This is a genomic window from Sphingobacterium sp. GVS05A, from assembly GCF_019969845.1.
GTDB lineage: Bacteria > Bacteroidota > Bacteroidia > Sphingobacteriales > Sphingobacteriaceae > Sphingobacterium.
In genome coordinates this window covers 57,672-173,014 of sequence record NZ_JAHXYR010000005.1, presented here as the reverse complement: position 1 = coordinate 173,014, position 115,343 = coordinate 57,672, and the positions used below count along the sequence as shown (strand labels likewise).

The window sequence follows — 115,343 nt, the reverse complement described above, 5'->3', positions numbered from 1 at the left end:
GATCCACTTTGATCAAGCCAAAGTCCCTGGTCATATTCCCACTGATATTATACTGCGCAATCTGACTTCCTCCGGTAATAGTCAGGTTATAGTTCTGGGTATTGGTTTTTTCTTTGATCAACATACCGAGCCAATCGACAGCGGGATAGGCATAGGGATCATCTCCAATTTCTGTACGGGCAATTTTTTCGGGAGAATATAGGTTTCGACGTTCTGTCAGCGGGTCGCGGGTCATATAGGCCTCATTCTGCATTTTCATCCAGGTGACCGGATTTGCGATCTTCACCTTTTCTGTGGGTGCCGACAGGCGTTGATCCACGCGAAAATTAAGACGTGCAGGGCCCTCTTTCCCCATTTTGGTCGTCACGAGCAATACACCATTCGCTCCCCGTGAACCGTATACTGCCGCTGCTGCGGCATCCTTCAGCACCGAAAAACTTTCAATATCATCCACAGGGATCCTGGCGAGGTCGTTTGAGGTGACCTCCATATTATCAACCAAGATCAGCGGCGAATTATTGACACCGAAGCTCCCGACACCGCGGATAAAGAAGTCTGCATTGTCGAGTCCCGGTTCACCACTGCGTTGGAAGGAAATCATCCCCGCAACCCTCCCCTGTAAGGCCGTGGTAAGATTGCTACTTCCGGTACGCAACTCGCGCGGAGATACGGTAGTGACCGCACCGACCACACTCTCCCGCAAGGTTTTTTGACCAAATGCCGTCACGACAACTTCATCCACATAAGCCGAAGACTGCTCCAGAATAATGTCGATTTTAGTCCGTCCAGCGATTGGAGCCTCTTCAGTACGATAACCCACCATTTTGAATACCAGTACCTCCGTGGCAGGTACCTTGAGAATATAATTACCGTTGAGGTCCGTGGTCGTGCCTACACTAGGTTTGCTTTTGAGATGGATGGTTACACCGGGCAATATGGTACCGAGGGAGTCCTTGACCGTACCTGTCACTTGCACTTCACGCTGGATCGTGCTGCTTACCATACCCGGTGAGGGGTTCTTTTTCGTAGGCTTCGGTACGATGACAACCGTCCCTTCGTACATTTGATAATCTAAAGGCTGGTTTTGCAATAATTGTTTTAAAGCAAGTTCCAACGGTACTTTTGTCAAATTGATATTGACATTGGAAGCCTTCCTTAAGGTAGCTTCTTTATAAATAAAGCGATAACCTGTCTGCGCTTTAATTGCTCCCAAGGCATTTTCCATCGTTGAATTGTTCAATTTAAGGCTAACTTTCTGGGCCAGACCTTTTGAAGCTGCACTCAACGTCCCCATAATTACGAGAAATACAGTAAGTTTCATGGTTAGTAGTGTTTTGAACAGCATATGGCTACGCCATCTGACAAATAGATTTTGCCATATATACTTAAATTCCATACATTTGATTAGATAAGGTTTTACTTGTAATTGTGTTAGTACTATAGTTCGTTTAGAACCTTATATACTGACTGGGGGTATTCCCGTACCTCCAGTTTTTTTAAGATTCTTTGGTATTGCATGTTGATTACTTTATCATCGACCTCCTTTTTGATTTTATCACTAATGTTCTATTGTTGATCTGGATATCCAGACCGGTTACCCCTTCCAGTACCGCACATACCGCCTGGATAGATTCGGTTCGTTTGATTCCTCCTTGATATTTTTCTTCACTGACCGCATGTTTATATTCGACATCAATATCATACCAACGGGCAACCTCGTTCATGATACTCTTGAGGTCTTTTCCGTCAAAATAGAAATAACCTTCCTTCCAGGCGAGGGCTTCTTCTGTATCCGCTTTTACCACAGTGATCTGTCTATTGTTGATCAATGTTGCGTTTCCTTGACCGATCAATACCGACTCGTCCGCGACACTTACTTTTATCTTCCCTTCGGTCAGTATGGTCTTGATCTGACCTTGTTTGAGGTGCGTATTGATATTAAAAGCTGTACCCACCGCCTCAACAGTAGATTCGCCCACTTTTACGCGAAATGGCTTCGAAGGATCCTTTGCGACCTCAAAAAAGGCTTCGCCATTAATCGCTACGCGTCGTTCACTGCCCGTAAATACGGAGGGATATTCTATTTCAGAATCGGCGTTTAACCAGACAACTGTTCCATCATTTAACTGAACACGATAGGTCCCACCAACTGGTACACTAAGTTTATGGATGTGTACCTCGTCTTTGCTTGTCGTTGCATAATCCAATTGATTATCGGTTATTTTCATCAGATTTCCACCTTCGCGGATTGTCGTACTGTCGTTCCCGCCTAAGCGTATCGTCTCGCCATTTGACAAGGTCAACACGGCCTGCTGTTTTCCCGGAAGTACATTTTTATTTATTTGCGCAACTAGGGGTGCTTTTTCAACTCCGGAAAAATACGAGACCGCCCAGACTCCAAGACAGAGGGCCGCGACAATAGAGGCTGCCACCAACCATCTTCCTTTTTTTTGTCGCTTACGATATAAGTGAGCCTTGGCTAAGGTAGATTCCCACTTGAGCTGAATATCATTGTTCATATGCGCATTCAGCAGTTCGCGAATTTCGTCCTGTTTGACCTCTTTATTCTCCAACCAGATCTTTATCCGTGGATACGATACCTGAAATTGCTGCAACTCCAACAGTTCCTCAGCAGTGATAGTTCCACTGAGGTACCGTTCCATTAATTGAGCTATCCTTAAATAATTTGATTCCATAATTTAAATATATGAGGTCATGTATCCGTTATAGGCACAGGAAAAAGACGCCATCTATTAACAAGACGCGCGAGCAGGAAGAAAGGATGACAAGAAAATTAAAAAAATTAAAACAATAAGATTTTGATGGAACGCAACACCGGAAACAATACTTTTTTAATTGTTGCCATAGCCCTGCGTTTTTGGGTTTTGACCGTATTGATCGAAATTCCGTAGCTTTCAGCGACCTCCAGATTCGATTTCTCTTCTATGTAAGCCATTTTGAAAATATTCTGACTGGCCTCGGGGAGATTACGGATTGAAGCATAGAGCTGGTTAATGGCTTCGGCATAAATGATATTTTCCAATAAATCTTCATCGGATATTTCAGTAGCCGGATTGACCTGACGATAATTATGGATTACCTTTACTTTTCGGAGATGACTTAGCGAAGCATTCTTGACCATCGCATAAATATAGGATTTGGCAGCTTGGCTATCTTTTGGAAGGACAGTATCCTTGTCCAGCAATTTAACAAACACATCCTGTACAATATCCTCCCCAGTCTCGTTACCCCCAACCAAACGGCACGAAAGTTCTACGAGCCCGTAATAATTCTGCTCAAATAGTGCTTTTATATTATTTTCCATTAGGTTCGACGGCATGAAACTGAACTGGTTAAAATCGATTACTTCCGGCGGTTAATATAGTAATTTAAAACTATATTCATACTATTTTAACAGGAAAGGCTTCGCAATTTTTCAGTCTGTAATACGAATAGAATTGATCCCTGTAAAACAGTAAGCAAGGATCAATTCATTTCCAGGATCAAATATTGTCGATCATCATACTGGTTGGCTCGGCGATCTGCCGGGATCCCGATCGTCCATGCTGGCAAGCAAAAAAGCGCCAAATTCATGCAGGCGCTATGAAATGTTGGGCGCCCCTAAATCAAAGCTCGCTTTATGCGCTTTCTGTTGCCGATAAAAATGCAGCATTAAACCCTCTGATTGCAATAAGATTAAGAATAGCGGCTTCATCACGTTTTAAGGTGCGCACCGTAATTGTACATAGTTTATCCTGCAAGTCTGCCGAAATATATTTTAGATCAGCAATATGCCGACTGAGATAGGTTATTAGATCGGCACGTTTGGCCAACACTTGGGCCGAAACAGCAAAGGTTAATAAGTAATATTTCATTTTTCCCTGTATATTTTGTCCATGACGAAATTCATAGCTCCACACCGATTGTCCCGATCAGCTTAGGCTGTATCTCGTTATTTAGCGTAACAAATATAAAAATTTTTGACCATTAAACAACAATAGTCAAAAGTAAAGAATAAAAAAATGATAGTGCTCCAGTGCTCCAACAGACCAAATGAATATTAATAATTTATTAATATTCGTAAAACGCAGAGGTATAATTGCCTATCTATATTTGGTCTTTGCTTAATTATCATGGCTAATTATGAATTTACAGCGCTTACAGATCAGGAACTGCTCGATTTGGTCCAATCGCAAGACAACAAAGCTGCTTTTTCCGAACTCTATAACCGCTATTGGGAACCTTTGATCAATCTCGCCGGGAAAAGGATGCTCTCCCTTGCTATGGCAGAGGAAATCGTTCAGGATGTTTTTGTCAATTTTTATTTACGGCGGAAGGAAATCCAACTCAGCCATTCCCTTTCGGCTTACTTAAAAACAGCGATTAAATTTCAGGTCTTTAAAACCTATCGGGCGCAAAAGATCCAGGATAAATATATCGAAACAGTAGCCTACAGCGGGTATACCGCTCCTATTCAGCCCGACAATATCCTCGAGGCGAAACAAATCCATGCCGAGATTTTTCAGATCACCGAAAAAATGCCAGCCACCTGCAAAGAGGTTTTTCTATTGAGTCGTTTCGAAAAACGTTCAAATCAGGATATTGCCGACCAATTGAACATTTCTGTGGCTATGGTCCGTAAGCACATTACGAAATCCATGAATATCATGCGCAGCGAAATCAAAGAACATCAAATGGATATTTTCTATCTGGTGCTGCTGTTGTATATGCACAAAAATTAAGTAAAATCATTTTTTTTGAAATTCCTGTTCCCGCTTTTGAATACTTAGGGTACTAGTTAGTATAAAGCAAAGGAAATGGACGATCAAAATCAACAGATACTCGATATACTCGCTAAGTACGAAGCAGGAACAATAACCGAAGAGGAGCTGCTGCTGCTTGAAGATTGGTACGCTTCATTTGAAGCTAATCCAGATCTCATCAATAGTTTAAGCTCCGAAGAGCGTGCGGTCAGAAAAAAACAACTGGAGGAAAAGATCTTCGACCAGATTGATCTGGAGACAGCCCCCGTAGCAGAAATGTCCAAAAAGCGATTTTTCCTGAATCCGGGTAATAGGCTATGGCAAGCTGCCGCATCCTTAGTTCTCCTTTCTGCAGTCTCATTTTACATCTTCCAGAAGCAGGCTGACAAGCTGCCCAGCAGTGCAGAAAAGCAGAGCAGCACCATCAATCCCGGAACGGATCAAGCCACTTTAACACTCGGTAATGGTGAAAAGATCCTGTTGGATGACTCCAAAAACGGAGAGCTCAGCGCCGAAGGTAACATTCATATCAACAAACTGAAACCGGGCAATCTAGTTTATACAGCCAGCAAAAAGGTCAGCAAGGTGCATTCCAATACACTTTCTACCCCGCGGGGTGGCAGATACCAGCTGACCTTAGCTGACGGTACCCACGTCTGGTTGAATGCACAATCTTCGATCACCTACCCCTCAGCCTTCCAGGGTTCTTCCCGAGAAGTGACGATCACGGGCGAAGTGTACTTTGAGGTGGCGCACAACGCTGCCATGCCTTTCCGCGTGAAGTCTGAAAATCAACTGATCGAAGTGCTAGGCACACACTTTAACGTCAATACCTACAACGCCAAATCTAGTGCCAAAACAACCCTCTTAAGCGGCTCCATCGCCCTGACCAATAGCCATCAGCGCATTATTCTCAAGCCTGGTGAACAAGGCATTGTAGCCGCACATTCGATGTCCGTAAAAAATGTAGATCCCGCTGAAGTAATCGCCTGGAAAGAGGGCTATTTTGACTTTACGGATGCTGATATCGGCAGCGTTATCGACGAACTGGGGCGTTGGTATAATGTGGACATCCACTATAATGGTACCGCAACAAATGAAACCTTTACGGGAAGAATACCGCGGTCCTGGCCTTTTGAAAAAGTATTGAATCTATTAAAAACGTTTAAAAGCATTCAGGTAGGGATGCAAGGAAGGAGGCTTATTGTAGAAACAAAATAACACACAACCTAATGTCTAATTCCAAAAAAAGCCAATAGTGGTCGTAACACTACTGGCCTATAGCCGGAATAGGCAAATGAATTTCTCGATCCGATTTAACACATATTTCAGCTTAACAAATGTATAAAAAAAATACAAAAATACTATTGAAAATGAAGTTAACCACCTTCATGACGCTTTTTGGCATGCTACAGATTAGCTTTGGGGCGATAGGACAAAACATCAGTCTCTCCGAGAAGAAAAGCTCTCTGGCCAAAGTATTCAAAAAAATAAGTACGCAGACAGGTTATGGATTTTTAGTAGAAGGCAGCCTTCTTAAAATGTCCAGACCGGTCACGATAGAAACCCGCAACACTGATATAAATAGTGTATTGGCAGAAATTTTCAAAAACCAACCGCTGACCTTTGTACTGAAGGACCAATCCGTGATCGTTTCGGCAAAGAAAACAGCCGTTATCCCCGTTTCACTATCCCGGAGCACAGACAAAATCGGAACGCAACAACAGGGAAATATCAGCGGAAGGATCACAAACGAAAATGGTGAAGCGCTCGCAGATGCGAGTATCACTGTGCTCCAAACTAGCCAGTCTTTAAAAAGTAAAGCCGATGGAAGCTATACGTTGAATATCCCCGCCGGAACCTATACGATTGAAGTCAGCTACATTTCCCATCAGACAAAAAGGATCACCGACATCGTTGTCCATGCCGGGAAGCAGACCAACCTAAGCGTCGTTTTAAAGAATGTGATCAAAAGCTTGGAGCAGGTCGTTGTCACGGGAAGTTATAAACAGGAAAGTATTGCTTCCTTATATACCAAACAAAAAAATGCAGCGACGATCTCCAACGGAATCAGTCGCGAGCAAATAGCCGTTTTGCCGGACAAAAACGTTGGTGAGACCTTAAAACGCATCTCTGGTGTCAGTACCAATGACAACCGTCGTGTCGTTATCCGGGGTATTGCCGAACGGTATAACCTGGCCATGATGGATGGAGCCACCCTCCCGAGTACCGACGTGCAGGTACGGGACTTCGAATTTGATATTGTACCGAGCAACCTGATCGACAATGTCGTTATCCACAAGACTTCATCGCCAGATCTGAGCTTTGGTTTTGGTGGTGGACTGGTCCAGATCAATACCCTGGCCATTCCAGTCAAAAACTTCACTTCCTTTTCGGTGGGAAGCAAGTATATCAATGGGTCAACGGGCAAAGATTTTCTGGGCTACGGCCGTGGCAGCTGGGACTACCTGGCATTTGACGATGGCACGCGGGGCAATTTCCCAAGGGATTTAACCGTGTTCAACGGCATCAATTATGATCCCGCCAACCCTTATAAACCGGTGCCTGAAGGCGTGACGCCTTTTACACCCGAAATGATCGCTGCACAGAACAAACGCATCGGCGGATTAGAACGTTTGGGTACGCGAAAATATACCGCCCTACCCGGGCAAAACTATCAGTTCAGCCTGGGGCGGAGTTACAATACAATGAAAGGTATCTTTGGATTTGTAGGCTCGCTCAGCTATCGAAATGAACAGTCTATTGATAACATCTCCAATTTTGAACGCGGCAATTGGCAGAAAGTCGAGGGGACAACCTACGATATCAGCACTGGAAAAGAAATCCATCCGACGACCTCCATGCAGTACAACTTTAATTCGAGCTTAAGCGGATTGATCAACCTGGGCTGGAACAGCAAAAATCACAAAATAACCTCCCGCAACTTTTATTCCCGCATGTTCAACAACCAGTTTTCAGTGATCCAGGGCTGGGGAAATGATATTGGTCACGATTCGAGACCTGCCATCCGGGAGTATGACCGCCCCAAATTTATCAATATGCTCCAGAATAGGTTGGACGGAGAACATCGCTTCGGCAATTTTAAGCTCGAATGGAATGTAGCCCGCAATCGCCTGAACAACCTGGAGAAAGATGCCACCGAAGCCTGGATCGCCCCGATCGGCACTCTGAATGACACCATTTACAATGTCGTCCCTTCGCACTATGCCAATGCCGGAGACGGGACGTTTACACGTTCCGAATACCATTATACGGAGACCAATAAAATTGCCGAGGGCGCATTGAGCTACCAGACGAATTGGTTCGGTCAAAAGCAAACCCTGAAAGCCGGCTATCAGTTTATGGATCGGCATGGACTTTTCGAATGGGTCTCCCTGCCGATCGTTTCGGTCGGAGCCAATACCTTCACCCCTGTAAATACCTGGTCTAAATACCTGGAGTTCCAGGATCCTTTGCATGGGATGTTTTATTATCCAGCCGCGTTCTCCGTCAGTGCCTATGAAGGGAAAAATATCAACCAGGCTGTCTATGGAATGCTAGACAACAGGTTCAATTCCTGGATTCGACTGACCTGGGGATTACGTGCCGAATACTTCAAGTATAAAAGTTTGCAAAACGGCGATAATGACCTGCAAATGGATGCACGCACCATTGCCATGCAGAAACAACGCTTTGTCGATCCAGCGACCGGAAAATTGGTGGGCATGACGGCAGATCCCGAAACCGAAGAGAAAACCTGGCGCTATCTTCCATCGGCGAGCCTGACATTGACGCCATTACAGGATTTCAATATCCGGATGGCCTATTCGCAGTCGGTGGTCCGTCCTGCATTGATTGAAAACTCCAGAATGGTGCGTCAGGATCCGGCACTGGGCGGAGCTTACCGTCGAAATGAAGGCGTCCTATCTACTGTAATTAACCACTATGATATGCGTTTGGAATGGTATCCTTCCATTGCAGAAGTCATTTCAATTGGATTTTTCTATAAATATTTCCAAAACCCGATCGAGTTGTACCAACAGATGATGGATTCCTCACACCGCATCTATGTAACCACCAATAACTCGGAATGGGCCAAAATAAAGGGACTGGAATTTGATATCCGCAAAAACTTAGGATTTATGCTACCGGGCTCCCTACTTGAAAATTTTAATTTCAGCGGAAACGTCACGCTTCAAAACTCAGAAGTACAATCGGCCGAATTCCGGTCCAAGGGCATCGGCACCGATAAATATGGAAATACCTTTGAATACCGGGAAAAACAATTCCTGAAAAGTAAGCGTCCGCTCTATGGACAGATACCTGTAGTCTATAATGCGGCATTACAATATGCCGGAGACCGCTTAGGTGCTAACGTGGCCTTCAACCATATGGGATACAAAACCTTTATGACTGCCATGAGCGAAGACCTGATCGAATACGAGCGCCCCCGGAATCAGCTAGATGCACAGCTGAGCTACAAATTATTGAAAAACAAGAATCTGGACCTCAAACTGAACCTGAGCAATCTGTTGAACAGTCCATTCCGTTTTTATGTGAACAGACCCGAAACGTTCAAAGTGCAAGATCGATGGAAAGGCTTATCAAACTCCGAGTGGCCGACCCAAGAGTGGGATGAGATCTACGAATGGAAGTTTGGCTTTTCCCAAAAATATGAGGAAGGTTACTACGAGACCTCCGAGGATGGAACCAAAAAGACACGCGTAGGCGACAAAGAAACCTTCAACCGGAAAGTGGGCAGCTCCTTTAGCCTATCCATCGGATATACATTTTAAATCAACCGTTATGAAAACAAAAATAATCTTAACAGCCACGGCGATCTCCTTTTTTCTGCTCTTCACCCTCCTGTCATGCAACAAAGGCGGAGACGATCTGCTGTATCATTCCAATGTACATATGATCAATTTAAGCGGTTACAATAACAGCAATGAGGAACTTATTCTTCAATTGGATACATTTAGCGCGACAGTGACTCCGGCCTTTAGCAAAATCGCTTTTGGGGCGAACTATAATTTCAATGACCCTGGCAAGCAGCACTTAAAATTTACCATGAAGTCCAAAGCGACCGATAAAATTCTTTTGGAAAGGGAAATCAGGGCCAACGATACGGCGGTCACGACAAATCTCAATATTATCTACATGGACGGAAAAGTGGCAGATTTTCCAACGCTTCCGGCACCAGTGGAGGGCAAAGTGCAATTAATTTATATGCTCCAGTCCAATATTTTAAATTACAGTGAACCCGTGGATATTGTATTTGGGAAATACTATTTTACGCCCAAAGTGTTTGAAGAGGTCATCCGGATCAAAAACTTAAAACCCAATGAATTCTCCCAGCCCATTACTTTTGACCCATTTCCGTTAGGAATACAGGATTACAAAGGGGAAAAAACGTCGGTATTATTTCGGGCCTATATTTATAAAGCTGGGACAAACATCCCCTATACAGAAGGATCTCCATTTGAATTTAGCCTGCTGACCTCGGGTGCACCTGTACCCTCGCCCACAAAAGCCATTTCCAAGCTGTTTATCATCAACGAGGCTCCGCTTAATAATATTATACGGTTTAATAAGGTTTTAGAATTATAATTTATGAAAAATTTATTGACAAAGACATTTTTCCAACCTATTACGGTCCTGCTGATCAGCATTTCCTTCTTTTTCAGCGCCTGCAACAAAGACACTATTGAGGTAGAACGTGCGATGCATATTCTGATCAATGGTTATAATGGCGGTGAGCACCCTTTAGTGATCGCGATTGATACCACCGTTTTTGATCATAAAAATGGTGATTTTATCATCCAACCCCAGAGCAATATCCATTTTGCTACTGCTTATAGCTACAAAATACCCAAAAAGAGATTTGTTACTTTAACCGACACGGTGACAAAAAAAGTGGTCTATAGTGCTGAATTGCCCGAAAACACCATCAAAGTAAATTTCAATTACCTCTATTTTGATGGAAAGGTACAAGCAGTGGCCCCTCCCACTGCGGACCCCAATGTTAATAAATTAGGCTTTTACATTTATGATAAAAGCATAGATTTCCCGATTGATATTTCTTTACAAAAGGTCAATGCAACTTCGGGCGATGTCCGTAAAGAGTACATTGCAAAAAATGTGCTTCCCGGAAGATGGGTCTATGTCGATTATCTGCCACTCAAGGATTTTGACAAAGATGTCGATTTGAGAAGTGCTACAGTTCATTTCACAAAAGCTAATACAGATGAATGGGCTTTTGAAGGCGATGAAACAAAAAGCAAGCTCGGTGCTGAGGGATTCTTTTTCCCAAAATTGAACGATAAGGGGAAAGTTCAGCCCTATTTTATTGCGCCCCACGTGCCCAATCAAACATTCAGCCGACTTTTCTTCTATTTGGATTAACGGGATCCAAAGGTAATCATTGGCGATAACGCGCATCTAGGCTAGACGCGCGTTATCGCCAATTCTTTTTTAGCACTGACAAGGTATCGCCATCACTTCGTTCTTTGCTATTCAACTGGCCGAAATTTTCACAAATACCGTTGATTTCTTAGCTTGTCCCACCGATTAAAAGTGTAACTTAAGGCCTCGTTCGAATACCAATTAAAAAAATCATCGGACGACCTTTAACCATGAAGAAGGTTAAAAAACAGCTGTATAAAAAATGATTATAAAAATCTATCGGCCCGAGAGCCCCGTCTTGAATCGTTATATTGAATGCTTCTACATCCTGGAGAAGACCGCACACGAGAAGCCCGTTACCTATTTTACCTTTCCCAGTATCTACTGCATTGTCACCATCAGCGCGCAGACCAGCACCTTCGTCAGTCCCGACAAAATCATCACAACATATTGTCCCTCCGCCCCCATTGAGACCAACCTTGTCTGCGACTTTAATCAACCCGTCCTGATCAGCTACGATGGGAAAATAAATGAAATCACGACATACTTCAAGCCGCTGGGCTTAAATGCTTTTATCACGCATGACCTTCAGCATTACAACAGTGGAACATTCGCCGATTTTAATCCCCACGCCGATTATAAAGAGGCCATGTCCGCCATTCTCGCCATCGCCGATCATCAGGAGCGAATCAAAGCCCTGGAAGCCTATTGGATCTCAAAACTCCGCCCATTTGAAGATCTGCTGTTGGAGAATGTGCTCCGCGAAATGCTCGACACCGACAACCTCAATCAGTCCATGACGACATTGTCGCGTAAAATCGGGCGATCACGGACAACGATCAATAAGCATTTTGATCAGCATATCTGTAAAAGCCCATCACAATTCAAAAAAATAGTCCGGTTCCGGGCAGCCATTCAAAGCCAGCTAGACGATAAAAACAACAGAGGCCGATCCTATTATGTCGATTATTTTGATCAATCGCACATGATCCGGGATTTTAAAAAATTAACAGGCTTTACACCCAAAGTGTTCTTTTCCAAAATAGCAGCCCTTGAACGGGATGAGATCAAGTGGATTTTTATTTAAAGGGTTTACAAAAATACAATGACCGCGTTTTTTTTAATGGTAACATTGCTGCATAATTAATCGATGCAACAGTCCATGAAGTTTATTCTATTCATTATCCTTTGTCCGATGCTGGTTTTTGGACAGCAGGGCACATCGGCAAAACTCGCCCGTTATATGCAGGCACAGGTTGCCCTACATCATTTTAGTGGAACAGTCCTTGTGCAAAAAAACGGCACTGTTTTAATCAAGAAGGCCTATGGTCAGGCCGATTATGAATGGCATATCCCCAATACGGTAGACACAAAATTTCAGCTGGCCTCGGTCACAAAGCAATTTACCGCGACTGCGATCCTACAATTGGTCGATCGCGGCCAGTTATCCCTCGAGGATAAACTCAGCCGGTTTTTTCCAGATTATCCAAAGGCCGACAGTGTCAGCATCCATCAGCTACTGTCCCATTCCTCTGGTCTGGCCATGGGTTTCAAAGAAATCGCTTTATCCAGCATCAGCAGCGATTCAGCTTATGCAGCCATCAAAAAAATTCCTTATGAATTTTCACCCGGCAGCCAAAATGCATACAGCAACATCGGTTATTACCTGTTGGCAAAGATCATTCAAAAAGTTTCAGGTGAACCTTATGCTGTTTTCTTAAAGAAAAACATATTTGAAAAAGCAGGCATGAACAATACAGGTGTCAGCAACAATGATACGATTGTGTCCAAAAAGGCCAAGGTCTATTACCGCGGTGCGCAAGGCTTTATTCATAATCCTTATATCAACTGGCAGATCAACGTGGGCCATGACGGTGTTTACTCGACCGTCGAAGATCTAGCACGATGGGACAGCCTGCTTTACGGAACCACTATTTTATCTGCCGAGATGAAGAAAAAAATGTTCACGCCCCATAACGCCGAAAACTGGGGCTATGGCTTTATTATCAACCCCTTTTACAACCATGGACATCAACTGATTGCGCATGACGGTGGTTTTTTCGGTACCATCACTTCTTTTAACCGATTTACGGATGACAAGCTCTTTGTCACGGTCCTTTCCAACAATGAATCACTCTCCCATATGATCGCTTACGGGCTTTCGGCTATTGTATTTGGAAAAGAAGTCGAACTCCCGTACCGGCATCATCGTGCTCTGGTGGACTCCACCTTGTATAAGCACTATGTGGGCCAGTACGGTCAAGTTCAGATCCTCCATAGGGATGGCAAACTTTATTACAATGATACCGAAACAGAGCTTATCCCCGAGTCCAGTACAAAATTTTTCAGATCAGACGATAACGACAGGACAGTTGAATTTGTCCGGGACAAAGCAGGTGTCTTCAATTCGATTATTTTAACAAAAGCCGGTGTAAAGGAAATTCTGAGGAAATAGTCTGTTCTGTACAAGATACCTAGGCCCATTTTTCAGCACAGCTAATTTCCCGATTTTTGTAGTTTACCCTATTGTATCGGACGCGGCAGTGCGAAGACGGCCCTATCTACTCCTTTCCTTCCAGCAGCGCATTGACGCACCACATATAAGCCGCCTGGCCGTGGTAATCGCCGCTGTGGCGGGGACGATCATAATAATACTGTTTATCATTCTTTTTATTGGTACCTACGCAGATCTCCGACACCGCACCTTGATCGTCCACATAGTTGGCCAGCGCCAGCCAGGCACGACGGGCCACAGGACCATACTCTTTTGCACCGAGCCAACCCTGTTTTACACCCGAAATGATTGCATAGGCAAACATAGCCGACCCGGATGTTTCGGCCCAGCAGTCGGCCTCGTCGATCAGCTGATTCCACATACCACTTTCGCGCTGCTGTTGTTTTAGACTCTTCATCATCCTACGGTAGCCCTTCAATATACGGGGCCGGTCCGCATGATCCTCTGGGAGCATATGTAGCAACTCGGTCATGCCAGCTGCCATCCATCCGTTACCACGGCCCCAGTAATAAGGCACATCTGGCGCATGATAAAACAACCCGTTGGGGCGCTGTAATTTATCCAGATAAAGCACCATTTCTTTGGCTGCGCGATCGAGATATTTCGATTCGCCGGTCGCTTTAAACGCGGCAGTTTGTACGATTGTAATCATGTACATATCGTCAATCCAGAGTCGGGTCTGCCAGGAGTACCCTTTTTGTGCCCAGTCCTTCTCGGCCTGACTGGCATTGTCTGGCAATTCCCATTGCGTATCGGCGTAGGGCAAGCCAAGGTCCAGGTAGCTTTTATCTTTGGTCAGCTGATAAAGCCGCAACGGAAGACTCCCGAACATATTTAAGTCGACGTGATTTTTAATGGGCAGCAGCTGCGGCTCACTTGCCCTTAATTTGGAGAAGCGGCCTTTCATGGCCTGCATCAACTCCACATCACCGGTTAAGTGTGCATAGTTAATGGAACCCGTCCAATAAAACGTCTCCGGATAACTGATCCATTTCCCCGCATGCAGCATATGCTTGCCTGCCATGAAACGATGTGCAATGCGGTATCCCACTTCCTTGGGATCCGCAGCAGCCGGAAAATTTGCCAGATCGGCCTGTGCCATTAGAAAGTGAACAGGAAGCATCCATAAAAACAAAAGAATTTTCTTTATCATACCAAATCATTTTATGTTTTAAATTACTGTGTTTAAAAAAATCCTGAACCGATCTTCAAGAGAGCGGATCGGTTCAGGAGCATCGACAGGACTAGTCTGCTGTTGCTTCATCCGCAACGGCATCCTCCCATTTATCCCATACCGGAGTAGCGGGGTTATAACCGTCGTAGCCATAATTTTGCTTTAACTGGCCTTTAATGTTGGAGGTAATCGCCACATTTGGGATTGGCCAGTACATATTCTTTTTGTCCATGGTATACTTGATATCACTTAGACCAGTTGCATTGACATGAATGATGCCTTTGTTATATAAGCTATAATGCACGATACGCTGGTACCAGTAGCTTCCACCGGTAGCATCGGTACCACTCTGTTTGTCGAAATTGTCCAGATTGTATACATTTCCCCATTCATCAGGTTTACTACTGCGTGCCAGGCAGAGCGATACCCTTTTGAGCTCCACATTGCGCCATTCCTCCCAGTAGAGTTCGCGGGCCCTTTCGTTCATGATATCCCCAATGTTCACGGTCCCCTGATACAGTTCGGTACATTTTGCGCGCTGGCGCACGGCGTTTAGGTCGTCTTTGATCGTTCCATCGGCCGGGTTGATATAATATTTGGCTTCGGCGCGCAAGAGGTAAGCCTCGGCCAGGCGATACAGGTACCAGTCGGCAACACTGCCATTGGTGGCCCCGCGTGAACCGTCCGAACCACTGATATTGGCCTCACTAACGGGATCATCCAGGAAAAATTTATAGTGTGGCACATCGTACCAGCGGCGGATGGAGTCGCTACAAAGGAGCTTACCCGTTTCGGGATCTTTCAGCGTAACAGGTTTTCCAAAATCCTTTGAAGCCTTATTGTTTACCTTGTAATCTTCCATGCGCACCCAGTTTCCCACTTTGGCGCTGTGGCGCAGATCGCCTTCATCTTGCTTACCGTTTACAGCCCATACCCCCTTCGACTGGAAAGATGTTGGCCGGAAAGTCGCGATACCGCGGCCAAAAGCGCGCATGTAGTCATATTTTGCATTATAATCCCCACTGTTGCGTTTGATGTTCAACAAGGCCTGTTTACCATCCGTTGTCTGTATGCGGGTGTCGAACACAAAGGGATATAAGATCCGCATGGTCAGCATTTTCACAAAAGACTCCGCATCGGCACCCCGGTTGGGCATCCCCATGATCACCTCGCGGTTGGCCGGAATCAATTTGTTTTCAGGACGGTGCATATCCCAGATGACATTACGCGTGATGGGCCAGGTCTGCGCCTCGCCCCCATCGTTGAATGTTCCGAAGCTTTCGGTCATCAGCGCATATCCCGATTGATCAATCAGAATATCGGTCTGTTCCTTTGCTTTCTGATACTCCCCCAGGGCCAGGTAACATTTGGCCAGCAACATCCGGCAGGCCCCTTTGTTGATCATGCCGATCAGGTTCATATTTTTCTGGTCGGGCACCCATTGTACGGCAAATTCCATGTCTTTGGTAATCATCTGCAGAATGGCGTCACGTTTGGTGCTCCGATAATTTTGTTTGGGCACATCGATAATGGTCGTGACCAATGGGACATCGCCGTATTCAAAGACCAAGGCCATATACCGGAATGCACGGTGAAAATATGCCCGCCCTTTGTAGGCATTTTTATCCTGTTCGCTCAAGGTCTGCACCTGATCCACATATTTGATAATGGTATTGGCATAACTGATGCCTTTATAAGTTTCTTCCCACAGGTACCACATACTATTGGAGCGGTCGAGGTTCTGTAGGCTGGAGTTGTCGCTTGTCGGGGTGAGCATATTGGCCACATCCGCCATCATGCTGCGTTTGTCTGTATTGCTGGCCACCATCAGTTCGGAGAAGATGTACTCCGTACCGAGGGTCAGCATCTCATTATGATCTGTGGCCCAATACCCCTTGAGGTGGCGGTCACAGATAGCCATGGCCGACAGCAGGCCAGACTCGGTATTAAAGGTTTCATTGGGCAAATAGATAGACAGCGGATCGGGCTGTAGAAATTCTTTCGAACAGCTACTTATGGTCAATGCAGCAGCAAGTAGGATGACGATCCCCCTGTTACGGGATCTGGATTTATGTATTGTCAAGTTCATAGCGATCAAATTAATCAGGTTATAAAGATAAATTCACACCGAAGGTAAAGACCCGCGAAGCCCAGGAACCCGTCTCCGGATCACCATACTCCCATTCTTTGGTCCAGGTGGCCACATTGCGCAGGGTGCCATACAGCTTCACCCGATTCAAGTGGTATTTGGATGTAAATGCCGTTGGCAGCGTATAGCCCACAGAAATATTGTCGAGGCGGATAAAAGAACGGTCGTAAAGCCGCTGTGCCCCCTCGGCCCCGATGGGCCCTTTGGCCTCAATACGGCCATAGCGATCTGTGGGGTTATCTGGCGTCCAGTATTCTTTCGCCGGCAGGTTGGCCAGTCCATAAGCCATCCGTCCGCCATCATCGTCGTTGTTCAGGTAATTGCCCGACAGGCTTTTGTGCCCCATATACGAATAGATATTAAACGAAAAGCTAAGGTCTTTCCATAAAGTCAGCTCATTACGCATCGACCAGCGGAAACGCGGATCGGTCTGTCCCAAAAAGACCTTGTCGTTATTGTTGTACACCGGTTTTGTACCGTTGGCATTGACCACATCATCTGCCGTATACACATTGGCCACTTTGGGGTCCCCGGGTGCCTGCCCATATTTGGCCGCGTCGGCAGCTTCATTGGCCTGCCATATGCCCGTCACACGATAGTCCCATATCGTCCCGATGGGCTGACCGATAAACCAGCCATTCGAAATCTCGTCCATTTCCTTGCTTCCGACCACGTTCCCATTGGCATCCAGCACGTCTTCGTAGTTCTTATACAGATGCACAATCTGGTTCTTATTGTACGAGAAACTAAAGGTGGTGGACCATTGCAGCTGCTCCTTTTGGAGGTTGACCGTATTTAAGGTCAGTTCAATTCCCTTGTTGTCCACTTGTCCCAAGTTGGTGGTGATGCGGCTAAATCCTGTAAAATTGGGCAGCTTCTGCTCCATGATCATATCGTGGGTCTGCATCAGGTAGTACTCCAGCGTACCCGAAATCCGGTTCTTCAAGAAGCCGAAGTCGAGGCCAAAATTCCATGCCGTGGTCTTTTCCCATTGCAGATTGGGATTGGCCAAGCGGTCTACCATCAGGTACCGGTACTGGAGGAGTTCGCCGGCCGAATTGAGGTAACCATGCATTTTGCCGCTGCCTGAATACAGGTTGGCAAGTGCCAGGTTGGGATCGGCAAGCTGTCGATTACCATTTTTACCGTAGGAAACACGCAATTTTCCATAATCCATCACATCGGTCCATTTGAAGAATTTCTCTTTGGTGAAGTTCCAGGCCAGGGCCAACGAAGGAAAGGTCGCATACGGATTGGAGGTCCCAAAGGCCGAGTAGCCATCCCGCCGGATAGAAGTAGTAAGCATATAGCGGTCGTCGTAAGAATAGAATAAACGGGCCAATAAGGCATCTGCTGTCTGGTGTGTGTCGTAGCTATTGAAGCTGCTGTTTTCCTTCGAGCCATTTTCGGTATTGTGAAAGCCCAGCGCATCCGAAGGTAAGATATTACGGGCCTCAATGCGGTCTTTCCAGGACTGCTGCTCCTCCGCTTCCTGCACCAAAGTCAGCATCAGACGATGCTTGTCCGCAAAGGTCTGCTCCCAGCTGATGGTATTGTTGAGCGACCAGTCAAAGCGTTTGGTCTGCTCACGGTTTGCCCCACGATCGGCGGGATTAGATCCGGGCAGCTCGGCCGACATAAAATAGCGGTCGTGGAAATATTGCAGGCGCGGCGACGCGTTGAAGGAATAGGTTATGTTAAAAGGCAGTTTAATTTTCGCATTGAAAATGGAATTAAATACCGTATATCCTTTGTCCAGTTCGAGATATTTCTTCTGAAAATCATAGTTATAACCGCGCTGGCTGAACTGCTCGCTGAGTGGATATTGCAGGGGATTGCCGTTGGCATCGGCATAATCGGCGTAAGGGCTGTTGCGTAGTGTCTGATCCATATCGATATCGATGTTACCGTCGGAGCGATCCTGAAAATTCACATTGGCGCCCAATTCCAGCCAGTTGGTTACATGCGCATTGATTTTCATGTTGGCGCGGGCAGCCTTGTATGTATCGCTGACGACGGTACCCTCATTTTTGAGGTACCCCATGGATAAGTAATAGTTGACCCTATCACTGGCACCACTGACGCTGGCATTATAATCCTGGTTGAAACCCGTACGAAAAGTATGGTCAGCCCAATCTACCGTTTTTCCGTCCAGAAAGTTCTGCAGTGCATTTCCCTGCAGGCCCAATCGGCGGCCCCAAATACTCTGGTCAGATTCACCATTCTGATTGGTCGACTGCGCGCGCCAGGCATCGAGCGTTAAAGATGCGGGCAATTGGCCGGGATTAAGGTAAAAGCCATAGGGCACGGTGAGGTTTCCGTTGTCGTCACGCGTTTGATAGGCCCCATAGATCCCCGTCGTCGGATCGATGCCGTAGGTATTCTTGGTATACCAGTCTTCCCGATGCTGCATATAAGCTTCCGGGCTGAATCTTTTGCGGTATTCACTCAGTTGGGTAGCACCCGCATTCATGGTCATATTGATGGTCGGCTTCCCCTGCTTGCCCTTTTTGGTACTGATGATAATGACACCACTTGCAGCCTTGGACCCGTAGATGGCCGCCGCAGAGGCATCCTTTAAGATGTCGATCTGCTCGATATCATCCGGGTTGATTTCAGAAAGCTCACCATAAAAAATCATCCCGTCAAGTACCAGCAGCGGATTATTGTGCCCGCTGTTGCTATCGTAAACCGAACGCTTACCCCGCACCTCAATGGAGCCACCGCCTTTTGCGGAGGCATCATAACCGATATTCATCCCTGCCGAACCACGGAGGATATCCTGTACGGTTTTGGGGTTTTCATTGGCAATGCGGTCGGGATGAATCTGCAATACCGAGCCCGTCAGATCCTTTTTGCGCATGGTGCCATAGCCCACCACGACCACTTCATCCAGCTCACCGGTGGCGGAAGTCAACTGCACATTATAGACCTTGGCTGGTGTCAGATCAATTTCCTGGCTCTTGTAGCCCAGCAGCTTGAATACCAGTTTTTTTGCATCCAGGGGTACCGAAATGGCATAGGTACCATCAGCTTTTGACGCGGCACTGATGTTACTGCCGGGTACATTGACCGTCACTGCCGCCAGCGGCTGGCCATTGCTATCCGATATCTTACCCGTAATTTCGCGGTTTTGTACCCCCAGGCTGACGATGGAGTCCGAGGGCACATTGGCTTTTAACGCCGTTGCAGGAGCAGCCAGTGAGACTAGACAGAGCAAGCAGGAACAGGGCATCCATTTGCCAATTCCAAAGCGATAAAAGCGATTTTGTTTTAGCTTACAATTGTTTCTCATAAAGAAATATTCACTTTAAGTGATTTAGAAATTTTATAATTGGTTCCCTCGTATTAAGGGATTTTAACTGTAAAAGTGAAGATTAGCCCTCAGAAAAATAGGACTCGATCGTATCAAAAAAGTGCTATTTTGTCTCAATAACACGATATTCAATATAAAAAATCAATATGAGTAGGTGGTTGGGTATGGAATTGTACCAGAGTCTTCCAAAAATCAGCGCAGACAAAATTTAACTACAACGTTTTCGTAATTTAACTATAACGTTTTCGTATTTTTATTATTACAGAAATATAAAGCGCTAAAGGAGCAATATTTGGAATCAAATGAGACGCTCTCTCGAAGCAGGCCTTTGGTCAATTGCAACATGTTGAGCCTATCTTTCAGATAAACATTGCTCAGCAGATTGGGATTAGGGAATAATTCACTTGTTTAATAAATCAAAGCAGGATGTACCTTAGTATTCCATGCGAATAGCTACACAATAAACTTTCTGATGCTCATCATATAACCTAGATGCAGTCCTTCATGAAAATTATTCCATTCGAAGGCATCGTATATTGAAGTGAGATGAAAGCCCGTCCCCGTAGTACGTTCATGGTAGGTTACAAACTTTTTGTTGTTAAAATCACTGATCGTCGGTTCTATCTGTTCAAGGAGCAATCTTTTCAGCAAGTCGGCTTCCTGTTGCGCTACAGGTGCAGTAGGCTTCGTTCCGGACTGGTAATTCAAATATACTTCCTCAGGAATATGTCCTTCTACCTCAGATCCGATATAAATTAATTTATGTTGTGTGGCAATGATGTGCCCGATATTCCAGATCAGGTTGTTGCTGAAGCCATCAGGAATACGATTGAGCTGTTCCAAAGAATAGTTTTCAAAGAATTTGAGGTAAGCCGTTCGGCTCGTTTTCCATGCGCGAAAGAGTGATTCCATGAGATATAAATAGGGTTAACAAGAGTGATCCTTATAGCTTTCCGCTTTCCACATTCAGTTGGCAATAATCATTGCCTGTGATTTTCCATTTTAGCCCCCAGTGGTGCAGGTCAAGGATAATCTTTAGCAGTTCTTTACCTTTTGCTGTTGGGCTATAACGAATCTGAGGAGGTATGGTGTTTTCGATATCTTCGGTAACGACAAGCGCTTCCTCTTTCAGCTCCTTTAAACGTTTGCTCAGTACCTGATCTGAAAGTGTTGGAAACATTCTTTTTAACGTGCTGAATTGCGACACATCCTCTGCAATACAATATAAAATCTGCATTTTCCAACGCAATGATATTTGCAGCAATACTTCGTTCACATCGCATGCCTGTGCCAACGTCTGCAGATTCTCCGTGTTGGTCGATTGTTCTTTTCGGGGTGTTGCCATTCTAAATATCAATTTCTAGCTACTCACTTCAGGATGAGTTATTGTGCGGACAAAAGCTTGCCTATACCTTTGTCAGGTATTAAAAAACAGTATAAAATTATAAAAAAATGAAACAACTGAGAACTTTATTTCTGCTTCTCCTGCTATTAGGCAGTGTATTATCCGGTTACGCTCAAAACCAAGATCGTCGTCCGACCTATGTGCTGGTGCATGGCGCCTGGCATGGAGGCTGGTGCTGGAAGGCCGTCGCACAGGGGCTAACTGATGCGCATTACAAAGTCTACGCCCCTACGCTGACCGGACTTGGCGAGCGTAAACATCTGATCGATCCATCGATAGATATCGACACCCATATCCAGGACATTATCAACCTGATCGAGATGGAAGATTTGCATGATGTGTATCTCGTGGGGCACAGCTATGCAGGTGCCGTGATTGCCGGAGTTGTCGATCGCATTCCGTCACGATTGCACAAATTGATTTTTCTAGACGCTATGATTATTGAAGATGGCCAGAGCCCCATTTCTTTGCAACCTAAGGCTGTGCAAGAAGTTCAGCTCAAAAACATTCAGCGGAAAGAAAATTTCGCTCCTTTTGATGTTACTTTGTTTGGTGTTACAGCACCCAGCATGGTCGCCTGGGTCAAGGATAGGCTCAGTCCACAACCCTTTGGCACATTCGCCCAGCGGCTGCACTTAAAAAATCCATATGGTAATGGATTACCCTTGGTCTATATCGCATGCACGGATCCGCAACTCCCCATCATGAAGGAGATGAGTGAAAAAGTACGCGCCGACCACAAGCTCAACTGGCAGTATCGGGAGATCGCTACGGGGCACGATGCCATGCTCACAGAGCCGAAAAAATTAGCGGATATGTTTATGGAGCTCGTGGATTGAATTTTGGTTGATTGCCGAGAAAATAGACTTGGCAATCAACCAAACTAAGCAACCGCTGCTAAAGCCCTTTGGACTTCAATATAAAAGGTTGGATACTCCATCATCATCGTTAAGCATAAGAATCAGTGGCGATAACGTTCAAAGAATTCATAAGTGCGCAACAGCTGATCGAGGCGTTGGCCTACATCTCCGGAGCGTGTGATCTCATGATCGGCGTGCGGGTGTCTGACATATTCTGTATCGCGTCCCAAATATTTGAGTTGCTTGTATAAAAAATCACTCTGCACAGGGCCTGTACGATTGTCCTGCTCCCCATGGAAAATAAGTAAAGGTGTTTTTATCTTCTCGGCATAAGTTGTAGGCGATTGGGCCAAAAGGATATCCCGCATCCCCTTTTCCCACGGAAAACCATCAAAATAGCGTTTCAACATGGGCCACACATTGGCGCTACCAAAAAATACATAGAGATCATACACCCCACGCTGACTTGATGCAGCACGGAACCGGCTCTCATGCGCCAATATCCAGGTGGTTAGATACGCACCATAAGATCCGCCAGTGATAAACAGCTGCGAGCTGTCGACGACACCGGTCGCAAGCGACAGATCCACTGCCTTAAGGACATCACGTGATGGCCCTGGCCCCCAGTCTTTAAAATTAGCTTTTAAAAAACTTTCTCCATAACCACTCGAACCGCGTGGATTCGAAAACAATACCGCATAGCCACGTGCGCGAAAGTACTGGTACTCGTGCCACATACTGGCATCCGCAGGACCGAACATCGAAGCTGGCCCACCATGAATCTCTACCAAAAGCGGATAACGTTTGTCCGTCTGGTAATTTGCAGGCTTCAAGAGCCAATAGTCGACCTCCAGTCCCTTTTCATTTCGAAAACTGCTTTTCTGGGCAATACCAATATTTTTTCCCGATAGCCATCCTGAATTGATCTCACTAATGACAGCACTATTTTTAAAATTGGCGTCCGCACGGTACAGCTCTGATGGATTTGCTAAAGTAGTTTTTGTGTAGAAAGCTTTCTGACCATTTACCCAATAGTCACCGATCCCCTCTTCCATCGAACTCAAGGTGCGTATATTGCCGGTTTTTATATCCGCACGATTTATGGTACGTCCGCCTCTATCCGACGCAATAAAGTAGACTGATTTTTCATCTGCTGAAAACTGTATATTACTTAGGCTACGGTCTACAGCCAAGCTATTACCTTTCCAGTTTTGGGTATCATAGATAAACAATTCACCGACTGTCAATGAATTCTGCCGGCCTCGATTCACGGCAACCCATTTTCCTGATGCCGATACCGCAGCCACCTGAAAGCGATGTATGCTATCCCCCAAAATTACCTGTCTTTTTTTATTAGGCAGGTCAAATAAGATCAGATCAGTCGATGCTACGCGGTCCGGATGAAGGCCATTTTCGGTCTCTACGCTTAAAAGCACCTTATTGTTCCCTAAAAATTCCGCTCCTGTATAGCTTCGAAAGCCTTGGGTTAAAGGAACAGGCTGTGTGTTGGCTGCGAGATCCAAGATGTACCAATGCGTAAAGCGGATTTCGCCCGTCGTTGAATTTTCTGTCTGAAACTGCAATTTGTTGGTCACTTTGGCGATACCCTGCTGTTCATCATGTTTGAGATAAGCAATTATTTCCGCTAGGCCGCCGTCACGATCTTCTTGTGCAGGTTCAGCTAATAAGGATACATTATGGCTATCCGCCGGTTTTTCCGTCGACCATGGTGGCACATAGCCAGCAGGATTGAAATCTTTACTTTTTACCAGCTCGCCAAGCGTAAAGCTACTTGATAAAAGTACCTTTGAACCGTCCGGACTGAATCGTACAGTACCCAGCCCCTGCTCGAGCTTGGTTAGCTGTTGAGGCTCTTGACCGTCTGATGGAAATAAAAAAAGCTGCGAACGTTTGTTGCTTCCCTTGCCAAGAGCCCATCTGCGTCCATCCGGGCCGTACAAGATTTGTGTAAATTGCTGGTCCACCTTTAGCGGATCAGCCTTTGCTGTCGATGCCGTTCTGTTTACATACCAGAGCGTTTCATAACGAAAACCGCCATGCTTGGTCGTATCGGCAACAATCCCGCGCACAGCATAAGCCAGTTCACTTCCGTCCGGTTTCACCTGCAGGTCAACGATATTTTTTATTCGAACCAGATCACTCGCCACGATCAAACTATCCGTCGCCGGTGCCCCGGCAAAAGCTGGAGAAATACTCCCCAGCAGCAGCAGACAAATTAGGTGGTACTTCCAACGTTTGTATTGACTAGCTTTCATTGAGTTTTTCGATTAATTTTTGTGCAGAAATACGGGCTTTGCGCTGTATAAAATCAGCGTCGGTGTTGTCGCCAATTTCATAGACCAATGCTTCGGCATGATACGTTTTATACAAATAGCTATACGCCGTGAAGGTCGATCCACCCAAATACAGGGGCTTCACCAGCGGTTCATACCCTGGAATAGCTTGTTTGACTGCGGCTATCCAGGTGGGAATAAAGCCCGGAAACCGACTTGGCAAGGCAGGATCCACCGTGTAGTAAATATCGCTTCCCGTAGAATGAAAATCGATGGCAAAATAAAGCTCGCGGCCCTGCTGCTCGATTTCCCGTTTAAAATAATCGCGCAGCGCCACAGTCTCGGGCTGGTTAAATTCTTCCCAGTCACGGTTGAGGTCAACACCATTGGCATTGGCACGCCAATGCCCTAGATCCACTCCATCGGGATTAACGATGGGGATCAGGTAAATACGATATTTTTCACGAAACCGCTTTGCATCGTCGCTATTACCCAAGAGGTATTCGACAAAGCTGGCATATGCATAATGCCCTGTAATTTCGGGTGGATGCTGTCTCCCGAGGACCGCGATAGCCTTTTTACTTTGCGGATTGCCCCCCACATATACATTAATTGGTTTGCCAAGGGCCGTTTTACCCACTTCCTGTTTTTGTATTTGAACAGCAGGATTTACCTGTTCAATCCAGCTATATACTGCTTTCGACGGAATATTTGCCTGTGCCGAGATCCATGTTCTCTTACTGGAAATCGGCAAGTCAAAAGAAGCACCGTTGATCTTATTCCAGTTCGTTCCGTCTATACTCACTTTCGGGTCGTAACGATGACGCACGCCGGAAGGATAGTCAAGCTGGATTTTTATCGTCGTATCGCGGGCGGACCAGACCTGAAAACCATACCAGGGGCTAGGATTGATCGGCGTGCGTTCCGGCGCGACCTGCAGGTGGTATACGCCTTCACTGGATTTTGTGAGGCCATTCAGTCGGGCACCATCATAGTCATTGCTAAAAAAGACCCGTTGATCCACGGTGAATGTGCCGCGTTCCTGTTTGACGATAGCTTGGGATTTGGTCGATTCATAGCTAATCGGATTCTGCCCTTTAAAATCTTTTTTCAGTCCGCCGATCTCGGTTTTCCCTTGATTAAACAAACTGTCCAACACCTTGCCTAGTTCTTCGCCACGGACATTCTTGGCAATGATTGTCCCCTTGTCGTCCACCAAAAAATTGGCGGGAATTGCCCGAACAGCATAGGTAGCGGCAATTTCGCTATTCCAGTATTTTAATTCGGAGACATGCTGCCAGGTCAGGTGATCGTCGGCAATACCTTTGAGCCAAGCTTCTTTCTTCTTGTCCAGTGAAATGGCATAAATTTCAAAGCCCTGGGATTTATATTTTTGGTAATTGGCCACAATATTCGGATTCTCCTTTCGGCAAGGAGGACACCATGAAGCCCAAAAATCAATCAATGTATATTTCCCCAAATGATCGTAGAGCGCCTGCGGGTTGCCATCAGGGTCATTGGCGACAATGACCGGGGCTTTCTTGCCTACGGCTACCTGCCGCGTCACGGCGATGATTTTGCGGAGATCCTGTATATAACGCGATTGCTGTTGAGAACCGGAGAGCAGGGCGATATGCGCTTCCAGTTCTTCCGGAGACAGGCGATAGGACCATTCCCTGTAAAGCAGGTAGCTTGAAACGATATTATCCGGATATTTTTGGATGAAGGATCGTATATCGGGCTTGCGCTGTGCCCGATATTCTTCAAAGAGTTCCTGGCTTTTCGACCCAGATAATGATACCGACTGTCTGTTGTCATCTTTTGCATCGATCGTCACTTTATTATCCCCTACATCCAGAAAAACATAGCTCGGAACCACATCCCGCTCTGTAGAAATGCCATACAGGTCAGGCAACGGAAGTTGCTTCCGGAAAGCAAAGGAGCCCTTTTTCACCTGAGCAGAATCAATCACTGTAAATATTTTATTTTCAAAACGTTGCAGATACACAACAGTAGCATCGCTATTCTTGACCGTTCCTTTGAGTGAGAGGGTCTGCTGCTGTGCCTGTAAAGATCCTACACTGGCCAGCAGTAAAGGAATAAGGAGTTTACTTGTCTTAATCATGTTTGACTAGTTTAGTTAAAAAGTTTATTGGCCGCCAATTCGGTGTTAGGCGCTGGAAAAATATAGTTCTGGGCTGTTATAGGTACCGAAGGTATCTGTATATTCGCATCACCTTTTGCAGGTAGCTCTTTCAATTGACGGAGCAAATCGTGCCCCCGCAAACCCTCACCGAGCAATTCTATTCGTCGTTCTTTGGCAATGGCTTCCAAGATGGCCGTTTTGCTTGCCAGAGCGGCCCCAGGAAATTCAAAACTCGCATCAGATCGTTGGTGCACAGCCTTTAAGAGTGAGCCTGCGATCGTTAGCTGTTCAGCCTGCGCAGCAGCTTCTGCATAATTTAACAAGACCTCAGCATAGCGAATAACCGGAATATAGTCCACGTAAGGCGAAGCCTTAGCATACTTTTTCAGGTACTGTTTGTCACCACTTGCCTGAAGGAGGCTACGCCGTTTGTCTGCCTGACGCCACTGCGTGTCGTTTAGAATACCATTTGGATTAAGATAATATTCTTTATTGACCAGATAGACATAGCCTACCGCAGACTGCCCCGAAAGTGCATCCGTTGTGCTCGCCGGCATACTTAAAATGGATTCCGGCGTGGTGTAATTGCCCCCAAAAATCGCCGTAATATCTGTCTGTAACTCATTCGCAACGCCTTGCTGCGCCTTAAATGGTGCAATTTGCTGCGGGACGATCTTTTTTGCTTCCTCCAGTACCTTTGCATAATTATTGATCGTCAGGTAAACCCTGGTTTTGAATGCCCGGGCTGTATTTTTATGCGCCCGCGTTGTATTGAGCAGCGCGGTTGAATAGTTTTCTGGCAAATCCTTTTCAGCCTCATCGAGATCGCTCAAGATCTGTTTGTACACCTGTGCAACCGTACTGCGGGCCAGATCATTGTTGTTTCCGTCCACCTCGGCCTGCAGACGTAATGGTAGTCCCGGCGAGGCCCCCTGATCTTTGTTGTAAGGTTGCGCAAATACCGTCACCAGACTAAAATAAGATACTGCACGCAGGAACTTTGCTTCTGCAATATAAGCTTTGGAAAGTTCAGTACCGATGACTTCAGTCCCGGGACTAAGGGCAGCAATCAGGATATTCGCGCCGTTAATCGTAGTATAAGCCGCAGACCAGAGGTTGTTGATATCATTGGATCCCGAACTGTAGGAATTGTTCCAGCTTTCATAGGCTGTATAGCTATTGGCCGTCACATTGATAAAATCCTCGCCACGGACGTCCTGGTAAAGGAGATAACGTCCACCATACAAACTGGCTGCTTTTAAACTTTTATAAATGCCATTGACGACCCCCTCGATCCGAGCAGGTGTATCAAAGACGTTTTTATCCGATATAGAGGTAGTCGGCACAGGAAACAATCCGTCATCCCTTTTGCAGGAGTTCAGGGTAGATACCAGTAATAATGCGCTGACTAAGTAAAGATTTCTTTTTGTGTTAATTTTCATGTTTTCAGATTTTTAGAATGAGACATTTAAACCAGCTGTCCAGGTACGCCCCTGTCCGATCGAGTTCTTTTCCACACCGATGGAGGTATTAGAGTTTCCGTTGGAAGAAGACTCTGGATCTGTACCCGAATACCCCGTGATCAAGAAAAGATTCGACGCCTGACCATAGATCCGGATACTGGAAAGTCCTATCTTATTAAACAGGTTACCACGGAATGTGTAGCCCAGCGTTAACTGTTGCAAACGAAGGAAATCAGCTTTCTCGGCATTTTGATCGATGGAAAATCCAGCGGAACCGTTTGAGATCACATCGTTATAGACCAGTCGAGGTATGTCAGTCTGCTGCCCTGCTGTAGTCCATCGATTAAGCACTTCGACCGAATTGTTGTAAAAACGCTGATCCAGTAGCGTACCTCTTGTACCGTTCATGACTTTATTGCCACCTGCAAAGGTGAAATTGACCGCAGCATCAAAAGCTTTATAGCGGAATGAATTATTAAAGCCGCCGTAATAAGTTGGCAGTGCCGTCCCCAAGACCTGATAGTCGGCTACCGTGATCGGATTAGCAACGCGGCCGTCCAAATAGGTCCAATTGCTCTGTCCTGAAGCTACCGCAGCACTATATTGTACACGCTCGCCATTTTTATTGATAAATATCCGCTGCCCATTTTCAGGATTTACACCATCGGTGACTGCACCGTACAGGCTACCCACCGCGTACCCCACACGTGTAATGTTGTTGGCTTCAGTGGTGGTGTGCGTATAACCAATGATGTCATTGCCGGCAGACAGCGATGTGACTTTATTTTTTACATGCGTAAAATTAAGCGATGAGTTCCAGGTAAAATCCCTTTTTTTGACGATATCACCACTGATAGCAAATTCGATCCCGCGGTTATACATGCTGCCGACATTTTTAAGAATACTGTTACCTGGAATACCTTTTGATGGCGACTGCGGCACATCCAGAATAAGTCCATTCACATTGTTTCTAAAGTAATCGACATCCACATGCAGGCGCTTTTGGGCTAAGTCCAAGCTCAGCCCAAAATTAGTCTGTTCGGAAGTCTCCCAGCCCAGATCCGGATCACCCGCCTGCGACATGCTCCAGGTAGGCGCTGTTCCATAGAGCGATGAGCTATAGAGATTGAGTGATTCATAAGCCGAAAGATTTCCATTGCCGACCTTACCCCAGCTCCCCCGGAAACGCAAGTCGCCCAGTAGATTTGCCAAGCTGCTATTCTTATAGAAATCCTCTTCAAAAACAGACCAGCCCAGCGACACGCCACCAAAATCACCATACTTGCTGTTTGCTCCCAAAGCCGAATTACCATCCCTTCTAAAATTGGCCGTCAGGAAATAACGCTTATTGTAGTTGTAAGTGGCACGGACAAAGGTGGAGCGATAGAAACGCTCCGTAACACTCCCACCAGCCCCGGATAGTGTCGTCCAATTGCCCTGAAAGTTTTCAAAAAACGGATCAGAGGCGTTGTTTTGCGATGCATTCCAGCTATCGTTGTCATATTTTTGGATATCGTAGCCCGCTAACAGCGTCAAGGCGTGCTTTTCGGCAAACACCTGATCATAGCTTAGGCTGTTGGTAAAATTCCAGTTGTTGCGCAGGCTGCTCACATTGGTGACCGATCCACCATTGGTATAGCCCGATGAGCCCAGATTGGGGCTCAAATACGTTTTGGTAGTGGACAGGTTACGGTCTACCGCATAGGTCGTGGTGAATTTTAAGTTTTTCAACAAATTGAGCGAGGCATGCAGGTTTCCCAAGATATGATCGTTGCCAGTCGTGTATTTGCTGTAGGCAAATAATGCTTCAGGATTGTATAAAGTATTCGTAAATAAGTTGGCTCCAGGACCTAATAAACCCGTGCTACTTAAATTGTAGCTGCCGTCATCTTTATATGCTGAGACATTTGGCGGCAATACCAGCGCCAATCGAGCGCCACCGATCAACAGCAGCTGGCTGCTGGGCAATGAACCCGAATTTTTGGCGTCGTTGAAGGTATTGTTATAGGTCAGGTTGCTACCAAGCGAAAACCAATCGTTAACTTTATGCTCTATATTAAACCGCAGGCCTTTGCGGTCGAAGCTGTTTTTTGCAAAAAAGCCTTCCTGGTCCGAGTAATTTCCCGAAAAATAATACTGTGTATTTGCGTTGGCTCCGCTTACGGCGAGGCTATGGTTGTGGCTATAGCCGGTATTATAGACATGATCGTACCAATTCGTTTCAACCAGCTTGCCATTGGCATCATACTGCGGGAAGAAAAGCGCACTAGCCACCTTATCGTTGGTACCGTTTCCTGACAAGATCTTGTTGTTCAATACAGCTTCATTTTTGATATCGATGTACTGACTGGCATTCAGCAGCTTAGGCAAGCGTGTCGCGGATACCGCAGAACCCCAGACGTCGTAGGTGACTTTTGCGCGGCCTTGTTTGCCTTTTTTGGTCGTTACGATCAATACACCCCCTGCTGCCCTCGAACCATAGATTGAAGTAGAAGCCGCATCTTTCAAGACATCTATCGATTCGATATCCGAGGGGTTGATATCTGCGAGCGGATTATTGGCCACATTGGATGTACCAATATTACCCGTATTGACAGGTATACCATCAATGACGATTAAGGGATACGAACTGAGGGATATCGAATTCAGGCCCCGTATCCGTATGACAGGTGGATTATTGAGCAATCCATTCGGCAACGATATACTTACGCCCGAGGCCTTACCCGCCAGGGCCTGATCAAAACTTTGTACGGGGATATCTTTGATTGCTTCTGCGGAGATCGTTGATGCTGCACCCGTAAAGTCTTTTCGTTTTTGAGTCCCATAGCCCACGACGACGACTTCTTCCAGCGTACGGTCCTCGCGAACCAAGCGTACAGTATCCCCCGGCTCTTCAATAAGGGCGATTTGCTCTTTATAGCCGACAGATGAGACGACGACTCGTGCAGGTAGCTTTTGTCCGGTGACAAAAGCAAAATTGCCCTTTCGGTCTGTGGTCACAGCATGCGTAACACCATAAAGCTTGACCGTAGCACCTTCAATAGGCTGGCCATTTTCGGCATCAATCACCTGCCCCCGGAAGGATGCATTTATAATCGTTTTTGGAGTTTCCTGTGCGTAAGTTACCAATGGCTGTTCTGCCAGGCCTGCCAATAACAGGTACGCCGAATAGTGTAGTATTCTTCTCTTATTCATAGGTAGAATCGTTTAGTTTAAAAAATAGATGTCCTGGCCATAAACATGTTTATAGCAAAAGGATAGTGAGCAATACTAGAATTATTGCCCTTATTATCAAGAGTTGGAGAATTTTATTAGCTACACATTCGAGGCACAGAGAACGCCCTATAAGCTTTTGGAAAAGATAGATTACTTACTTTGAAAAGGTGGTTTAGATAATGCTGTTTCATTTTTACTTTGTTTAGATAGTGATTAAATCGTCGCCAACGCCAATTGAAACTACGATAAAACAAATGTAAGCATTAAAACAAAATAATGTATACTAAAATAGTAGATTTTTTTTATCGATCATTGTGTTCATTCTTACAAAGGGGACCCAAAGATGCTGATTCGTTTTTTATTGAACTTTTTGATAAGAGTATTGTTCATTTAAAAAGGAATATGGTTCAATTTTTAAAGAAGAACGTATGAAAGCACAAATCGGACTGATTATCACGGCAGTTGCTGGAGCAGCATTGCTCGCATACAGAAGCTGGAAACAGCGTTCTGTACAGGGATCAACAGAAAAAACAGATCGCAAACAGACGGGCAATCTAACGAACCCACCCTCTTGGTACCGCCCGCTTAAAATGCCCGACATCGACAGCATCGATATTGTGTCATTGCAATATGCACCCGCCATGGTATCGCCCGACAGAAATGATGCGGCGCAAGGGATCAACAAAAATATTTCGTATTATCCTAAAGGCAATAGACATCAATAAGGTAATAACATAGAACCTTATTGATGTCTTATGATCCTGAATAACTAGCAGAACAATAGCTTATTGTGCTAATTATTCATTCCTTTGCTTGAGCTAGCTTCAGGCAAGCGGAGCACTGCCCAAACAACAGCTTATTGCTCCAATTCTTTCAGGTATTCGATCATGGCATCGAGGCTTTGTAAGAGCTTTTCACCTTCAAACCCCACCTTTCGAAAACGAATGTTCCCTTTTTTGTCCAGGATTAACGTTGTCGGAATTGACGTGATATCCAGCTTGCTGCTGAGCTTTTTATCTTGGTTGTAATAAAATGGAAAGTCAAATTGGGGATTGGCCTGTGCCCATTTGTTGGCGTCGTCCCAGCTATTTCCACTGCCCGAATTGAGTATAACGAATTTCACTTGCGGATCGTCTGCATATTTTTTGTACACCTGATGCAAATAGGGAAAAGAGGCGATGCAGGGCTTACACCAGGTGGCCCAAAAATCAATGATCACAATCTTGTCCGTGAGTTCCGATTTAAGCAATGGTTTCTTGTCCATATCAACAATGCTGATGTCTTCTGGAAATGGCGTATTGCCGATGATTTTCTGAAACTCCTCATAATACACCTGTTTCCATTGCTTGTCAAGCTTGTTAAAATAAGCTTGCCGTTCTGCAGCATTGCCCATTCCTGTTTTAACGAGCGCGCTGTCGAGAAGCTGCCGGATCTGTGGGTCAAAAGGAGCATGCCGATAGGCTGCCTCCAATACGGGTATAGCGCTGGTCGGATCATTCCACTGCTGATACTGCATGGCCACAGCCCGCAGTAGTGCAGCCGACTGAAGTGTAGGAATACTTTTTGCAAACCAGTCCCGGGCAGCTTCGGGCTGATTTAACTGCGCGGTGATCAGTCCCTGATTGGCCATAATTTCAGCTTTTATCGCCCTGAGCTTATCTACCTTGGCCGGATCATGGGCCACCAGATAGCCCGTTTCGGGGAAATAGCGTATTAGACTCACGGGATAGGCCGCAACACTATCAAGTAGATATAAATTGAGTTTGGACGCATCTTGCAGCATCAGCTTATGATCCAATAGCAGCTGCACATATTCATTATATGTGCGCCATTTATAGGGATCTTGTTCCCAACGGGTAATCAGGGGCAGGTATTTCCGGGCCTGTACGCTGTCGCCGTGGCGCACGTAGTAGGTAAAAAGATATTCGTATGCGCTGCCATAGGCCGTCTCATTATCGGCCGTTTTGAGGGAAAGAAGCTCCCCTATCTTCGCGACCACGGCGGTGGAGTCCTGCTCGCGAAACAACTTATTGAGCCGATAAGATATCCCGATCTTCTGGTTGGGAAACTCGTTGATCACGACCTGACGGATCGAATCCACTTTTTGGTTTTGGCCAAGTATCAGATAGCCCATGGTCACCTTGTTGAGGTTACCTTCAACGAGTGGATTGCTTCTGAATTTCTTTTCTACCACGGCCAAACCCTTTTTCAACAGCCGCGCCTGCTGGGCCGGACTACCGGTTTTCATCTGTAGCACAATCAGCCGGAGCTGTGCCTCGTAATTGTCGGGATATAGACTCAACTCTTTTTTGAGGTAATATTCCTGTGTAGCAACGATATGATCCGAGGTTTTATCCTGGACCGGTACGCTGTAGGATTTTCCCAGGTAATTACCCGCGATCAGTTTCCCCTGCTTATAGACGTAGATCTCATATTGACTGCTATCGCTTGCCTGCTGTACAAATTTTTTGTCTTTGTCGGCGATCGTAAAGCAGGAAAAGTTGGCGTAGGCAGGCAGTTTAAACCGTACACGCCACAGTCCACCTTGTCGCTCCATAGGCATGCGGCTCGGAAATTCATAAAAATTTGAATAGTTGAAATCCACGAAAAATGGCCCCGCACTATGGACCGCAGCAGATTTACCCGGATCAAAGCTGATGGTCACGGTATCACCGGCCGCTGCTTTTTCCGGCGTTATGCTGACTTGTGCCTGCAACAGCAGGCTTGCCTGGAGCAGGCAAAGCAGCAACGCGTATTTGAATAGCTTAATCATTCTGTTGGAGGTTAGCATTTGTGATTAAAATAGCACTGGCGATCGGTATTTTGGTATCGCTTTCAATAAAGTCTGTTTTGACCTTTGAAAGTACAGGCAGTGCCCTGTTCGTGCGGACCAGGTCAAACCATCGGTGGCCCCATTCACCGAGCAGTTCCAGTTGGCGTTCTTTTTCAAGCGCCAGGGCGATGCTCGCCTTGTCCATCGTTTGTGGTAGCGCAGCAAGGCCTGCACGCTCACGGATCTGATTGATATCCTGTAGTGCCGCCTGCAACTTATTTTGGTTCAACCGCGCTTCGGCACGGATCAGATACTGCTCGGCAAGACGCAGCACGGTATTGTATTCGGTAACAGGTGTGCCCGTACGCAACTTGTACTTATAGGGCATATAAAGTGTCTTATTATTTACAACATAAGGCTTTAACCACATGGCTTTACGTAAGTCATTCTCTTCATAGGCCGCTACCGTGGTATCATACACCTGATAGTAACTCCGTGCCGTAGCTACTGCAGGAACGATACTGAAACCCTCCCAGGTGTTGACCCCGGCAGTAGAAAGATTAACGGTCTGCAGCTGCCAGATCGCCTCTTTGCTCGTCTTCAAAAAAACGGTATTTAGATCACGCGACAGTTCATACCGATTGTCAGCGATGACTTTGTCAGCCATCTCTTCGGCATTGGCCCAGTCTGCATGATAAAGATATACCCGGGCCAATAGCGCGTCAACCGCTTTTCTATTGGGGCGGGTACGCTCATTGCCCTGATAGGCGTCAGCAATATCGACAGCAGCTTTCTTCAGATCTTCCACCATGAACGCATAGAGCTCCTCCCGGGAGGCAGGACCTTTTCGGTTGTTGGCCTCCAGGTCTTTGGTATCCGTGATCAAGGGTACTTTGTTGAAGAGGTTGCTCAGGTAAAAGTAATTGAACACCCGCGTAAAACGGGCCTCGGCCGATAGCTGTGCCTTTACCGTACTGCTGAGCGCCGAAGCTTCCACTCCCTCGATAATCTTATTGCTGTGATTGATATAGCTATAAGGTTGCGACCAGAGCCGATCGAGATAAGAGGTCGCCGGACTTAGTTTATTGTATTTGTACTCATCATAGCTTGTAAAAGCTGAGTTGTAATCGTCGGCCAGACTGGACAGTACAATGGTCATCAGTCCACTGGCGAACTGGTTGTTGTAGTTGTTCATACTGGTATAGAGTCCGCCCACGGTTGCTGTGGCCGTCTTTTCGTCACTGAAGGCCGACTCTGCCGCCACTTCTGTCTTGGGCGGGTCCACTGCCAGAAATTTATTGCAGGATATGTTCATCAGTGCTGTCGCAAAAAGGCTGTAGATGATATATTTATTCATGGGATAAGTCTTTAGTCGTTTTATGATCATTAAAAAGTGAGCTGAACCGTAAAAGTATAGGTACGCATCGATGGCGTGGCGCTATTCCGTACCGAACCAAAGACATTGACATCCGAGAGATAGGTACGGTCAAAACCCGGCATCTCCGGATCCATCCCCCTAAAGCTTGTCCAGGTAAAGAGGTTCTGTGCATTAAATTGTACCAGCGCCCTGCTGATATTGATCTTCTGGGTCCATTTGGAAATATCATAACTGAGCGATACATTTTTTAAGCGGATAAAAGAAGCATCGTCCCATACCGCCGATGAATACCGGTAGTAATTGCGGTAAGCCAGGTTGGCTTCGTTGGCGCTATTGGCGGTAGCGCGTGGTACATCCGTCACATCTCCCGGCTGCTGCCAACGGTCCAACACATATTCATCCAGATTGCCCATTCCGCCAATGGTCGTTGCCTGTGGGCCATACCCAATGGATGGTCCCTCCTGTTTAACAAATTGAAATAGGAACCCAAGGCTCACACTGCCATAACTTAGATTGTTGCCGATACCACCATAATACTTGGGCAGCAGTGAGCCCAAGGTCACATAGTCATTGAAATCACTGATCTTCCCATCGCCATCCACATCCCGGAATTGGGCGACCCCGGTTTGCGGATCCACTCCGGTAAACTGAAATCCACGGACGATACGTGTGGACTCGCCAATGACATATCGCCTCGCATCACTGCTATTTCCAAGACCAGGATATTCAAGCAGGGTGTTGGATGGAAAAGTGATATTGAAATTGGTTTTCCAGCTGAACTTTTCCTTTTGGATATTCACACTGCTCAGCTCAAACTCCAAGCCCTTATTTTCGATCAGTGCCGGGGTATTCCCAAAATAGGAATTATAGCCCGTCTGCGGCGCGAGCACGATATTGATCAACTGATTATCCGATCTATTGTTGTAATAATTGGCTGTGAGGAAAATACGGTCCCTGAAAAAGCCAAGGTCGAGGCCCAGTTCTTTCTTTTTAATTTCCTCCCATCCAAAATTGGGATTAAACACCCGTGTCGGATAAAGCCCGGTGATGCCCTGGTAGGCAAAGCCCGTTCCCCAGGTATCCAGGTACTGGTAATCTCCGATCTGGTCATTGCCCGTCACCCCCCAGCTGGCACGCAGTTTCCCGAAGCTAAGGATAGACTGATCTTTTAAAAATTCTTCGCTACTGAATACCCAGGCGGCACCAATCGACCCAAAATTACCGTACTTATTGTTGGGGCCAAAGCGGGACGAGCCATCTCTTCGGTAGCTGGCATTCACAAGGTATCTATCCGCATAGGCATAATTGATACGTGCAAATGCAGACTGATAGCGGTAATCCGCATACTGATTGTTGCGGATCGCAATGACACCTGCCGCAGCCATATTGGCTAACTGGGAATCACTTGGATAACTGCTACCATCCAAGTATTTACCTTCACTGATCCGCTGCTGCCAGGTACCGCCCAAAAGGAGCTTAAATTCATGTTTGCCAAAGTTTTTGCTGTAATTCAATTGCGGCTCAACGATGTAGGACTGATAATCCGAATTGCCGTAAGAGGCCATTGACCCTGTACTGGTCAATGGATTAAATCCGGCATTGGGCAGCAGGCGTGTCTGGTCCATGCTTTTGAGGTTATAACCTACATTGACTTTAGCGACCAATTCGGGTAAGATCGCGTACTCTGCTGAAAAGTTGGCCAGCAGGGATTTTGATTTTGACACACTCGAGCGCTCCATATATGCGGCTGGATTCTGCAAGGTTTGTTGAAACCAATAATAGTCTCCCTTTTCATCGTATAGGGGATAATTGGGCGCCAGGTTATAAAACTGTGCAATATCCGTTGGCACTGTATTGTTACGGTCCAAGTTGAGGTTGAAACTGCTATTGAGTTTAAATCGTTGATCTTTGGACTGCGTAGACAGATTCAACAAAGCACCCCCACGCTGATAATTTTGATTACCGGGCAATGGATCACCCTGGCGATTGAAATTGGCACTGGCCAGGTATTGGGTATATTCGTTTCCGCCGGAAAATGACAGCTGATACGTTGAGAAAGGAGCACTTGCCCCAAAAAACTCCTTTTGCCAGTCACTGTAAGCGGACTGATCCCAGGTCAGCAGATCCGGCGCATTATCTGCCGTCGCTGTCCAATTATCGTTTTTAAATCCTTCCTTACGGATTTCCAAATATTGCTCCGTATTGAGCATCTTGAGATTTCGAATGGCTTTACCGGAGCCAATATTGGCATTAAAATCTATTTTAAGTCCGCTTTTATTTCCCTTTTTGGTGGTTATCAGGATCACTCCATTCCCACCCCGGGAGCCATAAATGGCTGTTGCATCGGCATCCTTAAGCACATCGATCCGTTCAATATCCTTTGGATTGATCAGGCTTAGCGGGCTTTGATTTCCATTGGCTGAGGTAAACTGATTCATGCTTTCGTCCGAAAATGGAATACCGTCGATAATGTAAAGAGGGCTACTGCCATTGCTCAGTGAATTGACACCACGCAGCTGCACCTGAAAAGAGCTGCCCGGCAGCCCCGAATTAGATGCTATATTGAGTCCGGCCACGCGGCCCTGCAATGCCGCCAAGGGGTCCAATACCGGTTGGGTCTCTATTTCCTTGCTGGTCACGCTGGATACCGAACCTGTATTTTTGCGTATCGATGACGTACCGTAACCGATAACGACCACTTCATCCAGGTTGCCCGGATCTACCTCAAGGCTTATGTCAATGATGCCTTTGCCCGCAACCTTCACTTCCTTGCTGCGATAGCCAACATAAGTCAAGAGCAGTATATCATCCTGCTGCAGTCCATTTAAACTAAAACGGCCACTGGCATCGGTAACCGTACTGACTACCTTATTTTTAACACGGACACTTACCCCTTCAAGCGCTGCACCTGAAGCATTGCTGACCCGACCACTGATCGTAGCCTGCAGGGTCTTACCAGCTGCTTTCCCCTGGAGCACGATGGTGTTTTTGACAATTTGATAGCGGATACCTTTAGCTGAGAATGCCTGTTTAAGTAGTTCAGGGATATTGGCATTGGTCAAATTGACATCAACATTCAGATCGGGGCTAATTTCATTGGGATCATAAACAAAGCGATAATCGCTACGCTGCTCGATGGCTTTGACGAGCTGTTTAAATTGAACATGGTTGGATGGCTTGTCTCCCTGCTGGCTAAAGGCATAGCCATTGACATGCATCAGCATAAATAGCAGTGTTTTTACGGACTGTTTCATAGGGTATTTAGATTGAAAATTCGTTTGTTTCTTCTTTGGTTAGGGAACAAGTACGAGTCTGTCCTTGTCGATTGTATAATTTATGCCGGCGAACCGTAATATCTTCAGCACTTCCTCAAAGGACTCTTTTTTGCTGATTTTTCCGCTAAGCACTTTATTTTTATAGACGGGTGACAGGCTATAGGTAAAATTGTACCAACGGGCCAGATCAGCCAAAATCTCCGGAAGAGGTGTCTGGTCAAATTCAAAGTAACCATCTTTCCAGTTGGCAGCATCCTGCTGTTTGTTTTCTTGCTGCAGCTGGAAGTCCCCATTCAGCACATTCAGCTGGATGCTCTGTCCGGGGAGCAGAATCTCCTGCAGGCCGGCATTGCTGACCCGTATTTTTCCTTCGTCGAGCTGCGTGGTCAAGAGCTGACTATCATGGGGATACAACTTGACATTGAAAGCTGTCCCCATAGCTTCAATGCTTGTCTTGCCTACATGAACAATAAAGGGTTTCGCTTTATTTTTAGCCACTTTAAAGTAGGCTTCACCCTCCAAGAATACCGAGCGCTCCTGTAGATTGTATCCCGGTCCGATTTCCAGCTTACTGTCTGCATTTAACCACACTGTCGTACCATCCGGAAGTTCCATCTTGAATTCTTGCCCCTTCTTGGTCTTGATTGCCACTTGATCCCCCTTGCGCTGCTCCATCAATGCCGGGCTGAACAGCTTCTTTTCGTCCAGGCGGACCACTTCATTTCCGATCAGCAGATCGGCCTGGAATTGACCGACACTAAAAGGCAGTGGCTCTGGGGATCGCTGGCGCCCAGAAAAGAAATACATCGCTGCTCCGGCCATCAAAAAGAATACAATACTGGCTGCGACCTTCAGGTAGGCTCTCCTATGGCGATTGGCTCGCAATTCGGGCCCAAAAATATGTTGTTGGAAATAGCGATCTTCGGCAGCCAGATCAAGTTCCGGAATATCATTTGCGTTATTTGTCTTGCTAAGCTGATTGTACCAACTCTCGACAAACGCAATTTCCTCGGCGCTGCACATACCCTGCTGATACTTCTGCAGCAATTGTTTCGATAATCGTTGTTTCATAGGTTCTATCCTGTTTACAGTTTAGAAGACAGGATAGCGCCCGCTTAGTGGTAGAAAAAAATGAAAATAGTTCGTATTTTTTTTCTTAAAACTGTCAGCGCATTGTATATCTGCTTTTTGACAGTCTGCTCGGAGATATCAAGTTCCTCGGCGATCTCCCGATAGCTTCGTTGTTCGAAGCGGCTTTTTTTGAAGATCAGCGCCATTTTGCGCGGCAGCTTTTCAATCGCTTGATCGATCTGCTCGGCTAATTCTTTCTCCCGCAGCAACTCGTCGGGCATCATTTCAAGGGCTGGGGCAGCATGCTCCAGGTAATGTTCATATTTACGTCCCACATCTTGGCTTGCAATGCGGTTGATCACCAGATTACGGGCCGAACGAAAGAGATAAGCCTGATACGAATGCTCGATTTCCAGCCGCTCCATACGGTCCCAGAGATTTGCGAATATTTCCTGTACAATATCACGGGCCTCGTCCTGATCATTTAACATCCGGAAGACATGTACATACAACTTCACCCAATTTTCTTCGTAAAGCTGGGTAAACAATTGTCTGACATGTGCTTCATTCATTCTGATGGTTTAGTTATTGTTGATCACTCAAAATTAGGCTTTATTTTTAGGAAAGTCAATTTATGATGGATTTCTAATGAAACCTGTAAAATAATGCAGATACAGATCGACTTTAGTTACATTTAATTTATTTTGCGATCAGCTTCACGATGGATAGACCGATCGCTGAACCTGCTAATTTTAGGCCCGGATCCATTAAAGAAGGTATATTTTCGTTCAATTGTGAGGATGTTGACAAGGCCATCAACTAAACTAAGCAAACCCTATTTCCTTTTTTTTCGTATATTATCTCAATATGAAAATAGTAGACATCACAAAAGACACTTTAATCAGTGCTCAGAAAGAAGGATTTACAGTATTAATCACCAAATTTAATTCAGATCCGTTAAACCCAACCTGGGTTGTCGATAAGGTTGAAAACGACAAAATAGAATCTAGCAAAAAAATGCTGAGCGAAAACTACCAACTATGCTATTCCATTAAAGAAGCTATTAGGACGATCGATAGCCGCCCCTTTATCGGAAAATTACAGCTGAGCCATTAATATCGTTTGATCAATTTATAATTCAATACGCAATCGGAAGAATGTGTTGTTTCACTAACCTGTTAGAAGGATGCAGCACAACTGGATGATTACGGTAAAATACACGCGCGAGGAAAGGCAGCCAGAGGAGGCTGCCTTTTCCAGTCTCTGGTGACCATTGAAAGAGGCCGGTCACGCTATACCGCCAGTTTAACTCTTGGCTTATTGCGTTAAATAACTGCGGGGGCTAGATTAGCCCCCGCTTTGTTATTTATGGGCGCTTACCCGATTTCTCGAGCTCTTTGACAAAATCCCGCCCCCAATAATGGATATCGTAGTGCTCAATATGCTCATACAGCCTACGCGCTCTGACCTGAGCCTCTCCGGGTTCCATGACCAATGCTTTCAACAGCGCATCTTTCATGCTCTTGCGGTCATAGGGATTGGTCAATATAGCATAGGGCAACTCAACCGAAGCACCTGCAAATTCCGAAAGCACAAGGACCCCAGCAGTTTCCAGTAGTCCATGCGTTGCAATATATTCCTTGGCGACCAGATTCAGCCCGTCACGCAAAGGCGTAATCCAAGCAATATCGCTCAACGCATAGTGCTTGACCACTTCCTCAAAGGGCAGTGCCCTGTAAAAATATTGGATCGGGGTCCAGTTCATCGTCGCATATTTACCATTGATCTCACCCACGGCCTGATTCACCTGGTCGCGTATTTCATCATAGATCGTCATCCCTTGCGATGGCGGTGTACAGACATTGACCAGTTCAATCTTGCCCCTAAATTCCGGATACTCGGCAAGAAATTCGCCAAAAGCCTGAATTTTTTCCAATGGTCCTTTGACATAATCCAGGCGCTCGATGGATATGATACGCGTTATTCCCGATTCAGCTTTGCGCTCTTTGAGCGTATGGATCTCCGCTTTCACGTTATCATCCGTCAAAATCTGTTCGATATGATCCCTGTTGACACCCACCGGCTGTGCCCCCAGCCTGATCTGCCGCCCGTCCACCTCAATGATCTTGGTCATCTGATCGACACCGAGCGCACAACTATAGGTCAGAAACTGATTGGCGACATCTACTTTTTTGACCACTTTAAACGGCGTATGACTGCGGATCACATCCACAAAATTCTCCACATAACGTGGGATATGAAAACTGACAAAATCACAGAGCAGCAGGCTGCCGATGATCTCCTTGCGCCAGGGAATAATATTAAAAATATCTGCTGCCGGAAATGCCGTATGGTGAAAAAAGCCAATTTTCAGATCGGGACGCATGGTCTTTAAAAAAGAAGGTACCATCCACAGATTATACTCATGGATCCAGACCAGCGCCTCCTCGTCGGCCTCGCGAGCGATCCGCTCGGCAAAGCGCTTGTTGATCATCAGGTAATGGTCCCAGTCCTCGTGGTTGAACTTTGCCCGGTCCACAAAGGAAAAGATCGTCGGCCAGAACGCCTCCTTGGAGAATACACGATAAAACTTATCGATATCCTCTTTTGACAGCGATATGGTGGAAGCGACTAGATTAGGGTACCGGCTTTCATCCACCAGCTGATTTGGAACCGGCTGCCCATCCTGCTGGATGACTTCCTCCCCGATCCAGAGACCGGATCGTCCTTTTTCAAATAAGCCCAGCAGCGAGGGAATAATGCCATTTGGGCTTTTGGGTGCTACCCGCACCGTCTTACCATTGACCGATTCCTTTTCAAAAGGCAGCCGATGGTAGACCATCACCAGCTGATCGGATTTTTTGGACTTTCTTTTTTGAGGCACTAATTTTTGTTCTCCACGAATCAACTGCTGAAACGGGCGGTATTTGCCCATATATTCCAGTATACCGCCCGCCCCGGCAGCTTCTGCGCTGTACGCTGTATCCAATTGATCAATGGCCTGCAGCAAGCCCGGTTCGGACTTTCCGACCGCAACACCCCGAAAACCGATCTGAAATAAAGCCAGGTCATTAAGGGTATCACCGGCCACCATCACATCATCCGGATCGACGGCCAAAAATTCAACCAGCTTCTTTAATGTTGTCCCCTTATTGACACCTCTGGGGAGCAAGTCCAGGTATTTATCGGCTGAAGTAATAATATCACAGTCATACCTATCAGCCACCTGCTGCACCAGACTATGGTCAACCCCGGCTTCATAATAAAATGAACTGCGGCGCTGCTGCGGTACATGTTGGTAATTCAACTGCGGTATTTCCTCCAGCGCTGCCCGGATTGCATAAGTCTGCGGCCATTTTTCCTCAATCTCACTCTGCAGCGGCTCAATCGCTTCCAGGCTATGGCCGTTAACGACCGTGGCGCCTACATCCGCTATAATGAAGTCCGGCACCGGAATGAGCGGATCGCTCAGTAGCGGCAATACCGACTCCAGTCCTCGTCCGGTTACAAAAACCAGCTGCATATTCGGGCTGGCCTTGATCAGTCTATATAATCTGAGGCGGTCTTCCATCTTTCCACCTAAAAAAGTTCCGTCTAAATCTGTTGCTAATAGCATATTATCTTATATTCCTTTCTAAAAGTTTAAATTCATCAATTGCAGCCATATGGTTGTATAGCACACGGTAGGCTGTCTGTAACAAGGGTAAATTGAGTCCAAGGCTCGTGACCGTCGCCATCAGCCCCTTGGTTGCAAAATATCCTTCGGCAACCATACCCATAAGTTGGCGGGCCTCGAAAACCGAATATCCCTGGCCAAGGTATTTACCAAAAGTCCGGTTGCGGCTATGTGCGGAGTAACCCGTCACCAATAAGTCGCCCAAATAGGTAGAGCTGCCCAGCCGGACATCGGGCGCACCAACAGCACGAAGCAGTAGCCCCAGTTCGTCAATGGCATTAGCGACTAGCACCGCCATAAAATTGTCACCATAATGCAGTCCTTCGGCCATGCCACAGACAATACCGACCACATTTTTGTAAATGGCTGCGTACTCCACGCCCAGTATGTCGGGACTATAATTCACCTGCATATAGCTTGAAGCGAAGCCCTTGGCAATCTTACTGATAAAGGTTTCATTCGGACCACACAGGGTCATATAGGTTTTCTTGTTCCGCGCGATTTCTTCGGCATGGCAAGGCCCTGCAATGATCGCCTGCTGAAAATCATTCAGCTCAAAATACCGGGCGAGGTAAGCACTTGGGAGAAGATTGTCAGGGCCGACGGTCCCTTTGATGGCAGTGATGACAAATTTTTCAGCAAGGTCCTCTTTGGGGATTGCGGCGCAAACACTGTCCAGATGCGCACTGGGCACGACGAAAAGAATTACTTTCGATCGGGCCACGATCTCGTCCAGCTGATCGGACGCATAAATTTTTGTGTTGTCAAGTTTTAAAAACGATAGGTAGTCAGGGTTAATAGCATCCTGGTTTATCGCGCGCACCTGCTCGGAACGCCGCATGTACCAGTTGGTATAAATGCTATTTTCTGTCAAAATTTTAACCAGGGCCGTGGCCCAACTCCCACCACCTATCACACTAATCTCATTCAAATCGTTGGGGGTTTTTAAGACGCGAAACAGAAAATTTTCGCTATCGGGTTATCTATTAATTTACAAAAATAAATAAAAATTAATCAATAAGCAAACTTTAAGCGTAAAAATAGGTGTAAAGGGGTATTTTTCACCTCAAAACCCGTTTTTATATTTCTCCGTAAATTTGTCTGTTCATATGAAAAATTTAGACATGCTTAACTTCAGTGAACAACCAACAAGTTCAATTTATCAGTACATTTTCGATCTCTTTGCCAAATTAGGTTTACCCGATCAGCAGGCACATATTGTTACGGCCGCTGGATTACTTTTCGCTTTCGCGGTGCTGCTCTATGCATTTGATTACATCATGCGCAAGATCTTTTATTCCGCATTGAACAGGATTGCCCGGCGCACCTCAACCAAATGGGACGATTTTCTTTTGGAAAACAAGGTGCATGTACGCGTGAGCCGCACTATACTCGTGCTGCTCACACGGCAGCTACTTCCAATGATCTTCCTTGGTTTTCCGGTGCTTACCGCTGCCCTTGTCAAGTTGCTGGATATCGTAGTGTTGCTGACCATCTATCATCTGGTCAATAGCCTGTTAAAAACCTGCCGCGATATTTTTCGCAGTTCCAATGCGTTCAAAGACAAGCCCATCGACAGCTACCTGCAGGTGGTACAGATCTTTTTGATTTTTGTAATCGGCACGCTGGCCGTTTCCCTCCTGACGGGCAATTCGCCATGGTCTTTTCTGGTATCGCTGGGGGCTGCGTCCGCCATCCTCATGCTGGTATTTAAGGACACTATTCTGGGCTTTGTGGCCAGTATTCAGGTCTCGGCCAATGACTCGGTCCGCGTGGGAGACTGGATAGAAATGCCCAAATATGGTGTGGACGGCGATGTGCTACAGATCAACCTCAACAATGTGAAGATACAGAACTGGGACAAGACTATTGTCACCATACCGACCTATACCTTGCTAAGCGATTCATTCAAAAACTATCGTGGGATGCAAGAGACGGGCGGCCGTCGGATAAAACGGGCATTGAACATTAAAATGTCTTCGGTGCGCTACCTCAGTGAGGAGGAAATCACGGCATTAAAAAAGATCCGCTTGCTGACTCCCTATATCGAAAAACGGGAGCGCGAGATTGCTGATTACAATAAAACCTGGAATACTGACAGCTCCTCGCCCGTCAATGGCCGCAGGATGACCAATATCGGTCTGTTCAGGGCCTATGTACTCGCCTATGCCAAGCATAACCCCAATATCCATCAAGAATTAACCCTGTTAGTGCGCCAACTCGCACCTAGTGAATACGGCATTCCGCTGGAACTCTACATGTTTACCAAGGGTACACAATGGGCTTATTTCGAAGATACAATGGCCGATATTTTTGACCATCTATTGGCTGCCATTAAACACTTTCACCTGCAGGTATTTGAACTACCAGCATCCGACGACCTGCGATTGCTCCGTACGCAACAGGCCAGCACAGCCTAATCCGAACAAAGAAATCCAATATCTATCCGGCGCGAAGGCTTCGCCGCCGGATTTAAATCCCTAACTTTGCCTTTCTTTTTAAACAACAGCAATTTTTGATGGAACGATTACAGCTTAAACAACAGATCAAAAAAATAGAAGATGAGAAACTATCTTTCCGGGTATTTGATCTGGATGCTGAACATATACATGCCTATACAGAACCGCATCAAAAAGATCACTTTTGCATTTTAGTGATCCAGCGCGGCGACTTAAAACTACAGATCGAAGACCGGCAATACATCCTGAACAGCAGCCGGATTTCGGTTATCTTCCCCAACCAGGTCCACGCCATTCAGGCCATTTCGAAGCAGTTGGCCGGCAAAATCATCTTATTTGAAGAGGTATTATTCTGTTCGGATATTCTCAAAAACGAATTGAGTCCCTATAACATCAACCTTTCGACCCAGCTGAATAACACGGTCCTATCCGCAACGGAATTTGCCGAAAGTATACATACGATCCAGCTGATCAAAAATATCTATGAACATCCGAGTTTGGTACGCAAGGAAGAAGCACGCTTTTACATCAAGATCTTTTTGCTCAAACTTATCGAATCGGTACACGGTCAGCATCCCGTTCTGGGGAATAAGACCGCAGACCAACATCTGTATATCGAGTTCAAAAAATTACTGCATGAAAATTACAAAGAACAGCGATCGGTGCAGTATTATGCCGATCGGCTTCATATCACCCCCAAAAGGCTAAATGCCATCAGCAAAAAACACTGCGGCGATACGGCGATCAATACCATTCACAACCGGATCCTGACCGAGATCAAACGCCAGCTGATGTTTGCCGATATTACCCACAAAGAAATTGCCTTTGACCTGGGTTTCAACTCTCCGGCAGCACTAAACAAATTTGTGAAAGCAAAACTCAATGAAACACCCACCCAGCTTCAGAACGAGCTGGCTCAAATGTATAACACGTAGGCCCGTTTGTGTAATAACTGAGCCCTATGACCACCCTATCTTTGCGACATAAAATTTAAAGATAGAAAAATGAGCAAATTATTTATTGCAGGCGAAGTATTCCATGGTGCGGGAAGCCTTGAAGAACTGAAACATGTAAAGGGTAAAAAAGCTTTCATCGTGACCGGAGGAAATTCGATGCGTAAAAGCGGAACCTTGGATAGAACAATTGCTTTTTTGGAAGAAGCAGGCCTTGAAACATTCGTTTTTGAGGGAGTAGAGGAAGATCCATCCTCGGCGACAAGTTTTCGCGGTGCTGAAGCGATGCTGGCCTTTCAACCAGATTGGATCGTTGGCCTTGGTGGCTGCTCGGCTATTGATGCCGCCAAAATGATGTGGGTATTCTACGAACATCCGGATGCAGATTTCGACGCATTGGTCAAACCCTTTACGGTACCTAGCCTGAGAAACAAGGCGAAATTTATCGCTATCCCATCCACGAGTGGTACAGGTACCGAAACAACCGGCCTGGCGGTCATCACTGACCGGGAAAAAGGCGTCAAATACCCTATTGTTTCTTACGAACTGACCCCCGATATCGCTATCGTAGACGGCGAAGTCTGTGCTTCCATGCCAGCGCATATCACTGCAAATACCGGTCTGGATGCGCTGACCCACTGTGTGGAAGCCTATGTATCGAACATTGATGACAATTACGCAGATGTACTGGCCAAAGGCGGTCTAGAAATAGTTTTCAATAACTTAAGAGAAGCGGTCAGCAACCCGACAAACATCCAGGCCCGACAAAATATGCACGACGCATCCTTTATGGCTGGTCTGGCATTTAACAATGCCTGGTTAGGTATTGTTCACTCACTCTCACATCAAGTAGGCGCTTTGTACGGTATTCCCCATGGCGCTGCGAATGCGATCTTCCTACCCAATGTCATCCGTTACAATGCCAAAGTATCTACACGTTTTCCTGATTTAGCGAAGGTGATCGGCAAAGAAACCGCAGAGGAACTGGCACAGGCCATTGAAACGCTACGTGCTGAGGTCAACAATATTTCGTCCATCAAAGAATTTGGTATTTCCAAAGCAGATTGGGAGAAAAACATCGATTATATCACCAACAATGCGTTGCTAGATCCATGTACAGGATTTAACCCACGGGTTCCGGTATTGGAAGAGCTCAAGGCCATCTATAACGCTTGTTACGAAGGTGTTGTTTTTAACGGTTAACGCATGCTGAGTTGATAAGCTGAGCGCACTACAACATCGTGCGCTCAGCTTATATATACAGGAGCTACCCAGGACTGGGCTACAGCTACTCCACCGGATACAGCCTTGAAATTGAACTGATCTTTTTCTTTTTGCCTATTCTTTCGCTGTTGTGGATGATTGCTTGATTTATCCCGTTCACTTTCTTCATGTCGAACTTTTCCACCTGCCGATCATAGGTCACCAACCCATTGATTTCATGCTCCACATCTGAAGTTTGTGTAAAGATCGCACAGCTTAAACCGCTGTACAACATACGCTGTTCAATCTCATTGAGCAGGTAGACGTACGTATCCGAGAGTATATCCCTATTGATGAGGATCTCGTAAGCGTTATTTGCCACGGGCCACATATGGTCGCGCACAAAAAGACCCTTTCCTCCGAATTCGCCCAACGATGCGGCCCGATTTTCGTCCGGCTGCGGAAAGGCTTTATCTTCCATCTTTCCATAGTGGTGCCTGTCCACAAAGTCGCCATTCCCGGGGTCACCCTGCGCAGGCCGATATCCAGGTGCGTAATTATATCCCGAATTGCCGTTTACTAAGCGCGTAGGATCATATGCTTTTGTCCATTTGGTTATATCTGCTACCTCAAATGCCCCCCAGTTTTCATTGAAAGGTACCCATGTGACGATCGAGGGAACACTCAGCAGCTGATCCATCATTTGCCGCAGTTCGGTCCGAAACTGTTTACGTACCGCTACCGAATCCGTATCGTCCGGATACCACAGGTTGGGCATATCCTGCCAGACCATTAAGCCAAGCCGGTCACAGTGATAGTACCAGCGCATGGGCTCCACTTTGATATGTTTACGGATGACGTTAAACCCAGCCTTTTTCGCCAGTTCGATATCGTAGAGCAAAGCCGCTTCGGTCGGCGCCGTAAAAATGCCATCAGGCCAATAGCCTTGATCAAGCACGCCGATCTGAAATTGAAATTTGCCATTTAACAAGGTTCTATTGATGCCGTCCACCTTGCCGATACTGATTGAGCGCATCGCGAAGTAAGAGTCTACCTGATCCACTGTACGCCCCTCTTTATCTTTAAGTTCCACTTTCAGCTGATAGAGAAATGGATCATCAGGGCTCCATCGATGTGGATTGCTGATATCGAGGTAAAATGCGTTGTGATCCGTTCCTGTCGCTGTCGCCACCAGCTTGTTATCCGCATGTGCGGTGGCAACCACTGTGAGGTCTCTGCCTTGAGTGAGCGCCGTTAGCTGCAAGCGGTTATTTTTCAGCTCAGGGATCAGTTTTAGCTGGCTGATGTACTTTTGCTGTACAGGTTCTATCCAGACTGTTTGCCAGATGCCGGAGCTAAATGTATAATCCCCTTTATCGCCATTCTTTCCAGATGCTGTTTTACCATCATTTGCGTCGTAGGCTCCCACGACAAGGGTATTGTCGCCCGCCTTTAGAAAATCTGAAATATCCAGGCTAAAAGCATGGTATCCACCTATATGGTCACCTACCTTTTTACCGTTAACAAAGATCACAGCATATTGATCTACCGCACCGAAATGCAATAAAATACGTTTACCCTTCCATGCGGATGGAATGTTAAGAGCGCGTCTGTACCAGAGAAATTTCTCCCCGCTCCGGGCAATTCCGGAGAGTTCCGACTCGGGAGCAAAAGGCACACGGATGGATTCGGCTTTTTTCGGAAATGTCGGTGGAGCGCCAGCTTGACGCGGATCCGGCAGCGAACTGCCACCCATGTAATCCCATCGTCCGTTGAGATTTTGCCATTCGCTACGTTGCATTTGCGGGCGAGGATATTCCGGCAGCGGTGTCTCGGCTTTTAATGCCTCGCCCGTCCAGGGGGTGGGTAGTGTAAAATCATCTAGGGATTGCGCTTTTGCCACTTCAAGTGCTAAGCACGCCATGAGTAGGATTATCAGTCGACATTTCATTCGGTTCATCATTTCAATTCAGTTATAAGCAAAGGTTGGTTTATCACTCAAATATAAGAAAACAAGCAACTAAATCGAATTATTAATCAATAAACAGCGTAATTGGCGGAGATCCACAACCAAGGCCAGGAAACAATACTACGGCAATGAAAAAGGTCGAGACCTTTAATCCCGACCTTTCAATTAAAACTAATCCAGCCCTCCCATACTACTTAAAGTTTCTTATTCCCAGCCTTTTTATTCCAGCATCCCAGGAGCCTGCTTGTAGCAAAGCTAACGATGGTACCAAGTGCAGCAGTCAGCACCGTCTGCAACACATCTCCCAAGGAGAAGCTTGCCCAGATCGAGCATATGGTACCGCCAATCGCAGAGATACGCATATCATTGATTTTCATCGGCCTCACTCCTTTCCTCCATAGCCCTATCGCCTGGATCAGCATTGCCATCTGGCTGATCAACACTTTCAGGCGGCGGCTTATCCTCTTCCAAGACCGTTTCCAGTATTCCCAGTCCCAGCGCAATGTACTTTAATATATTCCCCGCCTTTCCCGGTAGTTTGACAGGCGCCAGCAGGACCACCTGCAGTACCTGTCCGATTTTATTTAAGATTTTTTTCATAACATATTAGTTTTATTCCGACTTCAATCCACCCAACAACAGCTTCGATAAATATGAAGGGCCAAGAATAGAAAATATAGCGTTCTCACCCATCCCCTCATCCCACTCTTTATTCGAACAATATGAGAGGACAAAGAATTCAAAGCCTAGCATTCCGACTTCAATCCACCCAACAACAGCTTCGATAAATATGAAGGGCCAAGAATAGAAAATGTAGCGTTCTGACTGTCAAGCTTTGACGGGATCTGGCGTAAATATGAATCACTGTCTGAGCGCAGCGAGTTTGATTCATATAGCCAGATAACTATAAAGATGACATCAAAGAATGCAATGATCTATTCAGGCCCTTCATTTATCGAATATTCAAATACACCTCATCCCCCATATCCCACAGGCTATACACCAGCGCTTTGAGCTTTGCCAAGGCCTTACCACTGTAATCACCAGTACCTTCACCTGTTAAGGTCGTCACCGGTGCGATACAGCCATGCAGTTCTTTCAGCGCATTGTTCGCTGCATGGATCAGTATTGCTTCACGGCCCAGCACATTGGGGATACCGATCTGTTCGCCATGTTTCGGGTAACGCCGCTTTTCCAGCCTGTACCGACCGACAGGAATACAGCTGATCCGAGGGAGGTTGCTAAGATCTGGCAATTCAATCGTATGGCAGATAGGCTCCCCCTGATAGCTGACGGTTCCATTGGTTCCCTGTGCTCCATACTTTCGTTGGAGCAGCAGGGTGTGTTGGACAGCCATGTTAGCTAATGGTCAGTTCGCCCAGGTGGAAACTCGGTGAAGTCTTGACACCATCGCGATGGCCTGTAAAGACCCAGCCTTCGAGTACATCACCCGCGTAGCTTGCCGGTAGCGTGAAACTCAGATTCGCTGCCGCCCTGGTCGAAGACTCCAGGATACTGAAGAAATTCTTGTTCTTGTTGTACATCAACAGGATGACCGAATCATCAGCAAAGGAGTTGTATTTGTTGAGCTCGGGTGCCCAGGTCAGCGCGATCTCCTGCGGAAAAGGTTCTGACCATTCGGGCGCCATCAGATTGGACAATGAGCCTTTGGCAATAACGATCTTTGAATAATCGATTTCCAGTGTTGGGTAAGTACCTGTCACGCCGCCATTGTTCATCAGATATTGCAGCGCCTTGTTATAACCCGTTGCTTTGCCCTGCAGCTTGTCCGAATAGCCCAGGTTGAGCAGATCCATGATCGGCGACAGAAAGGCTACCGCCATTGCAAATTTAGCCCGTTGGGCAATCTGTCCTTCACTTGCTTTTTTGTTTGAGATCTTGGAGAGTGAGCGTACATAATCCACTCCTCGCCAACTGCTTCCTATTACACTTCCCACTTTCCCAGAGTAGGCCCCGTGTATACCTTTTAAGAATCTTGCCATGATTATACATGTTTGATTTATAAATAATTACGACTGTCATGAGCAGTCTTTATTTTGCTAGCAAGAGCTAAATTAAGGGGACTTTTGGCCTTAAACGAAGAAGTACAGGGATTGATTTTATATGATTGGGAGCACTGTCATTGCCTGTCAGATTACAGCAATAGATTGAGAGTTTGATAGGAGATTGGCGCAGCCATTCAGGGAATTTGGCATTAGGAAAGACCTGGAATTTACCATCCCACGAGGTCGGTGGCCCGGCTACTATTGGGGTAATTATTGGCTACCCTTCGGGCCCTGCTCGACTCGGGGTGCAGACAGGTTCGGCTCCGCCTCGGCTGCTGTTCGGGTACTGTTCGGCTGGAAGTCGAAGCCGAGCCGAAGAGCTCCCGAAGCCCACCCGAAGGAGACCCGAGCATGGGCCGAAGCTGTCCCGAAGCGGAGCCAAACGAGAGCCGAAGCGCTCTCGAAGGCGAGCTGGATATCGGCAGGAATGTGCCGGTAAATCCAGCACATAACCCTGCGATTGAAAAAATAAAAATATATTTTATAAACCTGCATTGGCAAAATGCCCAATACTAAAAAGGGAGCCGAATGGCTCCCCCTAGAAAACAAGTCAAATCCGCCCCTTCCGCCTACTCTCTTCAAGCTGCTGGTGCAGGTCTGATGGGTAGTAATAATGCCGTTTGCCGAGCTTCCTCGGACGGAGCTTTCCCTCGCGGACCAGCCGATAATACTTTGATTCAGAAATACCCAATTTATCGAGTACATGAGCGATATCAAGCATATGTTCCAATTCGGCAGGTATCTCCACTGTTCCTGCCGGAACTTTATTCATTTCCTCTGTTATATACTTCAAGATCGCTTGCAGCAAAGAAGATATGACCTCCAAAAGGTCACATATGCGGTTCATTAAATTTAACATAACCATGCAATTAGACATGCTGGTCGCCGAAACGAGCCGCTTCGCACAATGGGCATTGTGCAGGGGCCCCATCACCACAGCGTTAAACAATACATCCATTTTAAGCCAGATTAAACTCTTCCTCCAATTTTGTTTCATCCAGCGATTTTAATATTCCCCAAAAATCTTTTAAGTTTTTGCTGAGGTCACGGGAGGGCGTGATCAACCTTTTGAGTTTGTCCTCCGGCAACCATCGTTCTAGTTTCTCCTTTATCTCAGCATTGAGTTCCAACTTATTAGGCCGGTTTACCGGCACCCGAAAATACAACATATTGACATACACCCGCGCCCGTATTTTTACCAGCCAGGGATTTTCCTGAAGCTCTTTGGTGGTCACGTCTATCCGGCAGAATTTGCCATCATGCATATACACATCCGCCGTACGCTGTTCTTTATAGATGATCACAGCGTGCAGGCATTTTATCGTATTACTATCTATCAGCGCTTCACCCTCCCATTTGCGCAAGAGGTATACCATCAGTGCCAGGCGATCCCGATCGCGCTGCCATAGACTGAGCAGCGTAGCCTGGGATTCTGCTTTTGTCAAAGACGAGAGATCCATCTCTGTCGTCTGGACATTATCCCAAGAGAGCTGCCTTGGGCTCTTTTCCAGCTGAACATTCGCATGCTCACAGGCATCTTGATTTTCACAAGTTCCGGTTCCAATCTCTAATAAAAGTGGCGCTGGATGTCCATCGAGCTGAGGTTTCGACTCCGTTAGATGAATCGTCACCCGACCAAAAGATTGCCAGTCCAGCAATACCCATTTTGGAAACCGATGCACAAACAGTATATACGCGGCCACGATCGGAAAGAAAAACCAAAAATCAGTCGTCAGATACCATCGCGAAAGCAAGATTAATCCCGGCCTGTCAGGTAGCAATACTTCCAGTACAACCCCGTGAATAGCGAGGACAACACAGGATGAGCAGAGCAGATAAATCATAAAATTCAGCTTGGCATTCCTACTGAACCGCTGCCGAGCCACCAAGGCTGTATGCATATAGCTGATCAGCATAGCGTAGAACAGCAGAAGCAAAACCGTACCGATCCATACAGCCATAAAGCGCTTGTTTTGGACACGGTCCACCAGCTTGCTACCAGCGGAACCCAGATTTATGATCAAAGCAATGATAAAGCAAAGGAAAATATAAAGTGGATAAAAAAATATTCGGCCCCATCGGCGAGATGGAATTTTTAATAAATACGAAAACAACCTTCTACTTTTATTTAATTTACCAGATCGCATAATGATGACAAATAGGTTAGGTAATTGGCTTTAAAGCAAATAAACACGTGTTTTAAGGAGTATTATCGCATCACACTACCATACATCCCCTCTTACCAGAATCACCCCTGCAAAAAACACTTACCTCAAATTTACAAAATTTCCTTTAATTGTCAATTTATTTCGATTTGAAACATTCCGTCAAAATTTACGGAATCCTGTCATTTCTGATCGAAACACTTGTTTTCCGTGGTTTTAGCCGATTTATTTGTGGTTTTACTTAACAGCAAAAATATGAAAAGAACATTTGACCAAGCAGGTGTAAACGACCTGCAAGAAGAAGTATTGACCGCCACTTATGCTGACCGTCTTGCTATGATCAACTTTGTCATGAGTGACCTCGTCGGCTTTATGCTTGCCTATTTTGATCTCCGCCTCAGCCAGATCCAATATCTGAATACAATGTCGCTCGCGCTCAAAACCGAACTTAGCATCGGGATTGCCGATAGCTGGAATAACAATCTAGCGGTCGATTTCCAAAAAGAAAGCAGTTCGGCCGATGAGGAGGAAGATACACCCAAGGATATCATCCTATCACGATACAATTCATCCAGTACCCCACCTGTCACAAGCAATTTATTGCCGACCGGTTATTTTTCTATCCGCATTGTTTATCGGAATACAGCATACCGCTAGTCCGTGTTTCTCCGAAACAAACATGGAAATTCCCCAAAATCAACAGCTATATGCCACCCGAGTCATTCAAGTTGATAGAAGCAGAAATGGATTTTGTGAGCAAGAGTACGCTCACAAAATCCTTTATTCAACGGCTACCAGGTAGCCGAACAAGACTGCTCAGCAATAACCAGATCAGTATTTATGAAGAATATTTAAAAACAGGCAATCTCGAGAGTTACAGTTACGTCATCGAGGCCAGCGCCTCTACCCAGATCAGTTTTGAGATCCTAAGCCCGCAAACCCACCTACTTTATCACTTGGAGGGGCGGCAGCCCGTGCATTATCATCAGCCCCAGATTCAGGAAGAGTTTCACCTCCGTCCTTTTCATGGTGCATTTTTCTATGCCCCCATTACGATTATTACCTTACATTTTGAGCCAGGCAAGTATCATATCCAAGGGTTTACATTACCCTTGGAGCTGCTCGATTTGAATGGATTGTCAGGCTTTGATTATTTGGACGAAGTTGTGGCTGCCAATAGGCAGCAGCATGTGCAATATCGCGTAAGTCTCGATTTTGAGGCTATGGAGCATACCCGACGCATCCTAGGCGAGCTAGGCACAGAACTGCTTAAAAAGCCCCTGATCCCGAAATTATGTATCCTAAAAAAAATTCAGGAGCTACTTTACTTGATCAAGGACAAAATGCTCAGAGCAAAGGGCTTATTGCGCCATCCCGATCTGATCGTACGTCTGGCACGGGAGCTGATCAGCAGCCGGATCGCCGAAACTGACGGGCCGGTATTGATCATCCACATTGCCGAAAGCTTATTCGTCGAATCTCAATATCTAAATTATCTTCACAAGGAGCGCTATGGCGTACCGATAACGCATTACAGTAATCAGGAGCGATTGAAAAAAGCCAAACATTGTCTCGAGCAGCGTCTATCGATCAAAATCACCACCAGCCGATGTGGCTTTAGTGACCAGTCCAGCTTCTGTCATTTCTTTAAGCGACATACCGGCCTGACACCGAGTGAATTCATCAGATCCCTATTGCCGCCCAAAGGCGAAGATTAACTATGGGTTTGATCAAATCAAAGTCTGTATTCAATCAAAAAGCAGGACATTTTTGCCTCTATCTTAGGATTAATGAAATATATACCCCTAGGACTGGGTGAATTTATAAACAAAAAAGTATGACAGGGCAAGAGCATATACAGCGTACAGAACGAGTCAGGATGCATTCTTTAGACGAGAAACCATTCGCCGTGGATTTGAGAACCCCATATCGGCAGTGGCCATCACAATTGTTGCACTTGAAGTATTCTGGTCCTTCAAAGATGAACCTCCTGCGGTCAATGACCTGCTGCTGTGCCGGCCCTGTACGTGACCGGCATGGACGCAGGTTTACGACATTCCCGCGAGGCGGTACGATATAGCATTTACTCAAAAAGGGGTGGCATCGTAAGGCGTTTCAGCCACATCCGGCAGTATACTGTGAAACCGGATAAATCTCAGATGTATCTGATTAATTAACACGATTTGACTATTAAAATTTTGCAACATGGCATTATTTCAATTAGACATTCAAAGCGCTCCTACTAGTCCAGCGAGCTACTCTTTGGTTACAGGAACGCCTCCAAGCTGTTCAGGTAACCAACGAATCTGTACAATAACTGCAACAGATAATGGTAGCGGAAAGCCGATTATAGACGTAGCTGTTTTAACCAATATGGTTAATGCTTTGAATTCGCACAGCAACACAGGTGGTGTTAACCTGAAAACTTAAATTTCGTGGAATACAACTTGTTGAGAAATGGCCGAAGCTCTAACTTCGGCCTTTCTATTAAAATTAATACACTACCGGATTTCCGTTATTCGTAATGACAGTATGCTCTTGGTCGTTTTCTGTAATGAAAAATTGTTTTTTTTCAGGGCAGCACGTAAACCATCAAAATCCGACACATTTTCTGTCTCGATCAATTCCATCTCATTTCCCGCTATTAAAATCGGTGGAAGTTGTGGATAATTGATCTCAAATAATGTTAACCAAAATTTTAAGGGCATCCCCTCTTTTTTCGCATCTCCGCCGTTATTCTTTTTCTTCGTTATTTTTGCGACCTGCCATACCTCTGCAGGTAAATCAACCAGTGAGACATTTAGGCGCAATCTATTTGCCAGATCAGCTATAATAGCATTTATCAACTCTTCTTTCCCCATCGATATCGGCCAGACAGACTCATAGGTAAAAGCATTATTTTTCATCCAGATGGATTGCGATTCGTCCGTAGGCTCAATAAAATGAGTTGAATCTGCGACTGCTAACTTTATGCGTTCCTTTTTCATCAGCGGTAGCTCCCGGATGGAACCGTATAGATATAAAAATAACGGAATAGGCGTTACATTGACAGCGCGAAAGCGCACCTGCTCGCCAACACTGTCTAGCGTGTATTGCAGTTTAGCGCCATTCACGTAACTATCAAAACGACTGTAAAATCCGTCTCCCATTATTTTTCCGGTCGTTTCCGATACGAAAAAATCATCCTTTATTGGCCATTCCTTCAAGTCGTCGCTTGATAGTGCCTGCAGAATATTCTTTTCAGTGAGCATATCCCCAGCTGTAATAGCGAGTACCTTGTTATTTTTGATCCAGACCAGGTGGGAAACTCCTTGGTGCGGAAACAGATTCTTTAAGTCCCGATCTTCTACAACGACGGGAAGCGTATTTGATTTTGTGTAATCATTTTTGTTCCAAAAACGCTCCACCTGCTCTTTCCTTTCGAAGGTGACCGGAACGATCTTAATCCGATCACCAAATAGCTGCTGCAATTTCTGATTTTTGGGAAGTGCCTCAATACACGAACTACAGGAGGTCATCAAAAAGTCCAGAATAATGAGGTCAGATTTTACCGAATCCCATAAAAGTGTTGGCGAGGCATTTCTGATCACATGAGACATCGCTGGAAATGTCATGGTCTCCCCCAACTTCAGTCCTTTTGTTTGTCCCAAAAGAAGTAGGGGGAAATAGAGTATTACTAAGCTTATAAATCTTTTCATCATGTATTTTTTTAAAAGTTTCGGGAATGGAATTTCCCATTGTTAAACATATTATCTAGCGCTCATTTTGAATTATCGAAGGAGTCGTCCCCACTACCGTCAGGGGAATTAAAAAAGCATACCGTAGATCCTTGGGGTTCAACTCGTACCTTGCTCCATTTATATGTCGCACCAAAGTCCGGGCAAACGCAGTCTCTCTATTCAAGCGCTTTAGATCCATCCAAGTCAGATTACGCAGTAGAAGTGATTTTCTCCGCTCCTGTATCACCCTGCCCAGTGCCGTAGCACTTTCGGTAAATGTAACTGGCGTATATTGACCTGTCCTCCATCTCCGCAGCAGCAGCTTATTTAAAACCTCCGCGCCTTCGGCAAGTTTATTATTACGTACCAACGCTTCTGCCAAGGATAAGTAAATCTCATCTATTGCGATCCCGGCAAACGAAGCACTATTTTGCTCCCCATCATACTTGCCCTTAAAAGCATAGCTCCCATCGGCATTTTTATCAAAATACAATACCTTGCGCAAATCATTGCTTTCATAAGAGTCATATAAAGCGCTACTTATTTTAGCTACCGATGCATTGAGCATTGGACTACTCGTCGTTATGGCATGGAAAATTACTTCCTTATTAAACTGGAAAAATGGCATGGCGGAAGATTCGTTGATACCGTTATAATCGATCAATTCATCCGTGTAGGAAAGCGCCTCTCTGGTTGCTTGCTCTGCAAGTGCATAATCCCCAACCACTAGACCTAAGCGGCCGAGTACAGCTAAGGCCGCCACTCTCGTCGGTCTGGTTTTTATCGTTGTATGTATAGGAAGTAAGAGCACCGATTCGACCAGGTCGGATTTAATCTGCGCGTAGGTATCCTTCAAATTTGATCGTTCAGATACGTAATTAACCGCCGGATCATTTCGCAAGACTAAGCCTAGTGTATTTTCGGCATTATCCTTATCATATGGAAGGGTAAAGACATCTGCCAACTGCATTAATGCAAATGCACGGAAAAACAGTGCGCTGCCCTTAATTCGATCATAGTCATCCTGATTTTCGCTACGGTCTATATTTTCCAACACCTGCAAAATCTGTCCGGCCACCTGAATAATTTTATATGGCCCCCGCCAGTTGTTCAGATTGATATTAGCATTTGCATCCCATAGATAGACATCTTTTTCGCCTACCTGTGTAATGGCATTATAATTTACGTCATCCAGGTAATAATGATCAGCGCCAACCTCCCCGATCACGGGATAGGTATAATTCATTTCTGAACGGTTGTCGAGCAAGGCCTCACAATCAGCCAAACTCGAGGGCACCACCATTTTCTGATCAGGTTTTACATCCAAGTATTTGGTACAACCGAAAAGCAGTGTAATAAACAAGACAGCAACCAATGCCTGCATTGTCTTTATATGTATTCTATTCATAACCTTATTTTAAAATTTAACATTCATCCCCAGCGAATACGACGTTGGCAAGGGAATAGCATCGCGATATTCCGGATCCAGTCCCAATTTATTTGCCCGCCACAGTATCCAGTTGATATTTTTCACAAAACCATAGATCGAGAGGTTTTTAATTCCCCTGATTTTATTGAAGGTATAGGAGAATGAGAGATCCTGTAACCTTATATTATCACCTTTTTCCACCAGCACACTACTTTTACTATAAAATTCATCCCGAAATGGATCTATTGGATAGACCAAAGATGGTACATTGGTACTTAACTCATCACCGGGTTGCTGCCAGCGTTTTTCATAGTCCTGATGTCCCACCCAATATTGACCGACCCGATCTTCGGAGAACGACTGCCGAAAGAAATAATGGCCTAGGCGAGCCTGAATATTGAAAGAAAGGCTCCAATTTTTGTAATTGAATTCGTTCGTAATATTGCCATAATAAACAGGTAAGCCGGGACCGATGTATTTGAAATTTTCCAATGGCCCATACAGGATATTGAAATAATCTTTGCTTTCTTCCCCTTTATTGAATCCGATGGGGTCACCTGTATTAGGATCTAATCCACCAAATGGGAAAGCAAATACCGACCCCGTGTCATAGCCTTTCTGAAAAAAAGTATTTGCTGTCCCCGAATTGGTGATGTATTGCGTAGCAAAGGGCAATGAAATATTATATTCAATCACCTTGGTCCTATTTCTGTTCATCAACAATCTAGTCTTCCAGTTGAAATCAGCAGTCTGCGCATTGACACTATTTAAGGTGATCTCAAACCCCTTAGCCTCCAATTCGCCCCCATTTTTCATGATACTTAGAAAACCTGTTGTCGGATCCACCGGCGTACTGGTGATCAGGTCAATCGAATTGCGACGGTAATATTCCACACTACCATTGAGTCTCCCCTTTAGTAAGGAGAAATCCAGTCCCGCATTGATCGTTTTGACCCTTTCCCAAGTTAGCGAAGGGTTGCCGGGTGACTGCAATGTCGCATTCTGCAATCCCGTCAGGTAGTCACTTCCATTAAAATAAATCAATGGGCGCCCTGAGAATCCCGGATTTACCTGCCCCGCAAATCCGTAGGAAACGCGCCATTTCAACTGGTCTATCCAATCCACAGACCGCATAAAAGGTTCCTTTTCCATCGACCAGGCCAAACCCGCAGACCAGAGCGGCTGCCATTTTTGATTGGCTTTGACACCAAATAGATTGGATGCGTCCTGCCGGATATTACCCGAAAAAATATAGCGGTCCAAAAAGGTATAGTTGGCACTACTGTAATAAGAAACAAAACGATTGACCAGTTTTTCCATGACCAGCCCCGAGTGTATCGTACTACCACCATAGCGTTGGTTATAGATCGGATTGAGCGATACAAAATCGACCTGTACACTGGTCAGCTTATCTGGATCATAGCCATACAGTATCATCGAATTATTATCGTAATATTTCTGTCTGATCTCCGACCCACCCAACCAGATCAATTTATGCCGCCCATCCTGCCAGTCCATCGTATAGTTTAGCTGCAGCCGTGCTGTCTGGCTACTGGTATTGCTATTTTGATTGTGGAGCCTATCACCCACCGGGATGGGACGCTTTAATATCTGATTGTCATCCCACTGGGTATATAGATTTATCATATTGCGCATGGCATACGAATTGATCCCAAGCCAGTCCGAAACACGGTCTTTGACATTCTGATAGCTATACATGCCCTGAATATCAAAGCGTGATGAGAGCTTGTAGCCCACGGACAGATTCACCAGCAGGTCAGTAGGATCAGTCCATTGCTTGTTTGAACCCACCTCATTTAACGGATTATACGACCAGCCCAGCAGCTTACCATTGCCTGCAGTGTCCCTATATATTCTACTGATAGGCACCGCATCAATTGTGGTCGGATTTCCATGCTCATCTACCAGTCGCATATACGGCAGCACTGGGAGATTATCCTGCAGGCCATAGGCAAGACGCTGATCGGTAGAAAAATCCTCGGAGTGAACTTTTGAATAGTTTATATCAAGATTGATTTCTATTTTCTTGAGCGGTTTTACTTTCAGCGAAGACCTGACCGTCTTTCGATCATTAAAAGATCCAATGATCTGATTATTATTGCGATTATAACCACCCGAGATGCTATAAGAAATATGCTGGTTGCCTCCCGAAAACTGTAAGTGATACTGCTGTGCAAAAGCATTGCGATAAACATACTTGTTATAATCGTCCCGCACATCATAGGTCCGGTATTTTGCTATCATTGCCTCTGCAGTTTTGCTATCCACCCTACCCTGCCTGACATTGTCCAATAGCTCCACCACCGGAGATACCGTCTGGTAGCTATAGATGTCTTGCAATTTATAGTCGTAATAGCCATTATTAAATAAATAAGTCTCTAAGTCTATGTAATCGCTACTTTTCATAAAAGGGAGCGCATAGATATTCGGCTTATTATTGACGGTTACACTACTATTGAAATCTATGCTTGTAGGTGCATTTAGCTTCCCTTTTTTTGTTGTAAGGACAATGACACCGCCCCCGCCATAGGTCCCCCAGAGGGAAGTCGCCACGGCATCTTTCAAGATGGACACACTTTCAATATCATTTGGATTGATATCTCTCAGATCTCCGTCATATACCACATTGTCCAAAATAATGGTACGGGATGCTGATCCCGACACCACACTCCTACCACGGATATCAAAGTCAAATCGTTTACCATTGGTGTATTGCGCACGGTCTAGGAGCTCATTGTCCTTATCAAACCGGACTGCATTGCTGATATTCTCAAGCCGGTCCATTATATACAGGCCCACGCGTTTATTTAACGACTTATTGTCCAGCAATTCAAAGCTGCCAGCAGCCCTTTCTTTCGGGATACGCTGCAGCCCAGTGCTCACTACCTCTACCTCTTCCAATTGATTCTCCAATGGTATCAGTTTTATAGCCAATGATACCCCAGCCGTATACGACATTTCTAATCGCTTGAATCCCACATGGGAGAATGAAACTGTACCTCTGGGATTTGAGACTGGCAATGAAAAGGAACCGTCCTTATTTGTAAAGGCTCTCCCCTTTTCTCCTTCTACTCGGATGGAAACACCTTGGATCGGCTTACCGTCGCCGGAAGAGACGACAGTCCCGCTAATAGCAAACAACCCTTCCGCCCCGCTGTCCTTGCGGGGCGTCTGAGCCGATAAACTAAACATAGAAATTAATAAAAACACGATTACAAATAATGTAATCTGTATACATGGAATATTGACTACCTTATCCAATAAGGCAGTGAACGATTTTGATTGTTTCGTCATCTGTTTATTGTTAAGGTTAGTCTATAATACGTCCAAAGAACTCGTGGATCCGCTTGGTGATCTCCAGCTCATCCAGACTAAAACCTGTTGTTTCAGCGTCTGAAAAATCTAATTTGCTCATGTCCACATAGTCTTTATGCACGTGGAAATAAGCAATCAATACTGCTAATAGATCGAAGCCGAATACCTGCTTGTGACATAGTTCCAATACATTTTCATTGGGCCAGCGGTCTGCTGACTTTTTAAGTAGTAAAGAAATTGTATTCTGGATGGTACGGATATCATACTTTTTCCAAAAATCAGCGATTTTATCTGCGGGATCGTAATCCCTATCGTGTACTTGGTATATGGCTAGCTCTAGGGCGAGCACATTTGAATATTTTTGATTCATTTTTAAGGTTCATAAAGATGACTTGAGCCCTGCCCGATCAAATGCAACGGGCATAGCTTCCCCATTAGCGATTTTTCCGCTTTAAAAATGGTTTCCATTAGCAGCATTTGTTTAACACTGCCATTCAACAAATAAAAAATTAACAAATCCGAAAAGCGCCCAAAAATTGGTTACAAGTCATTTATAGGGGGGCGTTATGGCGCTTCCTCTCGGAAAGAAATAAAAGCCCGATCTAATTTATATAGAATAACAATACAATATTATAGTTTTTAATTTTGTCGTTTAAAAATAAAACGCTACTTTTAAGGTGTCTTACGGCTCGAAAGAGCTTTTATTTAACTTACACAAAATTAAAGGGTAGTGTATTGGATACAGATCGGGAAAACCTAGTCTAAGGGCCTTTCAAGTGAATACCTATTCGGCATGAACTATTATGCGGATGCCGCTATCCCCTATTTTGGTTTTATATTTTTAACCGATTATTCTGGCCCTGGAATAATCTTACTTATTAGAATTGAATAGGAAAACCGAATGCTAACCTCCTTGAGGTAAGTACGGTGTTTTTGGTGGTTTTTGAATCGTTTTTTCATAATCATTTTGGTTATTTAAAACGATAGCACTTAACACAATTGGAAATGGTTGCTTGTTAAAATCAACGGAGCGAACTTCCAAGCTTTGCACGTGGCGCCGTCAAGAGCCTCTAAGACCAGAGTCCTAGTTCCACAAAGACTGACAGAAAGTTCGCTCCAATGAAATGTATGCAAAGATACTAAAATCAATGGAAAGCGAACCCCGTGCCAACCTACGTGGAAAATTTGACGGCTTTCGTGCGTAAGTGACAATCGTTCATGTAGGGATTTCCCCCTACTCTGTTTCGCATGTTACAATACAAATGTAATAATAAATATATAAAATTCAAATTTTTCGATTAATTAATAATGGATAAACCTACGCCTATTTACAACGCTCTGAATGAGTTCGTAAAGATTCTTTTAAAGTATATGAAAAAGTTCGGGCTGGAGACTGTTGATATAGCCTTTCTTTCCTCAACTAATAGAACGAATATCGACAATTTGGTAAATCTTAAAGGAAGCTTGGAATTACCGAGGATGGAAGCTATTGCCCAATCATTTAATTTACATCATTACCAGTTTAGTAATCCAACACAAGCAATCCCTACCTATAGTTCTCTTCCTGAGAAGACTCAAAAAAGAATAGAATACAGAAAGAAAAAGGGTCCTTATGTATCAGAGCCGAAAAACTCGTTGACAATAAATGATAAGATAACAATAGTACTTTCTTTTTATAACAAAAATGATGAGTTCCTAACCGAGAATATAGTTGAGAAAATAAATACTGTAGATGCTGATTCCACCTCTGACACTACAATTATAGGAGATAGACTTGCTAAATCTTTTTCTAAATATGTGAAGAAGACAGATAAACCTTTTAATGAGAAATCTGGAAGGGGCCCTAAACCATTCTTCTACGAAATATTATCTACTATCGATATCGATGATCTTAAAAATGCTATCAATGTCCTAGGGGATTATTGGTTTGAAAACTGCAATAAACTTTTTAGCCAAGAAAGGGAGATAGAGAATAATGGCAACTAGACCTATAATATTTGGAGAGATTCCAAATATACCAGAAGGCCATTGGTTTGAAGGTAGAAAAGAAATGATGCCCTCAAGTTTCCATCGTAATTGGGGAGCGGGTATCGATGGGAATGGTACTGACGGAACGGCCGCTATTGTTTTATCCGGTGGGTATGAGGATGACGAAGACAACGGTGAAGAAATCATATACACGGGTGCAGGCGGTAATGATCAAAACACGGGAAAACAGATCGAAGATCAATCTTGGAATAACCGAGGTAATGCTGGTTTGAGAAAGAGTCAGGATGAGGGTCTTCCCGTCCGAGTTATTCGAGGATATACGCACAAATCACCTTATTCTCCAGAGAAAGGATATACTTATGGTGGATTGTATAGTGTTGTAGATTCATGGGAAGAAATCGGGAAAAGCGGGTTTAAAATTTGTCGCTTTAAACTTCTCTATATAGGCGACAATGATCTCAAAAAGACTGCTGAAAAGATCGAACTAAAGATATCCAACGAAGCGACTAAACGCAAAACAGGATCAATTGTCAGAATAATTCGCGATACCAAGATTGCTCATGGCATCAAAAAACTTTATGATTTTAAATGTCAAGTCTGTCAGTTTGGTGTGCCAACCAAAACTGGACATTACGCCGAAGGGGCACATATCAAACCCCTGGGGACACCTCATAATGGTCACGATAGTTCAGATAATTTGCTTTGTCTTTGCCCAAATCACCACGTGATGTTCGATAAAGGAAGTTTTTCTATTAAAGATGATCTTGAATTGATGGGTGAGGTTTCTGGTAAGTTGTTCTTACATCCATCACACAAATTAAATAACAAGAATCTTAAATATCATAGAGAATCACATGGCTATCATTAAAGTTGTTTGCGGAATTATATTCAAAGATGATCTTGTTTTGATTTGTCGACGGAAGCCAGAAAAATCGTTAGGTGGCTATTGGGAGTTTCCGGGAGGAAAAGTCGAAGGATCGGAATTATACGAAGAATCTTTGCTCCGTGAACTGATTGAAGAACTCAACTTGAAGGTCGAAATTAAGCAACACTTTTTCGATACTGTGCATCATTACGATAAAGGCGCTATCGAATTGATTTCTTTCATCTGTTCGACTAGCGGTACTGTGGTAGAGTCTACCGATCATGATCAACTCGAGTGGGTAAAGGTTGATGATCTATTAAACTGGAAGCTTGCTCCTGCTGATATACCTATCGCGAAGGAGTTGATTGAAAAGTATTCTCAAATAAAATAGCTTTGGCAACGCAATTCCAGATAAACGATCCTAGTCTTCAATCGCAATGGCGAGCCATTATTTTGTTCGGCAAAAACTCCGCAACGTATAAATTCGCTTTTGCTAAGGCAATAATAGAACTGCTAGCACCGGGGCGATCGTCAATTACACTTGAAGAGCTAGCAATTCCCTTTGCCAAAAATATTGTTGAGCATCTTCGGAAAAGTGATAAGCAAGGTAATTCTTCCTCAAGCAAGTTTTTAAATGCCTGTCGTGATTTTGTCGCTGGTCGGATCAGTGAAGACCAGTTGATCCACGCTACAGTCAAACTCGGTTTTGTCAATGTCGTTGATGCATTTCAAAATGTAAATGGCGATATAATCAAAGATCCATTTTACCAAAAGAACTATGCTGATGGTAGGAAAGAGATAATTCTTACGGACAATATTTATAAGCTTAAAGAGACACTCCAATTCATTAACTTGGAACAAGAAGTTGACGCTCGATGGAACTTAGTCGAAACAGCTTGGAACTTACAGATCAATCCTAACCTGTTGGAAGTAAAACATGATTCTTTAAAACAGGAATTGTTTATAGATTCTCTAATGCGAAGGATTAATATTACTTCTGTAAGAGATGCTTTAAATGGTTATCAAAAAGGCAAATGCTTCTACTCCTATCAAGATATTTTTGTCAATAAAGGTTCTGAGAATATATGTGAAGTGGATCACTTCCTACCCCATCTTAATAAGCGAGCACATACAGCGGAGGAAGCAAATATTAATGGCGTTTGGAATCTGGTGTTAGCCGATCCAAAGATCAATAGCGATAAAAGTGCAAGGGTACCGCATCGCCGTTATTTGGAAAGGCTGTATAACCGAAATGAGTACTATATTGAAAGCAAACATCCGTTAGCCGAAACAATTATTAATCAAACAGGGAAAAATAAAGAAAAAAGACGTATCTTTCTACAAGCGCAGTATAACCTAGCACTCTCCTATTCCATTCACGAATGGGAGCCGTGGATCGAACTGCCAGGAAATTTTTAGCCATGAGTAGTATTAAAAACTTTTTAGAATTACCAACAGACAAACAAATCGGAGAAACAAAACATTTCTTCTTGATCCGTGATGGATTTCCTGTTAGCCCTGGTCACACCCTTATAATAAGCAAGGCACTTCGCACCGATTATTTTGAGTTAACCCCTGATGAAAAAGCTGACTTAGATAATGCAATTGGTTTAGCTCGATCTCTCGTTGAAGCGGAATTTGAACCGAATGGCTACAATATCGGCATGAATTGCGGCGAATCTGCCGGACAGACAGTGTTCCATTTTCATTGCCACTTGATTCCACGTTTTAATGGTGACATGGAAAATCCTAGAGGTGGTGTGAGGCATGTTATACCGAGTAAGGGGAGTTATTAATTTTTTAAATGGATTGCTCAAATATTTTGTATTATTGGAGCGTCAAATTAACCGCCAATATCGTTTTTACACTATATTGTGAAAGCTATCAAATGTTTGATGGACTAATTGAATTGAAATAATTATACAATTTAGATGAACTTATACTGTTTCTCTTTATTGTAAATAAGAAGCTATATCAAATTTACTTTGTATCAAAATCGATTATAATGATCATTCTTAAAGAACACGAATTTACTCCATTTCAAGATAAATTCAAATTATCTGTCAGACAAATAGACGATTGGGACTATTTTACCATTCAATACCAAAAGAGTCTTAAACTATTAAATGATACTGCATTAAACTTTAGGTATAGCTTAAATAGTAAATCTTACCCATACTTGTTCCTTTTGCGCCATTATTGCGAACTAAAGCTAAAAGGAATCTTAGCGAAGCGCAATATTAATATTCCGACTTCTCATAATTTCCAAGACATTATTCCTCTACTCACTGATGCTCCCGAGGAATTAAAAAAGGCTATAGAAATAATATCATTTGATAACGACGGAAGTTGCTTTCGTTACCTATGTGATAAAAATAGAAATCCGGGACCTTTATATGGTACAAGACAAGAAATCTCTACATTTTACGAGATTGCCTCGAAGCTTGAAGATAATCCAGAATATGCTCTTAATTTGGATATTGTTGAGCCTATTAATAATCGCGTTAAGAATGAGCTTCTATTTCATTTTAATGAAATTGTATTTGAGGGACAGTTCCGCTCTGTATACGATGATATGATTAGGTTTTTGATTAATTCTGTAATTGAAGATAAGATTAAGGCCGAAGAAATTTATCTCCCACTTTTCTACTTAATAAGACACTCTATGGAACTTGCCCTAAAGTCAAGTCTTTTAGAATTGTTACATTCAATACCGGATGAAAAAAAAGTTAGTCTTCAAAGGCTAATTAATAATGAACATAAGCTGTCCAGACTATTTAATAAGTATATAGAATACATTCCTGAAGATAAGCTATCAAATTTGCCTACCCAGTTGCATACGGAATATAAAAGACTTAAAGATGATACCGAAATATTAAAATCTTGTATCCATAACCTAGACACTAACTCTAGAGCCTTTACATTTCCTGGAACCGAAGCTTCTTCAGGGTTCAAGCTGGAACAAAACAGCTTAGTAGAAATTATTACAATATTTTTGAGAGTAGATGCTTTTCTTACATTTAATGTTGAATTATTAAAAGAGCATGATATTATTTCTTTTAGCGATGAAGAGATTGCCGAAATGATGGGTTATTTTCCATACTACGAATAAAACAAATCACATATATTAATAAATATTGTTTATTAAAAAACTAATGAATCATATTTTTAATCCGTTTTTTAAGAAAAAGGTAGCCGATTTAGAAGTCAATGATTTACTCTGCTTGCAGGAAAAACAAATCTGCGAAGGCTGGTATGTTGAATATAAAAGGGATATTCCTAAAGGATCAAATAATAAATTTGACAATATAAAAATTGCGAAATCTATATCTTCTTTTGCCAACACAAAAGGTGGATGGATTTTTTGGGGTATAACTTGTGAGAATACTAATTTTCCAAATGCTATTAATGGAATAGACTTGCAAGACTATCGTAACATTGAAGACCAGATCTCACAAATAATTAACTCTAATGTTAGCCCAAAGCCGATATACGGAATCAAAATCATTGCGCTACCTAATGGAAAAGATGTAATTGCAATCCAAGTGGATCCAAGTCCCGAACCTCCTTATATAACAAGTCAAGGTATTATATACCAACGTGAAAACAATGAAAGTAAACCTATTAAAGATAGATATATCATTGAAAAGCTTAATGAGAAAACTGAGCTATACCGCAAAAGTATAGAAAATTTTAGCACTTTCGACTTGACCATGTCCAAAGCACAAGATGGTGCAAACCAAACATTTTTAGAGCTTTATCTCTTCCCTACGCCCTTTGGTGGATTTCAGTTTGAAAACTTCAGAACGTCAGACTTTTTTAACAAGATCGCATATAGATTCTATGATAACATGACTATTGCACTAGAGCAAGAAGCAGGAATTGTAGGCGTCAATAAAGCTACGTTAAATTTGGGATTTAATAGTATATACAATAATGGAAGCTCGATAATAATTCGTTCTCTACTGGAGGAAAATATAATAGACAAAACAACCACTATAGAACTATTTGAAGATGGAAACATTAAAGTCAGCATCCCTTTGAATGAAATTCAGGGCTTTAATCCCCCTAGAAAATATGATGAGTCTCAAGTCCTTAATTACCTACTCGACAAATATAGTCCTTATGAAGTTAAAGAAAGATATAACGTCGGAATGTTTAGTCGTAATTTATCGGACAGACAACCTCCTGTGAAAGAACGAGCTAACTCCGATTTCTTTACATTTTTCAGGCTTATAGATGGTGCTGATATTTTAGTAAAATTAATGATTATTATTAGAAAGTATAAGGATGTTCTTAATGACAATGGTTTTGATCTAAATGAAAAAATAGGTATGCGTGCAAAATTAACAAACTGCTGGCGGAAATTTGTATTTTTTGATGATATTGATTATTTAGAAAAAATCAAGCTATTCAACGTTCCTGTCTCACCTAAAGATGAAATCGAAATGCCCAAATTTATAAACGGTAGTTATAATGATCTTAATTTGCAAAGTGATAACATAGCTTTTGAGATAGGAAAAATTGTTCTACAAGGTATTGGGCTTCCAGACGCAGATGGTATAAACCTCACTAAAATCGTCTTTCAAGAATTAACAAGAATAATACAATCACCAGAATAACCAATATACACAACTTTTAATATTTGAAAACGCAACCAGCAATCAAACCATGATATTGTTAAATCTACGCTTTAAAAACTAACAAAGAATTATGTCGCTTGAAATTCAAAAAGAAAACAACAAATGGAGATTTCGTTTACTAAATGGACGAAACAATTACATTAGAGAACTTGCTTACTGTTATGACATTCTCAATGCAGATTTTTACATAGTGGAAGAAGGCGACTATGATACAGGTTTTGATATGTTTTTTTCATCTATACATTTAGACCACCTATTAAATCCTCAGGAAGTCTATGAAAAAGGCCTAAAATTAATCCAAATGATAAATGGGGCAAGTTATCTTATTCATGAGGACTATAGTGATGTAACTATTATAGGGCTAGAAAATCTTTATAATTCCAATAATGAAGCTCAAAATGTACGAAAGAGCATTAACAATTTCGTATTTGATATAGACTTCACAAAGGCCAATTTTGAAAATGAAAGACAAAGATCAAATTCAATTATCTTCCTAATTGAGCAGGCCAAGCAAGATCCTTTTTTACTGAATCTACTCTATTGCTTAGGCGTCGCTACAGACTTTAAAACTCTGTTTCAGGTGTGGGATTTATTTTGCGATAATCGGGGAGAAAAGGCAACTACAAAACATTTCACAGAAATGGGAGTTCCTGTTGACGAAATAACTGGATTTAAAAAGACTGCAAATAATTTCAGTGCTCTGGGAACTGCAGCTAGGCACGGACCGATCTTAAATGCTCCCAAAATAGAACCCATATCACTTGAAGAAGCTCATAAACTAATTTCAAAATTAGCAAGAATAGAAATAAAAGAAAGGTACAATTGGGATCTCCCTCTAATTAAGTCCAAAACTATTTCTGCAGACGATTTGTTTGATTAAATGCTTTTACAAAAGCAAAACATTTATGGTCTGACCTCCCCAAAAAAACAGGATATTTTAAAAGTAGAGAATTCGAGCCATTTACAAGTCGAATATAGATACATCATATAAAGATTAAGTATATTTACATGAAAAATATTATTATGCCGAACAAACTAATAAACAGATTGAAAGTAGTATATGTTGAACAAGGCTGAAACAGTAATGGCTAGACGAGCAACCTAACAAGAATGGAGCAACAGTTTGCCCGTTGGTGTACCAATGATGTACAACAGAATTTGGATGCCTTCTCGTAGATAGTTGTATTATTAGAAATTGATATCAAAGAATATTGAATTCGAAGAAATAGATGAGTATAATAAATTCTTACCAAGCAAAATATTTTGCTTTTGAGTTGTCGAAGAAAGCTGCCGCAGATAGTCCCGAAAAATTTGGTGCAACATTGATGGACGCCAAACTGGAATTGAATCCACACCAAGTCGAAGCGGCCTTATTTGCGTTTAAGTCGCCATATTCTAAAGGAGCTATTCTAGCAGATGAAGTTGGGTTGGGAAAAACCATAGAAGCTGGTATTCTACTTAGTCAAAAATGGGCGGAAGGAAAAAGAAAAATCTTGATCATTTGCCCGTCTTCATTAAGGAAACAATGGGCGAATGAAATGGAAGATAAGTTCCAAATAAAATCAGAAATCATCGATAACATTTCCTATAACAAAAAGTCGAACGCTGGTATTAAGAATCCGTTTGACAATGAATCGACCATCAAAATATGTAGCTATCAATTTGCCCGAAAAAGAGCAGGAGAAATCCAGTTGACGTCTTGGGATCTGGTGGTGTTGGACGAAGCACATTATCTGCGAAATGCGTATAAATACGGAAATATAACGGCAAAAACTATTCAAAATGCCATTCGAGAATTTAAAAAGGTACTGTTGACGGCAACTCCTTTGCAAAACAGATTGGATGAACTGTTTGGCTTAGTATCGTTTATTGACCCCGAGATATTTGGCGACATTAAATCTTTTCGACAAAATTATATTTTAGAATCTGGAAGTAAAGATGTTGAGGGATTAAAAGAAAGACTAAGTGATATCGTGCATCGCACCCTGCGTAAAGATGTAAAGGAGTTTATAAATTATCGTGAACGTATCCCGATAACACAACAGTTTACGCCTATGCCAGAAGAACAAGAGCTCTATGAAAAAGTGTTGAACTATTTAAGACAAGAGATAACCTATGCTTTTCCTCCGGCTCAGAAACATCTGATGCAGTCGGTTATCTTCAAATTGTTAGGCTCTTCTACTTTTGCCATTACTCGTACATTGGAAGCATTAATCAAACGCTTGCGTGATATTTTAAAAAACTCCAAAATTGTAGAAGATGATTTGTATAAGCTATTTTTGGAGGAATACGAAAATCTGGATGATGAAATAGACGAAACCGACGAAAGTGAAACGGATGAGATAGGTGAAATTACTATTGATGATAAGATAGCAATCGAGGCTGAAATCAAACAATTAGAAGAATTTTTGTTACTTTCGAACAGGATTCAGCATAACGAAAAAGGCGAAAAACTTTTAGTGGCTTTAGAGCGTGGATTTGAGAAATTAAATGAGTTGGGTGCAAAAGAAAAAGCCCTGATTTTTACCGAATCCACACGCACACAACAATATCTTTTTGAACGCCTGTCCAAGGAGAAATATGCTGGGAGGATTTTACTTTTCAATGGCAATAACACGGATCCCTTATCGAACCAGATTTACAGAGACTGGTTGGTGGACGACAAGAATGTCGGAAAGTTTACAGGCTCCAAAGCCGTGGATATTCGTCAAGCTTTGGTCGATGCGTTTAAAAGTAGTCAATATGCTATTATGATCGCGACGGAAGCGGCTGCAGAAGGCATCAACCTGCAGTTTTGCAGTATGATCGTCAACTACGACCTTCCCTGGAATCCCCAGCGGGTAGAGCAACGGATCGGCCGATGCCACCGTTACGGGCAGGAGTATGACGTCGTAGTAGTCAATTTTTTAAATGCGTTAAATACGGTGGAAACTCGAGTTTTTGAGCTGTTAGAACAAAAGTTTAAACTTTTTGAAGGTATTTTTGGCTCCTCGGATGAGGTGCTGGGGAGCATAGAAAGTGGTGTAGATTTCGAAAAAAGAATTATAGAGATCTACAAAAAATGCCGTACCAAGACAGAGATAGAAAGCCATTTTACGAAGCTGCAAGCTGAGTTTGAAGACCAGATAGACGAGAAAGTAAGGCATACCCAATCCAAGCTTTTTGAAAATTTTGAAGCAAGCGTGATCGAAAAACTTAAAATTACTCTGTCGGAAACCAAAGTATTCATTGAGAAATTTGAAAAATGGCTCTGGGAGCTCACGCGTTATTACTTACGCCACAAGGCACAATTCCTCTATGATGATTTCACGTTCGTATTGGACAATAGCGAAAAATATACCTTGAACAAATCCCGTGAAGATGCCAAGCGTTTTCTGGTCAATGGACCGATAGCGCAAAAACTCATTCAACAGGGAAAGAAGGAGCGTACACCATTTGCCCACCTTAGGTTTGATCTTAGCTCATCCAAAGCAAGTTATAGCGACATCAATAATTTAAAATCGAAGTCGGGGATAATCAAAATCAGTAACCTTGAAGTTTGTTCGGAGATAGAAACACATAGTGTACTGCTTTTTTCGGGGGTAACTATGGCAAATGAATGTTTAAATGACGATATTTGTCGTTTTATTTTGGGATTGCCTTCTTGGGTGGATGTTTCCAATAAAGGAAATCCTTTGTCTGTCGACAATATCCATCTGGAAAATAAAAGCCAACGATTAAAACATCTTGAGGACGCGGATGCTTTCTTGATGCAACGAGAATTCAAGAAATTTCACAACTGGGCAGATGACAGGATTGCTTTCCTAGAAGGAGAATTAAAAGAGGCCCGAAAAGCTGAAAAAGAAATAGACCGGGAAGCGATGCGGGAAGGCCTGGCTACCAGCGAAGCATTGAAACTGCAAGAAGACTTAGCCAAAGCTAAACGAAAAGTAAGCAAACTAAAAAGGGAGATGTTTGATCGGGAGGATGAAATCAACGAAGAGCGCGATCAAATGATCCAAGATGCCAAAAACAAATTAAACAGAACGATTACGGAGGAAGAGGTATTTACCATTTCCTTTGACTTGATTTAACGAACACAATGAGTAATTACAGTAAACTGCAAGACGTACTTAAAGAACTGTTTGAGATGGATAAAGCGGATCTCGATTTTGGGATTTATCGTATTATGAACCAAAAACGGGATCAAGTGATGGACTTTATCGATCGGCAATTGCCGAAAGACATCAAATCCATACTGGCAACAGCGCAATCCAAAGATAGTATGGTACTTCAGTCGGACCTGGAAACCATGGGCAAAGCACTGGATGCTGCAGGTGTAGCCCGTGAAACAGCTCCCAATTATATCGCTTTGAAAAGCAAATTGGAAAATTCCATCGATACCAACGCTTTGGAGCAAGAAGTGTTCTCCCATTTAGCGAGTTTCTTCAAACGGTATTACAAGGAAGGGGATTTTATCTCTATGCGTCGCTACAAAAAAGATGTGTACGCCATTCCATACGAAGGCGAAGAGGTAAAACTACACTGGGCAAACCACGATCAATACTACATCAAGACATCCGAATATTTAAAGAACTACGCCTTCAAATTGCGTGATGGAAAGAAGGTGTATTTCCAACTCAAGGAAGCCTCTACCGAGCAGAACAACAATAAAACACAAGGTAATGCCGAGCGTCGTTTTGCCATATACCAGCAGCAAGCGCTGGAAGTGGTCAATAATGAACTGTATATCAACTTTACCTATGAGCCACATAAAAAAAACGTCAAACAAGCTGATCTAGCAGAACAGGCCCTTGAAATGATACAGGCAAACATACCGGCTGCGTTTGCTTTGGCTTTTGACAAAGCTCCCACAGAGAAAAACAAAAACCGTACGCTGATTGAAAAACACCTGAGCGACTTTATCTCCCGAAACAGTTTTGATTACTTTATCCATAAGGATCTGGGTGGATTTCTACGCCGTGAACTGGATTTCTATATCAAAAACGAAGTACTGTATATCGACGACATCAACACCGAAAACCCGGCCTATTTCACAGCACAACTATCAAAAATCAAAGCTCTGAAAACGGTAGCCACCAAAATCATCGCTTTCTTGGCGCAGATAGAGGATTTCCAAAAGAAACTATGGCTCAAAAAGAAATTTGTGATTAGTACCGATTACTGCATCACGTTAGATCGTGTCCCGGAGAAATTTTATGCAGAAATTGTAGCTAACGAAGCTCAATTAAAGGAGTGGGAAGCATTATACGACGTCACGCTGAGCGGAGCCGAAGCGTTGAAAAACGAACCTTTTCTTGTCTTGGATACCAAATTCTTTTCCGAAGAATTTAAAGACCGGCTGATAGGCGAATTTGATAATCTGGATGAGGAAACAAATGGTTTGTTGATGAATTCCGAAAATTTTCAAGCGTTGAATCTGATGCAGGAGAAATATGAGGGAAAAATTCAAGGAATATATATTGATCCGCCTTATAATACATCCGCTTCGGAAATAATTTATAAAAATAGTTTTAGAGATTCATCATGGCTATCTTTAATTGAAGGCAGAGTAAGACAGAGTCCAGCTTTACTTACAGAAAATGGTATTATTTGCATAACTATTGATGACTTTGAGAAGGATAAATTGAAGTTGTTGTTAGACAATGTTTTTGGTAAAGAGAATGAATTAGGTGTTGTTACAATACGCAATAATCCATCAGGACGTTCAACTAGTCAAGGTTTTTCTATTGCTCATGAGTATGGGATCTTTTATGGGCAACCTTTAATATCAAAGGTCGGACGGTTAGATAGAAATGAAAAACAGCTTGCTAGATATGATGAAAAAGATAATGTAGGTGTTTTCGAGTGGGTCAATTTTCGAAAGCATGGTGGAACGAAAAGAGAGTCTCCGTCAATGTATTATCCGTTTTTTGTAAGTGATTCAGAGTTTAGAATTCCAAAGATTGAATGGGATGAATCTAATCGTGAATGGTTATTGCTGGAAGAGCCTAAAGCAAATGAAAATATTGTGTACCCAATAGATGACAAAGGTATCGAGAGAAGATGGAAATGGGGCTTAGATAGAGTGTTGTCAAATTCTGACGATTTAACTGTAAGAAAAGATAGGTTTGGTATTTATACAGTTTATGCAAAAGCGAGAATGAATTCTGAAGGAATTTTACCGCTTACATGGTGGGATAAGAAAGAATATTCCGCTACTGCATATGGAACAAATTTAATAAAGGAAATCTTCAATTCAGTTGATAATTTTTCTTATCCAAAATCAATTTATGCGGTTGCCGATACTATAAAAGTGTTGAATATAGCTGATAATGATATTGTCCTTGATTACTTCGCTGGCTCCGGAACCACAGGTCACGCCACGATAAAACTCAACCGTGAAGACCAAGGTAAACGCAAATATATTTTGGTGGAGATGGGGACATATTTCAATTCGGTTACCAAGCCCCGCGTCCAAAAAGTAATCTATTCAGACAAGTGGAAAAATGGAAAGCCACAGGATAAAAAGGGAATCTCACAGCTATTCAAATATCAAGTCTTAGAAAGCTACGAAGACACGCTGAACAATCTGAAAATTAAGAAGGCGAATGAGGTTGCTTTATTGCAGTTTACAGAGGCGGCGCAGGAGGAGTTTTTGCTCCATTATATGTTGGATGTAGAGACCAAAGACCATTTATTCGATGTACAGCTATTCCGTAACCCTTTCGATTATCAATTGAACGTGACGGAAAACAATGAGTTGGTTCCGAAAAAGGTCGACTTGGTCGAGACATTTAACTACCTGATCGGTATGTATGTCGATGGCGTACGGAGGGTCAATGACATCAAGCTAGTGGAAGGCAAAACCCGCACTGGCGAGAAAACACTTATTATCTGGCGTAATCTGGATACTACCACGCAGGAAGAGATAATTCGGGTATTCCGCAAGTTGTACTACGGGCTTCGCTCACAAGAGTTCGATCAGATCTACATCAACGGCGATCACCATTTTGAGAATTTCCGGATGGGCGAAGACAGGTTTAAAGTAAAACTGATTGAAGAAACCTTTTTCAAGCAGATGTTTAATATCTCAGAATTGTAAAGACTTAGCGAAAAAATAAACTTATAAGTTGATTTAATGAAAATTGTCAATATATTTGCATATAGATTATTTGCTTTCCATTATGAAAAAGAGCTGGATAATGAGTATGATCGATTGATGGATCTATGGTACAATGCAGAATATATTTATGATTTTGTTAAGACAAATAAAAACGATATTCCAGAAAATAAAAGTGTAAAAAAGGTTTCAGAACAAATAATGGATGATGCTATCTTAATCGATGAGACATTAGTTGAAATAACTAAATCAGATGATAGAGCATTGTCACAGTTTTTTAAACCGCTAAACAATCAAGAATATAAAGTAAAAGTTTTGTCCTTACAAAAAGGAAGAGAATCATATCTTAGGATTTATGCTATTCGGATAGATGATGATACTTTTGTAATAACGGGTGGTGCGATTAAACTTCATCATCTTATGGAGGATAGGGAGCACACCAAAGAAGAGTTGAGCAAATTGAACAGTGCAAAAGACTATTTAAAAAGTAAAGACATTTTTGATGAAGATTCATTTTTTGAATTTTTAAACGAAGATTAAGATGACTAACAAGGAAAAATTTCTGGCTTTAGTCTCTAAAGAAGAGACTAAAACGGTAGAAAGAGCCACGGCGAGGCTTGCTAATAAAAGATATAGCAAGTTGTCTAATCTAATTGCTTTTGAGATTTTAGAGCGATTGGACGAATTGGGCTGGAAACAAAAAGATTTAGCTGAAAGAATGGAAGTATCTCCCCAGCAGGTAAATAAATGGGTGAAAGGAAATGAGAATTTCACTTTAGAAACTTTAGTGGTTTTAAGTGAAGTCTTGGGTGTGGAATTGATTGCTGTTGTTCCTAAGAAAGATAGAAAACTTGTGGAAGAGCTAAGGTTCACACATTCAGAAGAGTATTCTATTTCTTTTACTCGAAAGCGCTTAGAGCCTCGTATCACAATGAACGAGAATACAGTTTATGAAAACCCGTACGCTATAGCTAATTAATATGAGTAAAAAGAACTTGCCGATTGGTTTTAAAATTGTAAAGGTAGAGGAAAATCAGTTTTCTGTTTTTGAAGGTACGCTCGTGGTTGATGCCCCCATTCAGCAACAGGTTGGATTTGGCTTCGGTGTCGATATAGATAACTATGTGATTGCGGTATCTATGGAGTTTTTATTGAATAAAAATGAGCTCCCCTTAATAAAACAAGAGATAACCTGTTATTTTGAAATTAAAGAAGAAACGTTCAGTAAATTGTTACAAGAAGATAAATTGATTTTGCCTTGCGGCTTTGGAAAACATTTAGCCATGGTTGCTACGGGAACAGCGAGGGGAGTTTTGTACGCTAATACGAAGAATACTGAGTTCAATAAATTCTTGATCGGACTAATCAATGTCGATAACATGTTCAATGACGATATCGTTGTAGAAATCTAAACATATAATTATATGGCAAATTTCCACGATAAACTAGTATTGAATAAATACATGCTGTCTCTTTTTGGTATAGATAGTATCGGCAAGAAAATCATGGGCAAGAAGAATGGTAAGCTCGTGGAGATTTTTGCCGAATTAAAGTATTCTGTGAACGAAGGATATACCGAAGAAGGTAATACAAAATATCTGCAGGCATTACTTAGTCATTTGTACGGTTCGGAGTATTTGACGCCTACAATGCTACAAATTTATGATGAAAACATTGTTCGCCATACCCGGCAAATATCCGAGAAACGTAGCGAAGAGATTACTTGGAAGTATTTTCAATATTTATCCCTATTGTTCACCGAAATATATTTGGACAGATATTTCCAAAACAAAGTGAAGCTTTTGGCCGATCTGAATGAATATGTGGTTACATTCAATCAGAAGCAATATGAGATAATCGCGAAGCTTGGGAGTAAGAAGGCCAAAGATGTATTTCTTGCGAAGCCATTTGAGCTGAAAGACTTGAACAAATTGGCTTTTTGGAATGCGACGGGTTCGGGCAAGACATTAATTATGCATGTGAACATCAAGCAATACCTGCATTATGCCAATCAGTACAATCAACATCATCAAAACAAAGTGTTACTCATCACACCTAATGAAGGACTGTCCAAGCAACATTTAGAGGAATTTAAACAATCGGACATCCGAGCCAACGGTTTCTCGAAGAATGATTCGACAATGTTCTCGGGCAAGCAAGTCGAGGTATTAGAAATCACCAAATTGGCGGAGAACAGTGGCGATAAAACAATAGCAGTTGATAGTTTTGAAACCGATAACTTGGTTTTGATTGATGAAGGTCATGGTGGGATGTCCGGCGATTCGTGGAAGCGTTTTCGTGATAAATTGAGCGAGACCGGATTTGCTTTTGAATATTCGGCCACGTTTGGCCAAGCTATCAATGCAGCAACGGGAACGAAGAAAAGTGAATTTACGCAAGAATATGCCAAAAGTATCTTGTTTGACTATTCTTACAAATACTTTTATGAAGACGGCTATGGGAAGGATTACCGCATTCTGAACCTCAAACAGGATGATGAAACGTATAGAAAGTTATATCTTACAGCTAATCTGGTTTCTTTCTTTCAACAGCAGCTATTGTTCAAAGAGCAAAAAAGTAATCTACGGGATTTTCTATTGCACAAGCCGCTTTGGGTTTTTGTAGGTGGTAAAGTCAACGCTGTCCGCAGAGAAGGAGGAAAAGATGTGTCTGACGTACTGGAGATCATCTATTTCCTAACGGATTTTCTCAAGCATCCAACAGAATCGATTGAAAACATTGATGCAGTTATCCACAATAAAGCCGGATTGGTAGATAAGAATGGTTATTCCATTTTTGAAACTTCATTTAGTTATTTGATTGCCCAAAGCTTGGATGCAGCGACTATTTTTACCCAGATAAATACCTTGGTTTTTAACAACGCAACTATTGGTGCGAATCTGTATCTAGATAATCTGAAAGGTGCTGATGGTGAGTTGGGGATTCGTGTGGGAGACAGCGATTACTTTGGTGTGATCAATGTAGGCGACGAAAAGACTTTATATCAGCTTGCTGTAAATAATCAAGTATTAAGTACAGAGAAAGATTTTTCGGAATCCTTATTCAAGCAAATAAACGACGATTCGTCTACCATTAATTTATTGATTGGTTCAAAAAAATTCTCCGAAGGCTGGTCGTCTTGGCGTGTTTCTTCTATGGGCTTGATGAATGTGGGGAAAAGTGAGGGTTCACAGATTATTCAATTGTTCGGACGAGGTGTGCGGCTAAAAGGGTACGATTTTTCGTTGAAACGTTCTACCGGTTTGGATGACTATCAAAAACCAAACAATATAAAGGAAGTCAGGTCTTTGCTCCATCATTTGGAGACTTTGCAGATTTTCGGCGTTAAAGCCGACTATATGGAACAATTCAAACAGTTTTTGGAAGAGGAAGGCTTACCGATCAATGATTCGTCATGGATAACGATCAAGGTCCCAACTGTCCAAAAAGAAATCGTCCAACAGAATAAACTGAAGCTGATCACGGTTAAAGACTCAGAAAATTTCAAGAAGCAAGTTATCCTTCCATTGGAATACAAGGAGCAATTGTTTAACGGGAAACTGGTGGAGATCGATTGGTATCCTAAGATTGATGTGTTGGAGAAAAGTACATCTAAAATAACTATATCGAAGTATCAAGGATATTTAAATGAAAGTCATTTGTCCATGCTGGACTGGAATGCCATTTACCTGAATATCCAGAACTTTAAATCAGATAAAGGCTATTACAATTTGGCAGTTGACTTAGCACTATTGAAGACGATATTAAAAGAAAACGCTTGGTACAAGCTCTATATACCGGAATCTAAATTAGGTTTTAGTCAATATAGCCATGTCCTAATTTGGCAGGAATTGGCAATCACATTATTGAAAAAGTATATCGAGCAATTTTACTTGTTCTACAAGAATCAATTTCATTCAGATCATGTTGAGGCTGTTTTGTTGAATGGTACGGATGATAATTTTGTATTGGAATATGATTTCCGGTTGAACACGGAAGAGGATATTGAGCAATACAAGAATAAAGTCGAGGAATTGAAAAGTACGATATTAGAACAGGCATTTTCAAGCATACAAATTGCGACGGAGGCGAGTGCATTTGATAACCTATTGCACTTGTACAAACCACTGGTGTATGTCGGTAAAAATTATCAGAATCAAATTCAAGTATCTCCTATAGCATTAGACGCATCGGAAAAGCAATTTTTGGACGATTTGATGGATTTCATCGCGAAGAATTCCAGCATCATGAATGAGACAGAAATTCATGTGTTGCGCAATCAAAGTAAAAAGGGATTGGGTTTCTTTACAGAGGGCAATAACTTTTATCCTGATTTTATTCTTTGGATGATTAGGGGTGACAAGCAGCGGATCAAGTTCATAGATCCAAAGGGAATTCGTAACTCTAGGGGAATCAACGACCCGAAAATACAGTTCCATAAAGTATTGAAAGAGAAAATTCAACCACAGGTTGCAAATGCTGAGATTGAGTTGGATTCATTTATAGTCTCAAATACATCGTTTCTGGAGGTACAATGGAAAGATACATTGAGTATTGAAGATTTTAACAAAGCGCATGTTTATTTCCAAAAGGAAAATGCAAATAGTTATATAGCGAGTATATTGCTGTAAAAAATTAGTGGGCAGTAATCGTTGAGTTCTACGTTTTCTGTTTTTTGCTGAAATTGCGGGGTAACCCAAAACATTTTAGTTTAGGTAATTTCTAATATCAAAGGAATCCCTGGAATAAAGTTACTAGCTAGGAGAACAAATCCCAATACTAGAACTGATACCCATAAAGGAATCTCGAGCTTCTGTTGTTTAGTGGTGTTTATCATCATTTCGCAATATAGGTATAATATTGAACTACCCAGATAGAGGAGCGGCAAAATTAGGTTTACCTAACAGAGTCGATATATGCATGTAGAGCTCTATCAGAATGCTCCAACGGGGCTGCCCACTTTTATTATTTTTTGTATGAAAGAGAAAAAGAAGAAAGATTGGTTTAAATTGAAACGATACCCACATATAGGTTTTCCATTAACAATGTCGGACCGCTCCTGGGTCTTAAACTATATTCAGACCAAGACGTCTACACACTCTTTCTTACCTTTTATCCATAGAACTTCAAAAGTTCGGAGATTTCGTAAACAATATTGTGAAAATACGGGCATAGTCCTAAATGAAGGATTACGCGTTGCCAGTGTTAAGCCGCGGGAGTTATATTATGCAAGTCATTTGGATTCTGCCATATATAGTTATTATACACAGGAGATAAATGACCGCTACGAACGATTCCTTTCAACAGCTTCTTTTCAAGAAACTGTATTAGCTTATCGTCAAATACCCGTTAACTCTTCTAAGAGACTTACACAAGCTAATAAATGTACCATTGATTTTGCGAAAGAAGTATTTGATTATATTGTCCATTTTGATCATGATCAATTTGTTGTTATGACATTTGATGTATCGAGTTTTTTTGATAATCTAAACCACAAGCTATTGCTCGAAGAATGGTGTAAACTATTAAACGTTCGTAAACTTGCCCCTGCTCATTTTAATATATACAAAAGTGTAACTCGTTTTAATTATGTAGAGCTAGTTGAGTTGTTCACTAGATACCAAGATCAAATAATTACAGAAAAAAAGGATAATGTTGGTAAAACATTAGGGCGTCGATCTAAACGTGTCTCTGCGATAAAATACTTACGGAATCAAAATGCTGTATCATTTTGTTTAACTCAGGATTTTTTTAAAAATAGTAAAGATTTGATAAAAAGTAAGCGTTATCAAGTTAATGATGATGGCGAGTTTAAATTAAACGAAAAGGGCGAAAAGATTGTTCGAAATTTTGGTATCCCGCAAGGTACACCGATAAGTGCCTTATTATCGAACATATATATGATACCGTTTGATGAAACAATTTCGACGTTAATTGGTGTTAATGGTTTATATCGCCGTTATTGCGATGATATTATTATTGTGTGTTCCAGAGATGATTACGTTGATATTAGAAATAATGTATATGATGCAATCAAAGAACGCAAATTAGAAATCCAAGAAAAAAAGACGCAAACCTTTCATTTGCAAAGGGAAGCGGATGGTATTTTTTTGGGGCAGGAGTTTACCGCAGACATAAACTATAATAAGAAGCTGACCTATTTAGGATTTGAATTTGATGGCCGTACGGTCCGATTAAAAAGTGCTAGTCTTTCTAGCTATTATAGGAAACTGAAACGGGGCACGAGAAGAGGAAAACACTATGCTTCTAAATTATACAATGGTGTGCCCCAAGAATTATTTAAAAACAGATTGTATAAGCGTTATAGCCATTTGGGTGCAAAACGAACAAGACTTTATATTCGAGATAAATCCAATCCTGAGAAATTTATTCCAACTGAACGTTATAATTGGGGAAACTTTTTGTCTTATGTATATAAAGCTGATAGTGTATTTAAAGAGGCGAAAATTAGAACGCAGGTTAAGCGACACTGGACTGTGCTTAACAAACTGATAATGTCTTAGATAACTTTTTGATTATTGTAACAAATAAAAAAGAACTTTGATTAGTGTGTTTAACGTTCAAGAACGTTTGTAAATGGCAAATAAGAATGCAGTAATCTGGAGTGCAGCACTTTTGGCACTAATAAATACAAATCCCTCCCTTTCCGCCGCGGCATAAATGAAGGTTGTGGTAGAATCGTGGCACAGCGATTATACCACAGCCAGAAAGTAGCGTTATAAAAACAAAATAAGTTCGTTTCTCTTTCTATCTGTCTCATTCTATTGCCTTAATGACGAACACTGCTTCTGCAAAAAAGACAAAAAGAGCTTCCCTCTAACCGGCGGAGGGAAGCAATTGGCTAATGAGCTGGTTTACTTAGCCGCAAACTATATGTAGTTTTTCTTTATATAAAGATAAGCACGTTATCTGAAATAGCTATTGTTAATTTCATAGAAAATATTGTTCAAATCGTTACTTTTTTATTTTTATAGATTGCAAGCAACGGTGTTAATAACAACTGGAGTATTAGCGCTATCCTATAAATTCTGTGAAGGGTATCCGCATCGAAATGGCTAACGCGTTCTCCCCCCACCTGCATCATTACTTAGTTATACCAAATTGTTATATTTCAATTGAATTCAATCAGTTTTAAAATTATCCACATCATATAATGCAACTATTTTATGTTTTATTTGCGGTGGCAGGGAGCTATCTGTAATTTTCTCGTCGAGACTGGCTGTGGTGTCAAAATTGTGTTTTTCACCGATAGTATTAAAAGTTTCGGTGAACCGATTGATATTGGTCAACAATTTAGAAACCTGATTGATCTCAAAAGATTGACTTAAATAGGGGTAAAACACATGTAGTTTATTGGGAAAGCTCAACTCCTGGCTCGTATTCAGTTTACGAAAGCTCATCGAATTGATACGGTCAATCCGACCTGTACGCTGCTCCATGTCACTTGGATTCCACGCTACTCCATAGTGGTAGATATTCTGACAATAGGTATGTAGATCCTCTCCTTCTCTCAAAATATCAGTAGCAATCAGTGCATAGGGAAATCCAGGCATGCGAAATTGAGCTGCGACAAGACTGCGGTTACGCCTACTCTGACCACTGATACCGATAACAGGACTTAATGAGCGCATCATGACATTAATTTCCTGTTCAGACTTATTTCTAAAATTAACATTTAATAGCAACTTAAAATCCTTGATTATTGTTTTGATTTCCGTTAAGACAAAATGAAAGGGTGCATCCTTGTGTACCAGCAGCTCTAACATATTATCTGCAAAATTTTGATCATGGCTATTTGCAACAAAAACGGCCAATAATCCTGTTCCATGACGCATGATATTTCGCAAGATGGCATTTAACGTTTGGATTGCTTTTGAGAAATCAGCAGGATCTGGATTTTCTTCTTCCTGTTCCTGAATCCAGTGGCTCATCTCACCGCTACAATGCCGTAGTAAAAGATCGGTAAGAAATGATGTATTATTCTCTGGTTTGTGTTGGGATAGATGGCCCAATCCAGATGTGTTGATGGATACGTCTAAATCCAAATCAAACCAATTTTGGCGGTACATTTTCTGGCGTAGGGAATATCCAGGTTCGCCTTTTGAAAAGTATTTACTAAAAAAATAATGATCTGTATCCTCCTTATACTGGAGCGTGTTCTCAACATCGTCTTCATTTAGAAGGTCGCTTAGATAAGCCGGAAATAAAGCTGTCATCCGATCTAAAATCTGCCTTTCAAGAGATGAACTAACATTCTGCAGCCCGCGGACAATATGATCACATACCGCCTGATAAACTTTCTGATCTTCCTCTTGTTCTTTGTTGACAATCTCTCTTAGCAGCCCCAGCTGTAGTTCCCACTCGCTATACGCAAATCTTTTTATTAACTGTAGGATGGTTTCATAGTTGCCATGATCGGAGGTAAGCTGCCGCCATTTTTTCTTAAAAGCATATCGAGCTATAAATTTTTCATAAAAGGATTGTAGATCAATCCCCTTCTCTTTCCAACGCGCTATGAGGTTGATCACTTTTTTTGATTGCCCAAATTTCTTATATCTCCCGCTAAAACTAAGTTGCTGTTTGATGACAATTTCCCGCTCATAGGAATGAAGTAATCTCCTTTCCATATCACCCACTGTATGTATCCTGCGCACAAAAGTTAACGATTTTTCATGAGTGCCCATTTGTTGTAAGAGCTCTGTTTCAAATTTGCTCTGTTTTGGATGGGGAGGCAGCTTTTCCGGAAAAGTTTTGGTATAAGATTCCACAATATTCCGAATCACTTCTTCATCTTCACTTTTATTTTTACGGCTATTGGTGGGGAGATCATACTCGACATCGCTCTGCCCCTCCTTACCTTTTCCTTTGACATCTATCAAATAGCTTTCAAAACCGGCAAGCATACCGATCTCAAATGCTACACCATTTTTAACTTGGAGATGTTTCAACGATTTGTATTGTAATAACTGCCAGAATAGGCCGTCAACATTATCCTCTATACATAGAATTTCGGGAACTTCAGATTTGTTAACATTGCCTTTTCGATGCTCTTCCCTACTCTGATTACGTGATATGGATGCTGAATTAATGGTATACTCCATATTGCCACGGATCAAAAAATGGGGTAGTTTATTTAAAATCTCCTCATCGAAGTAACTATGGGAGAGCACATGACTGGGGAGAAAACAATCCAGCTGATTTCTGATCTCACCTATCCAGACATCTTTTGGAGTCGCTGAAAGACAGATTACTTTTTGGGCCAACGGAAACTTGACTCGCCCTTCCAAAGCCGGAAAATCTGATAATAGATCTGGATCTTTTACTGCTCCCAAAAAACGGGAAGTAACCTGATTTCTAATCGATAAATAAGGGTCCGCTATGGATGCTCCTTTTTTATAATAATGAGCTTCATCTACGACAAGACACGATACTGGAATAGACATGCAATTAAGAAGGTAAGCGATCAGATTGCCTAACTTAATTTTGTTTTCTTTATGAAAATAGCCTTTTTTCCAAGCTTGCTCCAAAATATCTTGACAGTAGCAATCATGCTGAAAGACATCATCCAGCAGACGAGATTTTAGATATAACCTAGTTTCTTCAGAATCTTCTTTACTACTTGACAATATGCTGCTGAAAGAACTCATGCGCAACAGATGAAAAGAATATTCAGCATCTATTTGCCCCAGCTTTGTATGAATTTTATTAGAATACCTTCCCGTTTCTATGGTGGCGGATGATCGTTTTGATTGAGGCAGATAGTTTAGTGCCATAAAAAGCTCTAATTCTTTATACCATTTATCCTGGAGATTAGCTTTGGGCACAATCACCATGTCCACATGAGATTCTCGGGGTTCAAAAATCCGGAATAAGGCCATTATTCCCATAGCAATATAGGTCTTACCCAATCCTACTTCATCAGCAATATAAATTATATTGTTTTGGTTTGATTTGGACAGATAATTAAAGGCGCTCTGAATGACCCGCATTTGGCGGTCACATATGAATTGGGTTATCGCGTTATTAGGATTTAAATCAATTACCGCGCGTATTTCATCGATATGTTTAGGCATTTACTTTTTGTCTTTAATCTGACCTTCAAACCATCTCAACTTTTGCTCTTCTTCCAGCCCCGGAATTTCAGCGGCTAAAGCCTTGGATTTCTTTATAATTGCTTTCTTTTCGCGCTTGATATTCGCTCGCATTTCCTCATAGCAGTCTTGTTTCAGCAGCGGATGCTCTTCGGCTTGACCATATAAATTATGTGCAGCAATCTGCATAAACATCCAATACAATGTCTTGAACTCCCCTTCCTTTACTTGTCTTTCTAGCGCAGACAGGCAGTACATGACCGTATCAATATTTTCAGACAACAAATAATAATTAATCTCCTGTATAAACAACTTCCTATCTTTCACCTGATTAAACAAATACTCCTCCAACTTGATCAATGCATTGAAATAGGTGGCAATATGATTTAAAACTGATGTATATGTTGATTTCGCCTCGTTGATAATTCCCGAATTGTCAGTGACAAGCTGAGAAAACTGGTCGCTCATTATGAGTTGTTTGTCTCTATCTCCCAAAAAATTCCAAAAATCCAGAATCTGCAGTGCTGACATCCTGAGATCCAGCGGTTTGTTTTCAATATGTAATTGTATTGGATAATACGCGTAGCTCTGGCAGCCTCCGTTTTGACTGACTTTGATACGAATCATGCTATTGGTACTCAGAAATTGTAGATCTATTCTGTTTAATAGGTGCTTTTGTTTAGCATTTATAAGTTCTTTTTGATCGAGAATATCTTCAAAAACGATCTTTCGACCTCTACACTTATCTTTGATTTCATACAGTAAAACGCCCTCCTTCCAGTTCAGCAAAAAAGTAATATTGGGAGCATTACGATCACCCGCATTACCATCGTTGGCCTCAATATCTTGAACAGGCTGAAATTTTAAATTATTGAGCTCGCTCTCCTTTAATGGTCTCAATAAAGTATTAGTATTGGCTGGATTTTCAATATACATTATTGCTGATTCGACATTCCCAATATTTTTCTTTGGGTCTATGATCCCAGTATGTCCAATTTCTAATGCTTCCCAGGCTGGAACAGTAAAATTAACCGATCCTACAACTGTGTATACCTTTTGCTGTCCATGAAATCTGTAAATTTTAGCATGTTGATTTCGGACTGCTTTTGCCTTATCATAATCAAACCAATTACACCAAGAAACATTCATTTGGTGCATTTCTCTAAAGCTGGATTCGCTGATACTCACTTCATCGCTTCTCAGTCTGGGCACCAGGATGTGAATATCAGCATTATGATATTGTTTTTGTAATATTTGTAACAGATTAGTGTTGGGGCTGAAATAAGGTGAAATAATTTCTATTTTTTTGATATCCTCACTATGGATATTATTTTGGAGAAAATTCGAAAAAGAATTATTGCTACTATAATAAAATATTCTTCTTAAATCTTTATTATCGCCAGGAAATGGTGTATCTACATATTTCAAAAAATGGTCAATCTTCCGTTCGGCTTCACTTAAATCTTGCTTTAGACTGTATCTATTCATACTTGAGATCATCGTCCGCAACTGATTTTTGGTCTTCGGATTGGGCCTACTTTTGTCTGGTATTATTTCGTCAATAGCGAATACTTCAAAATTGTCGCACCAACCGCTAGGTGTGATGTTGCCCGATCCTGTTAACACTATTACTTTTTGATTTTTAAAGATTGCTGGCTCTCCTTTCTTTGAGAGCAATAGAAACAGATTTTTGGAGTGAAAATTACAGATTTTACCAACCTGCGCAGGTACCTGTATACAATTTACTTCATAACCTAATGCAGGCGCTTGGCTACTGTCTTTGGCATAAAAATCACAATATACGGTAATATCGGGGATCCTTTCTTCTTTTAAATACCGACGCCACAAGATTTTGTTATATATGGCAACATCGGTAAACTCTGCCTGGTCTATGAAGATAGGCATCACGTAGTTTTCAAAGAATTGAGGATCGAAGTTAAAACTATATACGAGTATGGCCTGAACATGATATCCAGCGATATGGTCTGCTATTTGATCTTTTAATTTATGGCTTTCCATTCGTTATTTCAATTGATTATATAGACTTTGGTATGAACTCAGAAAATAACCATTATCATAGCTGCTTTCATGGTCAAAATCATAAATTTCAAATCTTCCGTCCTGATGGTTCACTTGAAGTGTATCCCCTTCCCACGCCATCCATCCTAATGTTTTCCGTCTACCTGTTATTTCTATATTTTTTTCGACCAACTTACGGACCATATCAAGTGTAGGTGATTTTAGGATTGCATAAAGCAACTGGATCTCTGTATCCAAATTGGCAATATCTATCCTTATTTGATTCTGTAAATCGATGATACGCTGCTCACTGGCCAATGATTTTTTATCCCATATGCTCTTTGTCTGTAAATGTCTAAATATGCGGTTTAAAGGACAAAGAATCTGTTCAGTTCTTTTGATAACATCAAGTACATGTGCAAGCTGTTGACTATCCGTTTTATCCTTTACTGCAGAAATAAATGGATATAAGCCTTGGTGGTAGGATAAATCGGGATGCGCATCTAATACTTGTAATAAAGAATTGGACACATTGTCCCTAAGGAGGGGCTCCCGATATAATTTGCGCTCTTCGCTGGTTGTTATGGTGATCAAGTCATAAAACCTGCGGTAATCTTTTATTTTAACCTGCATCTCTCCATCTTTCAAAAGATCTGAAACCAATTTTTGGAGCTCTGGGTTATTTATGAATTTTTCCTCCTGGATCTTCTTAAAACAGGAATGATTTTCCACCTGAGAGTCGGTAAATGGGCGATTATATTTGCCCCATATACCATATGCTCGTTGATTTACTAAAATTGGGTCATCGTCAATAATTAGGAGGTCTGCATTGCTGTTGACAAGCTTTCGGATCTTGTCGATGCCATTAAAGCTCTTTGAGCTGTCCAGCTTAAAACGAACGACAGCCATAACCTTTTCGAAACGAAGAAGGAACTTTCTATACCGAAGTTCATCCATCCTTAGCTCGTTTTTCAGATAAGTTGCAAATGATAACAGCTGAAAATCAATAATACTAGAAGACACTGTTGACAGCGCTGGAATAAGCTTTCGTCCAACACGCTGCCAGAGCGCCTGGAAACCAAGGGGATCTCTAGATCCCTTGATAACATAGTCAGGATCTTGTTCAGTCAAAAAATACATGCCTCAATAGGTTAGTTCCATAAAATAACGCTAGCGCAAAATAAGTAATTTTTGATTATATATTTTAACGGAAAACCGTAAAATTTCAACATTTAAAAGATGATGCTATACACTGGTTGGATTTCAAAATAACGTATTTTTGATCTAATACGTACGCAATTTAATAATTCGGCTATTAGCAATATTACTCAACCAAATAATCATTTCAGATTATACTAACACACATAGATTAGACATTAAAATCGTCTACATCTCAAATTCTATATTAGGAAAATCTTTTCTAACATCTTTACCAAAAGGGATAAGTAGAGAAACAGGTAGATTTTTAATCAGATGATATTTTTCAATTAATTTCCCGTTTATCCAAATATTTCCCAATGGAGAATATGCATTGATGATAAAAAGAGCAATTGAATGATTTGAAAATTGTGCTCTAATATTTTTTGCATAACTATATCTTTCAAAAAAATAAAGAGTAGGAAATTCATCTATATAGGTTATCGTTTGATACAAATGACGATAATAATGGCCTAAATCAGATTGGTGGCCATCTAAAATACATTTTAAGTTATGCTCAGAGTTTCTCTCTCTAACACTAAAAGTATATCCTAAAACATTAATCTTACTAGAAAAATTGTGGTCAGTATACTTTGACTTTAAATCTGTTAAATAATTAATAACCTGATCAACTTCATTGTTAAAACTAGGATATTTTTTCTGAATATACTCTCTCACAATTGGAGTTGACGTTCTACCTAATCCAAAGAAAACAAATAGATATGACCACTCAAGTCTATAAGCTTGATATGAATTCGTATTTGAAGGAAAATTGGTATAAACATAATTTAGCTCATTTAATATGTCAATGAAAGCATCATGACCTCTTTTACCACGTGTTTCTATCTGCTGTATATTCTCTCTATGTATTTTAAGGTATTCAAAAAAATTAGTTCTGAAATTCTGCTTTTTACTTTCTATTAGTTGGAATAACAAAGTAAATACTATTCCAAAAGCAGTTACTATTCCTATTATCAAATTGGCATTCTGACTTAATATTTCCGCACTATCCTTAATAGAATCAGCAAATTTTTCCGAAAGTGGGTATTTAATCACGTCTTTGGGTGATAAAGATTTAGTATGGTCCTCAGTGGTACCTAGATATCCCCAATGAGCTCTGAAATATATCAAAAAAACAAAAAAGAAAAATAGTAAACTAATAGAGCTATAAAATATGATAAGATGATTATGAAAAACCTCATACATGTCTTTAATTCTTTTATCTATTTTTTTCATAAAAAGTGCTAAAGTATTACTGATACTATTAAAGACTAGGGTTATATTCCAACCTCAATGTAATAAAGAATAATATAATTGACCAATAATTGATACTATCAAACAACTATTTTAAGGTAGCAAAGCTTCTGATGAGATCAAAAGAATAGCAAATTTTAATTCCTAAAGATGGAATCAACTTGTTCGTAAATATTTTATTATCCGACTCATTAAAAGAGGTCTGAATTTGTCCATTAATTTTATATTCTTTATCTCCATTCTGAAATTCATCTATAAACCACTTTCTTGGCTGTTTTACGGAAAATAGTTCTCCTACAGCATAAATCCCGATACCAGAAGCTGTTTTAAAGCCCACCCCTAATCCAAAATTTCCTAAGTTAAAATTCTCTTCAAGATTTGAGTTTCTTACTAAAGAGAGTGGGTTAAAAAATGCTACGTATGATATACCCCAGGGTACGGAATAACCATCTGGATTTTCGTGATCAGTAATAAGATAGCTGTAAGGCGTGTAAACAATTCCAAAATTGGCAGAAATTCTTGCTTTTTGTCCCTTTTCTATTTTTACTTTATTGTCGTAGTCGCTTACTATTGGAGAATTATACACTGTATTCAAAGAATTTGAATATCCTATTCCAACTACAAATGACAATTTAGGATTTTTTTTATGTTCATCTTTTCCAAGTACCTCATTCCTTAACTGTTTCAACGAATCTATTTTTTTTTCAATTAATAAAGCATTTTCAATATCAAGTTGATTTTTAACAAGAATAAGTGAATCAATTAATAAACGATCTTTATCACTTTGGGCTTTCAATTTTTTGATTTTATTATCAATATCATTCCTGTTATTTTTAGTCTGGGCAACAAGATTCGAACTCATTAGGATCCCAGTTATCAAAGAAAAAATTAGACTTTTCATAATTATTTAAATCTATTTAAACACTAAAATGGTTAGTAAATGGCTTACTTAGTTAAAAACTGACTTTTAAAGATAAAAAAATATTTCATTTGTTTTGTTTCAAAAACGACTTAAAATTTCTCAGTTGCGAGAGTACCTTTAGTATATTGAAGAACAGCAATATCACCTATAGAAGTAAAAGCCTATAGTTTCTTCACTTAGTTACACTATAGAGTAAAAATATAACTATGGACTAGACTGGTCGAGTAATAGAATATTTAATGTATACTTTAGTCGTCACAATTTGAGAATACAAAAAGCGCTGTAAAACAAAAAGAGCCTCCCTCCTAACCGGCAGAGGGAAGCAATTTGGCGAATCTGTTGGTCGAACTAACCGTAAACCGACGTGTGGTTCTTCAATACCTAAAGATAAGTATGTTACCTTAAATAACTACTGATCATTTCCTAGGAAAAATTGATCAAACCCTGACTGTAAAACAAGATCTGCCCCTTATCTTACGATATAATTCATTCTATTTACCTTAAATACCGACATTGTTAGAGATTTTCATACGATCTTGTATTACACTATTCTGCATCGTAATTTTATTGCCAACGGCATCCTCAAAATCATTATCCGCTATAATATATTTAGGATTCCGAGCGGGCAAGTTAGACTCAACGATTACCGAATTAGTCATCAGCTTGGGGTTCCTATTATCTCTAGTAGTACAGCCTATTATTTTAACCGCATCAGTAGCATTATTAAAATAGAAAGCCGATACACCTGGGTTTGTAATCTTCAAACTGCTAATAAGTACATCTTTGCAATCCGTAAAGCCTGCTCCATAATTATCGATATTGGAGATGTAACCTCCCTGTACGTGAATATCATTGCATAGCGTAAACTGCATTCCGCGAGAGGTATTGATCTTATCAATCTTTAAATTGTTAACTGTAATCCGATTGGAATAGGTAGCCAAAATTCCGGTGCTCTGACTATTGCCAATATAAATATCGGACAATGTAATATCATCATGTGAACAGAAAGCTTCTCCCTGTACCCTTACCCCCTCACCATTGACAGTGGTCTGAATTTTATTGATACTGATATTGCTCAACACTAGATTCTTGCATTTTAACAGCTCTTGTGACTGTCCCTGCCCTTGTTGCTGGAATTGGTTATCTAAATAGGTATATAATAGTCCTTCGGAAGATACGCTGTATATATCACCTTTATTTAACCCCGTAAGTGATGCCAAGTCCGCATAGCTGTTTACTGTGCCCTTAAATCCGAACCAATCGCCGCTGACACGGATACCTACGCTATTACATTCATTGTGTATATATCGCCGATACGAGTGGCCCGTTATGCAGCGATATATACACTGGCTTACCTCCGATGAGCTGACTATTTTTATTGAGAATTTTGAAGCTGAGCTCGTGTATGAGGAAGAGATATAAATAAAAAGAGCTTCCCTCGAACCGGCAGAGGGAAGCAATTTGGCTACTTTGTCGATTCTACTAGCTGCAAAACCAACGAATGCTCTTTCTTAACATAAAGATAAGTATTTTATCTGAAATAGCTATTGTTCATTTCGGAGGATCCTGAGCAAAACTGTCATCTCCCCCAATCATATTAAGTTGATTCAAGGAAGGTGCCATTGCACTTAATTCGCATCCCAAGATTTACCTTTTGGGATGCGCTATATTTTACATCTACTTATCTAAAATCTTGCCCGTCAATTTATTTGCGAGGGGCAATAAGAGCAATACGCAGGCGTAAACAACAGGCAATGAAATAAGCCACGATTTAAACAGTACTCCTGTCCAATTTTCAACTGCCTCTTCTTTCATAAAACAGGATAAAGCTGACATTATAAAAGTTGTCGGCAGAACGACAAAAAAAGTGCTAACGAGTTTATAACTTCTATCTTTTTTAGAATTTGCCATTCTCATTTTTGCGTTTTTCAAGCCCGGGTATTCGTTCAATAACGTCCCAATGTTCAACAATTTTATCATTTTCAACGCGATACAAATCATAGTATGCAACATGTTCGCCTTTAAAAAATCCTTCACTCAATACCAGAACAAAATTTCCTTCTCCCAGTACTTTATGCATTTTGCTATACACCTGGGGCTTCCCTTCGCTCTCCCATTGCTCCAATGTACTGAGAAACTCCTGCACACCGTCACCCATGTCGGGATTATGTTGAATCAATTCGTCGCCCTTAAAATAATCTGACACCAACTCAATCTGTCTATCAATGAGGATGTCTTTAACATAACGCTTTACAAGGGTTTTGTTCAGCTCGGTTTTGTGATGGTCCTGTGCTTTGGTCTTTCCGTCTGTCATTGTCCTTCCACTTTTATTCAACTTTTTTGAATTGACCTGAAGATTGTCCCAATGTTCAACGCTGACGCCGTTTTCAAACCGGTGGATGTCAAAAGCCACCGTGGGTTCAAAAAGGAAATAGTCAACGTGAACAAATCCAAAATCGCCATCTTGAAATTTTCGAACTACATTGGTGTAAACCTTATCCATGGGCATTTGATCATGTAAGTCCAAAATGGCCTGCAAACCTGTCGCAACATGTGGATTGTGTTGCTTATAAGAATGTGGATTGATCAATCCTACTTGGGATAATGTTTCAGTTTCGATGCTGTTTTGTATAGCTTCGGCTTTGTCTCTATTTGATAATTCCATTTTTTAATTATTATGATGAATTGTTAGTGACAAAATTACTGACCGGATAGATGTGAAAAAATAGAGGTAAAAATATTGGTATGGGGATAATATTATCCCTATGTAACTGAAAACGAAATATGTTGTAAATTTGTCTCGTAAATAAAACATCCATGTACGAGAAAAAAATACCGAAAGATTTTAGCTGTGGCATGAGCATAACATTTGAGATTATAGGAGGCAAATGGAAACCCTGCCTAATTGATTCGATCAACCGGGGAGTCCGAAGGCCGAGTGAGCTAGCCAAGAAACATCCATTGGCAAGTAAAAGAGTATTAAATCTACAATTGAAGGAGCTGGAGGCTTATGGTGTTGTAAGAAAAATTATTTATCCGGTACTCCCTCCTAAAGTTGAGTATTTTTTAACTGAAGTAGGTGAATCTCTTTTACCACTTGTAGCTATGATGGAAAACTGGGGAAGTGATTTTATGGATGATTTTTACAAAAGCCAAGAAAATATGCACGCGGATCCTATTGTCGATGACAAGGCAATTACCATTTGACGGCTGCACGCAAGTCGTGCATGAGTTCTTTGGCCTATTCTTTTTTATCTCTGCCATTTTCTACATTATACTCAATTGGAAAGTCATGCCCCCCATTTCAAAAGAGGAGCTTCCATTCCTACCACCTTGGCTTAACCATAATATCTTTACTTTTATGGTAGAGCAACAATACAGTCCAAAAGTTGATCCTATCATTTTGGAACGAATATCAAAAGCAGCTATTGCCGATGCGCTCAGCTGTGCCTTCTTATAAATTACCGGAAAAGAGACCGTCATATCTCTATTCCTGGTTCTAACAATTCGACATTTCTTTGTATTATTGTTTATTTAAATAATTTTTAGACGTATAACATTGGATACAAATTTTGAAATATTACTTAAACATATTGAGACTGTAATTTCTTTAACTTCAGAAGATAAAGAAATTATAGTCAGTCATTTCCAGCTAAAAAGATATAAAAAACACCAATACATAATAAATGAAGGTGATCATGCTAAATATCATTATTTTATTATTTCCGGACTTACCAAGTTGGTTTATTTAGACCAATCCGGTAAGGAGCATATTGTATCCTTTGCCATGGAGGATTGGTGGGAAAGTGACTTCTATGCATTTTACACCGGAACAGCAGCTACCCTATCATTAATTTGTTTGGAAGATACAACTGTGCTAGCATTAAAATATGATGACTATATTAAATTATGCAATGAGCATCCTAAAATGCTTAGATTTTTCTTAGAAAAGGCTAATCATGGTTTTTTAGGATTACAACGGCGGATACTTTCATGGTTAACATTAAATACAGTACAACGTTACGAACATTTTTTAAAACAATATCCCAAGCTAAAAAATAGATTGCCAAAAAGTCAATTAGCAGCCTATCTAGGTGTCTCACGAGAATCATTAAGTAGAAGCCTGTGATTTTTGTCACATCAAAAATGTGCCTAATATCAACGTTATTTATTTCCGCTCTTTTCATATTTGTATTGTTCATTTATAATATTAATAGGTATGGAAATTAATGCAATAAACCCATGGAAATGGCAAGACGCCAGAAGTTATGCACAGGCAATTGAAGTTAAAAATGTAGAAGGCACCTTATATGTTTCAGGACAGACAGCCATCAATGATGATGGAATAAGTAGTAACGAAGATATGAAAACTCAGCTTATTAAAAGTTTAGTTAACCTTGAACGCGTAATTACTGAAGCTGGATACTCCTGTAGTAATATTGTTAGATTAAATATTTATACAACATCAACCGAAGAATTATGGCCTCATTTTTCAATATTTCAAGATTGGATTGCCAAACACGGAACTAAACAAGCATTGACTTTACTTGAAGTTGTTAGCCTATTCGAAACCTTGAAAGTGGAATTGGAAGCAACAGTTGTCAGGTAGGTATCTTTTTTATGGTAAATCTATTTGTTATTACAAATGGATTTACATTTTTAATTAAGAGCTCCGTGCCTAAAAGAATATCCATATTCAACAAGAATACGCGCTTGTAATATCTATACTTTTTATCGTAAGACAACAATATAGTCTAGGTATATACTATTATTTAGAAGAGAATATCAAAAGTATCAGCCAATTAAATATTCAATTCATCCATCAAATAATGAAGTTCATCAGAAAGACGATAGGTTTTTTAATCAAACTTACTTAGAAACTCTACCTTTGAAAAATGGTTAGAATAGGTAAAATGAATGCAAAAAGACTGGTCATATTTTTCTTCTCCACATTGATATATGCTTTATGCCAAATGCTTTTCAGCATTATTTTGATGAAAGAAGACTTATGGAGCAATTTTCATATCCAGTTATCGGCTCATTATGTCGTAATCTTTGCGATGTGTATAGCTGATTATAACTTATTACTATTTTTAAATAAATATTTACCTTATTCTAAAAATATATTTTTCCGAATTGTAGCTGATACTGTCGGTATCACCTTGATATGCCTGGGATTGTTATCGCTATTTAATTTTTTGATATATGATGTATTTCTCATTCCCGAGGATGGCTTACCTCCGTTTCTTGTCAAGTTTGCATTTGCAATGTCAACGAATATTCCTATTCTACTGGTCTTTGAATTGATACATTATTTTCAGTCCGAACAAAAAGCGATAGCCGACTCCGAAAAAGCCAAACGGAAAGTTCTATTATATCAACATGAAACACTGAGATCGCAGCTAAATCCCCACTTTCTTTTTAATTCGCTAAATGTATTGTCATCTTTAATATATATCAATCAGGAAAGTGCCAACAAGTTTACAAAGGCCCTTTCAAAGACCTATCGGTATGTACTGTCCCTCACCCATCAACCTCTGGTAACTGTGACAGAAGAATTGCTTGCCCTGGATTCCTATATATTCCTCATGCGGATGAGATTCGAGAATGCTTTTACTTTTACAGTGAATAAAATAGCATTCAGCGAACAATATAAGATTATCCCCCTTACGCTTCAGCTCCTCATAGAGAATGCTTTTAAACACAATAGCGCAACGGAAGAATCGTCGTTGAATATTATAATTAATATTGACAACGATTATATAACAGTCGAAAACAATATCCAGCCATCAGGCAGTGCCGACCGAGGGGGAATCGGATTGCGCTACATCACCGAGCAATATAAGATCCATAACAAAGAAGTGAAGGTGGAACAAACCAAACAAATGTTTATTGTAAAAATCCCATATATACAGTCATGAATTACCTGATCGTAGAAGATGAACGCTTTGCTTACGAAGAACTGAGACGTATGATGATGAAATTACGTCCAGATTACCGGTTAGAAAAACAGACGAAAACGGTTGTGGAAACCATCGAATTTCTCAGAAAAGCTGATGTTGATCTGATTCTCATGGATATCCGTCTCGCAGATGGCAACTGCTTCGAAATATTTAATCATGTTGAGGTAAATATTCCTGTTATATTTACAACAGCTTATGACGAACATGCCATCAGGGCATTTAAAGTGAACAGTATCGACTACTTGTTAAAACCTTTTGACGAAAACGAATTAGAGTTAGCGTTGACCAAATTTGAGCACATTTACCATAGACGTCCTTTGCTAAATAACGCAAAGAATTTTGAGCAGCTGTTATCATTTAAGACCAAAAATCGTTTTCTGATCTCCAAAGGGGAAAACTATCATTATATAGAAACTACCGATATCGCGCATTTTTACAGTGAAGACGGTGTTGTTTTCCTCCATACTTTTAACGATAGACGATATATTATAAATTATACGCTGGATCAACTGGAACAACAGCTTGATAGCCGTTTATTTTTTCGCGTATCACGAAATTGTATCGGGAATGTAAAATCTATTGAAAATGTAGCAAAACACTTTAATAGCCGTCTGAAACTTTCGTTTTCACCTGCATGCCCAAATGAGGTTTTGGTAAGCCGGGTACGTGTCCCGGACTTCCTAAAGTGGATGGATGGTATCATGCAATAACTGCACCCAGAAAAAATCCGTCCCTAGTATATTGCATTTCATTTATTATATTCTAAACCCCATCGTTTGCAGATTGGCTAACCGCACCGTTCGTTGTTATTTTGTTCGGAATTAAAAAATAACATTAAAATTTTAGAACAATGAAAAAGAACGTATGTACATTTTTTCTCGCTGCGGCCACTTTGCTTTTCTCTGCGCAATTATCGGCACAGGACAATCCTATTTCAATTGGTTTCAAGGCTGGAACAAGCGTTTCCAATTATCGGCTAAGCGGTAATCTGGAAGGACTCAAAAGCAAAATGGCTGTAGGCGGTTCGGTTGGCGGTTTTATTAAATACGATATAAACCAAAACTTCGCTCTTCAATCTGGTCTCGATATTTATTACCGGACTTCTAAACTGGAGACCATAGCCGACAACACATCCAACAAAATTAAATCTTTAGGTGTTGAGATACCATTATACGGAGTTGTGCAGGAAACAGTGGGCAGCGGAAAAGCATTCATAGGGGCTGGCCCATATGTCGGTTATGGTATCATTACGAAGGCTAATGGTGTCAGCTTATTCAAAAATAATGACATCGCTGGCAGCCACGTAATGAACCGCTTTGATTACGGTGTAGGTGGTATCATCGGCTATGATTTGGGTAGCAATTGGCAGGTAAATGCAACTTATCAATTTGGCCTTGCAGATCTTCACAAAGCCAAAGGCGGCGCGATGAAAAATCAAACGGCTTCGATCGGATTAGCCTATAAGTTTTAACAAATCACGGAACTAAAACAGACAGATTAGTACCGGGATCCGGGCATTTGTCATAAGATGACCGGCTTCCGGTACCTAATCGATTCACGTATCGTCAGGGCACTTTAGAATTTATTTCGTTCTTCCTATTCTTGATCTCATCCTGTCGATTCTGAAATCCATAATTAACAGTTTTCTGTTTTACCGCTTGCATTATTCTTTTGTTCAAAAATAGAACAAACACATTTACATACAATTTTAAAATCATGAAGTCAATATTATTATTTCTAGCAACATTCATTATGTTGTTTTCGCTAAAATCAAAAGCACAGCAGCTGTCTTTTAGGGCAGAATATATCGGCAATTCGGGCTACTATTATTTGCCTCCGGGTGAAAAACCAAGGGAAAAAATTGGTAATGCCAAAGGGTCGGCTATGGTTTATCAAGGCTCATTCAGTATGCCTCTATCTATGAAATTAAATGAGAAAAATCGCCCGACAGCCTGGGGAATCGGTTTTGGAGGGGCTTATGTTTCTTTAAAAAACCGGAATTTTGCGCAGCAAATGGTATCCGAAATTATGAACTTGCAACTAGGTGTTTACCATTTACGCCCCTTGAATGACAACTGGTCTATCCGGGCAAGTGCAGGTGTAGGCATATTTGCTCCTACTACTGATTTTTCGAAGATTACTTTTAAAAACGTACTCGCAAGTGGTGGACTTGTTTTTATCCGTCATCTGAACCCCAATCTGGATATCGGCGGGGGGGCCGCAATCAATAGTACGTTGGGTTATCCAATGTTGTTTCCCGCTGTTTACCTCAAATGGAAGCTCCAGGGAAAATATGATATAAATGTGGAAGTGATCGAAGGACTTGAATTGTCGGCAGGATATCAGATCAATGATAAAATCAAATTGGCATATGCGCTTGAGATGAACGGACAAGCTGCTCTAATGAAAAAAGACGGCAAAGATGTGATATTTTCCCACCAGTATATTGTTACTGGATTCCGTCCTGAATTAAAGCTTGGCAAAAAAGGATTATCGATGACGGCCATGGCGGGACTGAACCTATACCGTCCTGCATCCTATAGTGACAGAACATTAAAGGGTGTATTTTCAAGTGATAATGACTATCACTTTTCGGTCTCTCCTTATGGATCTGTTGGTGTAAAAATGAAATTTTAATCCATGAAAATGAAGCAAGCTTTTCAGACTGTTATATTCCAATTTATTTATGCTTTTATCTATGCCACAAGTTTGTTGCCGATGCGATGGCTATATGCGATGGCTTCTTTCACCTTTTTTATTGCATATCACTTGATCGGATATAGGAAGCGTGTAGTCATTCAAAACGTTGCCCGTTCGTTTTCTAACAAGCGATATGGCGAAGTGCATGCTATTGTAAAAAAATTTTATGTTTGCTTTGTCGCCTATTTTGCTGAAATGATAAAAAGTGTCTCAGCCCCGCCGGAAGTGCTTGAAAAAAAAATAATATTTGAGAATCTGGAGCTGATGGATAAGTACATCAATTCGGAAAGGAATGTCATTGCCTGTTTAGGACATTGTGGCAATTGGGAAATGTTAAATTTCATGCCTTATAAAATACATCACGAACTATATGCCATTTACAGACCCCTTCGATCGGTAATCATGGACAAGCTAATGATTAAAATAAGGTCGCGTTTTGGTATGACGTTGCTTGCTGAAGGCCGGGCTGTGCGCCATGTGCTGTCTGATACCTTAGCCCCTGCCGTCTATCTTTTTCTGGCGGACCAAAGTCCGCGAACAGAAGACGAAAGATATAAGTTTCACTTTTTGAACCAGCAAACTTATTTTTTTTCTGGTATGGAAAAATTAGCACGTAAGGCACGCACAGCAGTGATCTACCTACATATTACACAATTATCAAAAGGAAGTTACAAAATTGCCTGCCTTCCGATATGCTCCAACGCAGAACTCACAAAGGACGGAGAAATAACACAAAAGTACATTGACCTCTTAACGGAAAATATTAATGAAGAGCCCTATGGTTGGTTATGGACGCATAAGCGCTGGAAGAAATGACTATACTGTCCTACATACTCGCTATCATAATATTGGTAATTATATGCTTAATAATAAGCGGAATCATTTTTATCAAAGTAGTTTTTGAGGATTGATTTAACATGCAATGTATTTAATAAAAAAGAGTATTGAAGATGAAATATTTATTGATCAAAGATAAAAGGCAACAACAACAGGCATTAATCGACAACATTGCGGAGTTTTTATGGAATAATGGTAACGAAATATATGTCCGTACCTGTTTGGATAAAACCAGAGAATATCAGGATATTATAAATCAATGTGAATGTATAGTCTTTTTGAATTGTAGCAATGATCTGATGAAATCTTTTTTTAACGATGTAAAAAATGTGCTGGCTGAATGCACTCAAGAAAATAATATCCTAAATAATAAGTTTGTACTGTTTTTTTTAATAAACGGAGTTTACTGCAATGCGGTTCCCTTTCCGCATAAAATATTTCATTTTAAAGAATTAAGCCAACATGAGCTGACACGCTTTTTTCTATGGTGTGAAGGCTTAAAACTATTTGTCAGATATCGCTGAAAATCATATAGCAAAATTTGTTGTTACACTGAAAACTATTTTCAAAATAAGTCCCATGCAGTCAGATATAACTTACAACGATATAGCCCTTATTTTAACATGGTGGAATTGCAACAATAAAATGGACACTTAGTTAAGCTGCAATATTTTGTTTATTTATTTTTCTAGCAAACTCCTCTGGTGATAAGTATCCTAAGGCAGAATGTTGTCTTTTTCGGTTGTACCATGTCTCAATATATTCAAAGACAATAAGCGCAGCTTGCTCTCTGTGAGCGAATTTATGCTGATATACACATTCCGCCTTAAGTGTCTTGAAAAAACTTTCGGCCACAGTATTATCCCAGCAATTCCCCTTTCTACTCATACTTCTTATGATGAGTGGATTTTTTTCCAGTATAGAGCTGAGCTCATGACAGGCATACTGTACTCCTCGGTCAGAATGGAAGATTAGTTTCCGGGTGATTGGCCTTGCTTTTTGTGCCATTTTAAAAGCAGAAATCACCGTATCTACCGCATTCATAGTCTCACTTAAAGCCCAGCCGATTACTTTTCGATCTCCCAGATCGATTAATGTTGTCAGATACAGCCATCCCTGCTGCGTTTTGATGTAGGTGATGTCTGATGCCCATACTACACCAAGTATTCCCGGTTTAAAATCACGGTCCAATATATTATCCGGTACCGAAAACTTGTGGGTAGAATCTGTGGTCACCTTAAACTTTTTCTTAACAATACTTCTTAAGCCTACCTTTCTCATCAGTTTGGCTACCCTCACTCTGGATACTTTAATATTCTTTTTGTGCAGTTCCCGGGTAATACGTGGACTGCCGTAAGTTTTCTTACTATTTACAAATGCATCCTGGATTTCCATAGCAAGCTTTTGGTTTTCAACACTTCTCTTTGAAGGGATGCCCTTTAAAAAGTTGTAATAGCCGGCTCTGCTCACCTTGAACACCTGACACATCTTTTCGACTGTAAATATTTCACTATTGTCCCTTATGAACCTGAATATTTGGGGTCGCTCTTGGAGAAGATGCTTACAGCCTTCTTTAATATATCCCGTTCTATCTGTGTATCCCGAAGTTCTTTTCTTAATCGTGCTAACTCCTGTTCGCCTTCACTCAGGATAACTTTTCCATTACCGGGGAAACTACTCCCTTGTTTTACAGAATGTTCCTTTCGCCACCTATACAACAATGCCGGGCTAATATCCAATTCCCTAGCCAGCGCACTAAGGTCACCACGTGTGTTGCTCAGTTCAACACTCATCAGTTTGAACTCTTTGGTATAAACTTTTCTTTCTCTTGACATAAGTCTGTTAAGTTATTAAATTCTCTTAACTTAATGTCCACTCAAATGTAGCAACTTCACTACCTCCGTCATCACCTTCTGCTGTGTTACTTAAATAGTATCTAATGGGTGCTGGAGTGTCGCCTTTTTCATAATAGCCTAATAGTTCTACACCTAGGTAAGTTGCATTAGTTCCTTGCAATCCTGCGATTTCAATTGTGGATAAATTGCGCATCGCATCCGCCGTTTCCTTAATTAAAAATTGATTTGCCATATTCTTTTGTTTTTATGTGTATAGCAAAAGTATGGCTGTAATCGCAGCTCTTTGAGGAAAACAAGGGGTATGTTAGCGGTATGTCGGAGATACCGAAAAGTATGATTTTTTTATTACCTTAACGGATGAACCGATTACAAAAATCCATGATCATAAGCGAAGAAAAGTGAGCGGCTGCTTGGGGCTTGTGCCAAAAGTGATCAACTAAAATCTATTTATCAGAGCCACCCATATGGCAGCCCTGCTTGATAAAATAAAATTTTTATGATTAATGAAAAGCTAATCCAAAAACACAAGTGAAATCTGAAACAGGACGCTTAATGCTACAAACGACAAAAATATAAAATGAATTAGCTTATTATCCTTAAATCGCATTAGACTCAAGGATGATATGAGTACAAAAGGGAGAATAGCGGGATATATATATCTAAAATCATTAGAACAAGAATAAGGATAACACACTCGAAATGCTATCATTGCAATAGTGAGCAAACCTATACTCAAAATAAAAGGCAATATCGCCGAAACACGACAATAACGAATTATACCATAAAAGAATGACAACACAAGCAAAAGAAATAACAAACTGAGAGATTGGGCAATAAAAGTTAATTTCATCCCATCAAAATGAAACTCTCCAAATAAACTTGTTTTCATCAAATAATACCAAAATGACTGGCGGCCTTTGCTGTCGTCCATAGAATCTGTGAAAGGTATTTCAATAAAGGGTACAGGATTGAATGGCATAAAATTTGAAAAATGTGCGTCGACTAGCAGAGATGGGTTCAAACTAGTAGCATTTTCAACAATCATACTCTTTTGACTTCCGACTAGGCTATTTCTTATTTTTGCACCAAAAGATAAATAAACCGACAATAACCCAACAATAAATAGCATAAAAATCGCTGTTAAAGTGGTCTTTTTAATCTTTCGCTCATGAACCTCTATTAATACCATCACGAACAAAAGTATTGACTGCAAAGCAAATAATATATATCCGTTGCTCTTGGCCCAAACACAGAACGCGGCAAAAAAAGTAGCATAAAATAGATCATTCAACTTTTTGCTGTCATACCAACACAACGTGAAATAAAATCCTATTGAGAATAGAAGATCAAACATAATATCATTGCCGATACGAGTAGCCACCATCATATTAGAAGGCCAAAAGAGAAAAAGTAAAAAAGCCAAATAATAGGTGTTAACCACTATGGGCTTGACAAGAATATCTTTCGAAATAATAATTCTAAAGAATTTATCTATCGAAGCAATGGAAAAGTAGGAATATACTATAAATAAAGATACGCTCAATAATTGTAATAGCTTCACAGCTTCATCAGAGGTTACTTCCGAAAAATTAGAAATCCATAAAAAGCATGCTGAAACCAAATAATAAAGTGACGGATGGTAAAACATCCAGCCACTTGATCCAACAGGTATCTCCATATATTGTAAGATATAGCCTACATATTCTACATGCCCATGAACATCATAGCTGTATTTTTCAAATGGAATTACAATAGCACCAACGATAAAAAGACATATACTGCCAATAAATATAAAAATGGATGATTTAAATAAAAACTTTTGATATACACTCTTACAGGTAAAAAAAAGAACAGATAGGATCACACAAACACCTATACTCCACTTTATCCAAGAAAAGCTCCAAAATCGTCCGATTATTACTAATAAAAGTGCCACACCAATAATCGAGACGGCTGTTCGAGCAAAAAGAATTCCTTCTCTTTTTCTAAACTTATAGAATGCTTTTTTTGCTTTATCCGTATTTTTTAGAAAAAACAAGCCGCTTAATATCACCACGAGCAGAAAGATATATTTAGCATAATTTGTCTTATCAATAACCTTTCCGCCAAATGCGCCTTGATAGTTTTCGACTTTAAGTTCTATTTGATTGATACCCGAATTAAAATACGGCAAAACATTTATATATACCCCTCGCCTAATATCACTTAGCTCTTCCTTACTAAACATTGTCAGGGGTATTATATGGTCGTTTATGCGAATTTCCAATAGACGATCATCCGGTACTATTTGCAAAATACCAGAAAACAGAAAGGATGAATTTGTTTTTATCCGATACAAATAAACCCCTGAGCGTTCCTCCCCTCTTTTATAATATGGATTTATAGGGTAATTTGTTGTCCCATTCTGGTAGTAAACTCCTTCCTCCTCAACTGATATTCGATGGTATTCGATAAAGACAATTGATAATATTATAACTAGTAGCGATATCAAACAAAAAAGTTGATTGGAATTTAGGGCCCTAATTTTCATTTCTTTTCTCGTGGTATTTCTGTTCTGTGTTAACACTCCATACATCAGTTTTTGTTCCTTCACCGCTGATGATGTTATCAACGGTTGTCATCGCCGTGAGCATAGAGTGATCTTGATTATTGTACTTATGCATTCCATTTCTGCCAATTGGATGAATATTCTCCATTGAATTTAAATAATTCTTTAGAATATCTATATGCTCATACGTCCCGAAATAAGCAGGATATGCTTTCGGAACTCTCACTATTGTACTATCAAGTACATATTCTTTCATGATCATACCTAAAGAAACCAACTCCGCAATAGCAAATTCGATAAAATCTGTATTAGACATGCCCCACAATGAATCATCTTCATTACAAAAATACTCTAGACCCACCCATACATGTTCCTGATTTGCGACAAGATAGGGGCTCCAATTATTAAATATTTGCAAACGGCCTAATGCAACTCCCTTTTCCTGAATATATATCCAATTGTCTGGAGGGAGATTTCCACCATCCTTAAACTCTCCTTTATCCTTTATTTTTATATCTTTTAATAATAGCCCTACGGTAATAAAATCTCTATACACTAACCCCTCCGCAACTTTTTTTACCTCCAAAGGCACCTCATTCTTCATTCTCGCAATTAATTCTTTTAAAGGCATACTAGAAATCAATACATTTCCTTGATATTCATTTATATCTCCTGTTAAGTGGTTTTTCACAGTGACTGATACAGACTCTTTATCGCTCCAATCTATTCCTATTACCTCCGAATTCTTTATGATCTGCCCCCCAGAAGACTGAAATCTGGTCGCTACGCTATCCCATAACTGCCCAGGTCCATATTTAGGATAAAGAAAACGGTCGATAAGGCTGGTCTCCACTTCCTTCTGTGCAATATCAGTTTGTTTTTTCATTTTACTTTTGATCGCATGAGAAATAGCTTCCTTAAAAGATAGACCTTTGATCCGCTGTGCTCCCCACTCTGCTTTAATGTCAGAACAGGGAACTCCCCATACCTTCTCGGTATAGTCTTTAAAAAAGATAAGATATAAATACTTCCCAAACCTGTTAATAAAAAATTGCTCAAGATTTCGTTCTTCTTTAATAGGAAACATACGCACCCATAAATAGGATCCTGAGATTCTAAAAAACCGGATAAGGCCGAGGTACTTTATTGTCAATAAAGATATGCGAATGGGATAATCAAATAAACGTCCCAAATATAAAATCCTAGAGGATCTATTTCGCACTAACATAGCTTCATCATCTGTTTGCCCTTGCGCTGTGCGCTGATCATTTACTTGGGGTTCTATAATTTTGCCTTCTTCCAATTTACCCAATGGCATAATATTGCCCCACCACTCCATTACCCGGTCTGATTTTGAAAAAAAGCGATGTCCCCCCAAATCCATCCTATTTCCCTTGTAATTTATAGTCCGGGAGATTCCTCCAAAACAATCATCCATTTCAAAAATAATTGGTTCGATATCAGTTCTTGCCTGCAGTTCATATCCCGCCGTTAACCCCGCTGGGCCAGCGCCAATTATTAGCGCCCGTTTTTGTGGTGACTCCATAAATTTTAAATTGATTATATAATTAGTAGTTTCTAAATCAAATGAATAATTAGCCAATCCAGCCATTCTGAAGATAATTCTGCATGTAAATCAGATAAAACATAATGTTGACGCTTATGAACAACACATGTACAATACGTTCTACACGATCCACAGGGTCTTGAATTATAATATACCTTAAGAGATATACAGAAAAAAAGACATAGTAAATCAGCTGAATGGGATAGGCAGAAACCTGGGTCAAAAACAAAGTGCTCAGCAAAATGATTGTTATTCCAACCATATAAAATCTGCGGCCAATAGTCCCAGACCAACGAGAACTTCGAAGTTCAAAAAGAATCACAAAGAAGTAGGGCGTACAAAGCAAATGTCTATTAATAGACCAGATTTTGGTGTGCCCCTGATAGTCATCCGTAAAAAAGACATCTAATATGGAAATAAATGTGAAGTAACATAATGAGAAAATAAGTGCCCGGTCGTAATTTTTATCCAACATTTTTCTAGCTTCGTTCCTAAGCTTATAAAGAAGCAAAATAAATAGTGCAGCAGCAATTAAGCCCAAGCTCAGGCCGATGGTATCCATACCCATAGCGGATTTGGGAGAAAAGGTAGTAAAAGGAAGGCTTGGCAACTGAAAGTGACGCCCCCAATATTGCTGTATTTCGATAAAATAAAACCATTTCCCTATTGCAGTATATTGATAGACAGCAACAATACCGATACTTGTTAAGCATATTGAACACTGAAAAAAAAATCTTTTGAGGCTATCTTTTAAATCAATCCATTTCCTTTCAGTATAAAAGAAAAACATGCATGTTTCAACAATAAAGATCGCAGGTATAAATATTGTAACCACCGATCTTGTCAAACCGCTTCCTAGCAACCCTATTCCCTGATTTAATACAGATCCACGGCAAAGTCCGTAAATGTAAATGCTCCCAAATAAAAAGAATAACGCTTCTGAATAGGGAACCATAAAAAAGATAAATGATGGTATAGTGCAAATAAACAATAGGTTAAATAAACTAAATTTATATACTATATGTAGCAGTGAGAGTGCAGCACAAAAAAGCAAAAGATTTACGACTGAAATCGCCAGGGGGGATAGTCCAGTAAATTTCCAAAAAAATGGAAAAAATGGAAAAAAAGCGGTGTTGCCAATTGTTTCTGGCTGGTAATGATAGCCGATTTCTGTGATTTTATAATACCAATCAGCATCATTTCGAAGTAAATTGTAATTATCAGGTAATACAGCAATCACACCAAGGCGATACAACAGATAATATATACAGAATATCGTTAAAAAAAACAACAGTGTAAAGAGAAAGACTTTTCTGGAATTTAACATATTACCTTTTAGTGATTAATGAAACCAGATTTAGAAAGAAGCTATTGAACAAGACAATAACACCTACAATAAGTAAAGTAATCGAAGGCATCACAAGCTTCATCATTTTGAACGGATCGAGATTTCCAAAACTCTTATCGGCCCAATAGAAAATGCTCAAAAAGAATAGAATCAAACCTGCAATAACAGTCACTCCTCCTGTCACTAATCCTATTTCAATCGTTAATTTGGATCTCTGCATGACGGGGGACTTACTGAGTAATACACTATCCCTTAACTGTTTTGAGAAAATATAGAATGAAAATAATTGTATCCCAATGATCAATAAACTCGAAGAGTAAATCATTGTGTGGATACTCAAATTTATATTGGCAATTTGAATATCAGTATTTAATAATATCGCAAATAGTGTCAGACCAAATGTGCTTAGCAAAATTCCTGGGTACAAAAACACCCACTTTGGAGAAAATAATAAAAGAAACTTAAGATGTCTCCAACCGTCTCGCCATGTATTCAAATGTGGCTTCCGATCTCTACCATCTTTATATAACCTAATAGGAATTTCTGTAAGCGAAAGGTTATGCAGACTCGATTTTACAATCATTTCGGAAGCAAAATCCATCCCGCCACAACATAACTTCAAATTCATCACCTCATCGCGTTTAAATCCTCGAAATCCGCAATGGAAATCTTTTATCTTGATTCGGTAAAACAATCGTCCTAAAAAAGACAGTACTGGATTTCCTAGGTACCGATGTAAAAAAGGCATAGCATTTTCCTCAATTCCTCCTCGGAACCGATTACCAATTACCATGTCATATCCTTCTTTTAACTTTTCGTAAAAACCGTCGATTTCCAAAAAATTGTAACTATCATCAGAGTCAGCCATAATGATAAATCTTCCCTTAGCCTGCTCTATACCTTCAATCAATGCATTGCCATACCCTAACTTATTGACAGAAATTAACCTCACATTCGCCTCATAGGAGGATACAATCTCGATCGTTCGATCAGTGGATCCGTTGTCTGCAACCAGGACCTCAGCCTCAATATTCAATCGTTTTATAGCGCTGAGAGCTTTATCAATACACTTAAAAATTGTTCTTTCCTCGTTTAATGAGGGCATTAAAATTGTTAATTCCATAATGGCAAAATTTGGTTAAGATCGTTTGAATTTGGTTTTGAAAAATTAGAAAGAAAGGTAAAATGATTAACCAGGCTATTCTTCCCTGATATCTTGGATGTACACCTGAAAATACACTGCAGATAGAAGCATTCACTATCAAACTCAAAAAAATAAAGACAGTGATCATTTTAATCTGCTGCGAGACAGCTTTAGAACTCAGAATGGAAATATTGAATAGTACAGCTGCAAAAAAAAAGAAAATATTAAAATAATTGAGCCATGAAATATCTAGGCGATGTTGTGCTTCCCTACTTGTCATTAAAGGATAATGCTCTCGTGGTATATGCATAAATACAGCCTTTTTCACCCTTTCTCCGACTCCTGCAATATCCACAACATCAAAATTAATTAGCTGCTTAAGCGTATAGATCACTGACTGATAGCCAACCTTTAAGGTATATTCTGGAGTCAACAATATATCTTTAATAATGAGCTGATATTCCTCAGGATGTTTCCACCCGTCCGTTTTATTAATCGGTGAATTCCCATCCCATAGAAAATTATTCGGAAGGGAATCCTTATAAACACAGAGACTGTATTTATGGTCCGTACAGCGTTGATCAAGAAATTCATCAACGATTCCCATCTCAATCAGATTGCTAAAAAGAAAAACACTCCCTCCCCTTGATGACTCGAAATTGCCTCCTAGAGACTTATGAATCCCCGCATTCAGAAAAATCGCAAAAATTACAGTTGCTAAAATCCCCACCATTCTTTTCCATAAAGAGATATATGAAGTTGATCGGTTTTTTAAATAGATAGGAATCAGAAATAATGCAGAAAGAAAAAGGGTTCCAATGGCAATGTAGGAGTTGGAATTATGTACTGTTGTACAAAAAATAACCATTGGATATAAAAACAGCTTATGATACCACCTTAATTTAAAAAATAACAATAAAATCAAGCAACATAATAAAACGCCCGCAAATACATCTGGCATCAACCAACTGACTTCAAAAGAAAGCCCCATAAAAAGAGATAAAAAGCTAATCGAAAATATAAACGCGCTACTCTTTGTTCTTCCTTCAAAGAATAAAGACAAAACACAAGAAAGCAGTAGTGCTTGTGCAATTGGAATCAACCAAAAACTATATCCCCTTGATACTAACTTTATAAAGAGACTATACATGACCGGTCGATCAGGTGATACATAGACGTCAAACGCGTTCTCTAGGTAGACGCCAGAATCGTGATTAAATACCAATGGATACCCATTGTATATTGCCAGCCACATTAAAACTACTGCTCCTAAAAAAATGAAAAGAAGTTTTGTTAATCTATTTTGAGGTTTTTTATCCATTTTGAGCTGTATTTATGATAAATGTATACGAGGAAAGGCACCATTAAAGTCCATGAAACCTGATAATATCTATCAAATTTCAATACTAATATTATCGGAACAATAATTAATGTCGAATAAAGAAAATACAATGATAAACTAATATATCCTGTATGTTTTGTCTTAAAAAAGAATATCTCTTTTAATAAATGTAAAAAGACGATTAGAGCCGAAATAAAAATTGCATAGTGGAAAAAATTAAGGTTTAGCCAGTTTTGATATTGTCGACTCAACAGAAACTGTCGAGATTCCCAATTAAAATTTGTAAACAGATATAAAAATTCACGCGAATCGGTTGTTATCTGTTGTGCGTCGACCGGGAATAAATAATTTGAAAATAAAATATATGTTGGCAATAAACCTAGAAATATCATAAAAAAGACTATTTCTGCAGAAATCAAGAGTAGTATAATATGACGGATATATTTGAGTTTTATTAGGTATTTAAAAGTAAAAAATGTGGCTATAAACACTAAATTTATCGGATCGATCAATAGCGTTAGAAATATAATAAGCATGAAAATACGCTTTGTCAATCTGGAGGTATTTTCCAATAGAAAATATCCTGTACATAATAGTGCCAATGAATGAAATAGTGCTAAATCTATCGCAGAAACAAGTAAAGCAACGGATGAACAAAACGTTAACGGAAAAAAAAGATAAATAATCGAATTTTCTGGGATTTTGAATGAAATGAAATATTGATAAAGCACGTAGCTCATTAACATAGCCTGTACCGAAACCACAAGCCAGATCGAAAACGAAAAACTTGTCAATCTTAAAAATGGTAAATAGAAATTTGGCCATGAAAATTGGTAAGATAATTCCCGAAAGTTCCCAATCAACGGAAATTTATTGTATAATGCGTAAAAAGACAACAATACTATTCCAAACACAAACAGTTTTAAAATACTTTTCATAATTTTATTATTTACTTTTTTTACCAAAAAAATAACGTGGATAATAGGAAAGAGAAAGCATTAAATACTGATTTAAGGTATTGACTTTAGCAAGATTAATACTATTGCCTATCACCCTATTGATTATCTTTTTGTTTTGATTAAATAAATCCATTGCTAAAAATTCGAGTTCTGCTTGATTTTTTGCAAACCTGAAGTTGAATGATAGGTTGTTGATAAAGATTGTATTATTCTCTCCCATAAATGAGTTCTTTCTATATTTCATACTTGTACTGAGACTAAGCGATTTAATCAATTGCACGGATAAAGCAAAAGTGGAAACAAAATCATTTGTTTTATATTGCTGTTCGATTTCGCCTACATTAAGGGTCCTATAAAAATTGAGATCTTGATCTAACCGGATTGTCCATTTTCCATCATCGGTGGAGAAAAGCCCTCCGCCACTGAAATAAAGTGATGTATTTTTTGTTTTATAGTATTCTCCTCCTATATAACTTGGGTTTTTAAACAGATCTCCATTAGTCTTATAATACACTTGAAGCGAATTATCAGAGAGTGTAATTGCCTTTTTCAGAGATAGTTTAAAGGATGCCGACCAGGCCCGGTCTCCGTTTATAAGATAAGTAGTTGATTTTCCAGATGTACTATATACAAGACTATCAATAACAGGTTTATTAATTTGATTATAATCTAAAGTTAGCTCTCCTTGATCAATGAAAAAACGATGATTGAAATTTATGTAGTTGGTTTTTAATGATATTCTGCTAATGTCTCCATTAATCAAATATGGATTAGCAATTCTGTAATTATACGCCCCAACGCTATCGACCACATAAACCCGTTGTTCATAATCAACAAAATTCTTCTTATACTCAATATCAAATGTTTGAGATAATAGTTGTCGACCGAACCGGATCTCTTCTGCATAAAGAGAAAAAAATGGCTTTAGGTACGAGTTGTTAATTTGAAATCGTTGCACCTCCCGGTTTCCATTGGCCGAGCTGTTAAAATAGATTCCATTTAGCCCCATTTTAGCGATTAAAGTTTTTTTATACCGTCCATCAAAATTCTTTTCCAATCTTTTATTGACATTCAAACCGGATGTTAACAAAAACTCTTTATTTGATCTTGAATTATCCAACCCTATGTTTTCAAAAAACTGGTTTTTAGAGGTATCTAGATCTAAAAACCGTTGATTGATTTTCATATCGCGGTAGTTCCATGTATTGTTCAACTCAAACTTTAGTGATTTTGAATCCCTATAGTTCCCTAATTTTAAAAGTTCTGATAAATAGATTTTCAAGTTCCCTTTATAGCTATCGGACTCATTTTGTTCATTTTTATGACGCTCATTGAGACTGCTGGTTTTAGCATTAAAATCTTCAAACAATGATCGCATCTGGGAGTTGAGCGATTGGCTTTCTCGGATATAAATCTGCTCACTTTCCATATTATAGCCGCTGAAATATACTTTGGCCTCTGCCGCTTTATTCTTTTTATCCAGCAGGCTGGTATTTTTCAGCAAGCTCAATCTCATATCATCTCTAACAGAGTTTTGTAAATCGGACACCGTGCTCACCTGTGCGTCGTTTCTATTATTCAATGTGAACAATAGCTCTTTCCCTTGCTTCTTTAGATTATATTTTAAGCCTATTCTATTTTGTCTATTCGAGCTCTCATTTTCATTTTCCCCTATATAACTTAAAGCACCTCCTTCGGTGAAGTCGGTCGTATTAGTCATTCTAGTAGTAGAATTATCAAAATTTCTATGAAAAACATCTACCTCCAATTGATTTTTGTCCCGTTCTTCCGTACGATG

General features: G+C 41.4%; 89 protein-coding genes (2 of these 89 cut by a window edge). 42 read left to right on the top strand and 47 right to left on the bottom strand.

Going from position 1 to position 115,343, the window contains the following annotated elements:
* The 4 genes from LC454_RS14150 to LC454_RS14135 all read right to left on the bottom strand — a co-directional run.
* Positions 1–1,321: the start of a TonB-dependent receptor gene (locus LC454_RS14150; RefSeq protein ID WP_223583146.1), read on the bottom strand. The gene continues 2,081 nt to the left of window position 1, outside the view; only the first 1,321 of its 3,402 coding nucleotides appear in the window; its start codon is at positions 1,319–1,321; the stop codon falls past the left edge of the window.
* 202 nt (positions 1,322–1,523) lie between these two features.
* On the bottom strand, positions 1,524–2,696 hold the full coding sequence (locus LC454_RS14145; RefSeq protein ID WP_223583145.1) for a FecR family protein: 1,173 nt from the start codon (positions 2,694–2,696) through the stop codon (positions 1,524–1,526).
* 107 nt (positions 2,697–2,803) lie between these two features.
* Complete coding sequence (locus tag LC454_RS14140; RefSeq protein ID WP_223583144.1) at positions 2,804–3,325, bottom strand: sigma-70 family RNA polymerase sigma factor; 522 nt, start codon at positions 3,323–3,325, stop codon at positions 2,804–2,806.
* Between the two features lie 313 nt (positions 3,326–3,638).
* On the bottom strand, positions 3,639–3,875 hold the full coding sequence (locus tag LC454_RS14135; protein WP_120257209.1) for a hypothetical protein: 237 nt from the start codon (positions 3,873–3,875) through the stop codon (positions 3,639–3,641).
* A gap of 258 nt (positions 3,876–4,133) precedes the next feature.
* On the opposite strand from LC454_RS14135, the gene LC454_RS14130 reads away from it, so the two are divergent.
* The 7 genes from LC454_RS14130 to LC454_RS14100 all read left to right on the top strand — a co-directional run bounded on the left by LC454_RS14130 (position 4,134) and on the right by LC454_RS14100 (position 13,623).
* The gene (locus tag LC454_RS14130; protein WP_223583143.1) at positions 4,134–4,742 is read left to right on the top strand and encodes an RNA polymerase sigma factor; all 609 of its coding nucleotides are present in this window, start codon (positions 4,134–4,136) and stop codon (positions 4,740–4,742) included.
* Positions 4,743–4,817: 75 nt separating this feature from the next.
* Positions 4,818–5,984, top strand: coding sequence for a FecR family protein (locus LC454_RS14125; protein WP_223583142.1), 1,167 nt, complete (start codon positions 4,818–4,820; stop codon positions 5,982–5,984).
* Between the two features lie 152 nt (positions 5,985–6,136).
* Complete coding sequence (locus LC454_RS14120; RefSeq protein ID WP_223583141.1) at positions 6,137–9,559, top strand: carboxypeptidase regulatory-like domain-containing protein; 3,423 nt, start codon at positions 6,137–6,139, stop codon at positions 9,557–9,559.
* Between the two features lie 10 nt (positions 9,560–9,569).
* Positions 9,570–10,373, top strand: a complete 804-nt coding sequence (locus LC454_RS14115; RefSeq protein WP_223583140.1) for a hypothetical protein — start codon at positions 9,570–9,572, stop codon at positions 10,371–10,373.
* Positions 10,374–10,376: 3 nt separating this feature from the next.
* Positions 10,377–11,168, top strand: a complete 792-nt coding sequence (locus tag LC454_RS14110; RefSeq protein ID WP_223583139.1) for a hypothetical protein — start codon at positions 10,377–10,379, stop codon at positions 11,166–11,168.
* A gap of 262 nt (positions 11,169–11,430) precedes the next feature.
* On the top strand, positions 11,431–12,255 hold the full coding sequence (locus LC454_RS14105; protein WP_223583138.1) for a helix-turn-helix domain-containing protein: 825 nt from the start codon (positions 11,431–11,433) through the stop codon (positions 12,253–12,255).
* 75 nt (positions 12,256–12,330) lie between these two features.
* Positions 12,331–13,623, top strand: coding sequence for a serine hydrolase domain-containing protein (locus LC454_RS14100; RefSeq protein ID WP_223583137.1), 1,293 nt, complete (start codon positions 12,331–12,333; stop codon positions 13,621–13,623).
* 106 nt (positions 13,624–13,729) lie between these two features.
* Here the strand turns inward: LC454_RS14100 and LC454_RS14095 are convergent, their stop codons facing one another.
* The 5 genes from LC454_RS14095 to LC454_RS14075 all read right to left on the bottom strand — a co-directional run bounded on the left by LC454_RS14095 (position 13,730) and on the right by LC454_RS14075 (position 21,667).
* The gene (locus LC454_RS14095) at positions 13,730–14,836 is read right to left on the bottom strand and encodes a glycoside hydrolase family 105 protein (protein WP_223583136.1); all 1,107 of its coding nucleotides are present in this window, start codon (positions 14,834–14,836) and stop codon (positions 13,730–13,732) included.
* A gap of 91 nt (positions 14,837–14,927) precedes the next feature.
* A complete protein-coding gene (locus LC454_RS14090) occupies positions 14,928–16,946 on the bottom strand; it encodes a RagB/SusD family nutrient uptake outer membrane protein (RefSeq protein ID WP_223583135.1) in 2,019 nt (672 codons plus the stop codon).
* 19 nt (positions 16,947–16,965) lie between these two features.
* Positions 16,966–20,301: a SusC/RagA family TonB-linked outer membrane protein gene (locus LC454_RS14085; RefSeq protein ID WP_223583134.1), complete on the bottom strand. Its 3,336-nt coding sequence runs from the start codon at positions 20,299–20,301 to the stop codon at positions 16,966–16,968.
* Positions 20,302–20,775: 474 nt separating this feature from the next.
* Positions 20,776–21,234, bottom strand: coding sequence for a DinB family protein (locus tag LC454_RS14080; protein ID WP_223583133.1), 459 nt, complete (start codon positions 21,232–21,234; stop codon positions 20,776–20,778).
* 31 nt (positions 21,235–21,265) lie between these two features.
* On the bottom strand, positions 21,266–21,667 hold the full coding sequence (locus LC454_RS14075) for a winged helix-turn-helix transcriptional regulator (RefSeq protein ID WP_223583132.1): 402 nt from the start codon (positions 21,665–21,667) through the stop codon (positions 21,266–21,268).
* A 107-nt stretch (positions 21,668–21,774) separates the two neighbouring features.
* On the opposite strand from LC454_RS14075, the gene LC454_RS14070 reads away from it, so the two are divergent.
* Entirely contained in the window at positions 21,775–22,566 is a 792-nt protein-coding gene (locus LC454_RS14070; protein WP_223583131.1) for an alpha/beta hydrolase, read from the top strand.
* A 122-nt stretch (positions 22,567–22,688) separates the two neighbouring features.
* On the opposite strand, the gene LC454_RS14065 is transcribed toward LC454_RS14070, so the two are convergent.
* From LC454_RS14065 to LC454_RS14050, 4 genes are read right to left on the bottom strand one after another with little or no spacing between them, the layout of a single operon-like run.
* Positions 22,689–24,863, bottom strand: a complete 2,175-nt coding sequence (locus tag LC454_RS14065; protein ID WP_223583130.1) for an alpha/beta hydrolase family protein — start codon at positions 24,861–24,863, stop codon at positions 22,689–22,691.
* Positions 24,853–27,006 carry a M14 family zinc carboxypeptidase gene (locus LC454_RS14060; protein ID WP_223583129.1) on the bottom strand — a complete coding sequence of 718 codons (2,154 nt, stop codon included), beginning with the start codon at positions 27,004–27,006 and terminating at the stop codon, positions 24,853–24,855. The genes LC454_RS14065 and LC454_RS14060 overlap by 11 nt, the downstream gene beginning before the upstream one ends.
* Positions 27,007–27,017: 11 nt before the next feature.
* The gene (locus LC454_RS14055) at positions 27,018–28,469 is read right to left on the bottom strand and encodes a RagB/SusD family nutrient uptake outer membrane protein (protein ID WP_223583128.1); all 1,452 of its coding nucleotides are present in this window, start codon (positions 28,467–28,469) and stop codon (positions 27,018–27,020) included.
* Between the two features lie 12 nt (positions 28,470–28,481).
* Positions 28,482–31,685, bottom strand: coding sequence for a SusC/RagA family TonB-linked outer membrane protein (locus LC454_RS14050; protein WP_223583127.1), 3,204 nt, complete (start codon positions 31,683–31,685; stop codon positions 28,482–28,484).
* 449 nt (positions 31,686–32,134) lie between these two features.
* Here LC454_RS14050 and LC454_RS14045 point away from each other — a divergent pair, with 449 nt between their 5' ends.
* Positions 32,135–32,431, top strand: coding sequence for a hypothetical protein (locus tag LC454_RS14045; RefSeq protein WP_223583126.1), 297 nt, complete (start codon positions 32,135–32,137; stop codon positions 32,429–32,431).
* A gap of 131 nt (positions 32,432–32,562) precedes the next feature.
* On the opposite strand, the gene LC454_RS14040 is transcribed toward LC454_RS14045, so the two are convergent.
* From LC454_RS14040 to LC454_RS14020, 5 genes are read right to left on the bottom strand one after another with little or no spacing between them, the layout of a single operon-like run.
* Positions 32,563–34,479, bottom strand: a complete 1,917-nt coding sequence (locus LC454_RS14040) for a TlpA disulfide reductase family protein (RefSeq protein WP_223583125.1) — start codon at positions 34,477–34,479, stop codon at positions 32,563–32,565.
* Complete coding sequence (locus LC454_RS14035) at positions 34,472–35,836, bottom strand: RagB/SusD family nutrient uptake outer membrane protein (RefSeq protein WP_223583124.1); 1,365 nt, start codon at positions 35,834–35,836, stop codon at positions 34,472–34,474. Before LC454_RS14035 ends, LC454_RS14040 begins: the two co-directional genes overlap by 8 nt.
* Before the next feature lie 29 nt (positions 35,837–35,865).
* Positions 35,866–39,111, bottom strand: coding sequence for a TonB-dependent receptor (locus LC454_RS14030; RefSeq protein ID WP_223583123.1), 3,246 nt, complete (start codon positions 39,109–39,111; stop codon positions 35,866–35,868).
* A 39-nt stretch (positions 39,112–39,150) separates the two neighbouring features.
* A complete protein-coding gene (locus LC454_RS14025; RefSeq protein WP_223583122.1) occupies positions 39,151–40,203 on the bottom strand; it encodes a FecR family protein in 1,053 nt (350 codons plus the stop codon).
* 44 nt (positions 40,204–40,247) lie between these two features.
* On the bottom strand, positions 40,248–40,775 hold the full coding sequence (locus LC454_RS14020) for an RNA polymerase sigma-70 factor (protein WP_223583121.1): 528 nt from the start codon (positions 40,773–40,775) through the stop codon (positions 40,248–40,250).
* 295 nt (positions 40,776–41,070) lie between these two features.
* Here LC454_RS14020 and LC454_RS14015 point away from each other — a divergent pair, with 295 nt between their 5' ends.
* On the top strand, positions 41,071–41,319 hold the full coding sequence (locus LC454_RS14015) for a hypothetical protein (RefSeq protein ID WP_223583120.1): 249 nt from the start codon (positions 41,071–41,073) through the stop codon (positions 41,317–41,319).
* A 250-nt stretch (positions 41,320–41,569) separates the two neighbouring features.
* On the opposite strand, the gene ggpS is transcribed toward LC454_RS14015, so the two are convergent.
* The gene (gene ggpS, locus LC454_RS14010) at positions 41,570–43,819 is read right to left on the bottom strand and encodes a glucosylglycerol-phosphate synthase (RefSeq protein WP_223583119.1); all 2,250 of its coding nucleotides are present in this window, start codon (positions 43,817–43,819) and stop codon (positions 41,570–41,572) included.
* A gap of 1 nt (position 43,820) precedes the next feature.
* Positions 43,821–44,810, bottom strand: a complete 990-nt coding sequence (locus tag LC454_RS14005; RefSeq protein WP_223583118.1) for an NAD(P)H-dependent glycerol-3-phosphate dehydrogenase — start codon at positions 44,808–44,810, stop codon at positions 43,821–43,823.
* Positions 44,811–44,988: 178 nt separating this feature from the next.
* On the opposite strand from LC454_RS14005, the gene LC454_RS14000 reads away from it, so the two are divergent.
* The 3 genes from LC454_RS14000 to LC454_RS13990 all read left to right on the top strand — a co-directional run bounded on the left by LC454_RS14000 (position 44,989) and on the right by LC454_RS13990 (position 48,494).
* Complete coding sequence (locus tag LC454_RS14000) at positions 44,989–46,299, top strand: mechanosensitive ion channel family protein (protein WP_223583117.1); 1,311 nt, start codon at positions 44,989–44,991, stop codon at positions 46,297–46,299.
* 98 nt (positions 46,300–46,397) lie between these two features.
* Positions 46,398–47,273 (top strand): AraC family transcriptional regulator, encoded by an 876-nt coding sequence (locus LC454_RS13995; protein ID WP_223583116.1) that lies wholly within the window; start codon positions 46,398–46,400, stop codon positions 47,271–47,273.
* A 69-nt stretch (positions 47,274–47,342) separates the two neighbouring features.
* Positions 47,343–48,494, top strand: a complete 1,152-nt coding sequence (locus tag LC454_RS13990; protein WP_223583115.1) for an iron-containing alcohol dehydrogenase — start codon at positions 47,343–47,345, stop codon at positions 48,492–48,494.
* A gap of 85 nt (positions 48,495–48,579) precedes the next feature.
* Here the strand turns inward: LC454_RS13990 and LC454_RS13985 are convergent, their stop codons facing one another.
* From LC454_RS13985 to LC454_RS13955, 7 genes are all read right to left on the bottom strand, one after another.
* Positions 48,580–50,418: a glycoside hydrolase family 2 protein gene (locus tag LC454_RS13985; protein ID WP_223583114.1), complete on the bottom strand. Its 1,839-nt coding sequence runs from the start codon at positions 50,416–50,418 to the stop codon at positions 48,580–48,582.
* A gap of 239 nt (positions 50,419–50,657) precedes the next feature.
* Positions 50,658–50,840, bottom strand: coding sequence for a hypothetical protein (locus LC454_RS13980; protein WP_223583113.1), 183 nt, complete (start codon positions 50,838–50,840; stop codon positions 50,658–50,660).
* Positions 50,827–51,063 (bottom strand): hypothetical protein, encoded by a 237-nt coding sequence (locus LC454_RS13975; RefSeq protein WP_223583112.1) that lies wholly within the window; start codon positions 51,061–51,063, stop codon positions 50,827–50,829. The genes LC454_RS13980 and LC454_RS13975 overlap by 14 nt, the downstream gene beginning before the upstream one ends.
* A 352-nt stretch (positions 51,064–51,415) precedes the next feature.
* Entirely contained in the window at positions 51,416–51,820 is a 405-nt protein-coding gene (locus LC454_RS13970) for a DUF5675 family protein (protein WP_223583111.1), read from the bottom strand.
* A gap of 1 nt (position 51,821) precedes the next feature.
* Positions 51,822–52,466, bottom strand: coding sequence for a DUF6266 family protein (locus LC454_RS13965; RefSeq protein WP_223583110.1), 645 nt, complete (start codon positions 52,464–52,466; stop codon positions 51,822–51,824).
* A gap of 613 nt (positions 52,467–53,079) precedes the next feature.
* Positions 53,080–53,526 carry a helix-turn-helix domain-containing protein gene (locus LC454_RS13960; RefSeq protein WP_223583109.1) on the bottom strand — a complete coding sequence of 149 codons (447 nt, stop codon included), beginning with the start codon at positions 53,524–53,526 and terminating at the stop codon, positions 53,080–53,082.
* Positions 53,489–54,490 carry a hypothetical protein gene (locus LC454_RS13955; protein WP_223583108.1) on the bottom strand — a complete coding sequence of 334 codons (1,002 nt, stop codon included), beginning with the start codon at positions 54,488–54,490 and terminating at the stop codon, positions 53,489–53,491. Before LC454_RS13955 ends, LC454_RS13960 begins: the two co-directional genes overlap by 38 nt.
* A 459-nt stretch (positions 54,491–54,949) precedes the next feature.
* Between LC454_RS13955 and LC454_RS13950 the strand changes: the two genes are divergently transcribed.
* From LC454_RS13950 to LC454_RS13935, 4 genes are all read left to right on the top strand, one after another.
* Positions 54,950–55,351 (top strand): hypothetical protein, encoded by a 402-nt coding sequence (locus tag LC454_RS13950; RefSeq protein WP_223583107.1) that lies wholly within the window; start codon positions 54,950–54,952, stop codon positions 55,349–55,351.
* Positions 55,352–55,401: 50 nt separating this feature from the next.
* On the top strand, positions 55,402–56,412 hold the full coding sequence (locus LC454_RS13945) for a helix-turn-helix domain-containing protein (protein ID WP_223583106.1): 1,011 nt from the start codon (positions 55,402–55,404) through the stop codon (positions 56,410–56,412).
* A 119-nt stretch (positions 56,413–56,531) separates the two neighbouring features.
* Positions 56,532–56,774 (top strand): hypothetical protein, encoded by a 243-nt coding sequence (locus tag LC454_RS13940; protein ID WP_223583105.1) that lies wholly within the window; start codon positions 56,532–56,534, stop codon positions 56,772–56,774.
* Between the two features lie 125 nt (positions 56,775–56,899).
* Positions 56,900–57,124, top strand: coding sequence for a hypothetical protein (locus LC454_RS13935; RefSeq protein WP_223583104.1), 225 nt, complete (start codon positions 56,900–56,902; stop codon positions 57,122–57,124).
* Positions 57,125–57,195: 71 nt separating this feature from the next.
* Here the strand turns inward: LC454_RS13935 and LC454_RS13930 are convergent, their stop codons facing one another.
* From LC454_RS13930 to LC454_RS13915, 4 genes are read right to left on the bottom strand one after another with little or no spacing between them, the layout of a single operon-like run.
* Positions 57,196–58,395: a TlpA family protein disulfide reductase gene (locus LC454_RS13930; RefSeq protein ID WP_223583103.1), complete on the bottom strand. Its 1,200-nt coding sequence runs from the start codon at positions 58,393–58,395 to the stop codon at positions 57,196–57,198.
* 52 nt (positions 58,396–58,447) lie between these two features.
* Entirely contained in the window at positions 58,448–59,821 is a 1,374-nt protein-coding gene (locus LC454_RS13925) for a RagB/SusD family nutrient uptake outer membrane protein (protein ID WP_223583102.1), read from the bottom strand.
* A gap of 9 nt (positions 59,822–59,830) precedes the next feature.
* Positions 59,831–63,157: a SusC/RagA family TonB-linked outer membrane protein gene (locus LC454_RS13920; protein ID WP_223583101.1), complete on the bottom strand. Its 3,327-nt coding sequence runs from the start codon at positions 63,155–63,157 to the stop codon at positions 59,831–59,833.
* A gap of 16 nt (positions 63,158–63,173) precedes the next feature.
* On the bottom strand, positions 63,174–63,548 hold the full coding sequence (locus LC454_RS13915) for a hypothetical protein (protein ID WP_223583100.1): 375 nt from the start codon (positions 63,546–63,548) through the stop codon (positions 63,174–63,176).
* A gap of 938 nt (positions 63,549–64,486) precedes the next feature.
* Here LC454_RS13915 and LC454_RS13910 point away from each other — a divergent pair.
* From LC454_RS13910 to LC454_RS13840, 15 genes are all read left to right on the top strand, one after another.
* The gene (locus LC454_RS13910; RefSeq protein ID WP_223583099.1) at positions 64,487–65,164 is read left to right on the top strand and encodes a hypothetical protein; all 678 of its coding nucleotides are present in this window, start codon (positions 64,487–64,489) and stop codon (positions 65,162–65,164) included.
* On the top strand, positions 65,154–66,035 hold the full coding sequence (locus tag LC454_RS13905) for a YDG/SRA domain-containing protein (protein WP_223583098.1): 882 nt from the start codon (positions 65,154–65,156) through the stop codon (positions 66,033–66,035). The genes LC454_RS13910 and LC454_RS13905 overlap by 11 nt, the downstream gene beginning before the upstream one ends.
* A complete protein-coding gene (locus LC454_RS13900) occupies positions 66,022–66,423 on the top strand; it encodes a (deoxy)nucleoside triphosphate pyrophosphohydrolase (RefSeq protein ID WP_223583097.1) in 402 nt (133 codons plus the stop codon). The genes LC454_RS13905 and LC454_RS13900 overlap by 14 nt, the downstream gene beginning before the upstream one ends.
* Positions 66,424–66,425: 2 nt before the next feature.
* Complete coding sequence (locus LC454_RS13895; RefSeq protein ID WP_223583096.1) at positions 66,426–67,451, top strand: HNH endonuclease domain-containing protein; 1,026 nt, start codon at positions 66,426–66,428, stop codon at positions 67,449–67,451.
* Positions 67,452–67,453: 2 nt separating this feature from the next.
* Positions 67,454–67,828 carry an HIT family protein gene (locus tag LC454_RS13890; RefSeq protein WP_223583095.1) on the top strand — a complete coding sequence of 125 codons (375 nt, stop codon included), beginning with the start codon at positions 67,454–67,456 and terminating at the stop codon, positions 67,826–67,828.
* A gap of 209 nt (positions 67,829–68,037) precedes the next feature.
* Entirely contained in the window at positions 68,038–69,144 is a 1,107-nt protein-coding gene (locus LC454_RS13885) for a hypothetical protein (protein WP_223583094.1), read from the top strand.
* 43 nt (positions 69,145–69,187) lie between these two features.
* A complete protein-coding gene (locus tag LC454_RS13880) occupies positions 69,188–70,654 on the top strand; it encodes a helix-turn-helix domain-containing protein (protein ID WP_223583093.1) in 1,467 nt (488 codons plus the stop codon).
* A 91-nt stretch (positions 70,655–70,745) separates the two neighbouring features.
* On the top strand, positions 70,746–71,555 hold the full coding sequence (locus LC454_RS13875; RefSeq protein WP_223583092.1) for a hypothetical protein: 810 nt from the start codon (positions 70,746–70,748) through the stop codon (positions 71,553–71,555).
* 349 nt (positions 71,556–71,904) lie between these two features.
* A complete protein-coding gene (locus tag LC454_RS13870) occupies positions 71,905–74,748 on the top strand; it encodes an SNF2-related protein (RefSeq protein WP_223583091.1) in 2,844 nt (947 codons plus the stop codon).
* Positions 74,749–74,756: 8 nt separating this feature from the next.
* A complete protein-coding gene (locus LC454_RS13865; RefSeq protein ID WP_223583090.1) occupies positions 74,757–77,759 on the top strand; it encodes a site-specific DNA-methyltransferase in 3,003 nt (1,000 codons plus the stop codon).
* 36 nt (positions 77,760–77,795) lie between these two features.
* Positions 77,796–78,317, top strand: coding sequence for a hypothetical protein (locus LC454_RS13860; RefSeq protein WP_223583089.1), 522 nt, complete (start codon positions 77,796–77,798; stop codon positions 78,315–78,317).
* Between the two features lies 1 nt (position 78,318).
* Complete coding sequence (locus LC454_RS13855; protein WP_223583088.1) at positions 78,319–78,756, top strand: transcriptional regulator; 438 nt, start codon at positions 78,319–78,321, stop codon at positions 78,754–78,756.
* Between the two features lies 1 nt (position 78,757).
* Positions 78,758–79,189 (top strand): hypothetical protein, encoded by a 432-nt coding sequence (locus LC454_RS13850; RefSeq protein ID WP_223583087.1) that lies wholly within the window; start codon positions 78,758–78,760, stop codon positions 79,187–79,189.
* A 12-nt stretch (positions 79,190–79,201) separates the two neighbouring features.
* Positions 79,202–82,408: a DEAD/DEAH box helicase family protein gene (locus LC454_RS13845; protein WP_223583086.1), complete on the top strand. Its 3,207-nt coding sequence runs from the start codon at positions 79,202–79,204 to the stop codon at positions 82,406–82,408.
* Positions 82,409–82,753: 345 nt separating this feature from the next.
* Complete coding sequence (locus LC454_RS13840; RefSeq protein WP_223583085.1) at positions 82,754–84,301, top strand: reverse transcriptase domain-containing protein; 1,548 nt, start codon at positions 82,754–82,756, stop codon at positions 84,299–84,301.
* A gap of 618 nt (positions 84,302–84,919) precedes the next feature.
* On the opposite strand, the gene LC454_RS13835 is transcribed toward LC454_RS13840, so the two are convergent.
* From LC454_RS13835 to LC454_RS13800, 8 genes are all read right to left on the bottom strand, one after another.
* Positions 84,920–87,871 (bottom strand): DEAD/DEAH box helicase, encoded by a 2,952-nt coding sequence (locus LC454_RS13835; protein WP_223583084.1) that lies wholly within the window; start codon positions 87,869–87,871, stop codon positions 84,920–84,922.
* Positions 87,872–89,908: a phospholipase D-like domain-containing protein gene (locus LC454_RS13830; protein WP_223583083.1), complete on the bottom strand. Its 2,037-nt coding sequence runs from the start codon at positions 89,906–89,908 to the stop codon at positions 87,872–87,874.
* 3 nt (positions 89,909–89,911) lie between these two features.
* Complete coding sequence (locus LC454_RS13825) at positions 89,912–91,048, bottom strand: hypothetical protein (RefSeq protein ID WP_223583082.1); 1,137 nt, start codon at positions 91,046–91,048, stop codon at positions 89,912–89,914.
* A 246-nt stretch (positions 91,049–91,294) separates the two neighbouring features.
* Positions 91,295–92,341 (bottom strand): putative phage abortive infection protein, encoded by a 1,047-nt coding sequence (locus LC454_RS13820; RefSeq protein WP_223583081.1) that lies wholly within the window; start codon positions 92,339–92,341, stop codon positions 91,295–91,297.
* Positions 92,342–92,447: 106 nt separating this feature from the next.
* Positions 92,448–93,221, bottom strand: coding sequence for a hypothetical protein (locus LC454_RS13815; protein ID WP_223583080.1), 774 nt, complete (start codon positions 93,219–93,221; stop codon positions 92,448–92,450).
* Positions 93,222–93,781: 560 nt separating this feature from the next.
* The gene (locus LC454_RS13810) at positions 93,782–94,501 is read right to left on the bottom strand and encodes a right-handed parallel beta-helix repeat-containing protein (protein ID WP_223583079.1); all 720 of its coding nucleotides are present in this window, start codon (positions 94,499–94,501) and stop codon (positions 93,782–93,784) included.
* 457 nt (positions 94,502–94,958) lie between these two features.
* Positions 94,959–95,192: a DUF2798 domain-containing protein gene (locus LC454_RS13805; protein ID WP_223583078.1), complete on the bottom strand. Its 234-nt coding sequence runs from the start codon at positions 95,190–95,192 to the stop codon at positions 94,959–94,961.
* Positions 95,179–95,946: a hypothetical protein gene (locus tag LC454_RS13800; protein ID WP_223583077.1), complete on the bottom strand. Its 768-nt coding sequence runs from the start codon at positions 95,944–95,946 to the stop codon at positions 95,179–95,181. Before LC454_RS13800 ends, LC454_RS13805 begins: the two co-directional genes overlap by 14 nt.
* 152 nt (positions 95,947–96,098) lie before the next feature.
* Between LC454_RS13800 and LC454_RS13795 the strand changes: the two genes are divergently transcribed.
* The 10 genes from LC454_RS13795 to LC454_RS13750 all read left to right on the top strand — a co-directional run bounded on the left by LC454_RS13795 (position 96,099) and on the right by LC454_RS13750 (position 103,305).
* Entirely contained in the window at positions 96,099–96,488 is a 390-nt protein-coding gene (locus LC454_RS13795; RefSeq protein ID WP_223583076.1) for a winged helix-turn-helix transcriptional regulator, read from the top strand.
* A complete protein-coding gene (locus LC454_RS13790) occupies positions 96,466–96,741 on the top strand; it encodes a hypothetical protein (protein WP_223583075.1) in 276 nt (91 codons plus the stop codon). The genes LC454_RS13795 and LC454_RS13790 overlap by 23 nt, the downstream gene beginning before the upstream one ends.
* Positions 96,742–96,840: 99 nt before the next feature.
* Positions 96,841–97,410 carry a Crp/Fnr family transcriptional regulator gene (locus tag LC454_RS13785; RefSeq protein ID WP_223583074.1) on the top strand — a complete coding sequence of 190 codons (570 nt, stop codon included), beginning with the start codon at positions 96,841–96,843 and terminating at the stop codon, positions 97,408–97,410.
* A gap of 90 nt (positions 97,411–97,500) precedes the next feature.
* On the top strand, positions 97,501–97,890 hold the full coding sequence (locus LC454_RS13780) for a RidA family protein (protein ID WP_223583073.1): 390 nt from the start codon (positions 97,501–97,503) through the stop codon (positions 97,888–97,890).
* A 304-nt stretch (positions 97,891–98,194) separates the two neighbouring features.
* A complete protein-coding gene (locus LC454_RS13775) occupies positions 98,195–99,202 on the top strand; it encodes a sensor histidine kinase (protein ID WP_223583072.1) in 1,008 nt (335 codons plus the stop codon).
* Positions 99,199–99,954 carry a LytR/AlgR family response regulator transcription factor gene (locus LC454_RS13770; protein WP_223583071.1) on the top strand — a complete coding sequence of 252 codons (756 nt, stop codon included), beginning with the start codon at positions 99,199–99,201 and terminating at the stop codon, positions 99,952–99,954. Before LC454_RS13775 ends, LC454_RS13770 begins: the two co-directional genes overlap by 4 nt.
* 140 nt (positions 99,955–100,094) lie before the next feature.
* Positions 100,095–100,715, top strand: a complete 621-nt coding sequence (locus LC454_RS13765) for a porin family protein (RefSeq protein WP_223583070.1) — start codon at positions 100,095–100,097, stop codon at positions 100,713–100,715.
* Positions 100,716–100,960: 245 nt separating this feature from the next.
* The gene (locus tag LC454_RS13760) at positions 100,961–101,881 is read left to right on the top strand and encodes a DUF6268 family outer membrane beta-barrel protein (RefSeq protein ID WP_223583069.1); all 921 of its coding nucleotides are present in this window, start codon (positions 100,961–100,963) and stop codon (positions 101,879–101,881) included.
* A 9-nt stretch (positions 101,882–101,890) separates the two neighbouring features.
* Complete coding sequence (locus LC454_RS13755) at positions 101,891–102,760, top strand: lysophospholipid acyltransferase family protein (RefSeq protein WP_223583068.1); 870 nt, start codon at positions 101,891–101,893, stop codon at positions 102,758–102,760.
* A 134-nt stretch (positions 102,761–102,894) separates the two neighbouring features.
* The gene (locus LC454_RS13750; protein ID WP_223583067.1) at positions 102,895–103,305 is read left to right on the top strand and encodes a hypothetical protein; all 411 of its coding nucleotides are present in this window, start codon (positions 102,895–102,897) and stop codon (positions 103,303–103,305) included.
* A 133-nt stretch (positions 103,306–103,438) separates the two neighbouring features.
* Here LC454_RS13750 and LC454_RS13745 read toward each other — a convergent pair.
* From LC454_RS13745 to LC454_RS13710, 8 genes are all read right to left on the bottom strand, one after another.
* Positions 103,439–104,616, bottom strand: a protein-coding gene (locus LC454_RS13745; protein ID WP_223583066.1) for an IS3 family transposase whose coding sequence is annotated in 2 segments (ribosomal slippage) — positions 103,439–104,346 and positions 104,346–104,616 — 1,179 coding nt in all. Because the reading frame shifts where the segments join, the coding sequence is not laid out codon by codon here.
* A 25-nt stretch (positions 104,617–104,641) separates the two neighbouring features.
* On the bottom strand, positions 104,642–104,869 hold the full coding sequence (locus tag LC454_RS13740) for a hypothetical protein (protein WP_223583065.1): 228 nt from the start codon (positions 104,867–104,869) through the stop codon (positions 104,642–104,644).
* Between the two features lie 279 nt (positions 104,870–105,148).
* The gene (locus tag LC454_RS13735; protein ID WP_223583064.1) at positions 105,149–106,864 is read right to left on the bottom strand and encodes a hypothetical protein; all 1,716 of its coding nucleotides are present in this window, start codon (positions 106,862–106,864) and stop codon (positions 105,149–105,151) included.
* A 292-nt stretch (positions 106,865–107,156) separates the two neighbouring features.
* Positions 107,157–108,788 (bottom strand): NAD(P)/FAD-dependent oxidoreductase, encoded by a 1,632-nt coding sequence (locus LC454_RS13730; protein ID WP_223583063.1) that lies wholly within the window; start codon positions 108,786–108,788, stop codon positions 107,157–107,159.
* A complete protein-coding gene (locus LC454_RS13725) occupies positions 108,781–109,707 on the bottom strand; it encodes a hypothetical protein (RefSeq protein WP_223583062.1) in 927 nt (308 codons plus the stop codon). Before LC454_RS13725 ends, LC454_RS13730 begins: the two co-directional genes overlap by 8 nt.
* Positions 109,708–110,080: 373 nt before the next feature.
* A complete protein-coding gene (locus LC454_RS13720; RefSeq protein WP_223583061.1) occupies positions 110,081–111,223 on the bottom strand; it encodes a glycosyltransferase family 2 protein in 1,143 nt (380 codons plus the stop codon).
* On the bottom strand, positions 111,171–112,565 hold the full coding sequence (locus tag LC454_RS13715; protein ID WP_223583060.1) for a hypothetical protein: 1,395 nt from the start codon (positions 112,563–112,565) through the stop codon (positions 111,171–111,173). The genes LC454_RS13720 and LC454_RS13715 overlap by 53 nt, the downstream gene beginning before the upstream one ends.
* Before the next feature lie 966 nt (positions 112,566–113,531).
* Positions 113,532–115,343: the 3' portion of a carboxypeptidase-like regulatory domain-containing protein gene (locus LC454_RS13710; protein ID WP_223583059.1), read on the bottom strand. 963 nt of this gene lie beyond the right edge of the window; the window shows 1,812 of its 2,775 coding nt (coding positions 964–2,775); the start codon falls outside the window, past its right edge; the stop codon is at positions 113,532–113,534.

Bases quoted from the DNA above. Each gene is read 5' to 3' on its own strand.
- LC454_RS13875 (WP_223583092.1), top strand. From the start codon at position 70,746: ATGTCGCTTGAAATTCAAAAAGAAAACAACAAATGGAGATTTCGTTTA.
- LC454_RS14055 (WP_223583128.1), bottom strand. From the start codon at position 28,469: ATGAAAATTAACACAAAAAGAAATCTTTACTTAGTCAGCGCATTATTA.
- LC454_RS13800 (WP_223583077.1), bottom strand. From the start codon at position 95,946: ATGGAATTATCAAATAGAGACAAAGCCGAAGCTATACAAAACAGCATC.
- ggpS (WP_223583119.1), bottom strand. From the start codon at position 43,819: ATGCTATTAGCAACAGATTTAGACGGAACTTTTTTAGGTGGAAAGATG.
- LC454_RS14025 (WP_223583122.1), bottom strand. From the start codon at position 40,203: ATGAAACAACGATTATCGAAACAATTGCTGCAGAAGTATCAGCAGGGT.
- LC454_RS13715 (WP_223583060.1), bottom strand. From the start codon at position 112,565: ATGGATAAAAAACCTCAAAATAGATTAACAAAACTTCTTTTCATTTTT.
- LC454_RS13995 (WP_223583116.1), top strand. From the start codon at position 46,398: ATGGAACGATTACAGCTTAAACAACAGATCAAAAAAATAGAAGATGAG.
- LC454_RS14080 (WP_223583133.1), bottom strand. From the start codon at position 21,234: ATGGAATCACTCTTTCGCGCATGGAAAACGAGCCGAACGGCTTACCTC.
- LC454_RS13910 (WP_223583099.1), top strand. From the start codon at position 64,487: ATGGATAAACCTACGCCTATTTACAACGCTCTGAATGAGTTCGTAAAG.
- LC454_RS14085 (WP_223583134.1), bottom strand. From the start codon at position 20,301: ATGAGAAACAATTGTAAGCTAAAACAAAATCGCTTTTATCGCTTTGGA.
- LC454_RS13725 (WP_223583062.1), bottom strand. From the start codon at position 109,707: ATGGTTCCCTATTCAGAAGCGTTATTCTTTTTATTTGGGAGCATTTAC.
- LC454_RS13720 (WP_223583061.1), bottom strand. From the start codon at position 111,223: ATGGAATTAACAATTTTAATGCCCTCATTAAACGAGGAAAGAACAATT.
- LC454_RS14125 (WP_223583142.1), top strand. From the start codon at position 4,818: ATGGACGATCAAAATCAACAGATACTCGATATACTCGCTAAGTACGAA.
- LC454_RS14030 (WP_223583123.1), bottom strand. From the start codon at position 39,111: ATGAAACAGTCCGTAAAAACACTGCTATTTATGCTGATGCATGTCAAT.
- LC454_RS13750 (WP_223583067.1), top strand. From the start codon at position 102,895: ATGAAATATTTATTGATCAAAGATAAAAGGCAACAACAACAGGCATTA.
- LC454_RS14095 (WP_223583136.1), bottom strand. From the start codon at position 14,836: ATGATAAAGAAAATTCTTTTGTTTTTATGGATGCTTCCTGTTCACTTT.
- LC454_RS13950 (WP_223583107.1), top strand. From the start codon at position 54,950: ATGAAAAGAACATTTGACCAAGCAGGTGTAAACGACCTGCAAGAAGAA.
- LC454_RS14135 (WP_120257209.1), bottom strand. From the start codon at position 3,875: ATGAAATATTACTTATTAACCTTTGCTGTTTCGGCCCAAGTGTTGGCC.
- LC454_RS13790 (WP_223583075.1), top strand. From the start codon at position 96,466: ATGACAAGGCAATTACCATTTGACGGCTGCACGCAAGTCGTGCATGAG.
- LC454_RS13870 (WP_223583091.1), top strand. From the start codon at position 71,905: ATGAGTATAATAAATTCTTACCAAGCAAAATATTTTGCTTTTGAGTTG.
- LC454_RS13955 (WP_223583108.1), bottom strand. From the start codon at position 54,490: ATGGCTGTATGGATCGGTACGGTTTTGCTTCTGCTGTTCTACGCTATG.
- LC454_RS13740 (WP_223583065.1), bottom strand. From the start codon at position 104,869: ATGGCAAATCAATTTTTAATTAAGGAAACGGCGGATGCGATGCGCAAT.
- LC454_RS13920 (WP_223583101.1), bottom strand. From the start codon at position 63,157: ATGACGAAACAATCAAAATCGTTCACTGCCTTATTGGATAAGGTAGTC.
- LC454_RS14130 (WP_223583143.1), top strand. From the start codon at position 4,134: ATGGCTAATTATGAATTTACAGCGCTTACAGATCAGGAACTGCTCGAT.
- LC454_RS13860 (WP_223583089.1), top strand. From the start codon at position 77,796: ATGAAAATTGTCAATATATTTGCATATAGATTATTTGCTTTCCATTAT.
- LC454_RS14050 (WP_223583127.1), bottom strand. From the start codon at position 31,685: ATGAATAAGAGAAGAATACTACACTATTCGGCGTACCTGTTATTGGCA.
- LC454_RS13935 (WP_223583104.1), top strand. From the start codon at position 56,900: ATGGCATTATTTCAATTAGACATTCAAAGCGCTCCTACTAGTCCAGCG.
- LC454_RS14015 (WP_223583120.1), top strand. From the start codon at position 41,071: ATGAAAATAGTAGACATCACAAAAGACACTTTAATCAGTGCTCAGAAA.
- LC454_RS14045 (WP_223583126.1), top strand. From the start codon at position 32,135: ATGAAAGCACAAATCGGACTGATTATCACGGCAGTTGCTGGAGCAGCA.
- LC454_RS14105 (WP_223583138.1), top strand. From the start codon at position 11,431: ATGATTATAAAAATCTATCGGCCCGAGAGCCCCGTCTTGAATCGTTAT.
- LC454_RS13755 (WP_223583068.1), top strand. From the start codon at position 101,891: ATGAAGCAAGCTTTTCAGACTGTTATATTCCAATTTATTTATGCTTTT.
- LC454_RS13880 (WP_223583093.1), top strand. From the start codon at position 69,188: ATGAATCATATTTTTAATCCGTTTTTTAAGAAAAAGGTAGCCGATTTA.
- LC454_RS13985 (WP_223583114.1), bottom strand. From the start codon at position 50,418: ATGGCGTGCTTAGCACTTGAAGTGGCAAAAGCGCAATCCCTAGATGAT.
- LC454_RS13970 (WP_223583111.1), bottom strand. From the start codon at position 51,820: ATGGCTGTCCAACACACCCTGCTGCTCCAACGAAAGTATGGAGCACAG.
- LC454_RS13765 (WP_223583070.1), top strand. From the start codon at position 100,095: ATGAAAAAGAACGTATGTACATTTTTTCTCGCTGCGGCCACTTTGCTT.
- LC454_RS13960 (WP_223583109.1), bottom strand. From the start codon at position 53,526: ATGAAACAAAATTGGAGGAAGAGTTTAATCTGGCTTAAAATGGATGTA.
- LC454_RS14065 (WP_223583130.1), bottom strand. From the start codon at position 24,863: ATGAAAGCTAGTCAATACAAACGTTGGAAGTACCACCTAATTTGTCTG.
- LC454_RS14070 (WP_223583131.1), top strand. From the start codon at position 21,775: ATGAAACAACTGAGAACTTTATTTCTGCTTCTCCTGCTATTAGGCAGT.
- LC454_RS14140 (WP_223583144.1), bottom strand. From the start codon at position 3,325: ATGGAAAATAATATAAAAGCACTATTTGAGCAGAATTATTACGGGCTC.
- LC454_RS14120 (WP_223583141.1), top strand. From the start codon at position 6,137: ATGAAGTTAACCACCTTCATGACGCTTTTTGGCATGCTACAGATTAGC.
- LC454_RS13855 (WP_223583088.1), top strand. From the start codon at position 78,319: ATGACTAACAAGGAAAAATTTCTGGCTTTAGTCTCTAAAGAAGAGACT.
- LC454_RS13795 (WP_223583076.1), top strand. From the start codon at position 96,099: ATGTACGAGAAAAAAATACCGAAAGATTTTAGCTGTGGCATGAGCATA.
- LC454_RS14075 (WP_223583132.1), bottom strand. From the start codon at position 21,667: ATGGCAACACCCCGAAAAGAACAATCGACCAACACGGAGAATCTGCAG.
- LC454_RS13900 (WP_223583097.1), top strand. From the start codon at position 66,022: ATGGCTATCATTAAAGTTGTTTGCGGAATTATATTCAAAGATGATCTT.
- LC454_RS13840 (WP_223583085.1), top strand. From the start codon at position 82,754: ATGAAAGAGAAAAAGAAGAAAGATTGGTTTAAATTGAAACGATACCCA.
- LC454_RS13835 (WP_223583084.1), bottom strand. From the start codon at position 87,871: ATGCCTAAACATATCGATGAAATACGCGCGGTAATTGATTTAAATCCT.
- LC454_RS13980 (WP_223583113.1), bottom strand. From the start codon at position 50,840: ATGAAAATCAATGATATGCGTATCTCTGCGATTGGCGGTACCATATGC.
- LC454_RS13975 (WP_223583112.1), bottom strand. From the start codon at position 51,063: ATGAAAAAAATCTTAAATAAAATCGGACAGGTACTGCAGGTGGTCCTG.
- LC454_RS13990 (WP_223583115.1), top strand. From the start codon at position 47,343: ATGAGCAAATTATTTATTGCAGGCGAAGTATTCCATGGTGCGGGAAGC.
- LC454_RS14090 (WP_223583135.1), bottom strand. From the start codon at position 16,946: ATGAACTTGACAATACATAAATCCAGATCCCGTAACAGGGGGATCGTC.
- LC454_RS13930 (WP_223583103.1), bottom strand. From the start codon at position 58,395: ATGATGAAAAGATTTATAAGCTTAGTAATACTCTATTTCCCCCTACTT.
- LC454_RS14115 (WP_223583140.1), top strand. From the start codon at position 9,570: ATGAAAACAAAAATAATCTTAACAGCCACGGCGATCTCCTTTTTTCTG.
- LC454_RS13945 (WP_223583106.1), top strand. From the start codon at position 55,402: ATGCCACCCGAGTCATTCAAGTTGATAGAAGCAGAAATGGATTTTGTG.
- LC454_RS13820 (WP_223583081.1), bottom strand. From the start codon at position 92,341: ATGAAAAAAATAGATAAAAGAATTAAAGACATGTATGAGGTTTTTCAT.
- LC454_RS13830 (WP_223583083.1), bottom strand. From the start codon at position 89,908: ATGGAAAGCCATAAATTAAAAGATCAAATAGCAGACCATATCGCTGGA.
- LC454_RS14000 (WP_223583117.1), top strand. From the start codon at position 44,989: ATGAAAAATTTAGACATGCTTAACTTCAGTGAACAACCAACAAGTTCA.
- LC454_RS13905 (WP_223583098.1), top strand. From the start codon at position 65,154: ATGGCAACTAGACCTATAATATTTGGAGAGATTCCAAATATACCAGAA.
- LC454_RS14035 (WP_223583124.1), bottom strand. From the start codon at position 35,836: ATGAATAAATATATCATCTACAGCCTTTTTGCGACAGCACTGATGAAC.
- LC454_RS14060 (WP_223583129.1), bottom strand. From the start codon at position 27,006: ATGATTAAGACAAGTAAACTCCTTATTCCTTTACTGCTGGCCAGTGTA.
- LC454_RS13735 (WP_223583064.1), bottom strand. From the start codon at position 106,864: ATGTTTAGTAAGGAAGAGCTAAGTGATATTAGGCGAGGGGTATATATA.
- LC454_RS13915 (WP_223583100.1), bottom strand. From the start codon at position 63,548: ATGAATCAAAAATATTCAAATGTGCTCGCCCTAGAGCTAGCCATATAC.
- LC454_RS13825 (WP_223583082.1), bottom strand. From the start codon at position 91,048: ATGTATTTTTTGACTGAACAAGATCCTGACTATGTTATCAAGGGATCT.
- LC454_RS13925 (WP_223583102.1), bottom strand. From the start codon at position 59,821: ATGAATAGAATACATATAAAGACAATGCAGGCATTGGTTGCTGTCTTG.
- LC454_RS13770 (WP_223583071.1), top strand. From the start codon at position 99,199: ATGAATTACCTGATCGTAGAAGATGAACGCTTTGCTTACGAAGAACTG.
- LC454_RS13775 (WP_223583072.1), top strand. From the start codon at position 98,195: ATGAATGCAAAAAGACTGGTCATATTTTTCTTCTCCACATTGATATAT.
- LC454_RS14040 (WP_223583125.1), bottom strand. From the start codon at position 34,479: ATGATTAAGCTATTCAAATACGCGTTGCTGCTTTGCCTGCTCCAGGCA.
- LC454_RS14110 (WP_223583139.1), top strand. From the start codon at position 10,377: ATGAAAAATTTATTGACAAAGACATTTTTCCAACCTATTACGGTCCTG.
- LC454_RS14145 (WP_223583145.1), bottom strand. From the start codon at position 2,696: ATGGAATCAAATTATTTAAGGATAGCTCAATTAATGGAACGGTACCTC.
- LC454_RS13815 (WP_223583080.1), bottom strand. From the start codon at position 93,221: ATGAGTTCGAATCTTGTTGCCCAGACTAAAAATAACAGGAATGATATT.
- LC454_RS13760 (WP_223583069.1), top strand. From the start codon at position 100,961: ATGAAGTCAATATTATTATTTCTAGCAACATTCATTATGTTGTTTTCG.
- LC454_RS13885 (WP_223583094.1), top strand. From the start codon at position 68,038: ATGATCATTCTTAAAGAACACGAATTTACTCCATTTCAAGATAAATTC.
- LC454_RS14100 (WP_223583137.1), top strand. From the start codon at position 12,331: ATGAAGTTTATTCTATTCATTATCCTTTGTCCGATGCTGGTTTTTGGA.
- LC454_RS13845 (WP_223583086.1), top strand. From the start codon at position 79,202: ATGGCAAATTTCCACGATAAACTAGTATTGAATAAATACATGCTGTCT.
- LC454_RS13780 (WP_223583073.1), top strand. From the start codon at position 97,501: ATGGAAATTAATGCAATAAACCCATGGAAATGGCAAGACGCCAGAAGT.
- LC454_RS13940 (WP_223583105.1), top strand. From the start codon at position 56,532: ATGACAGGGCAAGAGCATATACAGCGTACAGAACGAGTCAGGATGCAT.
- LC454_RS13850 (WP_223583087.1), top strand. From the start codon at position 78,758: ATGAGTAAAAAGAACTTGCCGATTGGTTTTAAAATTGTAAAGGTAGAG.
- LC454_RS13865 (WP_223583090.1), top strand. From the start codon at position 74,757: ATGAGTAATTACAGTAAACTGCAAGACGTACTTAAAGAACTGTTTGAG.
- LC454_RS13890 (WP_223583095.1), top strand. From the start codon at position 67,454: ATGAGTAGTATTAAAAACTTTTTAGAATTACCAACAGACAAACAAATC.
- LC454_RS14020 (WP_223583121.1), bottom strand. From the start codon at position 40,775: ATGAATGAAGCACATGTCAGACAATTGTTTACCCAGCTTTACGAAGAA.
- LC454_RS13965 (WP_223583110.1), bottom strand. From the start codon at position 52,466: ATGGCAAGATTCTTAAAAGGTATACACGGGGCCTACTCTGGGAAAGTG.
- LC454_RS13805 (WP_223583078.1), bottom strand. From the start codon at position 95,192: ATGGCAAATTCTAAAAAAGATAGAAGTTATAAACTCGTTAGCACTTTT.